Origin of the sequence: Mesorhizobium sp. LNJC394B00, assembly GCF_000502555.1 — a bacterium.
GTDB lineage: Bacteria > Pseudomonadota > Alphaproteobacteria > Rhizobiales > Rhizobiaceae > Mesorhizobium.
In genome coordinates, this window is record NZ_AYWH01000002.1 from 688404 (window position 1) to 800094 (window position 111691).

113 protein-coding genes and 2 pseudogenes (2 of these 115 only partly in view) are annotated in these 111691 nt (G+C 63.1%); 47 read left to right on the top strand and 68 right to left on the bottom strand.

The genetic code is table 11. The annotated features are described in order from the left end of the window. From X751_RS155925 to X751_RS155910, 4 genes are all read right to left on the bottom strand, one after another. Positions 1-384, bottom strand: the 5' portion of a protein-coding gene (locus X751_RS155925) for an AbrB family transcriptional regulator (RefSeq protein WP_023744266.1). Its footprint begins 705 nt before the window's first position; the window shows 384 of its 1089 coding nt (coding positions 1-384); it begins with the start codon at positions 382-384; the stop codon falls past the left edge of the window. Positions 385-464: 80 nt separating this feature from the next. After that, positions 465-773, bottom strand: coding sequence for a putative quinol monooxygenase (locus X751_RS155920; protein WP_023691624.1), 309 nt, complete (start codon positions 771-773; stop codon positions 465-467). A gap of 79 nt (positions 774-852) precedes the next feature. Next, positions 853-1632 carry an SDR family oxidoreductase gene (locus X751_RS155915; RefSeq protein ID WP_023669971.1) on the bottom strand — a complete coding sequence of 260 codons (780 nt, stop codon included), beginning with the start codon at positions 1630-1632 and terminating at the stop codon, positions 853-855. Positions 1633-1705: 73 nt separating this feature from the next. Beyond that, complete coding sequence (locus tag X751_RS155910) at positions 1706-2134, bottom strand: DsrE family protein (protein ID WP_023683648.1); 429 nt, start codon at positions 2132-2134, stop codon at positions 1706-1708. A 100-nt stretch (positions 2135-2234) separates the two neighbouring features. On the opposite strand from X751_RS155910, the gene X751_RS155905 reads away from it, so the two are divergent. From X751_RS155905 to X751_RS155895, 3 genes are all read left to right on the top strand, one after another. Further along, on the top strand, positions 2235-3323 hold the full coding sequence (locus X751_RS155905; protein ID WP_023744267.1) for a hypothetical protein: 1089 nt from the start codon (positions 2235-2237) through the stop codon (positions 3321-3323). A gap of 65 nt (positions 3324-3388) precedes the next feature. Continuing rightward, positions 3389-3634 carry a type II toxin-antitoxin system VapB family antitoxin gene (gene vapB, locus X751_RS155900; protein ID WP_023724992.1) on the top strand — a complete coding sequence of 82 codons (246 nt, stop codon included), beginning with the start codon at positions 3389-3391 and terminating at the stop codon, positions 3632-3634. Further along, positions 3631-4017 carry a type II toxin-antitoxin system VapC family toxin gene (locus X751_RS155895; RefSeq protein WP_023744268.1) on the top strand — a complete coding sequence of 129 codons (387 nt, stop codon included), beginning with the start codon at positions 3631-3633 and terminating at the stop codon, positions 4015-4017. The genes vapB and X751_RS155895 overlap by 4 nt, the downstream gene beginning before the upstream one ends. Before the next feature lie 6 nt (positions 4018-4023). On the opposite strand, the gene X751_RS155890 is transcribed toward X751_RS155895, so the two are convergent. Beyond that, positions 4024-4971 (bottom strand): cation diffusion facilitator family transporter, encoded by a 948-nt coding sequence (locus tag X751_RS155890; RefSeq protein WP_023683651.1) that lies wholly within the window; start codon positions 4969-4971, stop codon positions 4024-4026. A 5-nt stretch (positions 4972-4976) separates the two neighbouring features. Beyond that, positions 4977-7166, bottom strand: a complete 2190-nt coding sequence (locus X751_RS155885) for an anthranilate synthase (protein ID WP_023741042.1) — start codon at positions 7164-7166, stop codon at positions 4977-4979. Positions 7167-7487: 321 nt separating this feature from the next. Between X751_RS155885 and X751_RS155880 the strand changes: the two genes are divergently transcribed. After that, on the top strand, positions 7488-8258 hold the full coding sequence (locus X751_RS155880; protein WP_023744269.1) for an isocitrate lyase/phosphoenolpyruvate mutase family protein: 771 nt from the start codon (positions 7488-7490) through the stop codon (positions 8256-8258). A 1-nt stretch (position 8259) separates the two neighbouring features. On the opposite strand, the gene X751_RS155875 is transcribed toward X751_RS155880, so the two are convergent. From X751_RS155875 to X751_RS155865, 4 genes and pseudogenes are all read right to left on the bottom strand, one after another. Beyond that, positions 8260-9315 (bottom strand): succinylglutamate desuccinylase/aspartoacylase family protein, encoded by a 1056-nt coding sequence (locus X751_RS155875; RefSeq protein WP_023744270.1) that lies wholly within the window; start codon positions 9313-9315, stop codon positions 8260-8262. Between the two features lie 91 nt (positions 9316-9406). Beyond that, positions 9407-10581, bottom strand: a pseudogene (locus tag X751_RS01000000163610) (MFS transporter). A gap of 115 nt (positions 10582-10696) precedes the next feature. Continuing rightward, a complete protein-coding gene (locus X751_RS155870; RefSeq protein ID WP_023744271.1) occupies positions 10697-12088 on the bottom strand; it encodes an FAD-containing oxidoreductase in 1392 nt (463 codons plus the stop codon). Then, positions 12085-12546, bottom strand: a complete 462-nt coding sequence (locus X751_RS155865; RefSeq protein WP_023669981.1) for a membrane protein — start codon at positions 12544-12546, stop codon at positions 12085-12087. The genes X751_RS155870 and X751_RS155865 overlap by 4 nt, the downstream gene beginning before the upstream one ends. Before the next feature lie 153 nt (positions 12547-12699). On the opposite strand from X751_RS155865, the gene X751_RS155860 reads away from it, so the two are divergent. Beyond that, positions 12700-13257: a sugar O-acetyltransferase gene (locus X751_RS155860; RefSeq protein ID WP_023744272.1), complete on the top strand. Its 558-nt coding sequence runs from the start codon at positions 12700-12702 to the stop codon at positions 13255-13257. A gap of 15 nt (positions 13258-13272) precedes the next feature. Here X751_RS155860 and X751_RS155855 read toward each other — a convergent pair whose 3' ends face one another. After that, entirely contained in the window at positions 13273-14268 is a 996-nt protein-coding gene (locus tag X751_RS155855) for a helix-turn-helix domain-containing protein (RefSeq protein WP_023695825.1), read from the bottom strand. A gap of 123 nt (positions 14269-14391) precedes the next feature. Between X751_RS155855 and X751_RS155850 the strand changes: the two genes are divergently transcribed. Together X751_RS155850 and X751_RS155845 are read left to right on the top strand one after the other, a co-directional pair. Next, positions 14392-15030, top strand: a complete 639-nt coding sequence (locus tag X751_RS155850) for an isochorismatase family protein (RefSeq protein WP_023686167.1) — start codon at positions 14392-14394, stop codon at positions 15028-15030. Between the two features lie 521 nt (positions 15031-15551). Next, positions 15552-16868, top strand: a complete 1317-nt coding sequence (locus tag X751_RS155845; RefSeq protein WP_023691612.1) for a hypothetical protein — start codon at positions 15552-15554, stop codon at positions 16866-16868. A 61-nt stretch (positions 16869-16929) separates the two neighbouring features. Here X751_RS155845 and X751_RS155840 read toward each other — a convergent pair whose 3' ends face one another. The 3 genes from X751_RS155840 to X751_RS155830 all read right to left on the bottom strand — a co-directional run bounded on the left by X751_RS155840 (position 16930) and on the right by X751_RS155830 (position 21367). Continuing rightward, positions 16930-18609: a formate--tetrahydrofolate ligase gene (locus X751_RS155840; RefSeq protein ID WP_023724983.1), complete on the bottom strand. Its 1680-nt coding sequence runs from the start codon at positions 18607-18609 to the stop codon at positions 16930-16932. Positions 18610-18921: 312 nt separating this feature from the next. Continuing rightward, positions 18922-20046: a DUF2333 family protein gene (locus X751_RS155835; protein ID WP_023686165.1), complete on the bottom strand. Its 1125-nt coding sequence runs from the start codon at positions 20044-20046 to the stop codon at positions 18922-18924. A gap of 16 nt (positions 20047-20062) precedes the next feature. After that, on the bottom strand, positions 20063-21367 hold the full coding sequence (locus X751_RS155830) for a DUF6638 family protein (protein WP_023744273.1): 1305 nt from the start codon (positions 21365-21367) through the stop codon (positions 20063-20065). Between the two features lie 276 nt (positions 21368-21643). On the opposite strand from X751_RS155830, the gene X751_RS1000000166840 reads away from it, so the two are divergent. Further along, positions 21644-21781, top strand: coding sequence for a hypothetical protein (locus X751_RS1000000166840; RefSeq protein ID WP_023686163.1), 138 nt, complete (start codon positions 21644-21646; stop codon positions 21779-21781). A 68-nt stretch (positions 21782-21849) separates the two neighbouring features. On the opposite strand, the gene X751_RS155825 is transcribed toward X751_RS1000000166840, so the two are convergent. The 6 genes from X751_RS155825 to X751_RS155800 all read right to left on the bottom strand — a co-directional run bounded on the left by X751_RS155825 (position 21850) and on the right by X751_RS155800 (position 28640). After that, complete coding sequence (locus tag X751_RS155825; protein ID WP_023744274.1) at positions 21850-23760, bottom strand: ATP-binding protein; 1911 nt, start codon at positions 23758-23760, stop codon at positions 21850-21852. 24 nt (positions 23761-23784) lie between these two features. Continuing rightward, the gene (locus X751_RS155820) at positions 23785-24930 is read right to left on the bottom strand and encodes a hypothetical protein (RefSeq protein ID WP_023686161.1); all 1146 of its coding nucleotides are present in this window, start codon (positions 24928-24930) and stop codon (positions 23785-23787) included. Positions 24931-24957: 27 nt separating this feature from the next. Then, positions 24958-26046, bottom strand: a complete 1089-nt coding sequence (locus X751_RS155815; protein WP_023669990.1) for a hypothetical protein — start codon at positions 26044-26046, stop codon at positions 24958-24960. Between the two features lie 321 nt (positions 26047-26367). Continuing rightward, positions 26368-26751, bottom strand: a complete 384-nt coding sequence (locus tag X751_RS155810) for a cytochrome c family protein (RefSeq protein ID WP_023669991.1) — start codon at positions 26749-26751, stop codon at positions 26368-26370. Positions 26752-26835: 84 nt separating this feature from the next. Beyond that, the gene (locus tag X751_RS155805) at positions 26836-28014 is read right to left on the bottom strand and encodes a glycosyltransferase (RefSeq protein WP_023744275.1); all 1179 of its coding nucleotides are present in this window, start codon (positions 28012-28014) and stop codon (positions 26836-26838) included. 14 nt (positions 28015-28028) lie between these two features. Continuing rightward, positions 28029-28640, bottom strand: coding sequence for a thymidine kinase (locus X751_RS155800; protein WP_023683669.1), 612 nt, complete (start codon positions 28638-28640; stop codon positions 28029-28031). Between the two features lie 237 nt (positions 28641-28877). Here X751_RS155800 and X751_RS0132905 point away from each other — a divergent pair. The 3 genes and pseudogenes from X751_RS0132905 to choV all read left to right on the top strand — a co-directional run bounded on the left by X751_RS0132905 (position 28878) and on the right by choV (position 31994). Next, positions 28878-29824: pseudogene (locus X751_RS0132905) on the top strand (choline ABC transporter substrate-binding protein). Between the two features lie 137 nt (positions 29825-29961). After that, positions 29962-30816 carry a choline ABC transporter permease subunit gene (choW, locus tag X751_RS155795; RefSeq protein ID WP_023669995.1) on the top strand — a complete coding sequence of 285 codons (855 nt, stop codon included), beginning with the start codon at positions 29962-29964 and terminating at the stop codon, positions 30814-30816. Then, on the top strand, positions 30813-31994 hold the full coding sequence (gene choV, locus X751_RS155790) for a choline ABC transporter ATP-binding protein (RefSeq protein WP_023669996.1): 1182 nt from the start codon (positions 30813-30815) through the stop codon (positions 31992-31994). The genes choW and choV overlap by 4 nt, the downstream gene beginning before the upstream one ends. 97 nt (positions 31995-32091) lie before the next feature. Here the strand turns inward: choV and X751_RS155785 are convergent, their stop codons facing one another. Beyond that, positions 32092-34119: a transcriptional regulator gene (locus X751_RS155785; protein WP_050588536.1), complete on the bottom strand. Its 2028-nt coding sequence runs from the start codon at positions 34117-34119 to the stop codon at positions 32092-32094. 202 nt (positions 34120-34321) lie between these two features. Between X751_RS155785 and X751_RS155780 the strand changes: the two genes are divergently transcribed. Both X751_RS155780 and X751_RS155775 read left to right on the top strand, forming a co-directional pair. Beyond that, a complete protein-coding gene (locus X751_RS155780) occupies positions 34322-35407 on the top strand; it encodes a pyridoxal-phosphate dependent enzyme (RefSeq protein WP_023686154.1) in 1086 nt (361 codons plus the stop codon). Between the two features lie 19 nt (positions 35408-35426). Then, positions 35427-36902: an aspartate aminotransferase family protein gene (locus X751_RS155775; RefSeq protein ID WP_023744276.1), complete on the top strand. Its 1476-nt coding sequence runs from the start codon at positions 35427-35429 to the stop codon at positions 36900-36902. Between the two features lie 27 nt (positions 36903-36929). On the opposite strand, the gene X751_RS155770 is transcribed toward X751_RS155775, so the two are convergent. The 3 genes from X751_RS155770 to X751_RS155760 form a co-directional block, all read right to left on the bottom strand. Beyond that, positions 36930-37334 carry a YciI family protein gene (locus X751_RS155770; RefSeq protein ID WP_023686152.1) on the bottom strand — a complete coding sequence of 135 codons (405 nt, stop codon included), beginning with the start codon at positions 37332-37334 and terminating at the stop codon, positions 36930-36932. Between the two features lie 93 nt (positions 37335-37427). Then, positions 37428-38837: an ATP-binding protein gene (locus X751_RS155765; RefSeq protein ID WP_023686151.1), complete on the bottom strand. Its 1410-nt coding sequence runs from the start codon at positions 38835-38837 to the stop codon at positions 37428-37430. After that, complete coding sequence (locus tag X751_RS155760; RefSeq protein ID WP_023744277.1) at positions 38834-39550, bottom strand: response regulator transcription factor; 717 nt, start codon at positions 39548-39550, stop codon at positions 38834-38836. The genes X751_RS155765 and X751_RS155760 overlap by 4 nt, the downstream gene beginning before the upstream one ends. A 258-nt stretch (positions 39551-39808) precedes the next feature. On the opposite strand from X751_RS155760, the gene X751_RS155755 reads away from it, so the two are divergent. The 4 genes from X751_RS155755 to clpS all read left to right on the top strand — a co-directional run bounded on the left by X751_RS155755 (position 39809) and on the right by clpS (position 41322). Further along, positions 39809-40111, top strand: coding sequence for a hypothetical protein (locus tag X751_RS155755; RefSeq protein ID WP_023683677.1), 303 nt, complete (start codon positions 39809-39811; stop codon positions 40109-40111). 39 nt (positions 40112-40150) lie between these two features. Then, positions 40151-40381 (top strand): hypothetical protein, encoded by a 231-nt coding sequence (locus X751_RS155750; RefSeq protein WP_023670004.1) that lies wholly within the window; start codon positions 40151-40153, stop codon positions 40379-40381. Between the two features lie 154 nt (positions 40382-40535). Beyond that, positions 40536-40883 (top strand): hypothetical protein, encoded by a 348-nt coding sequence (locus X751_RS155745; RefSeq protein ID WP_023744278.1) that lies wholly within the window; start codon positions 40536-40538, stop codon positions 40881-40883. Between the two features lie 133 nt (positions 40884-41016). Then, positions 41017-41322: an ATP-dependent Clp protease adapter ClpS gene (clpS, locus tag X751_RS155740; protein WP_023705923.1), complete on the top strand. Its 306-nt coding sequence runs from the start codon at positions 41017-41019 to the stop codon at positions 41320-41322. 44 nt (positions 41323-41366) lie between these two features. On the opposite strand, the gene X751_RS155735 is transcribed toward clpS, so the two are convergent. The 4 genes from X751_RS155735 to X751_RS155720 form a co-directional block, all read right to left on the bottom strand. Continuing rightward, positions 41367-43451: a membrane protein gene (locus X751_RS155735; protein WP_023744279.1), complete on the bottom strand. Its 2085-nt coding sequence runs from the start codon at positions 43449-43451 to the stop codon at positions 41367-41369. Positions 43452-43746: 295 nt separating this feature from the next. Beyond that, on the bottom strand, positions 43747-46572 hold the full coding sequence (locus X751_RS155730; protein WP_023744280.1) for a DUF4159 domain-containing protein: 2826 nt from the start codon (positions 46570-46572) through the stop codon (positions 43747-43749). Then, a complete protein-coding gene (locus X751_RS155725) occupies positions 46569-47483 on the bottom strand; it encodes a DUF58 domain-containing protein (protein WP_023744281.1) in 915 nt (304 codons plus the stop codon). Before X751_RS155725 ends, X751_RS155730 begins: the two co-directional genes overlap by 4 nt. Then, positions 47483-48487, bottom strand: a complete 1005-nt coding sequence (locus X751_RS155720) for a MoxR family ATPase (RefSeq protein WP_023744282.1) — start codon at positions 48485-48487, stop codon at positions 47483-47485. The genes X751_RS155725 and X751_RS155720 overlap by 1 nt, the downstream gene beginning before the upstream one ends. A gap of 144 nt (positions 48488-48631) precedes the next feature. Here X751_RS155720 and X751_RS155715 point away from each other — a divergent pair, with 144 nt between their 5' ends. The 3 genes from X751_RS155715 to X751_RS155705 are packed head-to-tail and all read left to right on the top strand — an operon-like array spanning position 48632 to position 51161. Beyond that, positions 48632-49261, top strand: a complete 630-nt coding sequence (locus X751_RS155715) for a DUF1285 domain-containing protein (RefSeq protein WP_023744283.1) — start codon at positions 48632-48634, stop codon at positions 49259-49261. Then, positions 49261-49893, top strand: coding sequence for a CoA pyrophosphatase (locus X751_RS155710; protein ID WP_023683684.1), 633 nt, complete (start codon positions 49261-49263; stop codon positions 49891-49893). Before X751_RS155715 ends, X751_RS155710 begins: the two co-directional genes overlap by 1 nt. Then, positions 49890-51161 carry a CCA tRNA nucleotidyltransferase gene (locus X751_RS155705; RefSeq protein WP_031203840.1) on the top strand — a complete coding sequence of 424 codons (1272 nt, stop codon included), beginning with the start codon at positions 49890-49892 and terminating at the stop codon, positions 51159-51161. Before X751_RS155710 ends, X751_RS155705 begins: the two co-directional genes overlap by 4 nt. 6 nt (positions 51162-51167) lie before the next feature. Here X751_RS155705 and X751_RS155700 read toward each other — a convergent pair whose 3' ends face one another. The 3 genes from X751_RS155700 to hemF all read right to left on the bottom strand — a co-directional run bounded on the left by X751_RS155700 (position 51168) and on the right by hemF (position 52999). Next, entirely contained in the window at positions 51168-51353 is a 186-nt protein-coding gene (locus tag X751_RS155700; RefSeq protein ID WP_023670013.1) for a DUF1059 domain-containing protein, read from the bottom strand. A 232-nt stretch (positions 51354-51585) separates the two neighbouring features. Beyond that, a complete protein-coding gene (locus tag X751_RS155695; protein ID WP_023737803.1) occupies positions 51586-51846 on the bottom strand; it encodes a DUF1344 domain-containing protein in 261 nt (86 codons plus the stop codon). Between the two features lie 238 nt (positions 51847-52084). Next, complete coding sequence (gene hemF / locus X751_RS155690) at positions 52085-52999, bottom strand: oxygen-dependent coproporphyrinogen oxidase (protein WP_023686143.1); 915 nt, start codon at positions 52997-52999, stop codon at positions 52085-52087. 275 nt (positions 53000-53274) lie between these two features. Here hemF and X751_RS155685 point away from each other — a divergent pair, with 275 nt between their 5' ends. Beyond that, positions 53275-53532 carry a hypothetical protein gene (locus X751_RS155685; RefSeq protein WP_023683688.1) on the top strand — a complete coding sequence of 86 codons (258 nt, stop codon included), beginning with the start codon at positions 53275-53277 and terminating at the stop codon, positions 53530-53532. Here X751_RS155685 and soxR read toward each other — a convergent pair. Together soxR and X751_RS155675 are read right to left on the bottom strand one after the other, a co-directional pair. Beyond that, positions 53529-53975, bottom strand: coding sequence for a redox-sensitive transcriptional activator SoxR (gene soxR, locus X751_RS155680; RefSeq protein ID WP_023691595.1), 447 nt, complete (start codon positions 53973-53975; stop codon positions 53529-53531). The two genes, X751_RS155685 and soxR, sit on opposite strands and share 4 nt — an antisense overlap. Positions 53976-54121: 146 nt before the next feature. Continuing rightward, on the bottom strand, positions 54122-54580 hold the full coding sequence (locus tag X751_RS155675) for a tRNA (cytidine(34)-2'-O)-methyltransferase (protein ID WP_023744284.1): 459 nt from the start codon (positions 54578-54580) through the stop codon (positions 54122-54124). A gap of 445 nt (positions 54581-55025) precedes the next feature. Here X751_RS155675 and X751_RS0132910 point away from each other — a divergent pair, with 445 nt between their 5' ends. From X751_RS0132910 to X751_RS155655, 5 genes are read left to right on the top strand one after another with little or no spacing between them, the layout of a single operon-like run. Beyond that, positions 55026-55433 (top strand): hypothetical protein, encoded by a 408-nt coding sequence (locus tag X751_RS0132910; protein ID WP_023744285.1) that lies wholly within the window; start codon positions 55026-55028, stop codon positions 55431-55433. Positions 55434-55460: 27 nt separating this feature from the next. Further along, positions 55461-57356 carry an ABC transporter ATP-binding protein gene (locus X751_RS155670; RefSeq protein WP_023713950.1) on the top strand — a complete coding sequence of 632 codons (1896 nt, stop codon included), beginning with the start codon at positions 55461-55463 and terminating at the stop codon, positions 57354-57356. Between the two features lie 10 nt (positions 57357-57366). Beyond that, complete coding sequence (locus X751_RS155665; RefSeq protein ID WP_023744286.1) at positions 57367-59250, top strand: ABC transporter ATP-binding protein; 1884 nt, start codon at positions 57367-57369, stop codon at positions 59248-59250. Positions 59251-59253: 3 nt separating this feature from the next. Further along, positions 59254-59730 (top strand): GNAT family N-acetyltransferase, encoded by a 477-nt coding sequence (locus X751_RS155660; protein WP_023744287.1) that lies wholly within the window; start codon positions 59254-59256, stop codon positions 59728-59730. 1 nt (position 59731) lies between these two features. Beyond that, positions 59732-60040, top strand: a complete 309-nt coding sequence (locus X751_RS155655; RefSeq protein ID WP_023744288.1) for a DUF6665 family protein — start codon at positions 59732-59734, stop codon at positions 60038-60040. 20 nt (positions 60041-60060) lie between these two features. Here X751_RS155655 and X751_RS155650 read toward each other — a convergent pair whose 3' ends face one another. Continuing rightward, positions 60061-60405 (bottom strand): cupin domain-containing protein, encoded by a 345-nt coding sequence (locus X751_RS155650; RefSeq protein WP_023683696.1) that lies wholly within the window; start codon positions 60403-60405, stop codon positions 60061-60063. Between the two features lie 314 nt (positions 60406-60719). Here X751_RS155650 and petA point away from each other — a divergent pair, with 314 nt between their 5' ends. The 5 genes from petA (at position 60720) to X751_RS155625 (ending at position 65422) form a co-directional block, all read left to right on the top strand. Further along, positions 60720-61280, top strand: a complete 561-nt coding sequence (gene petA, locus X751_RS155645; RefSeq protein ID WP_023670027.1) for a ubiquinol-cytochrome c reductase iron-sulfur subunit — start codon at positions 60720-60722, stop codon at positions 61278-61280. A gap of 16 nt (positions 61281-61296) precedes the next feature. Next, the gene (locus X751_RS155640; protein ID WP_023670028.1) at positions 61297-62640 is read left to right on the top strand and encodes a cytochrome b N-terminal domain-containing protein; all 1344 of its coding nucleotides are present in this window, start codon (positions 61297-61299) and stop codon (positions 62638-62640) included. 23 nt (positions 62641-62663) lie between these two features. Further along, complete coding sequence (locus X751_RS155635) at positions 62664-63536, top strand: cytochrome c1 (protein WP_023670029.1); 873 nt, start codon at positions 62664-62666, stop codon at positions 63534-63536. A 185-nt stretch (positions 63537-63721) separates the two neighbouring features. Then, positions 63722-64867 (top strand): alpha-hydroxy acid oxidase, encoded by a 1146-nt coding sequence (locus X751_RS155630; protein ID WP_023744289.1) that lies wholly within the window; start codon positions 63722-63724, stop codon positions 64865-64867. Positions 64868-64876: 9 nt separating this feature from the next. Continuing rightward, a complete protein-coding gene (locus X751_RS155625) occupies positions 64877-65422 on the top strand; it encodes an adenine phosphoribosyltransferase (RefSeq protein ID WP_013529989.1) in 546 nt (181 codons plus the stop codon). A gap of 153 nt (positions 65423-65575) precedes the next feature. Here X751_RS155625 and X751_RS155620 read toward each other — a convergent pair whose 3' ends face one another. From X751_RS155620 to X751_RS155590, 7 genes are all read right to left on the bottom strand, one after another. After that, positions 65576-66040 carry a MaoC family dehydratase gene (locus X751_RS155620; protein WP_023744290.1) on the bottom strand — a complete coding sequence of 155 codons (465 nt, stop codon included), beginning with the start codon at positions 66038-66040 and terminating at the stop codon, positions 65576-65578. Beyond that, positions 66037-66498, bottom strand: coding sequence for a MaoC family dehydratase (locus X751_RS155615; RefSeq protein ID WP_023744291.1), 462 nt, complete (start codon positions 66496-66498; stop codon positions 66037-66039). Before X751_RS155615 ends, X751_RS155620 begins: the two co-directional genes overlap by 4 nt. A 78-nt stretch (positions 66499-66576) precedes the next feature. After that, positions 66577-67551, bottom strand: a complete 975-nt coding sequence (corA, locus tag X751_RS155610) for a magnesium/cobalt transporter CorA (protein WP_023701569.1) — start codon at positions 67549-67551, stop codon at positions 66577-66579. Between the two features lie 200 nt (positions 67552-67751). Continuing rightward, the gene (gene ychF, locus X751_RS155605; RefSeq protein WP_023744292.1) at positions 67752-68855 is read right to left on the bottom strand and encodes a redox-regulated ATPase YchF; all 1104 of its coding nucleotides are present in this window, start codon (positions 68853-68855) and stop codon (positions 67752-67754) included. A 95-nt stretch (positions 68856-68950) separates the two neighbouring features. After that, positions 68951-69691: an aminoacyl-tRNA hydrolase gene (gene pth / locus X751_RS155600; RefSeq protein ID WP_023744293.1), complete on the bottom strand. Its 741-nt coding sequence runs from the start codon at positions 69689-69691 to the stop codon at positions 68951-68953. 21 nt (positions 69692-69712) lie between these two features. Then, positions 69713-70357, bottom strand: coding sequence for a 50S ribosomal protein L25/general stress protein Ctc (locus X751_RS155595; RefSeq protein WP_023686131.1), 645 nt, complete (start codon positions 70355-70357; stop codon positions 69713-69715). Between the two features lie 265 nt (positions 70358-70622). After that, positions 70623-71909 carry an ROK family transcriptional regulator gene (locus X751_RS155590; RefSeq protein ID WP_023744294.1) on the bottom strand — a complete coding sequence of 429 codons (1287 nt, stop codon included), beginning with the start codon at positions 71907-71909 and terminating at the stop codon, positions 70623-70625. Between the two features lie 186 nt (positions 71910-72095). Here X751_RS155590 and X751_RS1000000165395 point away from each other — a divergent pair, with 186 nt between their 5' ends. From X751_RS1000000165395 to X751_RS155575, 4 genes are all read left to right on the top strand, one after another. Beyond that, a complete protein-coding gene (locus tag X751_RS1000000165395) occupies positions 72096-74657 on the top strand; it encodes an ATP-binding cassette domain-containing protein (RefSeq protein ID WP_023744295.1) in 2562 nt (853 codons plus the stop codon). Then, a complete protein-coding gene (locus tag X751_RS155585) occupies positions 74654-75643 on the top strand; it encodes an ABC transporter permease (RefSeq protein ID WP_023744296.1) in 990 nt (329 codons plus the stop codon). The genes X751_RS1000000165395 and X751_RS155585 overlap by 4 nt, the downstream gene beginning before the upstream one ends. A gap of 46 nt (positions 75644-75689) precedes the next feature. Next, positions 75690-76691: a rhamnose ABC transporter substrate-binding protein gene (locus X751_RS155580; RefSeq protein ID WP_031203833.1), complete on the top strand. Its 1002-nt coding sequence runs from the start codon at positions 75690-75692 to the stop codon at positions 76689-76691. A gap of 79 nt (positions 76692-76770) precedes the next feature. Next, the gene (locus tag X751_RS155575; RefSeq protein WP_023744297.1) at positions 76771-77532 is read left to right on the top strand and encodes a glutamine amidotransferase; all 762 of its coding nucleotides are present in this window, start codon (positions 76771-76773) and stop codon (positions 77530-77532) included. A 22-nt stretch (positions 77533-77554) separates the two neighbouring features. Here X751_RS155575 and X751_RS155570 read toward each other — a convergent pair whose 3' ends face one another. After that, entirely contained in the window at positions 77555-77986 is a 432-nt protein-coding gene (locus X751_RS155570) for a MarR family transcriptional regulator (RefSeq protein ID WP_023744298.1), read from the bottom strand. Positions 77987-78124: 138 nt separating this feature from the next. Here X751_RS155570 and X751_RS155565 point away from each other — a divergent pair, with 138 nt between their 5' ends. Next, a complete protein-coding gene (locus tag X751_RS155565; protein ID WP_023744299.1) occupies positions 78125-78979 on the top strand; it encodes an alpha/beta hydrolase in 855 nt (284 codons plus the stop codon). 98 nt (positions 78980-79077) lie between these two features. Here X751_RS155565 and X751_RS155560 read toward each other — a convergent pair whose 3' ends face one another. Together X751_RS155560 and X751_RS155555 are read right to left on the bottom strand one after the other, a co-directional pair. Continuing rightward, on the bottom strand, positions 79078-79992 hold the full coding sequence (locus X751_RS155560) for an alpha/beta hydrolase (RefSeq protein ID WP_023744300.1): 915 nt from the start codon (positions 79990-79992) through the stop codon (positions 79078-79080). A 141-nt stretch (positions 79993-80133) separates the two neighbouring features. Beyond that, positions 80134-81378, bottom strand: coding sequence for an MFS transporter (locus tag X751_RS155555; RefSeq protein WP_023744301.1), 1245 nt, complete (start codon positions 81376-81378; stop codon positions 80134-80136). 203 nt (positions 81379-81581) lie between these two features. Here X751_RS155555 and X751_RS155550 point away from each other — a divergent pair, with 203 nt between their 5' ends. After that, complete coding sequence (locus X751_RS155550; protein WP_023733350.1) at positions 81582-82454, top strand: helix-turn-helix transcriptional regulator; 873 nt, start codon at positions 81582-81584, stop codon at positions 82452-82454. A 35-nt stretch (positions 82455-82489) separates the two neighbouring features. Here X751_RS155550 and X751_RS155545 read toward each other — a convergent pair whose 3' ends face one another. The 9 genes from X751_RS155545 to X751_RS155510 all read right to left on the bottom strand — a co-directional run bounded on the left by X751_RS155545 (position 82490) and on the right by X751_RS155510 (position 90330). After that, positions 82490-83461: a tripartite tricarboxylate transporter substrate binding protein gene (locus X751_RS155545; RefSeq protein ID WP_023683714.1), complete on the bottom strand. Its 972-nt coding sequence runs from the start codon at positions 83459-83461 to the stop codon at positions 82490-82492. 146 nt (positions 83462-83607) lie between these two features. Further along, positions 83608-84123 carry a hypothetical protein gene (locus X751_RS155540; RefSeq protein WP_023686120.1) on the bottom strand — a complete coding sequence of 172 codons (516 nt, stop codon included), beginning with the start codon at positions 84121-84123 and terminating at the stop codon, positions 83608-83610. A 92-nt stretch (positions 84124-84215) separates the two neighbouring features. Beyond that, on the bottom strand, positions 84216-85151 hold the full coding sequence (locus X751_RS155535; RefSeq protein WP_023686119.1) for a ribose-phosphate pyrophosphokinase: 936 nt from the start codon (positions 85149-85151) through the stop codon (positions 84216-84218). A gap of 141 nt (positions 85152-85292) precedes the next feature. Further along, positions 85293-85889 (bottom strand): hypothetical protein, encoded by a 597-nt coding sequence (locus X751_RS155530; RefSeq protein WP_023713943.1) that lies wholly within the window; start codon positions 85887-85889, stop codon positions 85293-85295. 55 nt (positions 85890-85944) lie between these two features. Continuing rightward, positions 85945-87096: a Xaa-Pro peptidase family protein gene (locus X751_RS155525; RefSeq protein ID WP_023683716.1), complete on the bottom strand. Its 1152-nt coding sequence runs from the start codon at positions 87094-87096 to the stop codon at positions 85945-85947. Beyond that, positions 87096-87890, bottom strand: a complete 795-nt coding sequence (pgeF, locus tag X751_RS155520; protein WP_023695793.1) for a peptidoglycan editing factor PgeF — start codon at positions 87888-87890, stop codon at positions 87096-87098. Before pgeF ends, X751_RS155525 begins: the two co-directional genes overlap by 1 nt. A 151-nt stretch (positions 87891-88041) precedes the next feature. Next, on the bottom strand, positions 88042-89106 hold the full coding sequence (locus tag X751_RS0132920; RefSeq protein ID WP_031246998.1) for a class I SAM-dependent methyltransferase: 1065 nt from the start codon (positions 89104-89106) through the stop codon (positions 88042-88044). Then, complete coding sequence (gene lgt / locus X751_RS155515) at positions 89103-89987, bottom strand: prolipoprotein diacylglyceryl transferase (RefSeq protein WP_023672032.1); 885 nt, start codon at positions 89985-89987, stop codon at positions 89103-89105. The genes X751_RS0132920 and lgt overlap by 4 nt, the downstream gene beginning before the upstream one ends. 103 nt (positions 89988-90090) lie before the next feature. After that, entirely contained in the window at positions 90091-90330 is a 240-nt protein-coding gene (locus X751_RS155510) for a BrnA antitoxin family protein (protein ID WP_023683720.1), read from the bottom strand. A 397-nt stretch (positions 90331-90727) separates the two neighbouring features. On the opposite strand from X751_RS155510, the gene X751_RS155505 reads away from it, so the two are divergent. The 3 genes from X751_RS155505 (at position 90728) to X751_RS155495 (ending at position 92213) form a co-directional block, all read left to right on the top strand. Continuing rightward, positions 90728-91030, top strand: coding sequence for an accessory factor UbiK family protein (locus tag X751_RS155505; protein WP_023672029.1), 303 nt, complete (start codon positions 90728-90730; stop codon positions 91028-91030). 316 nt (positions 91031-91346) lie between these two features. Beyond that, complete coding sequence (locus X751_RS155500; RefSeq protein WP_006202532.1) at positions 91347-91847, top strand: YbjN domain-containing protein; 501 nt, start codon at positions 91347-91349, stop codon at positions 91845-91847. Positions 91848-91853: 6 nt separating this feature from the next. Then, entirely contained in the window at positions 91854-92213 is a 360-nt protein-coding gene (locus X751_RS155495; RefSeq protein ID WP_023672028.1) for a tRNA-binding protein, read from the top strand. A 10-nt stretch (positions 92214-92223) separates the two neighbouring features. Here the strand turns inward: X751_RS155495 and X751_RS155490 are convergent, their stop codons facing one another. The 4 genes from X751_RS155490 to X751_RS155475 all read right to left on the bottom strand — a co-directional run bounded on the left by X751_RS155490 (position 92224) and on the right by X751_RS155475 (position 96201). Continuing rightward, positions 92224-93246, bottom strand: a complete 1023-nt coding sequence (locus tag X751_RS155490) for a glycosyltransferase family 1 protein (RefSeq protein ID WP_023701587.1) — start codon at positions 93244-93246, stop codon at positions 92224-92226. Positions 93247-93469: 223 nt separating this feature from the next. Next, the gene (locus X751_RS155485; protein WP_023672026.1) at positions 93470-94885 is read right to left on the bottom strand and encodes an ATP-binding protein; all 1416 of its coding nucleotides are present in this window, start codon (positions 94883-94885) and stop codon (positions 93470-93472) included. Positions 94886-94961: 76 nt separating this feature from the next. Further along, a complete protein-coding gene (locus X751_RS155480) occupies positions 94962-95681 on the bottom strand; it encodes a response regulator transcription factor (protein WP_023744302.1) in 720 nt (239 codons plus the stop codon). Further along, positions 95668-96201: a MarR family transcriptional regulator gene (locus X751_RS155475; protein ID WP_023683723.1), complete on the bottom strand. Its 534-nt coding sequence runs from the start codon at positions 96199-96201 to the stop codon at positions 95668-95670. Before X751_RS155475 ends, X751_RS155480 begins: the two co-directional genes overlap by 14 nt. A gap of 243 nt (positions 96202-96444) precedes the next feature. On the opposite strand from X751_RS155475, the gene X751_RS155470 reads away from it, so the two are divergent. The 3 genes from X751_RS155470 (at position 96445) to X751_RS155460 (ending at position 98667) form a co-directional block, all read left to right on the top strand. Continuing rightward, positions 96445-97338, top strand: a complete 894-nt coding sequence (locus X751_RS155470; RefSeq protein WP_023744303.1) for a branched-chain amino acid aminotransferase — start codon at positions 96445-96447, stop codon at positions 97336-97338. A gap of 145 nt (positions 97339-97483) precedes the next feature. Beyond that, positions 97484-97798 (top strand): hypothetical protein, encoded by a 315-nt coding sequence (locus X751_RS155465; RefSeq protein ID WP_023672022.1) that lies wholly within the window; start codon positions 97484-97486, stop codon positions 97796-97798. Positions 97799-98028: 230 nt separating this feature from the next. Continuing rightward, on the top strand, positions 98029-98667 hold the full coding sequence (locus X751_RS155460; RefSeq protein ID WP_023695789.1) for an MBL fold metallo-hydrolase: 639 nt from the start codon (positions 98029-98031) through the stop codon (positions 98665-98667). 67 nt (positions 98668-98734) lie between these two features. On the opposite strand, the gene X751_RS155455 is transcribed toward X751_RS155460, so the two are convergent. The 3 genes from X751_RS155455 to X751_RS155445 form a co-directional block, all read right to left on the bottom strand. Then, positions 98735-99160: a BA14K family protein gene (locus X751_RS155455; RefSeq protein WP_023672020.1), complete on the bottom strand. Its 426-nt coding sequence runs from the start codon at positions 99158-99160 to the stop codon at positions 98735-98737. Positions 99161-99352: 192 nt separating this feature from the next. After that, complete coding sequence (locus X751_RS155450; protein WP_023672019.1) at positions 99353-99565, bottom strand: cold-shock protein; 213 nt, start codon at positions 99563-99565, stop codon at positions 99353-99355. A gap of 352 nt (positions 99566-99917) precedes the next feature. Further along, complete coding sequence (locus tag X751_RS155445; RefSeq protein WP_006202520.1) at positions 99918-100130, bottom strand: cold-shock protein; 213 nt, start codon at positions 100128-100130, stop codon at positions 99918-99920. A 484-nt stretch (positions 100131-100614) separates the two neighbouring features. On the opposite strand from X751_RS155445, the gene X751_RS155440 reads away from it, so the two are divergent. After that, entirely contained in the window at positions 100615-101028 is a 414-nt protein-coding gene (locus tag X751_RS155440; RefSeq protein ID WP_023672018.1) for a Kazal-type serine protease inhibitor domain-containing protein, read from the top strand. Positions 101029-101583: 555 nt separating this feature from the next. Here X751_RS155440 and X751_RS1000000167460 read toward each other — a convergent pair. The 3 genes from X751_RS1000000167460 to X751_RS155430 are packed head-to-tail and all read right to left on the bottom strand — an operon-like array spanning position 101584 to position 102291. Further along, positions 101584-101721 carry a hypothetical protein gene (locus X751_RS1000000167460; RefSeq protein ID WP_023683725.1) on the bottom strand — a complete coding sequence of 46 codons (138 nt, stop codon included), beginning with the start codon at positions 101719-101721 and terminating at the stop codon, positions 101584-101586. Positions 101722-101758: 37 nt separating this feature from the next. Continuing rightward, on the bottom strand, positions 101759-102025 hold the full coding sequence (locus tag X751_RS155435) for a hypothetical protein (RefSeq protein ID WP_023672015.1): 267 nt from the start codon (positions 102023-102025) through the stop codon (positions 101759-101761). After that, positions 102022-102291, bottom strand: coding sequence for a hypothetical protein (locus tag X751_RS155430; protein WP_023672014.1), 270 nt, complete (start codon positions 102289-102291; stop codon positions 102022-102024). The genes X751_RS155435 and X751_RS155430 overlap by 4 nt, the downstream gene beginning before the upstream one ends. Before the next feature lie 323 nt (positions 102292-102614). On the opposite strand from X751_RS155430, the gene X751_RS155425 reads away from it, so the two are divergent. Next, on the top strand, positions 102615-102797 hold the full coding sequence (locus X751_RS155425) for a hypothetical protein (RefSeq protein ID WP_023683727.1): 183 nt from the start codon (positions 102615-102617) through the stop codon (positions 102795-102797). 203 nt (positions 102798-103000) lie between these two features. Next, positions 103001-104635: a sulfotransferase gene (locus tag X751_RS155420; RefSeq protein WP_023744304.1), complete on the top strand. Its 1635-nt coding sequence runs from the start codon at positions 103001-103003 to the stop codon at positions 104633-104635. Positions 104636-104642: 7 nt separating this feature from the next. Here X751_RS155420 and X751_RS155415 read toward each other — a convergent pair whose 3' ends face one another. Together X751_RS155415 and X751_RS155410 are read right to left on the bottom strand one after the other, a co-directional pair. Next, the gene (locus tag X751_RS155415; RefSeq protein WP_023744305.1) at positions 104643-104996 is read right to left on the bottom strand and encodes a DUF1428 domain-containing protein; all 354 of its coding nucleotides are present in this window, start codon (positions 104994-104996) and stop codon (positions 104643-104645) included. A 71-nt stretch (positions 104997-105067) separates the two neighbouring features. Next, positions 105068-105496 (bottom strand): glyoxalase/bleomycin resistance/extradiol dioxygenase family protein, encoded by a 429-nt coding sequence (locus X751_RS155410; RefSeq protein WP_023691563.1) that lies wholly within the window; start codon positions 105494-105496, stop codon positions 105068-105070. A 200-nt stretch (positions 105497-105696) separates the two neighbouring features. On the opposite strand from X751_RS155410, the gene X751_RS155405 reads away from it, so the two are divergent. After that, positions 105697-106311, top strand: coding sequence for a glutathione S-transferase (locus X751_RS155405; protein ID WP_023672010.1), 615 nt, complete (start codon positions 105697-105699; stop codon positions 106309-106311). 49 nt (positions 106312-106360) lie between these two features. On the opposite strand, the gene X751_RS1000000167465 is transcribed toward X751_RS155405, so the two are convergent. From X751_RS1000000167465 to uvrB, 3 genes are all read right to left on the bottom strand, one after another. After that, a complete protein-coding gene (locus tag X751_RS1000000167465) occupies positions 106361-106534 on the bottom strand; it encodes a hypothetical protein (RefSeq protein ID WP_023672009.1) in 174 nt (57 codons plus the stop codon). Between the two features lie 147 nt (positions 106535-106681). Beyond that, positions 106682-108208, bottom strand: coding sequence for an ABC-F family ATP-binding cassette domain-containing protein (locus X751_RS155400; protein WP_023744306.1), 1527 nt, complete (start codon positions 108206-108208; stop codon positions 106682-106684). Positions 108209-108547: 339 nt separating this feature from the next. Continuing rightward, positions 108548-111691, bottom strand: the 3' portion of a protein-coding gene (uvrB, locus tag X751_RS155395; RefSeq protein ID WP_023744307.1) for an excinuclease ABC subunit UvrB. The gene runs 33 nt beyond the window's last position; the window shows 3144 of its 3177 coding nt (coding positions 34-3177); its start codon lies off the right edge, out of view — the gene reads right to left on this strand; its stop codon occupies positions 108548-108550.

A 111691-nucleotide genomic window follows, 5' to 3' on the forward strand; every position in this document is an offset into this window, starting at 1 on the left:
GGTGGTGCCGGGCAGGATGCGCCAGCGGCTGATCAACCAGCCAAGCAGGCTGGACGCCGCAAGGGTCGCCAGCACCACGACAAGGACCAGCGGCCATTCCTTGTAGAACACCGAAAAAATGTCGGTGGAGATCGACGCCGCGACCAGACAGCCGACCAAGGCCTGGGCGGCGGCGAACAGCGGCCGCGGCACGCGCACCGTGGCGCCATTGGTGCCGGCAAGGATCGCCGCCAGCATCGGGCCGATCAGCAGCGCCGCCGGCAGTGCGGCGTATTCCAGCGCGCCGGCGAACAGCAGCGAGACGATCAGCAGCACCAGCCACTGCCGAACCGGACGCATGCGCGCCATGCGTTCGACGGCCGGTTGGTCTGGCGAAGAGTCCATGTTTGGGTCTTAGACCTGGAAGAGAAAAATGCGAACGCTGTCTCGGACGAAATTCACGACCCCGACCCCGCGTTGGGATGTCACTCGTTCTTGATGGCGGGCAGGCCGAAACCGCCGGCCGGATGGGTCTCGACCTGGAATTCGAAGCCGGCGATGATCGGCCGGGCCTTGGCGATCGCTGCCTGGACCTCCGGCAGTTGCAGCGAAGCCTTGTGGCTTGCGGCGTCGGTCCACACTTCGGTCACCCAGATCGCGTCGGCATCGGCCGGGTCGCGGGCGATGACATAACTCAGGCAACCCGGCATGGCGCCGGTCGAGGCGAGCAGCACATCCATGATCGCGTCGCGCTGGCCGCGCGCCGCCCGCATCTTTCCGATCAATCCGTACATTGCCTCTCCCCTTTCTTCCAACCTCAGCAAACGTGCGCACGACATGCATGGTTGCGAGACGCAGTATGCAATTGCCGGCTCACGGCATCAACTGGCCACCGTTCACCTCGATGACCTGACCGGTGATGTAGCCGCTCAAAAGATCGGAGGACAAGAACAGATAGGCGCCGACGCAGTCTTCGGCCGTGCCGGCACGCCCTTGAGGAATGGTGGCGACCATGCCCTTCATCTGCTCGTCGGTGGAATAGCGCTCATGGAAGGGTGTCGCGATGGTGCCCGGCGCCACCGCATTGACGCGGATGCCGAAGCCGATCAGTTCCTTGGCCATGCCGCGCGTCACATTGGAGACAAAGGCCTTGGCCGAACCGTACAGCCCGGCGCCGCCGCCAGCGCCATTGCGCGCCGCGATCGACGAGGTGTTGACGATGAAGCCGCCCTGCTTCTTCAGCCATGGCATCGCCTTGCGCGAGGCCGTCAGCACCGAGCGGGCGTTGAGGTCCATCACCGCGTCGTAGTGCGCCTCGGTCTGCTCAGCATAGGGCACGCGGCCGAGCATGCCGCCGGCATTGTTGACCAGCCCGTCGAGCCGGCCGAATTTTTCGGCGCTCTCCTCGACTACCCGCTCGACATCGGCTGCCTGTGAGAAGTCGCCCTGTGTCAGGAACACCTCACCGCCGCTGTCGCGGATGGTTTTGGCCAGCGTTTCTGCGGCCTTCCGGCTCGAATTGTAGTGCAGCGCGACCCGGCATTTCTGGGCGGCGTAGGCCAGTGCAAGGGCGGCACCGATGCCGGTCGAAGCGCCGGTGACCAGCACCGCCTTGCCGGCAAGATCGGGGATGACGAGGGTGGTCGCGGTCATGAGCACTTTCCTTCGGGCTGTTTGGCCACCCTTCGTAGGCTCTCATGGCCTTCACGTTCAAGCCCGTGGCGGCTCAGGGCCGGAGATAGGCGTAGCCCTGGCGCTGCAGTTCGGCGAGCTTGACGACGCCGCCCTTGTCGGCGGCGTGGAAGCCCTCGAGCAGGTCGGCAAGCGTGATCTCCATGCCTTGCATGGTGTTGCCGCAGGCATGCGGCTCAAGGCCCTGTTGGACAAGGCCGGCAAAGCGTCCCGAGATCGCCGCCGATAGGCCTTTCGACTTGAAGCCGGCAAGGGCCGGACCATGCACGACCAACACGATGTCGACATTGCCGCCGGTGCCTTCATAGTGGTTCTTGATGTTGCCGAGCACGAAGTTGACCTTATCGAGGTCGCTGAGGTGATAAGCGACCTTCGGTCTGTCTTCAGCGGCGGCGGCCCGGCTCAGCCCGAACAGGCCGGCGGCACCGGCAAGGCTGGCCCGGAACATGTCGCGTCGACGCATGGCATCCTCTCGGCTTGGCGCTCCCCGCAAATTGCGTGGCTGCGGCCATGATACTAGCATAAATTCACGTTACGTCCTGTCGATGCGAGGAGGGGGTCACATGGCGTTCAGGAAGTGGAAGGTTGTTGCCAGCGCTGGATTTGGCGCCGTGCTGCTCGGCGCGCTTGCGGGTTCGGCCGCGGCCGACGATGTGCTTAAATTACCCGAACTCAGCCCGAATGGCGCCGATGCCTGTTTCGGCCGCGTCTATGATGCGGCGCACCTCAAGGCGCATCCAAAGCAGAAGGTGGCGCGGATCTTCTTCCTCTATGGCCATGATCCGGTGAGCCATCCGAACGAGGAGCCGATGGCAAACGCCGACACCTCCTACAACGGTTTTCTCACCACCATGGTGCGCGGCGCCAAGGCGCCGCAATGGGCCGGCGGCTGGTGCAATCACGAGTCCGAGGACGGCAAGTCAGGTCCGATCCGCTGCGGCATGGACTGCGACCGCACCATGGCGTCGCTGAAGCTCGATGACAAAGGCCGCCTGATCCTCACCGATGTCTCGTCCGATCTCTATCTCGACGCCGGATCGGAGGACGAACTGGGCGAAGCCGAATATGACCGGCAGGCGCTGGGCTCGGAGGACGATAATTTCCGTCTTGACCCGATGCCGGCCGCAACCTGCCAGGCTGAATTCGCCAAGATCGACCCGATCGATCCGGCGCTTGGGGCTCCCTTGCGCGAGCGACTGAAACCGGACCAACCCTTCTGCTTCGGGCGAGACTACGATGCCGCGCATCTCTCCTCGCATCCCGACCAGGTGACGCAGTCGATCCGGGTCTTCCGCGGGCCGGTCGAACTCGCCTCCTTTGCCTCAGGCGATGTCGCCAACTGGCCCGACGGCTCCGATGTCGCCGTTTCGGTGACCACCAGGAAGAACGGGACGAAGGTCACGCAGACCTATTCCTGCCAGGGTGAAGCGGATCAATGGCGCTGCGCGGCCAGTTCGAAGATGAGCAACTTTTCCTGCGATATCGCGCAAAAGGAAATCTTCCTCAAGCGCGGCGCCAACGGCACCCTCATGCTGGCCAACCCCAATAGCAGCCTGGCGATTGTCGATCTGTGCTCGGCGGATGGCAAGACCAAGTCCGATGACAAGGTCTACCGGTTGGAGGCTATGCCGCAGTCGGCCTGCACTCGTTGAGTTCGATCTTGTCTATGACGCTACCATGGTATATATCTTTGCTATATCTCATTTGAGGATAGCACATGGACAAGGCAAAGGTGTTCTGGTCAGGCCGGTCACAAGCTGTGCGCTTGCCTAAGGAGTTTCGGTTCGAGGCAGACGAGGTTTCGATCCGTCGTCATGGGCAAACTGTCATCTTGGAGCCGCTTGCGCAGGATTGGGCATGGCTCGACCAGGTCATCGGACCGGTTGACGACGATTTCGTCCAGGGAGCGCTGGAGCGTCAGGATGGTCAGGATCGACCTGCTTTGGATGACCTCTTTAAGTGACCTACCTGCTCGACACCAATGCCGTCATAGCGGTCATCGCGGGCGACGAGGGTCTGCTGGCTTTGCTCAAACGGCATGCACCACAAGACTTTGCTCTCTCGGCGGTCGTTTTGCATGAGCTGTACTACGGCGCTGAAAAGAGCCAGCGAAAGGTCCAAAATCTGGCGCGCATCGAAGCCTTGCAGTTCCCGGTACTTGAATTCGACCGAGACGACGCGAGACATGCCGGTGAGATTCGTGCTGGGCTTGCGGCACTGGGAACCCCGATTGGTCCCTACGATGCGCTGATTGGCGGGCAGGCACGTGCTCGGGACCTCACGCTGATAACCCGCAATATCCGGGAATTCGAGCGGATCAAAGATCTCACTATCGAAACGTGGTAACTCGCCTCAAGCAAACGGCACCGCCGTCGTGCCTTTCGGCAGCTTCGCCTCGTCGTCCGGTTCGACATGGATGGTGACGCGCACCGAGGGGATTTCGGCCTTCAGCGCGTCCTCGATGCGGTCGCAAATGACGTGGCTGGCGCCGACCGTCATGTCGGCGTCGACGACCAGGTGGAACTCGATGAAGGTGGCGCGGCCGGCGATGCGGGTCTTGAGGTCATGAACCTCCAGCGCGCCCTTGCAATTGGCCGAGATGATGTCGCGAATGTGCATGTGTTCGGTCGTGTCCACTGCGCGGTCCATCAGCCCGTTCATCGACGAGCCGATGACGTGCCAGCCCTGCCACAGGATGTTGAGCGCGACGATGACGGCAAGCGCCGGATCAAGGATCTGCCAACCGGTCAGGATAGCGCCGACGAGGCCGCCGAAGACGCCGACCGAGGTCACGACGTCGGTCATGATGTGCCGGCCGTCGGCGACCAGCGCCGGTGATTTTGCGCTGCGCCCGGCGCGGATCAGCGTCCAGGCCCAGAAGGCGTTGATGACGGTGGCGACACCGTTGATCGCCAGGCCCTCCCAGGGTTGTTCGAGCGGGGTCGGCGTCTGCCAGGAGCGCCAGACCTCGTTGAGGATCAAAAGCGCGGCGAGCACGATCAGCACGCCTTCCAGCACCGCCGAAAAATACTCGGCCTTGTGGTGGCCGAACGGATGGTCCTGGTCGGCCGGCTTGTAGCTGACCAGGACCGCCCAATAGGCGGCGGCCGAGGCTATGACGTTGACGATCGATTCCAATGCGTCCGAATAGAGCGCAACGGAGCCGGTGACGTACCAGGCGGCAAGCTTGAGCGCGAGCACCACGCAGGCGATGACAATCGACCAGAAGGCAAGGCTGGCGATCCTTTGCCTGGCCGCTGCCTTCGCTGCGATCGCCGCCATGTTGTCCGTTGCCGCCATCGTTTCTAGGCGGCCTTTTCCTTGGCCTTGCGCGGCAGATGCGCAACGATGTTTTCGATGATGCGCATGCCGGCATTGTGGCCGAGCGTCATGATCGATTCCGGATGGAACTGGACGGCGGCGATCGGCTCCTTGCGGTGTTCGAAGGCCATGATGATGCCATCCTCGGTCTCGGCGGTGACGATGAAATCGTCGGGCAGCCGCACCGGATCGGCAAAGATCGAGTGGTAGCGGCCGACGGTCACTTCCTTGGGCAGGCCGGAGAAGATGATTCCGGGCTTGGAGACGCGGATGCGCGACGGCTTGCCGTGCATCGGCACGTGCAACTGCCTGAGTTCGCCGCCATAGGCCTCGGCCAGCGCCTGCAGGCCAAGGCAGACACCGAAGATCGGCAGGTCGCGGGCGCGGGCGTTCTTGATGGTCGCGGCGCAGTCGAAATCCTTCGGCGTGCCCGGTCCGGGCGACAGCACGACGAGATCGGGCTTCAGCCGTTCGAAGACTTCTTCCGGCACCGGCGAACGCACGGTCGAGACATTGGCACCGGTCTGGCGGAAATAGTTGGCCAGTGTGTGGACAAAGGAGTCTTCGTGGTCGACGAGCAGGATGTTGACGCCGTCGCCGACGCGCGCGGTGGTGCGTTCGGCGCCTGCGGCATTGCCCAATTTGGCGTCGCGAATGGCGGAGAGCATGGCGGATGCCTTCAGTTCGGTTTCGGCTTCTTCTTCCTCGGGGATGCTGTCGAAGAGCAACGTGGCGCCTGCTCGCACCTCGGCAATGCCGTCCTTGATGCGGATGGTGCGGAGCGTCAGGCCGGTGTTCATGTCGCCGTTGAAATTGACCATGCCGATGGCGCCGCCATACCAGGCTCGCGGGCTCTTTTCGTTCTGCTCGATGAAGCGCATGGCCCACAGTTTCGGCGCGCCGGTGACGGTGACCGCCCAGGCATGCGACAGGAAGGCGTCGAAGGCATCCATGCCTTCGCGCAGGCGCCCTTCGATGTGATCGACGGTGTGGATCAGGCGCGAATACATTTCGATCTGGCGGCGGCCGATGACGCGCACCGAGCCCGGATCGCAGACCCTTGACTTGTCGTTGCGGTCGACGTCCGAGCACATTGTCAGCTCGGATTCATCCTTCTTGGAATTGAGCAGCTTCAGGATCTGCTCGCTGTCGGAAATGGCGTCGTCGCCGCGCTTGATGGTGCCGGATATCGGGCAGGTCTCGACGCGGCGGCCATTGACGCGCACGAACATTTCGGGCGAGGCGCCGATCAGATACTCGTTTTCGCCGAGATTGATGAAGAAGGAATAGGGCGACGGATTGATCGACTTCAGCTTGCGCGAGATTTCGGAAGGCTGCGTCTCGCAGCGTTCGTAGAACATCTGCCCGGGCACGACCTCGAACAGGTCGCCGCGCTTGAAACTGTCCATCGCCTTGCGCACCAGATTGGCATATTCGCCCGGCTCATGGTCGCCGCGCGGCGGGATGCGGTCGGCGGTCTTGAACGGTTCGGCAATTTCGTCGCGCGGCAGCCCCTCGGTTGAAAAACCGTCGCCGGAATAGTCGTAGCGGTCGGTCCAGGCCTTGGTCGAATAATGGTCGACGACCAGGATCTCGTCAGGCAGGAACAGCACGAGATCGCGCTGGCTCTGTTTGCGCTCAAGCTTGTAGTCGACTGGATCGAACTGGAAGGCGAGGTCGTAACCGAAGGCGCCGTAAAGGCCGAGATTGGCGTCTTCATCGGTCTTGAACAGAGCGGTGATGGCGCGCAGCACAGTAAACACAGAGGGGACGCGGCTGCGCTCTTCCTCTGTGAAGACGCGGCCGGGCTTGGCGACATCGAGGCGGATCAGCTTTTTCGAGGTTTCAGCAATCGTCACCTCGGCAATGCCGGCCAGCGTCTTGCCGATCACCGGCAGCAGCACTTCGCCACGGCCATTCAGCGCCTCGATGCGCATGGCGCGGCCACGCGCGGAAATCACCAGCGGCGGATCGATGATGGCCGTATCCCAGCGTGTGTAGCGGCCCGGATATTCGTAATTCGAGGAAAACACCGCACCACGGCGCGAGTTCAAGCCATCGACATAGGCATCGATCGCACCGGCGTAAGGCTTGTCGTGGCGTTCGCGGGTGATGGTGACACCACCTGCGGTCACGAAGCTTTCCGCGCCGTTTTCCAGAGCCTTCATCGTCATTGCCGTCTCCATATGGCTTGTTGGGGCAACGGACCCGGGAATGGCTTTGAAAAAACAAATGGCCGCCCGGACATTCCGTTGCGGCCACCCTCTATTTTCACGCGCACGCGTTCGAACAGGCCGCTGTCAGCGAGCCCACCACCAAATGGTCTTGATCGAGCGCATGTTCATGGGCGAAATCCATAGCGGCGAAAAGCCGGATGCGCAACAGGTTTGAAAGGCCTGTTTGTGGCCGCCGCTTCTGCAGCCCATGGCACATCGCCAAGGCTTGGGGTCCTGCCTAGACTGTTCGTCCAACATCGGAAAGACGGGAAGACAGCAATGACCGAGCAGATCGAGCGCGCACGCACGTTCCATGCCCTTCATGTCAAGGGCAACCCGATCGTTCTCTACAATGCCTGGGATCCGGGCTCGGCCAAGATCGTCGAGAGGGCGGGCGCCGAGGCGATCGCCACCGGAAGCTGGCCGGTCGCGGCTGCTTTTGGTTATGCCGATGGCGAGAAAATTCCGCTGGAGCTGGCGCTGGACAACATCAGGCGCATCGTGGCGGCAGTCGACCTGCCGGTGACCATGGACCTCGAAGGCGGCTACGGCGTCGAGCCGGTGACTGTCACCCAGACGGTGACACGTGCCCTGCAGGCCGGCGCCATCGGTTTCAATTTCGAGGACCAGATCGTCGGCGGCGCCGGTCTGCACGACATCGCCGTGCAGGTGAAGCGCATCGAGGCGGCAGCGGCGGCGGTGAAGGCTTCCGGCATTCCCGCCTTTATCAACGCACGTACCGACATTTTCCTCAAGGCCAAGCCGGATGCGCATGACAGCGTGCTGCTCGACCAGGCCGTCGAGCGGGCGCACGCTTATGAAAAAGCCGGAGCGAGCGGCTTCTTTGCGCCGGGGCTCGGCGACGAGGGTCTGATCGAGGCGCTGTGCAAGGCGACGGCATTGCCGGTCAACATCATCGCGCTGGCGCATGTGCCGCCGCGCCAGCGCCTGGCCGAGCTTGGTGTCGCCCGTGTCAGCCACGGCCCGGTGCCGTACCGGCAAATGGCCGAATGGCTGGAGGCCAAGGCGCGGCTGGCGATTTCGGGTTAGCTCAGTCCTCCAGCGTGCCTAACCTCGCGTCGGCGCTCTTCTTGTTGCCAACCAGCTTCAAGAGATCCTCGCCGGCGCGGATGATGCGGCGTGAGCGGCGGGTCAGGATGACGCCGTCCTGCGGCGCCAGCACTTCGGTGCGGCCACCGGCCTCGCCCGGTGTGTGGACGATGGTGGCGAGGCGCGCGCCCTCGGCGACGCGGTCGCCGGGCTTGACGTCGTAGAGGATGGCGCCGGCCCGGGGCGCCGGCATCATGTCGATGTTCTCCAGCGGCGCGACGAGGCCCTTGAACGCGCCGGGTGCGGGAAGGGCGGTATCGGCGATGACGCCGCGCGCCGCCAGCAGCCGGTAAAGGCCTTCGGCATCGGAACTTGCCAGCGCGCCGTCGACATCCAGCATGCCACGGTATTCAACCGTGGTGGCAACGCGGCGGTCGAGCTTCGCCACGTTGGCGGGGACGTTCTGGTAGGGCATGATCGTGGCGCCCTCGAAGGTGCCGTCGGTGTCCTCGCTCCACAACACCACGGCGTCGATACCCATTGCGGCGGCGCAATCGGCCATCGCCGGCCACAGGCTGGCGTGGACGTAGAGATAGGCAAGGCCCTCGTCGTCGCAATGCAGGTCGAGCACGATGTCGTGGCCGAGCGACAGCTGCACCAGACGGGTCTTCAATCGCTGGTCGGGGGTGCCAAGCGTGGTGTCGGGCAAAAGCTTGGCGTCCGGTGCTGCGAGCAACGGAAAGCCGCGGTTGAAATTGTTGCGGGTGCCGAGATGAAAGCGGCCCTGGTGCTCGCCGAAATGATATTGCGCGCGGCCGATCGGATTGGCCCAGGGCACGACCGTGATGCTGCCCTTGATGCGGCCTTCGGCTTCGGCCTTGTTCAGCGCCGGCATCAGCGCGTCGATGGCGACGACACCAGGCAGTTCACCGGCGTGGAGTGCTGCCTGGAGATAGGCCGAAGGTGCTGCCTTGTCGGCGCCGGCGAAGCGGAACACCGGGAATTCGTAGGAAACGCCTTCGGTATCGCCGGCGATGCGTTCGATCGATTTCTGCATGGGATGCCTCCAGGATAAGAGGCAGAACACATGCACTTTTGCCGAAGGGCTGTCGATTGGTCCAGTTCGCGCCGCCATGGGCGCAATGGAATTATTCGGCGGCGGCCGGAACCGTCGTTATCGGCGCCGATCCTTCGAGCGCCTGCGAGACAACGGCTACGCTGACCGCCAGCAGGGCCAGCACCGCGCCGGCCAGCGGCAAATGAGCATAGGAAACGCCGGCCGACAGAGCCACGCCGCCGATCCAGGCGCCGCTGGCATTGCCGATATTGAATGCGCCCTGGTTGAGCGTGGCGGCGAGGTTCGGCCCTTCCGAAGCCGCTTCGACGACGCGGATCTGCAGCGGCGGCACGACGACGAAGATCAGCAGTCCCCACAAGAAGACGACGCCGATGGCGACGCTGGCGATAGCGCCGAACTGCGTGAAGCCGACAAACAGAACTGCCATCAAAAGCAGCGTGCCGATGACCGTCGGCATCAATTTCCAGTCGGCCAGCCGGCCGCCGATGATGTTGCCTATGGTCATGCCGGCGCCGAACAGTAGCATCAGGTGACCGCGGAGGTCGACAGGCCGGAGACATCGGTAAGGTAGGGCTTGATGTAGGTGAAGACGGCAAACAGGCTGGCCGAGGCCAGCGAGGCGATCAGCATGGCGAGCCAGACTTGCAGCTTGCCCAGCACGCGCAGTTCACTGCGCAGGCCGCCGCCGCTCGGTTCGGCGACATTGGATGGCACCAGCCAGGCGATGGCCGCAACAGAGATCAGGCCGATGCCAACGACGGCAAAGAAGGTGGAGCGCCAGCCGAAGGCTTCGCCAAGCGCCGTGCCGGCGGGAACGCCGAGAATATTGGAGAGCGTCAATCCCGCGAACATCATCGCCATGGCGCTGGCGCGCTTGTTGCGCGGCACCAGGCTGGCGGCAACGACCGAGCCGATGCCGAAGAAGGCGCCATGGCCGAAGGCGGTGAAAACGCGAGCGGCCATCAGGAGCCAGTAATTGGGCGCGATGGCGCAGAGCAGATTGCCGACGACGAACATCGCCGTCAGCGCGACCAGGACCGGCTTGCGCGGCAAATGCGCGGTGGCCATGGCGACGATGGGTGCGCCGAAGACGACGCCCAGCGCATAGCCGGTGACCAGCAGGCCGGCCGAGGGGATCGACACGCCGAGATCGGCCGCAACCTCCGGCAACAGGCCCATGATGACGAATTCGGTGGTGCCGATGCAGAAGGACGCAATGGCAAGCGCAAGGATCGGCAAAGGCATGGAAAATCCAGACTGAATCGGTTCAATTCAGACTGAACGAGAAGCCTTGCCGCGCGCAATGCACATTGCTGCAACGCACCAATGCAGAAAGCGCTGAGCTTGACGCGGGGCTATGTCAGGCGAGCGGCTTCAGCTCCTGGGCGATGGTTGGCAACAGCTCCGAGACGTTGGGGTGGATATGCACGGCGCGCGCCAGCGTATCGACCGGCGCCTTGGCGTACATCAGGTCGAGCACGCAGTGCACCGCCTCGTCGCCGCCGGGGCCGAGCACGGAGCAGCCGAGGATTTGCCTGGTGTCGGCATCGACCAGGATTTTCATGAAACCTTGCGTCTCGCCCTTTTCGATGGCGCGGCCGACGCGGGTCATTGGCCGCTGGCCGACCAGCGCCTTGCGCCCGGATTTCTTCACCGCCGCCTCGGTCATGCCGCAGCGGCCGAGCGGCGGATCGATGTAGAGCGCATAGGCCTCGATGCGGTCGCTGACCTTGCGCGGATCGTCGTCGAGCAGATTGGCGGCGACGATCTCATAATCGTTGTAGGAGGTGTGGGTGAAGGCGCCCTTGCCGTTGCAGTCGCCCATTGCCCAGATGCCGGGCACGCTGGTGCGCAGCTGGTCGTCGACGGTGACGAAGCCGCGCAGATCGACCGCGACGCCGGCCTTATCGAGGCCGAGATCGTCGGTGTTGGGGGTGCGGCCGAGTGCCAGAAGCACATGCGAGCCGACCGCCGGCGGCTTGCCGGATGAGAAGGTCACGGCGATCTCCTTGCCCTGTCTGGCAAAGCGGATGTCGTCGGCGCCGACATGGACTTCTATGGCTTCGTTTTCGAAGATCGACAGGATGGCCGCCGACACGTCCTCGTCCTCGCGGCCGGTCAGGCGCGAACTCTTCTCGATGACGGTGACTTCAGAGCCGAAGCGGCGAAACATCTGCGCGAATTCAAGAGAGATGTAGCTGCCGCCGACGACGATGAGATGGCGAGGCAAAACGTCGAGGTCCATCATCGAGGAGTTGGTGAGGTAGTCGACGTCGTTGACGCCGGGCAGGTCGGGCACCGAGGCGCGGCCGCCGGTGTTGAGGAAGATCTTTTCGGCGGTCAGAAGGTCGCCGCCGACACGCACGGTGTTGGCGGATTCGAAGCGGGCATGGCCGCGATAAAGCGTGCAGCCCTTCATGCCGGCGATCCACGTCTCCAGATTGCTGCGGGAGTCGTTTGTGACCTTGTCCTTGCGCGCCTTGATCCTCTTGTAGTCCACGCCGACAGGGCCTGAGAACGTCACGCCGTAGTCCGCGGCACGCCGCGCCAGATGCGCGGCATAGGCGCTGGCGACCATGGTCTTGGTCGGCATGCAGCCGGTGTTGACGCAGGTGCCGCCGACCAGCTTGCGCTCGATCAACGCAACGCTCATGCCGGCTGACGTGAGCCGGCCGGCGAGAGGAGGGCCGGCCTGTCCGGCGCCGATGATGATGGCGTCGTATGTCTTGGCGTCTGAGGCTTGGGCAGTCATACCACCGCCGCCACGATCAGCAGGCCGCCGATGATCGCCACCGCGTCCTCGATGAGGGCGGCAGGCAAATCCTTGCCGAAGGCGGCGGCCAACCGGCCGCGCGCTTCGGCGCCGCCATAGGTGCCGATGACAGCACCGATGGCGCCGGCAATCAGGCCGCCAATGGTGGAACCGGCAGTGGCGCCGATCACCGCGCCGCTGAAGGCGCCAAGCAGGATGCGGGCGCCGAATTGCTGCGGCACCTTGCGGCTCGGCGTCGAGGGCAGCTGGTCGGTGACCAGTTCGACGATGGCGAGGATGGTGAAGATACCGACGGCGGCCCAATGGCCCATGAAACTTGCCCAGGTGCCGGCCACCGGCAGCCATCCGAGATAGGCGCCCCAGGCGATCGCGCCCGGCGCGGTCATGGCGCGAAGACCGGCAATGACGCCGATCAGAAGTGCAAGCAAATAGAGCATGTCGATCCCCTCGAAAGCAGGCCCGGGACTGGCCCACGAGGCAAGCTAGCATAGGTCCTGCGTTTGACGAGAGTAGGCGATGGTGCTTCTTCCATCAGTGAGCATTGTACTTTGGTAACCAGTCGAACACGACGAAGGGACGGAGTCGCTGTGATGGCCGGAAGCGAACGCACAAGGATGATTGCAGGCGAATGGTACACCTGCATCGACGACGAACTGGAGGCGCTCCGCGTGATCGCGCGAGATGCGGTGTTCGAGCACAACGCGCTGCCGCCCCAGCAACGCGGCAATATCGGCCCGACGCTATTGGCGCTGCTCGGCAGCGCGGGCGCAGGCTCCCGGATCGAGGCGCCGTTCCACTGCGCCTACGGTTTCAACATCCATCTCGGCGACGGCGCCTTCCTCAATGCCGGCTGCACCATCCTCGACCCCGCGCCGGTGCGTATCGGCAGGCGGACGCTTCTCGGCCCCAATGTGCAGATCTACTGCGCCGAGCACCACAAGGAGGCCGCGGGCCGTCAGGCGGGACTGGAGATTGCCCGGCCGGTCACCATCGGCAATGACGCCTGGATCGGCGGCAGCGCCATCATCCTCGGCGGCATCAGCATCGGCGATGGCGCCATAGTCGGCGCCGGCGCGGTGGTGACGCGCGACGTCCCTGACAACACCACGGTGGTCGGCAATCCGGCGCGGGCGGTCAAGCGGGGCTGAACTCGTCGTGGGCGGTCAGTATGAAGCCGTGCGTGCCATGCGCTCGTCCGGACCGGCTCGCCGCGAGAATTCACGCCGGTATTGGGCCGGTGACGTCTTGAGCCGTGCGGCGAAATGCTGGCGCAGCGAGGTGGCGCTGCCGAAGCCGGCTTCGAAGGCCACCATGTCCATCGATTTTTCCGTCGCCTCCAGCAGCCGTTGCGCCAGTTCGGTGCGTTGGCCGGCCAACCATTCGCCAAAGCTGGTGCCGATCGATTTCTGGAAACGGCGGGTGAAAGTGCGCCGGGTCAGGCCCGCGGCCTCCGCGACGCGGTCGAGGTTGTGCGTTTGTCCGAGCGTTGCCCGCACCGTGTCCAGCGCCAGGGTGAAGCGGTCGGTGGCCGGGGTTTTCGCCAGCGGGCGCTCGATGAACTGCGCCTGCCCACCCTGCCGGTGCGGCGACAGCACGATGTGCCTTGCCAGCCGCAGCGCTACCTCTGCGCCATAGCGCGCGCGCACAATGTGCAGGCAGCAGTCGAGCCCGGCGGCGACGCCGGCCGAGGTGACGATGTCGCCGTCGTCGACATAGAGCACGTCGGCGTCGACTTCGATGTCCGGGTACAATGCCTGCAACCGGTCGGTGGAGGCCCAATGTGTCGTCGCACGCCGGCCCGCAAGCAGCCCGGCGGCGGCAATGGCGAAGGTGCCGAGACAGAGGCCGACGATCAGCGCACCGCGCCGGTGCGCGTGGGTGAGCGCTGCCAGGAGCGGCGGCGGAAGTGGGGCCTCGAGATCCTTCCAGCTCGGAACGATGACGATGTCGGCATCGTCGAATGCGGAAAGGCCATACGGCACCGCGATGGTCAGCCCGGCATCGGTGTGGATCGCTCCATCGTCGAGCGCGCAGACGCGAAAGTCGAAACGCGGCAGGCCAAGCTTGGTGCGGTCGGTGCCGAACACCACGCACGGCACGGAGAGGTGGAACGGGCTGATGCCGTCAAAGGCGAGAACGGCAATGATCGGGTCGGCCATGCGTGTTTCCAGCAAGCGAAAAGCGGATTGTCCCAATTCTTTCGACTGATGTCAATCGGGCCACTTTTGGCAGTCGGGCGATTCGCCTATTTCCTGTCCCATTCAAGCTCGAAGGAGAACACCATGTCCGCCAATATCACGCCGCGCCGCGCACTCATCGTTATCGATGTCCAGAATGATTATGATGGCGGCAACCTCGCCATCCAGTGTCCGCCGTTCCGCGACAGCGTCGTCAATGTCGCGCGCGCTATGGATGCCGCCGCTGCGGCCGGCGTGAAGGTGGTGGTCGTCAAGCAGATGGCGCCCGAGACCTCGCCAGTCTTCGCCAAGGGCAGCCATGGCGGCGAACTGCATCCCGAGATCGCCCGGCGAAGCCGCGACCACTATGTCGAGAAGTCACTGCCTAGCGCCTTTGCCGGCACCGACCTCGAGGCGTGGCTGCGCGCCAATACCATCGATACGATAACGGTGATCGGCTACATGACGCATAATTGCGACCTGTCGAGCATCATCCACGCCGCGCATGTCGGCTTTGCGGTCGAGTTCCTGTCCGACGCCACCGGTTCGCTGCCTTACGCCAACAGCGCCGGCTACGCCTCGGCCGAGGAGATCCACCGCGTGGTGTCCATCATCCTGCAGTCGCGCTTTGCGGCCGTGCTCAAGACCGCCGAATGGATCGATTGCCTGAAGACCGGTGCTTTGCCCGAACGCGACACGCCCTATGCGTCCAACCAGCGCGCGCTGGCGCGCAACGCTGCATAGGCAAATTGCCGCGAAGGAACAGGGGCGCCGCAGTCTGCGGCGCCCCTTGGCGTTCCTGATCACGAACACCGGGGCGTGGCCTCGTTTGGAAGTCTTTTCGGCTGGGCCCATTCACTTTCGGGATGATGAGCCGGCTAAACGCAAGAAACTCAGATCGGGCTCTATCTCAGGATGGGGAACTGGAGAACAGAGTGAAGTCTTTCACAGACGAAGGCCTCTCTCCGAGGAACGGTATATCTGGATCAAGGGGTGGGACGGGGTAGACTTCCCCGGGAGAAACAAGTGAAAGCGCGAATTGCACGAACTACAGTCGTTCTCGCCTTGGCTGGTGCCGCGGCACTCTTGCCATGGCCCGCTTTCGCCCAGGTCCCTTCGCACGCGCCGGGGACGATCTGCTTCACTCAATCCTTCTGGTGCTGGGCGCAGCCGCCCGGCCCGCCCGGATATCCGTGCGGGTGCCCGTCGCAATACGGCTATGTGCCGGGCTATCTAGGGTAGTCGTCAGGCGGGGGGATTTCACGATGACGACGACACCGGCCGACCCTCTCGTTTCTGGACTCATCGCGGACGCCAAGCTGGTCGCCAACTACGGCCGCTACGGTGTGTTCAAGGACAGTTCCCTGTTTGCGGCCATCGGCAATGCCGAAAAGCTCGACGATGCGACGGCCAGCCAGCCTGAGGTCGTCAATCTTCAGACGGTTTTCAACGATTGTTCCGGCACCGTGCCATTTGCCACCCTGGCGGCACTGCGATCGGGCTGGTCGCCCGGTGACATGTCGCGCAAGACCGCGCTGGCGACGTACTTTCTCGTGGCTCTTTCCGTGCTTTTCATGGTTGTAACCGGAAGATTGACGTACATTTACAACAAGGGAGTCGCGATAAACTCCGAACTCATAGAAATCGACAACAATGATTTCAGCGCACGGTTCGGACAGGCGATACGCCAGGTTTGGGCGACGAAGAAACAACTGAGCTCGGCATCGTCCGAGCAGGCTTCGACCACGGATCTGACGCTTCTGAAGGACGCCTATTACAATTCGGAAGATAGCCTTCACGCTCTCGACCAGCGCTTTTCCTCCCTGGTGAGAAGAGCGCAAGGGTTCATGACTGAGGACGCGCAATTCCCGATCTGGGGAATGCAATGGATGTACTGCAAATTTTATTCAACCTCCACGGCAGATGGCGTAGCGGCGGGCCAGGCTCAGTATTCCCAGCAAGGTGCCATAGACCAGTTCTGTGACCAGCCGCTGGGGGTGAGTAAATCCACGCCTCCAGACAAGCTCAAGGAGCTCCCCAATCAGCCGGATGCCTATTGCGCGCAGATAAACACCGAAAAGAAAAACCCGAACAATCTTGAAGGTACGTCTTCGGAAAAAGTGACGGACGTGAATGCCGATTTCGACGAGGCAACGCGCAGCCTGCAGTGCGACGGAGTGATCACGATCGCGCCGAACTCGATCTACACGCTGACCGCGCAGATAAAGACGCTGGACGAGGTTCTCAGCCCATATGCCTTGTGGATACTCCCAGCCTTCTACGGCGCGCTCGGAGCCATCATGTTTCACATGCGGATGATCCTCAATCCGCTGCTGCCCAATCCACCGCTGTCGCGGCTGATCCACAGGATCGCACTGGGGGCGCTGGCCGGCATGGTGCTTGCCTGGTTTGTAGCACCGGGCACCAAGCTTGGAGAGGAGGCTTCGGGAATAGGCTTCAGCCTCTTCACCTTCTCCTTCCTGTTTGGGTTCAGTCTGGATATCTTCTTCACCATTCTCGACCAGTTCGTCAGCATGTCGGTCGCCGGGATCAAGAAGTTCGGGTCCTCGACAGTGGCGTGAGAAGCCCGGCAAGCAAAAGGGCGCCGCATGGCTGCGGCGCCCTTGGTTGTCGAGACAAATCTCAGAACAGGCCTTCGATCTGGCCGGCCTCGTTGAGGAAGATTTTTTCCGAGGACGGCGCCTTGGGCAGGCCGGGCATGGTCATGACCTCGCCGCAGATGACGACGACGAAGCCGGCGCCCGCCGAAAGCCTGACCTCGCGCACCGGCACCGTGTGGCCGGTCGGCGCGCCGCGCAGGTTCGGGTCGGTCGAGAAGGAATACTGGGTCTTGGCCATGCAGACCGGCAACTTGCCGTAGCCGGCGTCTTCCCAGGCCCTGAGCTGGTCGCGCACCGACTTGTCGGCGATCGCCTCCGAGCCGCGATAGATGCGCTGGACGATGGTGTTGATCTTCTCAAACAGCGGCATGTCATCGGGATAGAGCGGCGCGAACTGCGACGCCCCGGATTCGGCCAGCGCCACCACCTTGTTGGCGAGTTCCTCGATGCCCGCGGAGCCATTGGCCCAGTGCTTGCACAGGATCGCCTCCTCGCCCATCGAGGCGACATAGTCCTTCATCGCCTGGATCTCGGCGTCGGTATCGGAATAGAAGTGGTTGATCGCAACCACCGCCGGCACGCCGAACTGACGGATGTTCTCGATGTGGCGGCCAAGGTTGGCGCAGCCCTTCTTCACCGCCTCGACGTTTTCCTTGCCGAGGTCTTCCTTCTTGACGCCGCCATTCATCTTCATGGCGCGCACGGTGGCGACGATGACGGCAGCCGCCGGCTTCAAACCCGCCTTGCGGCACTTGATGTCGAAGAATTTTTCGGCTCCGAGGTCGGCGCCGAAGCCGGCTTCGGTGACGACGTAGTCGGCGAGCTTCAGCGCCGTGGTGGTGGCGACCACCGAGTTGCAGCCATGCGCGATGTTGGCGAACGGGCCGCCATGCACGAAGGCAGGGTTGTTCTCCAGCGTCTGCACCAGGTTTGGCTGCATGGCGTCCTTCAACAGCACCGCCATGGCGCCGTCGGCCTTCAAGTCGCGGGCATAGACCGGCGTCTTGTCGCGGCGGTAGGCGACGATGATGTCGCCGAGGCGCTTTTCCAGATCCTTGAGGTCGGTGGAAAGGCACAGGATCGCCATCACTTCCGAGGCGACGGTGATGTCGAAGCCTGCCTCGCGCGGATAACCGTTGGCGACGCCGCCGAGCGAGCAGATGATTTCGCGCAGCGCCCGGTCGTTCATGTCCATGACGCGGCGCCAGGCGACGCGGCGGGTGTCGATGCCGAGCTCATTGCCCCAGTAGATGTGGTTGTCGATCAGCGCCGACAGAAGGTTGTGCGCCGTGGTGATGGCGTGGAAGTCGCCGGTGAAGTGGAGGTTCATGTCCTCCATCGGCACGACCTGCGCGTAGCCGCCGCCCGCGGCACCGCCCTTGACGCCGAAATTCGGGCCGAGCGAAGCCTCGCGGATGCAGACGATCGCCTTCTTGCCGATGCGGTTCAGACCGTCACCAAGGCCGACGGTGGTGGTCGTCTTGCCTTCGCCGGCCGGCGTCGGGTTGATGGCGGTGACGAGGATCAGCTTGCCGTCCTTGTTGCCCTTCACCGATTTGATGAATTCGGCCGAAATCTTCGCCTTGTCGTGGCCGTAGGGCAAAAGGTGCTCGGTCGGGATGCCGATCTTGGCGCCGATCTCCTGGATTTGCTTTTTCTTGGCGCCGCGCGCGATCTCGATGTCGGACTTCACTTCGGCCATGACGGCTTTCCTTCGGATTGGACGGTGGAGGGGACGGGTTTGATCTCACTCGCAGGCATGTTGAACCCGGGCGCGGGCATGTTCTAACCCTGTCGCTCCCGCGGCGTCAACTTGCATGCAACTATGTTTCCTATGAAGAAAGTGTCTCCGCGGCCGGCCGACCTGTCGCCGGTTCTTCCTGGCTCCGTTGCCGCGCCGTATAGAAGCCAGAGGACGCGACGTTCCGCCGTCTCAAAACAGCCGCCCAATGCACGGAATGCGACAGAGGCGACGGCGCAAATTCGCCATCGCTCGCCGGGAAAGCTGTGGACGCTACTGAGTCAGGACGTTGCTGATCTCGACCATGTTGGAGCGCACGCGAAGCACGTAGAAACCCATCGTCGTCAGGTGCGTCGGCATGATCCAGCCATCCTCGCGGCCATTGGCGATGATGAAGGGCTGGATGCGCAGCGCCGAGACGAATTGCGCATCCATCGTGTCCCACAGATTGCCGAGATGCTTTTCCTTGATGACGTCCTCGAAGTCGGCCTGGGCGCCCTTCATCAGGCCGTAATAGGCATAGAGCTGGCCATAGGCGAACCAGAAGCGGTCGTCGGCGCGGAAGTCGAACCAGCCATTGTTATGGTTTTCGGCGCGCTCCTTGAGGATCGCCGAGGTCGAACCGATGTCGGAGGAGATGCGGTCGATATACTGCTTCAGATTGTCGGCGCGGGCATCGAACGTCGCCTGGCAGCTGCCGAGGCGGGCGTTGAAGGAGCGCAGCTTGGTGACGGCATCGCGATAATAACTCGGCGTCGGCGTCTTGGGGCCGAACGGGTTGAGGCCGAAATACCAGGTCTCCTCGTCGAACTGCAGATTGCCGCGCGCATCCTGCAGGTCGCCGTCGATCTGCGATGTGGTGCGAACACGGCCGAGATTGTCGGCAAGCTCGGTGGCCGTACGCCGCACCGCCTGGTTGATGCCGCGCTGGAACGAGGCCTTGTTGTCCATGAACGGCGTGTTGTCCCAGTCGATGCCGAACAGGCCGAGTTTGTAGAGGATCATCGACGAGATCCAGGCATTCTGGTTGACGTTGAAGTCCGTCAGGTCGGCCGCCACCTGGGCGATGCCCGAATTGCCGCAGGTCTTGGCGGTGTCGGTGCCGGCGCCGGCGGCGACCTGTTCGCCGGCGGAAATGTTGCGGTTCTCGAAGGTATATTTGTCCACGTAGTTGGGATCGAACTTGTTCCACCACTGGGTGGCGTAGAAGAAATTGGCGTAGAGGCCGATCAACACCAGAAGCGCGAGGCCGACCACAGCCTTCAGGATCCAGCCGCGCTGCGTATACCAGCGCCCAGCCCAGAGGAACGGCCACAGGATCGCGCCGATGACGAGGCCGATGCCGCGGCCTATCCATTGGAAGATGCGGGTGAAGAAATTCACGATCGGATCAAGCATGGCTCTCGTTCACCCCTCAGTCAGTCAGGCCGTAAAGGCGCGTGCGAAACGCCACTTTGTCTTTCAAATATGTGGTTTTCAGAACGTCCACAACATGCGACCGCCAGGCGTCGCTGTAGCCGTCATAGTCCTTGTAGAAGCCCGGCTTGTTGAAGACGTAACGCGAGACGAAGTCCTGCGGCACGAAATCCGAGATCAGCTGGTTGGTCAGCCAGGCGTCGGGATGGTCGGGCTTGCCACGCACGACCAGGAAGCGCTGTTGCGGAAACACATCCTCGATCTTGAGATGGCCGAGTTGGGCGATCTCACGCTTGGCGGCGTTGAGAAAGGGGAAATTGCCGTCCTTGGTGATCAGATCGGCATGGCCATGGATCCAGGTCTGCAGCCAGACCTTGTCGACCTCGGTCAAATTGCGGTTCGGCTCTGTGTCGCGGATGAGAGAGCGCACCACCATCTCGGCGCGATGCTCGAGATAGCCCGAGCTTTCGACCCATGACGCGCGGGGCAGTTCGATGCGGCCGGTGCTGGCCAGGAACTTGAACACCTTGTCGGCATCGTTGATCGAGAGATAGCTGACCTGCCAGGGCCGCGAACGGCGAAAGCCGGGGGCGGCCGGGTCGCCGATGACGGTGGTCATATCAGGATCGACGAAGACGTAGACGCCGCCGAAATGGCTGGTCCAGTAGGCGTTGTGGCGGAAGATCACCTGGTCGGGCACCAGCGCATTCTCACGGATATCGCCGCAGACCTTCGCCAGCTCCACCATACGGCTCAGCATGGTGTTGTCGCGCCAGGCATCGGGCTCCTGCTTCAGCCGGTCGACCAGCTTGCCGAGTTCGGCGGCCTTGCCCAGCACGTCCTCGGCCGAAAGCACCCTGAACTCGACCTGGCTGATCGACAGCAGATCCTCGATGTCGTTGACCAGGGGAACGGAATCCTCGATCTCCCCGTAGATGACATCCTTGATGGTCAGCGCATCGATGGCGCGCTGGTTCTTGGACATGAACTCGAACATCAGCTGCGAGGTGTTGGAAAAGGCGGTGTGCACCACCGGCAGATCGATCTGCGACGGCGTCAGGATGATGAAGCGGCGGTTGACCTCGTTGGGATCGAGATAGTCGTAGTCGCCGCATTCCTCGGCCACTTCGGGCGAGAAGCCGGTGCGGTCGATCTGGAAGCTCTTCAGCTTGGTCGGTTTGAGGCCGAAGGCGACAAGCGCCTTGTTGTAACGCTGGATGAGGTGCGGCTCGTCGACGGTGAGCAAGCGGCCGTAGATCAGCTCATTGTCGCGGAGAAGGTCGGGCTTTTTGGCGTGGCTCATGCAGAACGTTCCGAGTGGCGTTGCCTGTTGTGGCGAAGCGCCAACGCTGACGCCTCCCTCGCCCCGTGAAGGACGGGGAGAGGGGGGCGTCAGCGTTAGCGCCAAGCCTTTCAGCACCCGCGGGCAGCGAAGGAAGCTCACGCATNCATGCAGAACGTTCCGAGTGGCGTTGCCTGTTGTGGCGAAGCGCCAACGCTGACGCCTCCCTCGCCCCGTTCTGCACGGGGAGAGGGCAAGGGTGAGGGGCAGCGCTAGCATTCAAGGACATGTCTCCCCATGGCCTTTGGCGGCAATAAATCGAAGATCATTGGTCCGGATGTGCCGATCGAGGCGCTGTTCGATAGCTGCCAATATGGTCGTAGCGATCTGTGGTCCACGCATGCGCCGCCCCTCACCCTTGCCCTCGCCCCGTGAAGGACGGGGAGAGGGGGGCGTCAGCGTTAGCGCCAAGCCTTTCAGCACCCGCGGGCAGCGAAGGAAGCTCACGCATTCCACAGCCCCTTCTTCTTCATCTCCTCCATCTCGCGCCCCGCCCGTTCGCGCAGGCGTGCGTCGCGCAGCAGCTTCTCCACCGCGGCGTCGTCGGATTTGTCGGAATAGCGGAACTCCGAGTCGGCGTAGCGGTTGATCTCCTGCATGACCATGTCCATCGAGAACGGCCCACGCAGTTCCTCGATCATGGCTTTCTTCTCGTCGTAGCCCTTGTGCATGAAGGCTTCCGGCTTCTCGAACCAGTCGTCGGGCAGCTCGATGTCCATGGCGCGCATCTTGATGGCGTCGGTGACGTTCTTGATGGCTCGGCCGGTGAAGCGCGGCTCGGCATCCTTGATCAGGTGCAGATAGGTGCCGATGTCGGCCATCGATTTCGGCGCGCCATTCTCCTTCATGTAGCGCTCATAGACCTTCATCAGCCCGTCTTCCTGAGGCTTCTCGTGCTCCTCATAGGCTTCGGTCACCGCGCGCTGGATCTCCTGCGCGGCGTAGAGCTTGTGGTCGCCGAGTGGGATCTTGTGGTTCTTGCCGGCAAGCAGGACGAAGATGTCGATATAGTCGTCGCGGCTCTGTGGGCCGTCGACCAGCCAGCGGGCCCCGGCGCGCTGGCGCAGCGCATCGTCGACATTTTCGGGATAGTTGGAAAACATGCCGAACGAGCAATTGCCGCGCACCACCGTGCCGGCGCCGGCAAAGGCGTCCATCAAGACGCCGGTGATTTCCTGTTGGCCGGCCGAGGCGCGGTCGTCGGAGCGGCGGGCCGCCACCTGGTCGATGTCGTCGACGGTGCCGAAACCGATGACGCGTGGGTTCAAGACATTGTTGATGAACTGGCGGCAATTCTGGCCAGATTTGCCCTGGTAGGACGAGATCTGGTCGACGCCGAAATTCTCATAGGCGAAGGGATAGCCGGCAACCTGGCAATAATTGTTGACGAGGCCGGCGATCATCTGGATCAGCGTCGTCTTGCCGGTGCCCGGCGCGCCGTCGCCGATGAAGGTGAAGAGGAAGCCCCCGAGTTCGACGAACGGGTTCAACTCGCGCTCGAAATCGTAGGCCATCAGCATCTTGGCGAGCTTGACCGACTGGTATTTGGCAATGTGGTTGCCGACGACCTCTTCCGGCTTCTTGAAGGTCATCACCAGCGGCTTGGAGCGCTTGCCGGGCGCGACGTCGAAGCCGTCGAGGGTGAAATCGTCGGCGTCGATGCGGATATGGGCGTTCTCGAACAGACCGATGCCGTCGAAGCGGCCTTTGCGGGCCAGCAGCCCATCAATGGCGACCCGTGCAAAAGCTCGCGCGCGCGTCGTCAGGTCGCCATCGTCCTTGGAGCCTGCAATCGCCTTGTCCAACCCGGCGACAATCGACTTCACCGCGTCCTGCGGCGTGTCGAACAGGAAGTCCGGTTCGGCGATATCGTTGGGAGCCTCGCCGTCGCTGTCGATCAGCTGGAACAGGTAAGAGGCGAGGCTGAAGGCTGAAACGTAAGCCGAGGCTGACAGAAGCTTCTTGAAGGTCGCCGCCTCATCGCCCTCAAGAGGCGCGCGGGTGTTCTTGGCCTGGAGGCTTTCGAGGTCGGAGCCCTCGGCGAAGACGTCGGAGATGGCGAGCGCAATCGCCAGGCCGCGGCGGGCGCGGAACAACAGCGTGTGCTGCGGGATGCTCATCAGCTGGTCGTCGGGATGGATCGCGGCGACGGTCTTGGTAAGCTCGACCTCGCGGGTACGGCGCACCGAGCCGACAGAGACTGTCGAGACAAAGCGGCGATTGGTGCCGGCAAGTGCTGTGCCGGATTCGCGCGCAGAATCCTCCAGCACGACGAGGCGAGTGATGAAGCTTTGCGCGGTTGCGCGGTGCTTTTCGATAGCCGCTTCCGGAATGGTGGTCAGGCCGGTGTCCATGAAGGATGCTCCGCGATGTGACGGTCAGACATCTGAAATCACCTGCCCATTTGACAGGATGTGAACCTTGTAGCCGGAAAAGATCTTTTGAGCTTCGCCGGCGGCGTAGAGTGCTTGATAGGCTTCGTGCGGGATCAGGGCGTGGTTCTCGTAGCTCGACACACCCTGGCGCGCGGCTTCGAGATCGTCGGTGTTGATAAAGAATTCCTGCGTCGTCTTATCGCTCGAAAACAGGCCCTTGCGGCCGGGTTTCTCGCCCTTGGAGTAGACCTCCTGGATGGTCCAGGTGAGCAGCCAGGCATTTTCCGGTTTGCGCACCTTGGCCAGCACCTCGGTCACGGTCGAATTGTTGTCCGTAATGCCTGCGGAATAAAAGGGGCCGAGCACGACGCGGCGCAGCTGCTTAGGGTGCAGCGGCTCGAAATCCTTGTCGAGATTGACCGCAATCGTTGCGGGCGAAAGCGTGTAGGCGGAATTCTTCTCGGTGAAATCGTCGAAGCGATGGGCGAGTTCGGGGTTGAGCAGGCCGTCCACCGGCAGCGGGATGTCGACCCGTTCATTGAGCTTGCCGCTGCTGTCAACGAGCTGCCGGATCATGCTTTCGGAGGAATCCTCCACCGTCACCATGTAGACCAGCGGCAGGTTGGCGCTGCCGTCGAAGCTCGCCCAGTGCACGAGGTAATAGGGGCGCCCGGTCTTTGGATTGACCGAGACCTTGGCCGTCTGCGCCAGCGAGAACGGGCCAAAAGTCTGTTCGCTCTTGACGTCCTCGAGATAGAGCCGCTCGGCCATCGACTTCTGCAGCGCTTCGGGGAATTCCTTGTGGCGCAGGATGAAGTCGGCCATTTCCTCGCGCAATTCGCCGGCCAGCGGAATGTTGGCCAGCCGCGCCTCGGCCTGGCGGCGGTCGTTTTCCAGTTCGAGCAGGTTCTGGAAGACGGGATAGCCGCTGTCGGCGCGCGAAATGCGGAACGTGTCCATGAAGCCGAGCCGGTTGCGCCAGCAGGAAAACGATTTGTCCAGCCGGGCAATGTATTCGGCGACAATCTTGGCGACGATGCCGTGCCGGTAAAGCGGCGAGCGGTCGTCGCGCATGAACACTTCGAGGCCGCTGAGTGCCGCCGTGATGGCGGAAAAATAGCGCGCCGCCGCTTCGTTTTCGGGAGTCATGCCGGTGTGCCCGCGTGCAGCCGCTCCTTACGACTGCACGTAGTTGGCCGAATTGTGCTTCTTCATCACGTCGTCGAAACGGCGGGCGAAGGCGTCGTCGGCGAGCTTCTTGCGGCGCTGGATGTCGGAGCTGGCGACCATGTTCTTCTCGTGCATTTCGAGGAGATCGCCGATGTGCTTTTGCGAGGCGGCGCCAATGCCGGCCATGGTCTCTTCGGCGGTGTTGTCAACCTGGCTGCCCAGCGTGTTGATCTTGTGGGCGACATCCTGCTGGGCGGCGGTCTTCAAGGAATCTTCCAGTGCCTTGTAGAGCACGATGCGCTGCTCGGTATCGATGGTCAGCTTGTTGATCAGCGTCGACTGCGCTGCGATCTGATTGTTGAGCGAATCGACGAAGGTCTGGAACATCGAGGTGTAGCGTTCCAGCGTCTGGCTTTCGGCCAGAAGCTCCTGCTCCTTGGCCTGCTTTTCATTGTATTCGGTCGCCAGTTTCGAGCGCTCGCCCTCAAGCTGCGTGCGCTCCTTCTGACTGGTAGAAGCGGCGATCTTGTTTTCGATGTCGAGCAGCAGCGGATTGACCTCCTCGATGCGCTTCTGCACCGCCTCGAGGTTGGTCATGGTGACCTTGCGGCGCTCGATCACCTGCGACAGGCTGTTTTCCGAGGTCTTGTAGCGCTGGTCGAGGACCTCTTTCTGCGCTTTCAGGATGCCGACGATGGTGTCGGACTTGACCAGAAGCTCCTGCAGATTGCCGGCCAGCGACATGTTGCGGACGCGGTCGGTGCGCATGCGCTGCTTGCGTTGCGCCGAGAAGACGCCGACGAAGCTTTCCCAGCCGGTGTAGTTCTTCATGCTCTCGAATTCGGTGCCGAAGACGTTGGTGGCGTCTTCCAGCCCGATGATCAGGTCGGCAATGTTGCCTTCCATCACCTTCTGCTGCTTCAGCACGTCCTCGATGCGGGCATTCTCGATGTCGAAATTGGCGTCGCCGATCTTCTTGTCGGCGGTGGCCAGCGTATCAAGCACCGTGCCCGACTGCTCGATCTTGGAGCGCATGTCCTGCACGACCTGCCTGGTCTTGGCAATTTCGGCATCGAAATTCTGCAATGTCGCCATAGGGGCCTCCCGCTTCGGCTTCCGGTCGCTGGCTGCGAACAGCGGCGAATATATGTGGGGTATCAGGGGATTGAAAGACGCAAGACAAGACCCGCCCCGAAAACAAAAAAATGCCTGGTCGTCTTGAAAGGCAATGAAGGCGGGGTCATGGCGTGATTAACCAGCCGGCCAAGTATTGTTCAATTGTCATTGAACTTTGACGGCTGCGAAGAAGTCGATCTCGGACAGTGTGGGTGTGCTGAATTCGACAGAGGGCTCAATGAGTTGCAAGCGCGAGACAGCTGGCGGAAGCCGTCGCCATCACGCTACGCATCGCGCCGTTCAAGGCTTCGGATCGGCCTTCAGATAGGCGATGACGTTGGCGATGTCCTCGTCGCTGCTCAGGCCGGAGAAGCCCATCCTGTTGCCGGGTACTTTCAGCTTGGGAGCACCGAGATAGGCTTTGAGGTTGGCTTCGTCCCAGACCAGGCCGGCCGCGCCGGCGTCCTTCATGGCCTGCGAATAGTTGAAGTTCTGGGCGGTGCCGGCGGTGCGGCCGACGATACCGAGGAGATGCGGGCCGACCTTGTCGCGGTCGCTTGCCGCCTCGTGACAGGCCATGCAGCGGTAGAACACTTTCTTGCCAAGTGCTGCATCGCCGTCGGCCAGCGCGGCGAGGATACCGGCCAAGTAAATGACAAGGCCTGATGAAATGGCTCGAAGCATGGCGGTTCCCGGCTGGCTCTGGCTGAGGGCAAAATAGGCTGCAGGCCTTAACAAACGCCGTACGCCGGTGGATAGCAGCCGGGCTCAATCCGTGCGCGGGATCGCCGCGACCGCCTGCTTGACCTGCTTTTCAATCGCCGCCGACGAATGATTGTCGCGCACGAAAGCGCGGCCGATCTCCGCCATCTCGGCGGCCGCTTGCGGGCGTGTCGCGAGATCGATGATTTTCAATGCCAACTTGCCGGCATCGTCGCTGGACAGGAAATGCCTGCCCGCCTGCAGGCCAAGCCCTTCGACGGCCTTTTCGGTGGCGGCGACGACAAGGCCCGCCGCCATCGCCTCCAGCACCTTGATGCGGGTTCCGCCGCCGAAGCGCAGCGGGATCGGCGCATAGCCGGCACGCCCAAGCAATTCCGGCAGATGCGGTGGGTTCTCGATCAACCGCAGACCATGCCTGGTGCATAGACCGCGCACGACATCGCGCGGGTTTCTGCCGGCGACGGTGATCGACCAGGGCCGGCCGGAGGCGGCGAGGCGCGGCGCCATCGCGCGGCCGATCTGCTTGACGGCGTCGATGTTGGGGAAATAGCCGAGATGGCCTATGAAACACAGGCTGAGTTCACTGAAGCGCTCGGCAGCAATCGGCAGGGAAAGCACGCTCTCGTCTGGAATGGGGTTGGCGACGAACCTGACGTCGTTGACGGGGCCGAGAGCGGACAGAAGCGCTTCGTCGGCCCGCGAACAAACCCAGACCTGGTCGGCCAGGGCAGCCGCACACCTGTCGGCTTCGCGCGCCTCTGCCTTCCTTCGCCTGTTTTGGCGCCAGTCTCGAATTTGCTGCCACAGCGTCAGGCCGGCGATCCGGTCGGACACCGTCCGGGAATCAATGTTGTGCTGGTCAAGGACGGTGCGCGCGCGATGCTTCGGCGCCAGCGTCAGCAGCTGCGAAAGCACGATCTCCTCGATTACCACGAGATCGGGCGCGAATTCCCTCCAGATGGCGTCGGCCTCGGCCAGCTCGTCGTCCGGCATCATATGCACGGTCGGGTGCGGGCCGCGCCTGCCCCACGGCGCCCTGCCGCGCGCTGCCTCGATGATCCGGTGACGGATGTTCGGCGGTGTGGAGGGTGCCGGGGCGCCAGTCAGGCTTACCGTCAGGACCTCGCCCATCGATGCCAGGGCGCGTGCATTGGCGGCGTTCCGGATCTCTCCGCCGGAGACCGGCGGAAACGGGCAATCGACTGTGAACTGCAGAATTTTCATGTTGTCCCGGCCGTTCAGCCTCTGGTGAAGCCAATGAAATCGTCAGGCGCGGCGCGGCCCATTTCCTCTTCCCAGTGGCGGCGGCAGAGCGAGATATAGACGTCCTTGCCGATCGCCACCTGTTCGCCTTGTCTGGCCACCTTGCCGTCAGCGCCGAGACGCACGACCATCGTCGCCTTGCGGCCGCAGCGGCAGATGGTGCGCACTTCGCGCAGATCGTCTGCGATGGCCAGAAGCGCTCGCGAACCGGAAAACAGATTGCCCTGGAAATCGGTGCGCAGGCCGTAGCACATCACCGGGATGTTCAGCCGGTCGGCGATACGGGCGAGCTGCCAGACTTGCTCTTCCTCGAGAAATTGCGCCTCGTCGACAAAGATGCAATGCACCGTCGTATGTTCGTGATGCTCGGCTACGCGAGCGTAGAGATCGTCGCCGTCGCGGAACATCTCGGCCTCCGTCTCCAGGCCGATGCGCGACGAGATCAACCCGGTATCGCCCTTTCTATAGTGGCCGGCGACGAACAGCATGGTCGTCATACCGCGTTCGCGATAATTGTAGGACGCCTGCAGCAGCATTGTCGTTTTGCCGGCATTCATCGTCGCATAGTGGAAGTAGAGCTTGGCCATGCCGTCCTTTTAAGCCGAGTTGGCGCGGCGCGGGGAGAGGGCACCGCTGCATTTCATGGGAAAAGCCGTCTGCAATCGAAAAAGCGGCGGGCGTGTCGCTGTTTGGCCAGTCCGCGCCGTTGATCGTGATTGTCTTAGCGCTTGAAACCACACCAGAATGGTGTTTGGCTGACGAAACAAGGCGGGCAGAGAAACCGTAACTACGCTTCGCCAAAGAATCACAATGGGAGACTGCCAATGTCGCGTATGAACACCTTCGTCGCCGGTCTCGGCCTGGCGACTTTTCTGTCCACGAGCGCTGCACTTGCCGGCGATCCGGAGAGNATCCGGAGAGCTGCAAGGCGGTGCGCCTTTCCGATGTCGGCTGGACCGACATCCAGGCAACCACCGGCGTCGCTTCGGTGCTGCTCACCGCGCTCGGCTACGAGCCGCAGACGATCCAGCTATCGGTACCGGTGACCATGGCGTCGCTGAAAAACAAGGATCTCGACGTCTTCCTCGGCAACTGGATGCCGTCGATGACTAACGACATCAAGGACTACACCGCCGATGGTTCGGTCGAGACGATCGGCACCAACCTGACCGGCGCCGGCTACGGCATCGTCGTACCGACCTATGTCGCGGAGGCCGGCGTCAAGTCGCTGACCGACATCGGCAAGTTCAAGGACAAGTTCAACGGCAAGATTTACGGCATCGAGGCGGGCAATGACGGCAACCGCATCATCCTCGACATGATCAAGAACCCGAAGGACAATCTCGAAGGCTTCGAGCTGGTCGAGTCCTCGGAAGCCGGCATGCTGACGCAGGCCGAGCAGTCGATCAAGAACAATGAGTGGATTGCCTTCCTCGGCTGGACGCCGCATCCGGTGATGGGCGCCATGAAGCTCACCTATCTCGACGGCATGGGCGACAGCGGCTTCGGCGCCGCCACCGTCTACACCAATGTGCGCAAGGGCTACACCACCGAATGCCCGAATGCCGGCAAGTTCATCGCCAACCTGAAGTTCAACCTGGATATGGAAGGCGAGATGATGGACGCGATCCTGAAGGGCGGCGACGCCAACACGGTCGCTGCCGACTGGCTGAAGAAGCACCCTGACGCGGTTGCGCCGTGGATTGCCGGCGTCACCACCTTCGATGGCGGTGATGCGGCAGCGGCGGTCAAGACCGCGCTCGGAAGCTGAGCCGACTGAATTCGGCAAAGCCGAACCAGGAAGGGCAGCCAATCTAGAAAAGGCTGCCCTTTTTCATATCCTGTGAGAAGATGACCTAACGACAGCGGAGGCCGGAAGCAGGCGGTCTCTCGCATGAGAGGGGCGATATGGATCCGATTTCGAAATTCATGGTCGATCACAAGATACCGATCGGCGCCTGGGGAAAGGCGTTCTTCGGTTTCCTCACCGACAATTTCGACACCGTGTTCAGGGCCTTCTCGAATGGCCTCAATTTCTTGCTCGACGGGCTGGTTGGCATCCTTTTGATGGTGCCGCCGGTGCTGCTGGCGCTGATCATCGCCATCATCGCCTGGCTGCTGCAGCGCTCGCGCCCGCTGGCCATAGGCGTCTTTCTCGGCCTGATCTTCATCATCAACCAGAACCTCTGGAAGCAGACGGTGCAGACGCTGGTGCTGGTCGTGGCCGCCGCCGCCATGGCGATGGCCATCGGCGTGCCGCTCGGCATCTGGGCCGCGCACAAGCCGAAGGTCTACCGCATCATGCTGCCGGTGCTCGACCTGATGCAAACGCTGCCGACCTTCGTCTACCTGATCCCGGTTCTGACCCTGTTCGGTCTCGGCAACGCGCCCGGCCTCATCGTCACCATCATCTTTGTCATCCCGACCGCGGTCCGGCTCACCCATCTCGGCGTCGTCTCGGTGCCGAAGTCGATCATCGAGGCCGGCGAGGCGTTCGGCGCCACCAAGCAGCAGCTGCTGTGGAAGGTCGAGCTGCCCTCGGCCTTGCCGACCATCATGGCCGGGCTGACGCAATCGATCATGCTGTCGCTGTCGATGGTGGTGTTTGCAGCACTGATCGGCGCCGGCGGCCTCGGCACTGAAATCAACCGCGCGCTCGGCTCGCGCCGCATCGATCTCGGGCTCGAGGCGGGCCTGGCGATTGTCGTACTCGCCATCGTGCTCGACCGGATGACGCGTATCGGCGTTGGAGGCAAGAAATGACCGTCGCCGTCGATTTCAAAAATGTCGATATCGTCTTCGGCTCCGACCAGGCCGGTTCGCTGGCTCTGATCGACGGCGGCGCCACGCGCGCCGAAATCCTTGAAAAGACCGGCAATGTGCTGGGTTGCGCCGGCGCCAGCCTGACCGTGCATGAGGGCGAAATCTCGGTGCTGATGGGCCTGTCCGGCTCCGGCAAGTCGACGCTGCTGCGGGCGGTCAACCGGCTCAACGTGGTGTCGCGCGGCCAGGTGCTGGTCAAGGACGGCGACAATATCGTCGATGTCGTGACCTGCGATCAGGCGACGCTGCGGCGGCTGCGGCAGAAGCAGGTGGCGATGGTGTTCCAGCAGTTCGGCCTGCTGCCTTGGCGTACGGTGGAGGAGAATGTCGGCCTCGGCCTCGAACTCGCCGGCGTGCCGGAGCAAGAGCGCAAGGAGCGCGTGCAACGCCAGCTGAAACTGGTCAATCTCGACCAGTGGTCGAAGAAATACGCGCATGAGCTGTCCGGCGGCATGCAGCAGCGCGTCGGCCTGGCCCGTGCCTTCGCCACCGAGGCGCCGATCCTGCTGATGGACGAGCCGTTCTCGGCGCTCGATCCGCTGATCCGCACCAAGCTGCAGGACGAATTGCTGCAGCTGCAGGCGGAGCTGAAGAAGACCATCATCTTCGTCAGCCATGATCTGGAAGAGGCGCTGAAGATCGGCACCCACATCACCATCATGGAGGGCGGTCGCATCGTGCAGACCGGGGCGCCGGAAGACATCGTGCTCAAGCCCGCCAATGACTATGTCCGCGACTTCATCGCCAATGTGAATCCGTTGTCGGTGCTGACCGCCTGGAACGTCATGCGCGACAGCCGCGACCTCGAGCACGGCGATAATGGCTGGGTGTGGCTCGACCGGCGCAAGACGACGCGTTTCAAGATCGACGAGCACGGGCTGGTGGCGGCGGCGGAACGCGACGGCAAACCGGCGGTATGGGTGTCGTGCGCTGATGTCGAGGCGCAGCCGGAGGAGACGGCGCAAGTGTTCTGGGCCAACCCCGGGACCTCGCTGAAGACGGTGATGCTGGCCATGCACCGCTCGCAGACGGCACCCGTGGCGCTGTTCGACGACCAGTCGCGCTTTGTCGGCGCGATCGGGATACGCGATGTGCTGAGCGCGGTGTTGCGGCGCTAGATCATGATGAGATTTGGTTGAAATCTCATCATGATCTAACCCTTTGTTGGAGCATGATCTTTTCCAAAAACCGGTACCCACTTTTTGGGATCATGCTCTAAGCCAGCCCGATGCGCGTGGCGCCGAGCTTGAACAGGGCTGTGGCATCCCGGTCGAAGCGGAAGGTGTCGATGAAGTCGTCGGCTCGGTAATCCGGAAGCGTCTTGCGGATGGCGGCGGCGAAGTTTTTCGCCTCGTCCAGCCGCCCAGCCAACGCCAGGCAGTGGGCGGCGATCGACAGGATGATGACATGTGCGTTGGGGCGGGCGGCCGCCTTCAGCGCCCATTCGGCCGCCTCGTCGAACTGGCCGAGGCGGACATGCGCCATGGCGCGTGCGCCCAGCATGCCGAACAGCATCGGGTCGAACGGCGACAGATGGCGCGAATGATCCGACGATCCGATCGCCGCGTGCGGGTCGCCCGACTGCGAATGCACGAAGGACAGCGCATAGTGGCCAAGCGCGAAGTTCGGGCTGAGGTCGACGGCTCTTTGCAGTTCTAGCACGGACGCATCACCCTCGCCGCGCAGCCACAGCGCCCGGCCCATCGCCCAGTGCGCGGCGGGATTATGATCGTCGACCAAAACGCTCTGGCCGGCCGCCTCAAAGGCAAGCGCGCTGTCCTGGTCGCGGTCGCCCCAGCGCTGGAAGGCGCTCTGCCAATGGGTGAAGGACAGGCCGGCATAGGCGCGGGTAAAGGTCGGATCCTGCTGCAGTGCGATGCCGAAGAAATGCCTGGCCTGCTCGTTTTCGCTGCGGGTGAAGCGATACATATGCCAGAGTCCTCGATGGTAGGCCTCCCAGGCATTGAGCGAATTGGGCGCCTTCAGCATGGCGCGGTTGCGCTCGACCATCTCTATCTCGGATGAGATGAAGGCCACGATGCTGTTGCCGATATCGTCGAGGACAATGAAGATGTCCTCGGGCTTGCGCTCGAAGGTCTCGGCCCAGACGATCCTGGCCGTGCGCACCTCGACAAGCTCGACGGTGACGATCAGGCGGCCGGTCAGGCTGCGCACCGTGCCGGTGGCGACATAGTCGACATCCAGCCTGCGGCCGGCATCTTCCGGCGCGATGTTCTTTTCTGCCAGCGCAAAGACCGAGCCCCGGGCGATTACAAAGAAGTCCCTGAGCTTGGCGAGGCGGGTAATGATGTCGTGGGTCAAGCCGTCGGCCAGCCCACCACAAACGCCGCCGGCATCTTCGGCAAATGGCATCACGGCAAGCGAAGCTTTGTGGGGCGCCGCGGCTTCGGTGGGGGCACGCGCGATCGGGCTGTGGCCCGCCACCGGCGCTACCGCAGGCTGTGCCGGCAAAGTCGCGCAGTGACGTTCCGCGCGAATGGCAAGCCACGCCTGGCGCACAGGGCCAAAATCCAGCTCTTCCGATTGGAAGAGCGATGCTGCTGCGGCAAGATGGTCCTCGCAGGCACCGAACTGGCCGCGCCGCGCCAGCCTCACCAGGAGTGCGACATGGGCGCTGCTGTCGAACGGGGTCAATTCCAGCCATTTTTCGAGATGGGCGGAGACGTCTTCGGAATCGGCCGGCAGCGTCTTGACCAGATGTTCCAGTATAGCAGCTTGGCAGGAACCGAAACGGCGGCGCTGCGCGGTCAGCCAGCTGTTGAAGAGAGGGCTGCGGTCGATCTCCAGCCCTTCGAGGAAGTCGCCGACGAACAGGTCGGAGAGCAACTGCAGTCGCGTCGGCTCGAGCGTTTCGATGCCTGCGGCAGCCGCCGCCGCGACATCCAGAACGTCGACTGAGATGCCGTCGAGATCGAGCGCGATCGTATCGCCCGATGTTTCGATCCTGCGGCGGCCCGGTTCGTCGAGCGCGGCCCGCAGCTTGCTCAGGCACCAGCGCAGCTCACCCCTGGGATCATTTGGAACATCCCACAGCAACTCGCAGAGCTTGCCACGTCCGACCGGATGGGGCGCCAGCGCCAGATAGGCCAGCAGCGCGCGCAGCTTGCGCGATGCCGGCAAGACCACCGGGACGCCGTCGCGCGCAATTGTCGGCGGCCCAAACAGGCGCACGACAACACCTTGATGGCTGCTCGCCAGGCTCGATTCCACGCCAGATACCACGCCTGCTCCCACGCTGACCTGCCGGCCCCTGCTTTACCACCGAGCACGACAAAGTGCACCCGGCTCGCAAAATTTGTGCGCCGAATGTGGTGTTTACCACACTGCCGCACGTCAAGGACCTGTAGTGCGGCAAGGTGTCGAAATCTCGCCGCCCAAACCGCCGGTGTGTAACCGGCCCGTGAGCAAGAACCAGGAGTCTACCATGTTGCATCAGCAGAAAATCAGAACCACGGCCGGCCGCGGCCGCCTGTTCGACAGCATTCTCGACACCATCGGCGACACGCCGGTCATCCGCGTCAATAATCTCGGACCGGCGCACGCCACCATCTACGTCAAGGCCGAGTTCTTCAATCCGGCGGCGTCGGTGAAGGACCGGCTGGCGCTCAACATCATCGAGGAAGGTGAACGCACCGGCGCGCTCAAGCCTGGACAGACCATTGTCGAGGCGACCAGCGGCAACACCGGCATCGGTCTTGCCATGGTCTGTGCGCAGAAGGGCTACAAGCTGGTGGTGACGATGGCCGACAGTTTCTCGGTCGAGCGCCGCAAGCTGATGCGGATGCTGGGCGCCAAGGTGGTGCTGACGCCGCGCGCCGAGAAAGGCTTCGGCATGTACAAGAAGGCGGTGGAACTGGCCGAAGCCAATGGCTGGTTCCTGGCCCGCCAGTTCGAGACCAAGGCCAACGCCGACATTCATGAAGCTACCACGGGACGCGAGATCGTCAACGATTTCGCCGGCTCGCGGCTCGACTATTTCGTCACCGGCTACGGCACCGGCGGCACCGTCGCCGGCGTGGCGCGGGTGCTGCGCCGCGAGCGGCCTGAGACCCGGATCGTGCTCACCGAACCGGCCAACGCGCAGCTTGTCGGCAGCGGCAAGCGGCAGATGCGTGGCGCCGGCGGAGCGCCGGCCGCCAGCCATCCGGCTTTCGAACCGCACCCGATCCAGGGCTGGACGCCGGATTTCATCCCGCACGTCCTGCAGGAGGCCATCGATGGCAACTTCTATGACGAGGTGATGCCGATCGCCGGGCCGGAGGGCATGAAATGGGCCAAGGCGCTGGCGCAGCAGGAAGGCATCTTCACCGGCATTTCCGGCGGTTCGGCTTTTGCCGTGGCGCGCCAGATCGCCGGCACAGCGCCGGCCGGATCGGTGATCCTGTGCATGCTTCCCGATACCGGTGAACGCTACATGACCACGCCTTTGTTCGACGGCATCGAGGCCGAGATGAATGCGGAAGAGCTTGCTCTCTCGCGCTCGACGCCCGGTTGCCAGTTCCCGGCATGATGACGCGGGAGCAAATTGCATGGACGCGATGCCTGGACACTCGGCTACCAGTACCGAGGAAACGCTTGACCCCTCGGACTGGGCCGATGTGCAAAGCCTGTCGCATCGGATCGTTGACGATGCCGTCGCTTACCTGCGCGATGTCAGGCAACGGCCGGTGTGGCAGGAGATGCCTGGAGATGTGAGGGATTTCTTCACCGCCTCGCTGCCGCAATCGCCGACCGCGCTTGCCGACATCTATGGCGATGTCGTGGACAAGGTGATGCCCTATCCGATGGGCAACATCCATCCGCGCTTCTGGTCCTGGTATATGGGGTCGAGCAATTTTACCGGCGCGATCGGCGATTTCCTGGCGGCAATCCAGGGCTCCAATCTCGGCGGCGGCAACCATGCCGCCGCCCTGATGGACGGCCAGGTGGTCGACTGGTGCAAGCAGATGATGGGCATGCCGGCTTCGGCCAGCGGCACGCTGGTCAGCGGCGGCTCGATGGCCAACATCATCGGGCTCACCGTGGCGCGCAACACCAAGGCCGGCATCGGCGTGCGCGAGCACGGCGTTGGAGCAATCGAAAAGCCTTTGCGTTTCTATGGCTCGGACCAGGTCCATTCCTGTCACCGCAAGGGGATGGAAGCGCTCGGTCTCGGCAACAAGGCGCTGCGCCGCATTGCCAGCGACGCCGGCCTGCGCATCGACATTGAAGGTTTGAGGACTGCGATATCGGAAGATCGCGCGGCCGGGTTCAAGCCGGCCTGCATCATCGGCAACGCCGGCACTGTCAACACCGGCGCCATCGACGATCTGCAGGCGCTGGCCAAGCTGGCGCATGAGGAGGACCTCTGGTTCCATGTCGACGGCTGCATCGGCGCGCTGATCGCGATCGCGCCTGAGAATGCACATAGCGTCGCCGGCATCGAATGGGCCGATTCCATCGCGCTCGATCCGCACAAATGGCTGCATGCGCCTTTCGAGGCAGGCTGCGCGCTGGTGCGGGATGCCTCGGCGCATCGCAAGACCTTCGCGGTGACGCCGGAATATCTGGAGTCGACACCGCGCGGCCTCGCCTCCGGCCAATGGCTGCACGATTACGGCCTGCAGACGTCACGCGGCTTCAAGGCACTCAAAGTGTGGATGGCATTGCGAGAACACGGCGTCGAAAAATTCGGCCGCCTGATCGACCAGAACATTGCGCAGGGGCAGTATCTCTCAGGGCTGATCGCGGCCGAACCAGCGCTCGAACTGACGGCGCCGACCAGCATCAACATCGTCTGCTTCCGCTATCGCGCGGATGGTCTCGATGGCGAGCGCGCGAAAGCGCTCAACACCGAGATCATGCTGAGGCTTCAGGAAGACGGAACCGCCGCCATTTCCGATACCACGGTGCAAGGCCGGCATTGCCTCAGGGTGGCGATCAACAACCACCGGACCCGGCGCGAGGATCTCGACCTTCTCGTCGCCGAAACGGTCCGCCTGGGCAACGAGATCGCTTCTGCCTGACCGGCCATGGGGTAGAGCAAGCGGCTCTCAGCCGCTGGCGGCCTCCTGGAAATCGCCCTTCGTCACGGGGAACGCCAGGCCGGGAAGGTAAAATGTGATCGGCCGGATTTCGTAGACTGCCGAGGGATTCACGCGGCGCAAGTCGCGCGCGGCTGCAATCGCCGCCTCCTGCGTGGCGCAGTCGAGGACATAAAGACCCAGCAATTGTTCCTTGGTCTCGGCAAACGGCCCGTCGATGACGATGCCTTCGCCCGGACCGCGCAGCGTCACGGCGTCGGCGGTCGCGCCCAGTCTTGCCGCCGGCCCGAGCTTGCCTTCGCGGGTCAGCCTGGCGTTGACTTCGAGCAGGTCGTGCATCAGCGCCGCATCCTGCTGCGGCGTCAGGGACTGGATGGTCTGTTCGACGTGATAGGCCAGGATGGCGTAAAACATGCGGCGATCTCCTCCTGTTCGAGCGGCTGCACTATTGCAAGGTTGGGTTGGCTGATCCACCCCCGGTGCCCATCGAGACGCTAGTCTGCTGCCTCATGCCGCCAGCGGCAGGCTGAGCTCCGTCAGCAGGCCGCCGCAGGGACGGTTGGACAGGTTGACATCGCCGCCGGCGGCACGCGCAATGTTGCGGGCAATGGTCAGGCCGAGGCCGAGACCGCCGGTCTGGCGGTTGCGCGATTGCTCCAGCCGCACGAAGGAACCGAACACCTGGTCGAGCTGCGCCTGCGGTATGCCCGGCCCCTCGTCGCGGATGACCAGCGTGACCGTGCCGTCCGACTGCCGCAGGCTGACATGGGCTTTCTTGCCGTAGGTCACGGCATTCTGGACCAGATTGTTGACGCAGCGCTTCAGCGCCACCGGTCGCGCGATGCAGATCATGCCACGCGGCCTGGCGCCGTCATGGTCGAACGTGACGTCCTCGAAACTGTCGGCGATCGATTCCACCAGCGACCAGAAATCGATCCGCTCGCTCTTCTCCTCGGTGACTTCGAAGGTGGCGAAGTCGATGACGGAGCTGGCGATGCTCTCGATGTCGGCGAGGTCGTGGGCCAGCGCCTCGCGCGCGGTCGATCTGCGCAACAGTTCGAGGCGCAGCCGCATGCGGGTCAGCGGCGTGCGCAGATCGTGGGCGAGCGCGGCGGCCAGATGTTCGCGGTCCTCGACATAGTCGCGCAGCCGGACCTGCATGGCGTTGACGGCTTTGGCCGCGGCGCGGATTTCGCGGCTGCCGGTCTCGGCGATCGGCGGGCTCTTCAGATCCGTGCCGATCCGGTTGACCGCGGTTTCCATCATCCGATAGGGCGCCGTCAGCCGGCGCAGCGACCAGATCGACATGATCACCACCAGGGCCGCGATCAGCGAATAGAGCGGCAGGCTGTCGAAGCTCAATATCGGTCCGACCGGCGTGTTGGGCTCGGTGAAATTCAGCCATTGGCCGTCGGCGAAGCGGACAGAGGCCGTCAGCTTGTCGCTTTGGGCGAAGCTGGCCGCCAGCGATAACAGGTCACGCTCCACCGCGCCCACATCCTTGGTCACGGCCACACCGCCAGGCGCGTTGGCTGCCTGGGTTGCCGGATCGCGCCGGACGCGGGCGTCGGTGATGCCGAATTTCGACAGCCGCCCCACCAGGATGTCCTCGAGTTCGGCCAGTTCGTCGTCGCCGGCGATCGACGAGGTGACCGCGGGCGTGTCCGAAACGGTGAGCGCATAGGTGGCGTTGAACAGACCGGAGGCCGTCAGCTTGCGCTGCTCCGGCGTGTCGTCATGCATCAGCTGCACCAGCGAATAGGCGCGGTCGTTAAGCCGGTAGAGATCGACCTCGTCATTGGCGACGGCACGATCGCGCGAGACGATGTAGAGCGTGGCGACCTGGCTGATCAGCAGGCCGGCAATGACGATGAGCAAAACCCAGACCGGCAGGGTTTGCGGCAGGAAACGTCTCATTCGGAGGTGGTCTCGGGCAGGAACTGGTAGCCGCCGCTGCGCACAGTCAGGATCAGTTTCGGCGTCTTGGGGTCGTCTTCCATCTTGCGCCTGAGACGGCTGACCAGGATGTCGATGCTGCGGTCGAAGGAATAGTCGCTGTCACCGCCGGAAAGCTCGATGAGCTGGTCACGGGTGAGGACGCGCTGCGCGCTTTTGACGAAGGTCTGCAACAGGTTGAACTCCGCCATCGTCAGCTCGACCCTGACGTCGCCCGGCGCCATCAGCCGGCGGCGCGAGCAGTCCATCGTCCAGCCGGCGAAATGATAGATCTGCTTGGTGGTGGCGCGCTTCGGCTCGGCAGCACCATTGCGCCTCAAAACGGCGCGGATACGGGCCAGCAGCTCGCGCGGATCGAAGGGTTTGGGCACATAGTCGTCGGCGCCCATCTCCAGGCCGACGACCCGGTCGGTGGTCTCGGTCACCGCCGTCAGCATGATGATCGGCGTCGAGTAGCTGGCGCGCAGGTCGCGGCAGAGTTCCAGCCCGCTTTTTCCCGGCAGCATCACATCAAGCACGATCAGGTCTACCTGCGTGCGGCGCAGTATGTCCTCCATCTCGATGCCGTCGGCGGCAACCGTGGTGCGCAGGCCGCGCTTCTGGAAGAATTCCTGAAGCAGATCGCGAATGCCCTTGTCGTCGTCGACGATCAGTATGTGCGCATCGGATTTCACGGCGATCCTGTCATTGCTGGCGGCCGGTCGGCGGCTGCCTTCTGAGTCTGCTTCTGTGGCGTCACCCACACGATAGAATTCTGGCCACATGTTGGCCAGCGGCGATGATCGCCCGCAAAGCCGATTTGCCAGAAACAATTCAGAAACAAAATTCTATAGTCCGGAAAAACTCCCGAAAAAAATCAAGGGCATAAAGGGTGCCGTGGCGGTCAGGACATCGGCTGCGACGCGAAGTCTCCGGAGTAACGGACATCACCAATGCACAGGTTCACGATCAGCTTGATGGGTGCGCTGCTCAGCATTCCGCTCGTCACAGCCGCGGTCGGAGCCACAACCGCAAAGGTGACGCCGATCACAAGGAGCGAGCGCTGCATCGATCTCAATCGCCAGGTAGACGAAGCCCTTGAAACCCATGCCGCGGCAACGCAGGTCACCGCGGCGAAAGCACTGCAAAGAAAGGGAAACCGGTTCTGCGCCAACAAGAAACAGGCACAGGGTATCCGGATGCTCGCGAACGCTTTGAAGCTGCTTGGAGTGACACCGATCGACCCGGTTCAGTGACACTCGAAACTCGACCCGCACAAAGAAGGAAATGAAGCCATGAAAAAGTCCATCCTCTCCGCCACCGGTCTCGCCGTCGCTCTCGCTTTCGCAATGCCGGCTCTGGGCAATGCCGCTGCCACCACGACCGCTGCTCCGGCTGCTTCCACGACCACCGCTCCGGCGACCACGACCGCCAAGCCCCCGGTGAAGAAGGTCGTCGCCAAGAAGCCCGTCAAGAAGCACAAGAAGGCGAAGAAGGTCGTCAAGACGGACGCCCCGAAGGCCTGATCCAGACAGCCAACAGGCTTGTCTGTAACAAGGCCGCTCCAGCACCCCCGGGCTGGAGCGGCCTTGTCGTGTGAGTGCATGATTACCCGTTGATGGGTGCCGGCCACCCAGATCTTTAACCCGTTTGCAATGCCGGTCCGGTAGGACAGCCCGCATGAAGAAGCGGCTTTCATCCATTCTGCGCTCGATGGCCATCGGCGGCCTTGTCGCCTCGGCAATGGTCAGGGTGCTGGTCCAGTTTACCGCCAGCCCGGTGCCCGATCCGGTGAGCGGGCGCACGGAGCCGTCGCTGTTTGCACCGGCAATCTCCAGCAGCTGGCAATACATCACACCATGGCAAAGCCTGCTGCTTACCGTGATCACCGGCGCGGCGCTGGCCTGCTTCTTCGGCTGGCTCGCGGTCGCCTGGGTCGAATACAAGGCGGCCGGATCAAGGCCGGATGCGGCATCCGGCGCACGGCAATTCCAGGCTCGTCGCGTCGCCAATCGCCAGGGCCGTTGAACCGCAGCATACACTTCCTAAATTTGTGAACGGCAGCACTTCCGGGAAGCCGGTTTGGCGCGCCGATCAAAATGGACGACGGCTTTCCCCCATGACAAAGTGAGAGCGACCCCTCGCGCGATACCGGTTCCCGATGCCTGAAATCAGTTCCAAACCCCGCACCAAGACCAAGCCGCAGACCGAGCGGCCGAAGCTCTACAAGGTCATCCTCATCAATGACGATTTTACGCCGCGCGAATTCGTGGTGACGGTGCTGAAGGGCGAGTTCAAGCTCAGCGAAGACCAGGCTAACCGGGTGATGATCACCGCGCACCGGCTCGGCGTTTGCGTCGTTGCCGTCTTCACCAGGGATGTCGCCGAGACCAAGGCGACACGGGCTACCGATGCCGGCAAGGCCAAGGGCTACCCGCTGCTGTTTACGACGGAGCCGGAGGAGTAGGTTGAGCGTCTTTCTCCCCCTATAGTGACGGGGAGAAGGGATCCTCACCTTCCTTCTCTATACCACATCGCGCCCATGGCCAGCAGCAGCAGGCAAAGGCCGAGGAAGCCGCCGAACAGGGATACGCGCGAGACGGCTTTGAGCACGCTGTCGTCGGTGCTGCGCAGGCCGATCCAGTCTGCGCCCGAGGCCGCACCGGAGGCGCGGACCGGGACGATGGAGGGCAGGGCGACACTGCCGGTGAGCTGGCCAAGGGTGGAGGAGGCCGCCAGCCGGCGCACGCTGCCGCCGGTGGCCTCAGTCGGAGCCTTCAACCGGTCCTCGGTGGAGACGACGTCGGAGAATTCCGGCGCGTTGACCGGGCCGACATGGGCGAGTGCGGTCAGGTCACCATTGCCGATCTGGTAGAGGCCGATCTCCTTGGTCTCGATGCTGCCCAGGAAAACGCCGGGTTCGGACTTCTCCAGCTTGACGATCAGCGCCTTGCCCGAAGGGGTGATCACCTGCGCCGGGCCGGGATCGTCGCTCATCGTCTGGCGGCGGATTTCAAGCATCATGCCGCGGCCGTCGGCGGTCAGCCGCTCTTCCTCGAGTTCAGGTTCCTTCATCAGCCAGTGGGCGATGCGGCGGTAAAGCTGGACATGCGGCCCGCCACCCTCGAAGCCGCGCGCCCATAGCCAGCCCTGATCGGACAGAAGCATGCCGACGCGGCCTTCGCCCTTATGATCGAGCAGAAGCAGCGGGCGGTTGTCGGCGCCCTTCATCACCACTTCGCCTTCGGGGTTCTGCACGCCGATGGTGCGGAACCAGCGGCTCCAGCGCGGCGGCTCGGTCGCCGAGCCGTCGAGGCCGCGCGTCACCGGATGGCGCTGGCCGAGATCGGTGAGGCGCGGATAGAAGGCCTTGTCGATGACTTCGCCGGTCGGCATTGCCGGCAGCGACGACATTAGCGGGGTGCGGGCGATCGAGGCGTCGCCGGCATATTCCGGCCCGGCGGCAATCAGCAGCGCGCCGCCCTTTTCGACATATTCGGAGATGTAGTCGTAATAGAGGATCGGCAGCACGTCGCGGTGCTGGTAGCGGTCGAAGATGATGAGATCGAAATCCTTGATCTTCTCGACGAACAACTCGCGGGTCGGGAAGGCGATCAGCGACAGTTCGTTGATCGGCGTGCCGTCCTGCTTTTCCGGCGGCCGCAAAATGGTGAAATGGACGAGATCGACCGAGGCGTCGGATTTCAGCAGATTGCGCCACGTGCGCTCGCCGGCATGCGGTTCGCCGGAAACCAAAAGCACGCGCAAGTTCTCGCGGATGCCGTCGATCAGCGCGATGGCGCGGTTGTTGGCGTCGGTCAGTTCGCCCGGCTCGCGGTCAATGGAGAGTTCGACGATGTTGCGGCCGGCGCCGGGGATGGTCACCTGCAGCGGCATCGCCTGGCCGATGGTCGCCTCTTCGACCGCGACCTGCTCGCCATTGACCGAGACGCGGACATCGACCGGGCCGGTTTCGCCGTCGGTGGCGATGACGCGGTAGGTCATGTCGAGCGGCTTGCCGACGAGGCCGAAGCGCGGCGCGTTCTCGAAGCGGATGCGGCGGTCCTTCTCGTGCTCGTTGCCGGTGATCAGCGCGTGCAGCGGCGCATTGAAGTCGGGGGCGGCCGGTGCGTCATGCACCTCGCCATCGGTGATCATGATGGCGCCACCGATGCGCGAGGGCGGCACGTCGCGGAAGGCGCCTTCAAGCGCTGCAAAAAGCTTGGTCTCGGTGCGCTCGTCGGCGGCTTCCGACTTGCCGGCCTCGACGACGCGGACGTCGAACTGCTTGAAGCGGCCAAGGCGCTGCTGCAAACCGGCAAGCGCTTCGTCGGTCTGTTTGGTCCGGTCGCCGATATCCTGGCTCTGGCTGCGGTCGACGATGACGGCAACGACGCTCTTCAGCGCCTCGCGCTCCTCGTCGAGGAAGACCGGATTGAGGAGTGCTGCGCCCAGCGCGATCAGCGCCGCGAAGCGGAAGATCGCGCCGCGCTGGCGAAACCACAAGCCGACAGCCGCCAGCACCAGCAGCGGTGCGAGCACCAAAGCCAGCAAGGGCCAGGACAGCAGCGGTTCGAAGGAAATCGACCAGTTCACCGTTTACCCTCCCCCTTGTGGGGAGGGTCGATCCGCGTAGCGGAGCGGGGTGGGGGTCCTCGCCGACCGTCAGCGCTCACCCCCCCCCCCCCCNCCCTCCCCCTTGTGGGGAGGGTCGATCCGCGTAGCGGAGCGGGGTGGGGGTAGGCGACAGAGCGCTAGCGCTGCACCCCCACCCCGGCTCACTGTCTTCGCTTCGCTGCGGTAGCGAGCCGACCCCCCCCACAAGGGGGAGGGTGAGGCTGCGCCGCCGGCGCCAGACAGGATCGAGACGAAATTAGCCAATGCCGCCATCCTACTGCCCCAGCCGTTCGAGCAGGATCGGCACGTGCACCTGGTCGGATTTGTAGTTGCCGGTCAGCATGTACATCATGATGTTGACGCCGGCGCGCAGCGCATAGATGCGCTGCATCGGATCCGATGGCACGGTCGGCAAAAGCGGGTCACCATTCCCGTCGACGGCCCAGGCGCCGGCAAAATCATTGGCGGTGATCAGGATCGGCGAGACGCCGTCGCCGACGCGTACCGGCCGATTCTCGGCATTGCTGGCCTCGAGCGAGGCTTCCACCCAGAGCGGGCTGCCGGAGAAGCGGCCGGGAAATTCGGGCAGGATGAAGAAGGATTTGGTCAGCACATGGTCGGCGGGCACCGGCTCCAGCGGCGGCACGTTGAGATTGCCGAGAATGTCGCGCAACCGTTCCGTCGCCGGGCTCGCCGAATCCGCACCGATGCCGTTGGCGAACTGGTCGCGCGTGTCGAACAGCACCGTGCCGCCCTGCTGCATATAGGCGTCGATGCGGGCGATCGCGGCTTGGCTCGGCATCGGCGCGGAGGGATCGATCGGCCAGTAGATCAGCGGATAGAAGGAAAGCTCGTCCTTCGAGATATCGACGCCCGCCGGCGCGCCCGGCTCGAGCGCGGTCTTCTCGATCAGGAAGCGGGTCAAGCCTTCGAGCCCTGCGCGGCTGATCGAATCGTCACCGGGCACACCGGTCAGCACATAGGCGATGCGGGTCTTGGCAATGTCCTCGATAGCGGCGGCATCGCCGGGCTTGGCGTCGTCGGCGCGGGCGAGGTCGGCATGGCCAAACAGCATGCCAAGGCCAAGCAGCAGCGCAGTTGTCGTTGCTGCGGCCGATCGGGCGCGGCGCGGTCGGCGCGACATCAGCCCGCCCATCCAGAACACCGCCAGCGTGTCGAGCAGCATAAGCACAAGTGCCGCTGTGACCAGCGATCCCTTGAGGTCGCGCGATTCATCGAAAGCGTACTGGATATTGGTCACCGGCACTGTGAATTGCGGGCGCACCAGCGGCGCGAAGGCGGTGGCCGGTTCGAGCAGATTGTGGGCGAAAACGCCGGTTTCCGAGCCGTAGAGGCCGGGCGGGTTCTCGAACGTCACCGGCAGCGAGCCGGCGCCGGGGACCAGCGGTCGTGCGTCCGGCGTCGGCGGCACCAAAGTGCCGTCGGCGGCTATCATGCGATAAGGTGCCAGCGACGTAGCAGCGGCTTCGGCGTTGGCAACCGCCGCACCCTGGTTGCGCGACAGCTGCACGATGCGCCGCAGCATCTCGACGAAGCTGCCGGAGATCGGCAGCGTCGACCATGTCGCTTCCGGGGTGATATGGAACAGCACCAGCGTGCCCTTGCCCTTCTTCAACCCGGTCACCAGCGGGGTGCCATCGGCAAGGGTTGCCCAGGTGCGCTCGACGATGTCCGGCGTCGGTTCGGCCAACACCTGCCGGCTCACCGTGACCTCGGCCGGCGGTGCGAGGTCGGCGAACGGGCCGTTCTTCGGGAATTCGGTCACCGCCTGCGGCGTCGTCCAGGAGAGCGCGCCGCCAAGCGAGCGCTCGCCGGTGCGCAGCCTGACCGGCAGAAGGTCGTCGTCATTGCCGGCGGCGGCCAGCCGCGAACCGGCAAAGCGCACCAGCGTGCCGCCATTGTCGACCCAGTCGACCAGCCGCTGATGGACCTGCGGCGGAATGGTACCGATATCGGCCATGACGATCATCGCCGGCTTCTGGTCGAGAAGCTGCGGGATGGCGTCGGCGAGATCGACGCTCGACGGTTCGACCAGATCGGCGAAAGGCTGCAGCGCGCGCCTGATGTAATAGAGCGGCGACAGAAGCGGCTGCGCCTGGTCGGCCTCGGCCTGCGATAAAAGTCCGACGCGGCGGCGCTTGGAGCTTTCGTCGAGCACGCGCACCGCACCTGCCTGGCGTTCGCCGTCGAGCGCGATCGAGGCGAAGTCGTTGCGCAGTTCGAACGGCACCGCCATCGTGCCGGTGGCGGTGGTCTCACCCGGCGCGAAGGTCAGCGTCGCGTCGGCGATGCGGCGGCCCTTGTCGTCGAAGGCGCCGGCGGTGACTTGTGCCGGCGCCGGGTCGCCGGGCGCGCGGATGGCGGTCAGGGCGAAGCCGTCGACCTCGTTCTCGGCGCCGGTGAGCCCAGTCAGCGCCAGCCGGTCGGAATCGGCCCAGACGACACGGGCGGCGTTTTTCGACAGCAGTGTGTTGAAGGCGGCCTCGTCGCCTTTTGCCGCAAGGCCGTCGGCGAGAACGGCAACGCTGGCGCCGGGCAAGGTTTCCAGCACGCCGGCGACGCGGGCATAGACAGCGGGTCGGTCGGTCGGAATCGGCCTCGGCTTGGCGGCGCGCAGCCGGTCGAGGGCAGCCGCCGCATCGAAGGGGCCGATCTCGGCGTTCGGCTTTTCGGCGGTGAAGGCGATGACGACCGGTACGCCGTTCGAACCGGCATCGGCGATCAGCCGCTGGGCGGTGGCGACGCGCTTGCCCCAGTCGGCAGCACTCGCCCAGTCATTGTCGATGACCAGCGCCAGGGCGGCGCCCTCGGCCGGCAATTTTTCGCGCGGATTGAAGACGGGTTCGGCTAATGCCGCGACGACAAGGGCTGCCATCAACAGCCGCAGCAGCGTCAGCCACCACGGGCTCTGCTGCGGCGTTTCCTCGCGCTTCAGCACGCGAGCGAGGATCTTCAGCGGCGGAAAGATTTCGGACTGCGGCTTGGGCGGTGTGAGCCTGAGCAGCCACCAGATCACCGGCAGCGCGAGCAGGCCCCACAACACCATGGGAGCGCCAAAGGAGAGCGGCAGCCAGCTCATGCGCCGGCCCTTCCCACGAATGCGCCATCGGCGGTCATCGCCATGTGGATGCGCACCAGCGCCTCGGAAGCGAGGCGGTCGGTGTGGTTGACGGTGTAGCTCCAGGCGAGGCGCTTGCACCAGCTGGCCAGCTCCTGGCGGCGGGCGGTGTAGAGCAGGCGGTATTCGTCGCCGAGCATTTCCGCGCGGCCGGCGGTCAGCTTGTCGCCGGTCTCGGGATCGGTGAATTCGGTGCGGCCGGCATAGGGAAAGGTCTCCTCCGCCGGATCGGCAACCTCGATCAGATGCGCACGCACGCCATGCCGCGCCAGCACATCGAGCCATTCCATGGTCTCCTCGACCGGGTCGAGGAAATCGCTGACGACGACGATGTCGCAGAAGCGGCGGATGGCGGACAGGTCAGGCTTTGCTGGCGGGTCGGCGGCGTGCATCAATTGCGCCGCGATGCGCTCGGCGCCGTTGCGGGCGGTGAACGGATCGGTCAGGCCGGGCCAGGCGATGCGCTCGCCGCTGCGAGATAGCAATTCGGCCATGGCCAGTGCCAGCACCAGCGCGCGCGATTCCTTGGAAACGCCGGCGCCAGTCGATTTGTAGAGCATGGAGGGCGATGGGTCGGCCCAAAGCCACACCGTGTGGGCTGCTTCCCATTCGCGGTCGCGCACATAGGTGTGGTCGTCGCGGGCCGAACGGCGCCAGTCGATGCGCGAGGAATCGCCTTCGACATAGGGGCGGAACTGCCAGAAATTCTCGCCGATGCCGCGCTTGCGGCGGCCATGCCAGCCGGCAATTACCGTATTGACGATACGGCGTGCCTCGACCAGCAGGTCCGGCACCAGCGAAGCCCGCAAGCGGCCCCTGGCGAGCGCGTCGCGCGTCGCTGCCGGTGCCTGGACTTCGCCGATACGCGCCATCAGATTCCTTTGGCCAGTTTCGCCACCACGTCGCGCACGGTCGTGCCCTCGGCGCGCGCGGCAAAGGTCAGCGCCATGCGGTGCTGCAGCACTGGTTCGGCCAGCGCGCGGATATCGTCGACCGACGGCACCAGCCGCCCGTCATAAAGCGCGCGCGCACGGGCGCACAGCGTCAGCGCCTGGCTGGCGCGCGGGCCGGGACCCCAGGCGACATGCTTGTCGGTCTCAGCATTGCCCTGGCCGGGACGCGCCGAACGCACCAGTTTGAGGATGGCGTCGACGACGCTTTCGGGCACCGGCATACGGCGGATCAGCGTCTGGATTTCCCTCAGCCGCGCCGGCTGCAGCACGTTTTGCGCCTTGGCGTCCTCGGTGCCGGTGGTCTCCAGCAGAATGCGCCGCTCGGCCTCGATTTCGGGATAAAGGATGTCGACCTGCATCAGGAAGCGGTCGAGCTGCGCTTCGGGCAGGGGATAGGTGCCTTCCTGCTCCAGCGGGTTTTGCGTCGCCAGTACATGGAAGGGTGCGGGCAGGTCGTGGCGAATGCCGGCGATGGTGACGTGATATTCCTGCATCGCCTGCAGCAGCGCCGACTGGGTGCGCGGCGAGGCGCGGTTGATCTCGTCGGCCATCAGCAATTGCGCGAAGATCGGGCCGGAGATGAAGCGGAAGGAGCGCTTGCCGGCCTCGTCCTGTTCCATCACCTCTGAGCCGAGAATGTCCGACGGCATCAGGTCGGGTGTGAACTGGATGCGGCGCGAATCGAGGCCGAGCACGACACCGAGCGTTTCGACCAGCTTGGTCTTGGCAAGGCCGGGCACGCCGACCAGCAGCGCATGGCCGCCGGCAAGCAGCGCCACCAGCGTGCGCTCGACCACCACTTCCTGGCCGAAAATGACGCGGCCGACGCCGTCGCGCACCCTGGAAATATCGGCCAGCGCCGTCTCGGCCTGGGCGATCATGTCCTTTTCGCTGATTGGGCTTTCCTTGACCATTACGCTCATGCCGCATCGATCCTTGTGCTGGAAGTACCGGCTTGCACTGTAGTGCCTTAGAATGCCGCGATTCGGCTTCGCCTGGCGCCTACGAATGAATTTAAATCACAGACTTAGGCTGACAAGCGGAACAACAGTGACTATTTCGTGACCATGACGGAACGCTCCGAACATCGCGAACACAGCCTTGCTGCCGCAACCGAGGCGCGCGGTCTCGAAGCGTTGATCTCGCGTGCGGCTCGCGCCGGCAAGGGCGCGGCGCCGGTGGAGCGCTGGAATCCCGACTTTTGCGGCGATCTCGACATGGAGATCAAACAAGACGGAACGTGGTTCTATCTCGGCACGCCGATCGGCCGCATGCCGCTGGTGCAGCTGTTTTCCAGCGTGCTGCGCAAGGACGAGGATGGCAGGACCTATCTGGTGACGCCGGTCGAACGGGTCGGCATCCGCGTCGTGGACGCGCCTTTCATCGCGGTTGAAATGGATGTTTCCGGCGCCGGCGCCGAGCAGACCATCACTTTCCGCACCAATGTCGGCGATGTCGTCGAGGCCGGACCTGGCCATCCGCTGCGCTTCGTCGACGAGAACGAGACCGGCGGCCTGAAGCCCTATGTGCTGGTGCGCGGGAGGCTGGAAGCGCTGGTGGCGCGGCCGGTGATGTACGAACTGGTCGAGCATGGCGAGGAGATCGATATCGGCGGCAAGACGATGTTTGCCGTGCGCTCGAAAGGCGAAATCTATCCGATCATGCCGGCGGAAAAACTGAAGTGGCTGAGCGCATGATGGATCAGGTGAGGCCGCCGCCGTTTTCCACAGCGGATTTTCGCGCGCGGGTCGCGGCGCAAGCTGAAGCCCATGCCGGCGACGATTATGGCGATCATCGCTTCAACCCCGGCCATCCACGGTTGACGCAGCTCAAAGCGCTGCGCGACGCCGCGGTGCTGATCCCGGTCGTCGATCATGGACGCGATGCGACCGTGCTTTTGACCAAGCGGGCGGAAAAACTGCGCAGCCATTCCGGGCAGGTGGCTTTTCCTGGCGGCACCATTGATCCCACCGATGCGACCCCGGAAGCAGCGGCCTTGCGCGAGACCTTCGAGGAGATCGGCCTCGGCCATGACCGCATCGAGATCATCGGCCGCATGCCCGATTATGTCGCCGGCAGCGGCTATCGCATCGCGCCGGTGCTGGCGATCGTCGAGCCCGGTTTTACGCTGTCGCTCAATTCCGACGAGGTCGACGCCGCCTTCGAAGTGCCGCTTTCGTTCCTGATGGATCCGGCCAACCACACCAGGGACAGCCGCATGTGGAACGACCTGGAATGGTTCTTCTACGATATGCCCTATGGCGGCCAGCGCATCTGGGGCGTCACCGCCGGCATCATCCGCACGCTCTATGAAAGGCTCTATGCTTGAGTGATCCGATATCGCTGGCGGGCAGAGCCGACTGGCTGGGTGAAAAGCATCTGCAGCGGCTGCTTGCCGTGCTGGCGCAGGGCGGCGAGGAAGCCCGCATCGCGGGCGGCGCGGTGCGCAATGCGCTGATTGGGCAGCCGGTCGCCGATATCGACGTTGCTACCACTTGCCTGCCCGAGGAAACCGTTCGCCGCGCCGAGGCGGCGGGCTTCAAGGCGGTGCCGACCGGCATCGAGCACGGCACGATCACGGTGATTGCCGGCGGCGCGCCCTATGAGGTCACCACGCTGCGCGCCGACATCGAGACCGATGGCCGCCGCGCCAAAGTGTCGTTCGGCCGCGACTGGAAGGCCGACGCCGAACGGCGCGATTTCACCATCAACGCGCTCTATGCGGAGGCTGACGGGACGGTCGTGGACCTGGTCGGCGGCGTCGGCGATATCGAGGCACGAAGGCTGCGCTTCATTGGCGATGCCGAGCAGCGGATCCGCGAAGACTATCTGCGCATCCTGCGTTTCTTCCGCTTTTTCGCCTGGTATGGCGAGGGTCGGCCCGATGCCGAGGGATTGAAGGCCTGCGCCCGGCTCAAGGACGGTCTCGCCCATCTCTCGGCCGAACGCATCTGGTCCGAGCTGAAGAAGTTGTTATCGGCCCCAGATCCGTCGCGCGCCTTGCTGTGGATGCGCCAGGCCGGCGTGCTCACCAGCGCCCTGCCGGAAAGCGAGAAATGGGGCATCGATGCCATTCATGGGCTGACCAAGACAGAGAAGGATCTGGGCTGGGCGCCGGACCCGCTGCTCAGGCTGGAGGCGATCGTGCCGCCCGATGCGGCGCGGATGAAGACACTGGCCGAGCGGCTGAAACTTTCGACCACTGAGGCGGAGCGCCTGCGCCACTGGGCGCTGACGGCTGCCGTCGAGCCCAAGACAAGCGAAGCGGAACTGGCCAAGAAACTCTATTCCGGCGAGCGCCAGGGTTTTCTCGATCGCCTGCGGCTGTCGCTGGCGTCGGCGCGAGCGCGGGCTCTCGAGGACAATGACGCGCTGGTTCAGGCCGGCGGGTTTTCGCGCCTGCTCGCTTTTGCGCTGAAATGGGAAAAACCGGTGTTCCCAGTCAAGGGCGGCGATCTGACGGCGCTTGGCGCGTCGCCGGGGCCAATACTCGGTGCGATCCTGAAAAACCTGGAAAAGGAATGGATCGGGTCCGGCTTTGCGCTCGATCGCGACGCGCTGCTGGAGCGCGCCGCGGAAGCCTTGAAGGCCAGATAGGACTGCTCAGGCCGCGTCGCGAACTTTCTCGATGCGCGAGCGGATCGCCTCGATCATCGTCTCGCGAATGACCGTTTCGCCATGTGTCTCGCGCATATGGTCGACGGCGCGGCGCATGACCTCGGCTTCCTCACCGGCACGCGTGTGCCACTCACAGCCGGGAACCAGCGAGCCGCAATGGAATTCCTTCATGGGATTTTCTCCTTTTCCTCCTTGGAGCCTGTGCCTCTCATGGGCACACGAAGCTCCGCCATCTCTGTTCCGCGCCCTGTCACAGCAGTCGGTTTCGGGGGCGCGCACGGGGGAGTTAGCATAACACGGTTCCACGAGTTTGGTTGCCGTGGGGGCGAAAAAGGCGGAGCAGCGCTGCTCCGCCCCCTCTTGCCAGGCTAAGCCAAGGCGAGAACGTTCGGTCTTGTCCCGATCACTTCTCGATCTTGACGGACTCGGCAACCTTGTTCTTGCCGCTCATGTCCCAGGAAACGCGGACCTTTTCGCCTGCCTTCAGGCCAGGATCCTTGAAGGTCTTGGGCAGCGTAAAGGTCGATCCATCGTCCAGAACGAGGCTCATGGCCGTGCCATCATAGGTCTTAACCGTGCCCGTGGTGTGCTTGACTGCGGCAAAGGCAATCGAGCCGGAAGCGAGAAGGGCAGCGGCGGTTACCGATACAATGAGCTTTCGCATGTAATACTCCTGGAAATGCGGGCATCCGTTTGGAAAATGCTCCGCCTTGTTCAGGGCCGTCCGGTAGCGTCGTGTCGCGGTTCGGGACTGAACCGCCGGCGCTTCCCGGCCCGAAACGACAAATAGTCGTTTTATTTCAATTGCCTATTAGACGAAAAAGATAATGGCGATGCCACATTGGCTGCCCAGATTCGGCGAATGGGACGTCAATGCGGCTCACGTTTCGCTCACCGATTTTTTACGGCCACCTGACCTCCGGCGGCAGGCTGGACAGGATCGAAGCGACATTGCCGCCGGTCTTCAGGCCGAAGATGGTGCCGCGATCGTGAAGAAGGTTGAATTCGACGTAACGGCCGCGGCGAATGAGCTGCTCGTCGCGGTCGTCGTCGGTCCAGTTCTCGTTGAAATGGGCGCGAACCAGGTGTCCGTAGACGACAAGGAAAGAACGCCCGACATCCTGGACGAAGTTCAAATCGGCATTCCAACCGCCTTTCTCCTCCCCCGAATGCAGCCAGTCGAAAAAGATGCCGCCGACGCCGCGCGGCTCGTTGCGGTGCGGCAGATAGAAATACTCGTCGCACCAGGCCTTGAACTTCGGGTGGTCGGCGACCGCGGCATTCTTCTCGCAGGCGAACTGCATGGCTCGATGGAAGGCGACCGTGTCGGGGTGATCTTCCGTGCGGTTGCGGTCGAGCACCGGCGTCAGATCGGCGCCGCCGCCAAACCAGTGGCGCGACGTCACGACCATGCGGGTGTTCATGTGCACGGCCGGCACGTTGGGGTTCCAGGGATGCGCGATCAACGAAATGCCTGATGCCCAGAAGCTCGGGTCTTCCTCGGCGCCGGGCATCTGCTTCCTGAATTCGGGCGAGAATTCGCCATAGACGGTCGAAGTATGGACGCCGACCTTCTCGAAGACGCGGCCGCGCATCATCGACATGGCGCCGCCGCCGCCCTTTCCATTGTCGCGTTCCCACGGCGTCTTCTCGAAGCTGCCGGGCGACCATTCGGCCAGTGGTCCCTGCAGTTCCTGTTCGATCTGCTCGAAGGTTGTGCAAATGCGCTCGCGCAGCGTCTCGAACCAGAGCCTAGCCTTCATTTTCTTCTGTTCGATGTCGGGTGGCAGGCCTGCCGGTATTTCTGGTCGTTCCAAAATGCTGTCTCCGGTCGCGGCCGACAAAGGACCTAGTGGAGTGAATTTGACATTTGCACACAGCGTGGCGCAGGGCACGATGCAAATGTCAAATTCGAAAACTCCACCAGAAACATAAACTTGCTAGCGGTCCTTGTGATTCCAACATTCGCAACGGCGCCTGGGGATTAGGGAGGCGAATGTTGGAATCGGACCACTAGCCTTTTCCGGGCGCGATCCCTAATCTCTTAGGGGCAAGGGTCAAGTGTCATCTGGTTCGGCCCAGGAGTTCTTTCATGCGCACGCCGGCAAGACCGCCGCTGCATGGCCTGAAGAAAAGGCTCGATCGTTCACGCGCCGAGCGCGAGCGCATGCCGCGTGACGGGTTTTTGCGCGAGACCTTCGTCCTGCCGCGCCCGGATGCGCGGCTCAAGGCCAAGGAATGGTTCGAGCGTTTTCCCAAGCAGGCCTACTGGACCGAGATCGAAAGCTGGTTCGAGCGGCCGGGCGACGTAATCGAATTCACCATACGGCGGCTGCCCGCGGCGGATTAGGATTCCACAAGCAGTCGCCTTGCGCCCGGCCCTTGCGCACTCAAGCGATCTTCCCTGTTTCGCAGCGGGCATTTGTCGATCGACATGCAGCCGCAGCCGATGCAGTCGGTAAGGCCGTCGCGCAGCTTCTTTAGCTGAGTGATCTTGCGATCGAGGTCGTCGCGCCAGCCGGTCGACAACAGGTTCCAGTCCTCGCGCGTCGGGGTACGGCCTTCTGGCAGCGATTCAAGTGCGGCGCCGATCTCGGCCAGCGAGATGCCGACCTCCTGGGCGATCCGGATGATCGCCACCCGCCGCAGCACGTCGCGGCCATAGCGCCGCTGGTTGCCCGACGTGCGGTGGCTGCGGATCAGCCCGCGCGCCTCGTAGAAATGCAGCGCCGACACCGCCACGCCGCTGCGCATGGCCAACTGGCCGACCGTCAATTCCTTTACCGGAGCCATCTCGATTTTCCGCTTGACCTCAACTTAAGTTGAGCTTGTAGCCAGGAAATGTCGATAGGGTAATTGAGGAGAAGGCGATGTGCGCCTGGGTGAGAATGATGCAAGACGCAACGGCCGTTGGCGATGACGAGAACGCGTTGAAGGGTCTAGCCGAGCTGCCGGATGGCTTCACCGGCGACCATGGCGACCGACAGCGCGACGTTGATGCTGCGCGTGCCCGGCTGCATCGGGATCGTCAGCCGCGCATCCGCCGCCTGATGGACAGGATCCGGCACCCCAGCGGATTCGCGGCCGAACAGCAGGATGTCGCCTTGGGCGAAGCTGAAGCCAGTATAGGGGGTCGCGGCTTTGGTGGTGAGCAGCACCAGCCGGCAGGCTTGGCCCTTGCGCCAATCTTCGAAGGCGTTCCAGTCGACATGCCGGGTCAGGGCAGCCATTTCGAGGTAGTCCATCCCGGCGCGCTTGAGCGCTTTGTCGGAGAGCGGAAAGCCGGCTGGTTCGATGATGTCGGCGCCAAGGCCGAGGCAGGCGGCGAAGCGCAGGATTGTTCCGGTGTTGCCGGCGATGTCAGGCTGGTAGAGGGCGATGCGGAGACGGTGGTTCATTTCCGCGTCTTTCTAATAAGTGGCAGATCGGCCACAGCGGGTGGCTGGTTTTGGAAATTGCTGGACCTGCGGGTGGCCATTTTCTGCGAAGTCGATTATACCGCACGCATTGTCAACCCGAACCGATGGAGGGGTATTTCATGATGACCATGCACATCCAGCGCCCCTCCCGTGGGCTTACCTGCCTTCCGGCGGTTTCGGTACGACGATTTACCTGATTTTTTAGATCTGATCGCATCGATTCCCGCCGAACCCAATTTTCGGCTCTCGAAGGAATCCTGCGATGTTTTTCAACCGGTTAAAGGGGCCAAGCGCCCCAGCTGAGCATGTCGCGACCGAGGCCTATCCTCGTGTCTCGACGGATGCAATCCGTGCCTCCGGCCGAATGCCGGCGCATGACATTGCTTCGCCTTTTTATGTCTATTTTCACACGGAGGACGGACCGATGTTCGATCCCTATAAGATACCTGGTTCAAGAAGCCTGCACGAACGCAAGACAGCGACCTGGGCGTTGCTGGTCGGCGAGACCTATTCGTCGGCGGTTCATGCCGAGACGCGCCGGCGTCCGCATCGCGGCATGTTGCCTGATGTCGATTTCTCGCGTGCGGTTCCCGACCACAGCCGGCCGTCGCTGGTGCGCCGGATCATCCGGCTGATCCGGCCGGGCGCGAAAAACCGGACTGCTGGCGGCGTGCCGTCAGCTCAGTCGAAGGCTTCTGTCGGTGAAAAGCCCGCAAGTCCCTATATTGCGCGAAGCAGGACCGATGGCCCGGGTGATTCCGGGCCGTCGGTCCCCGCCGACGTACGGTCTGGGGACGCGGAGCGCCCCGGGGATTTTTCCCGCGCCGCATGAGCGGACAAAAGTTTTGTGAGCATCACTATGTTCAGCTGGTTTGAAAGAAGGCTCGATCCGTTCCCCGCAGCGGAACCGGTCGAGCCGCCGAAGACGCTGGTTGCCTTCTGCGTGCACTATACGCGCGGCGCCTGGCCATACATCATCGTCGACGCGGTGCTGGTGACGGCGATTGCCATCGCGGAAGTGTGGATGTTCGGCTTCATGGGCCACATCGTCGACTGGCTGTCCGGGCAGAACCGCGAAACCTTCCTGCAGACCGAGAGCTGGAAGCTTGCCGGCATGGCCTTCGTCGTGCTGTTCGCGCTGCCGGGTACGGTATGGCTGCATTCTTTGCTCAACCAGCAGACGCTGATGGGCAACTACCCCATGCGCATCCGATGGCAGGTGCATCGTTATCTCTTGAAGCAGTCGATGAGCTTCTACCAGGACGAATTTGCCGGCCGCATCGCCACCAAGCTGATGCAGACGGCACTCGCCGTGCGCGAATGCGTCATCAAGGTGATCGAGGTGCTCAATTACGTCATCGTCTATTTCCTCGGCATGCTGTTCATCGTCGGCTCGGCCGACTTGCGGCTGGCGGCACCTCTCGGCGTCTGGCTGCTCGGCTATATCGGGTTGTTGCGCTATATCATCCCGAAGCTGGGCAAGGTCGGCGAGGCGCAGGCCAATGCGCGCTCGACGATGACCGGCCGCGTCGTCGACAGCTACACCAACATCCAGACGGTCAAGTTGTTTTCCCATGCACGGCGCGAAGCAACGTTCGCGAGAGAAGGCATGGCAGGCTTCCTCGACACGGTCTACCGGTCGATGCGGCTGGTGACGGTGCTTTACGGGCTGCTCTATATCCTCAACGCGCTGCTCCTGTTTTCGGTGACGGCGCTGGCGCTGTGGCTGTGGCTCGGCCAAGCGGTGACGATCGGTGCCGTCGCCGTGGTCATCGGCCTCGTGCTCCGTATGTGGGGCATGTCGCAGTGGATCATGTGGGAAATGTCGAGCCTGTTCGAGAACATCGGCACGGTGCAAGACGGCATCGCCTCGATCTCGCTGCCGCGCCTGGTCGAAGACCGGCCGGGGGCGAAGGACATTGCCGTCACCAAGGGCGAGATCCGCTTCGACGACATTCGTTTCCACTATGGCAAGCAGAAGGGCGTCATCGAGAACCTGTCGCTGACGGTGAAGCCCGGCGAGAAAGTCGGCATTGTCGGGCGCTCGGGTGCGGGCAAGTCGACGCTGGTCAATCTCCTGTTGCGGTTCTACGACCTCGAGAACGGCCGGATCCTGATCGACGGCCAGGAGATCGCTTCGGTGACGCAGGATTCGCTGCGCGCGCAGATCGGCATGGTGACGCAGGACACTTCGCTGCTGCATCGTTCGGTGCGCGACAACATTCTTTACGGGCGGCCCGATGCGACGGAGGAAATGCTTGTCGAGGCAGCCGGGCGGGCCGAGGCGCTGGAGTTTATCGGCAGGCTTTCGGATCACACCGGACGTAAAGGGCTCGACGCTCATGTCGGCGACCGCGGCGTCAAATTGTCCGGCGGCCAGCGGCAACGCATCGCCATTGCTCGCGTTATGTTGAAGGACGCACCGATACTTATCCTTGACGAAGCGACGTCGGCGCTGGATTCCGAAGCCGAGGCCGCCATCCAGGAGAATCTCTACAAGCTCATGCAAGGCAAGACCGTCATCGCCATTGCGCACCGGCTGTCGACCATCGCGGCGATGGACAGGCTCGTCGTCCTCGACAAGGGCCGTGTCATCGAGGAGGGGTCGCACGAGGAACTCGTCGCCAGCGGCGGGCTCTACGCGCAGCTCTGGCAGCGCCAGTCGGGCGGGTTCCTGCTCGATGACGGTCCGGTCGATGCCGCCAATGACGCTGTTGCCAACGACATCGGCGTGAAGGGTGAAGCCGCAGAGTGATGACGTCAGCATGATGACAGCCGTCTATCGCTGGTTCGAGGACTGGGTCTATCCGTTCAGGGAGCCGGCGGACCTTCGGCCACCGCCAAGCGTCGGCGGCTTCCTCTGGCACTATGTCGGCCAGGCGAAGTTCGCCTTCTTCGCCATGCTGGTCATCGGCGGCATCGCGCCGCTGATCGAGGCCGGGCTTTTCTACTTCGTCGGGCGGCTGGTCGATATTCTCGATCAGCTTCCCGGCGAGCGCAGCTGGGACGCGCTGTGGACCGCCGCCGGGCCTGAGCTTGTCTTCATGATCGCAGTGGTGCTGGTCATCCGCACCATCGTCGTCGGCCTGTCGGCGCTGGTCAACGAACAGACGATCACGCCGGGGTTCTACAATCTGGTGCGCTGGCAGGCGCACCGGCACGTATCGCGCCAGTCCTACACCTTCTTCCAGAACGATTTCGCCGGCCGTATCGCGACAAAAGTCTGGCAGGCGGGGCAGGCGACCGGCGACCTGATGGAGAGCTTCATCGAGGTCATCTGGTTCATGCTCATCTATACGGTGACGACCTTGGCGCTGGTCGCCGGGCTGGATCTGCGCCTGGCCGTGCTGGTGGTGATCTGGATCCTCGCGTTCGCCTGGCTGGCCAAGCTCTATCTGCCCTCGATCCGCAGGCATGCCGAGGCCACGGCTGAAGCTGGCTCGATGATCAATGGGCGCATCATCGATTCCTATTCCAACGTGCAGACGCTGAAGCTATTCTCGGCCGACGGCGACGACCGCTACATCAAGAACGGCTTCGACATCTATCTCGATGCACTACGGCCCTTCACCCGCCGGCTGACCGGCGTGCGCATGGCGCTGACGACGCTGTCGGGCATCATGATCACCGCGATTGGCTGCTTTGCCGTCTATCTCTGGGTCGAAGGGTCGATCACCGTCGGCGCCGTCGCGTTCACGCTGTCGCTGGTCTTGCGGCTCAACATGCTGCTCGGGCGCGTGATGATGCAGCTCAACGGCATATTGCGAAATCTCGGCGTCCTGGAAAACTCCAAGGCGCTGATCTCGCAGCCGCTTGGCCTTGTCGATGCGCCGGATGCGAAAGAGCTTGTCGTCGCCGGCGGCCGCATCGAGGTGAAGAATGTCGAGTTCCACTACGGCAAGGGTTTTGGCGTGCTGAATGGCATCGACCTTGTGGTCAAGCCTGGCGAGAAGGTCGGGCTGGTCGGGCCGTCCGGTGCGGGCAAGACGACCTTAGCCAATCTCATCCTGCGCCTCTACGACCTCGAGAGCGGGAAAATCCTGATCGACGGGCAAGACGTCGCCGAGGTGACGCAGAACTCGCTGCGCGCCAATATCGGCGTGGTCAGCCAGGACACGGCGCTGTTCCACCGCTCGCTACGCGACAACATCAAGCTCGGCATGCCGGATGCAACTGACGCCGAGGTGATCGCGGCGGCGAAGAAGGCCGAGGCGCACGAGTTCATATTGGGCCTGCGCGACAACCGGGACCGTACCGGCTACGAGGCTTTTGTCGGCGAGCGCGGCGTGAAACTGTCGGGCGGCCAGCGCCAGCGCGTCGCGATCGCCCGCGTCTTCCTCAAGGATGCGCCGATCCTGATCCTCGACGAGGCGACCTCGGCGCTCGATTCCGACATCGAGGCGGCGATCCAGGAGAATTTGGCCAGGCTGATGGAGAACAAGACGGTCATCGCCATAGCGCACCGGCTGTCGACCATCGCCGCGCTCGACCGTCTTGTGGTGCTGGACGGAGGCCGCATCGTCGAACAGGGCACGCATGACGAGCTGGTGGCGCTCGACGGGCTCTATGCGCGGCTGTGGAAGCGGCAGTCCGGCGGCTTCCTCTACCACGAGGAAAGCGTGCTGGAAGAGACACAGCCGGCGGAGTAGGGCATGGCAGGGTCGCCTGATGTCGGCTGCGTCCTCAAGCGGCTGCGGCCAACCGCGCCGGCCTTCGATGCGCTGAAGGAGGAGAGCCGGCTGGAGGGCTACTGGATGCTGGTGCGGCTGGCGGATGGCTGGGCAGGCGGCTGCAATAAGTTCCTGAAACGAGGCGAGGCGCTGTTTGGCGCATGGCATGGCCGAGAACTCGCTGGTGTGTGCGGGTTGAACATCGATCCTTATTTCGAAGGCAGGGACCACGGCCGGGTCAGGCACCTGTTCGTCAGCGCGCGTCATCGCCGCAGCGGCGTTGGCCGCATGCTGGTCGAGACCGTCATTGACAGGGCACGTCAGCATTTTGCCGTGCTGAACACCCGCGCGCCACAAGGAGCCTTTGGGTTCTATGAACGGCTTGGCTTCCAGCCGGTGGTGGGCGAAGAATTCGTCACGCACCGCATGATGCTCTCTCAAGACAGAAAAGGAGGCTGAGATGTCACTGCGTCCGCCATCCCTAGGCGCCTCGGCTGCCGAAGCCGCGTTCGACGCCCACGGCCATGAGATACTGGCTGAAAAGGCCGCAGCGCTCGGCCGTGCCGGCCAACGGGTCGAGGAAACGCTGGCCAAGCTCCGTCAGAACAACGACGACGAGGAGCAGCGACCGCGGCTGCTCAAGGAGGCTGCCGCAGCGGTGCACGCCTATTTCATCCAGCGTGAACTCTGCGGCCTGCGCCGGCATGAGTCGGTCATCCGCGAATACGATATCCCAAGGGCCGTGCTGGTCAGGCTCGGTGCAAGCTAGAGGTCACCAGCCGGCAACAATCATTCCAGCCATTCGGTGATGAAGCTGCCGTTTTCGTGGATGTCGGTCGTTTCGAGCGGGCCTGGGCCAAGATTGGTGAATTTGTGCGGCGTATCGGGCGGCACGATCAGGATCTGGCCGGCCGTGGCCTCGATCTGCTGGTCGCCGATCGTGAACAGGCCGGTGCCTTGCCGGATGATGAAGATTTCACAATAGGGATGCGTGTGCAGGCGCGGGCCGCCGCCAATCTCTTCCTGATAGTTGAAAATCAGGCAGGAGTTGGAGTCGTAGGCGCCGCATTGCAGTTCGCCCTGCCAGCGGCCGGGCGTCCTGGTCCAGGTCTCGCGGTCGATAATATGTGCCATGCCGGCGAGACTAGATCACGGCAACCTGTCCTGTCGAGACAGGCGGGGAGCCTCGGATTTGCTTATATTTCCCTGTTGTTTAGCCGCCTTTGCCGACCTTTGGGCATCTGGCCAACTGACGCGCTGTTCTGTCCCCGCGACAATCTGCCCTTGTGGCTTCAGCCCGCTGGACAAAAACGGGCTTCACGCATAAACCGAAATCCAAATGCCGGAGGAATTCGCTAGCTTGTTCGCCATGCGCTGTCGGGCCGGCGCGATGGAGCGGGGACAAAGCTCGGCCGCCGGCTCGGAAGAGGCGAAAGGATCAGGCACCCGTGAGCGCAACCGACACCCAGGATCCCAACCGTCGTGATTTTCTCTACGTCGCCACCGGCATGGCCGCAGTGGTTGGCGCAGGCGCCGTTGCCTGGCCCTTCATCGACCAGATGCGCCCCGATGCCTCGACGCTGGCGCTGGCCTCGGTCGAGGTCGACGTCGCCTCGCTGACGCCTGGCATGTCGCTGATCGTCAAATGGCGCGGCAAGCCGGTCGTGGTGCGCAACCGCACCGAGCAGGAGATGAAGGACGGCGAGGCCGTGAACCTTGCCGACCTCAAGGATCCTATTGCCCGCAACGCCAATCTGCCCGCCGATGCGCCGGCGACCGACGCCAACCGCACCACGCCCGGCAAGGAAGCCTGGATGGTGATGGTGCAGGTCTGCACGCATCTGGGCTGCATTCCGCTTGGCCAGGAAGGCGATTTCGGCGGCTGGTTCTGCCCGTGCCACGGTTCGGTGTACGATACCGCCGGCCGCATCCGCAAAGGCCCGGCGCCGGAAAACATGGCCGTGCCGGTATTCAAGTTCATTTCCGATACCAAAATCCTTATCGGTTGAGGCAGGGGATATTTCGATGAGCGAGGGACACTCGACCTATACGCCCAAGACCGGTATCGAACGCTGGTTCGACGCCCGCATGCCGCTGCCGCGCATGGTCTATGACAGCTTCATCGCTTATCCGGTGCCGCGCAACCTCAACTATGCGTGGACCTTCGGCGGCATCCTCACGATCATGCTGGTGGCGCAGATCCTGACCGGTATCGTGCTGGCCATGCACTATACCGCCGACACCAATCTCGCCTTCAATTCGGTCGAGAAGATCATGCGCGACGTCAATTCGGGCTGGCTGTTGCGCTACATGCATTCCAACGGCGCCTCGTTCTTCTTCGTCGCCGTCTACATCCACATCTTCCGCGGGCTTTATTACGGCTCCTACAAGGCGCCGCGCGAGCTGCTGTGGATCCTCGGCTGCATCATCTATCTGCTGATGATGGCGACCGGCTTCATGGGCTATGTGCTGCCCTGGGGTCAGATGAGCTTCTGGGGCGCCACCGTCATCACCGGCTTCTTCAGCGCCATTCCGCTGGTCGGAAACTGGATCCAGGAACTGCTGCTCGGCGGTTTTGCCGTCGACAACCCGACGCTCAACCGCTTCTTTGCGCTGCACTATTTGCTGCCGTTCATGATTGCCGGCGTCGTCGTGCTGCACGTCTGGGCGCTGCACGTGGTCGGCCAGTCGAACCCGACCGGCATCGAGGTGAAATCGAAGACCGACACCGTTGCCTTTACGCCCTATGCGACCATCAAGGATGCATTCGGCATGATCGTGTTCCTGTTCTTCTTCGCCTATTTCGTCTTCTACCTGCCGAACTTTCTCGGCCATCCGGACAATTACACGATCGCCAACCCGCTGAAGACGCCGGCCCACATCGTGCCGGAATGGTACTTCCTGCCGTTCTACGCGATCCTGCGCGCGATCACCTTCAACATCGGGCCGATCAACTCCAAGCTCGGCGGCGTGCTGTGCATGTTCGGCGCCATCGTCATGCTGTTCCTGGTGCCGTGGCTCGACACCTCCAAGGTGCGCTCGGCGGTCTACCGGCCCTGGTACAAGCTGTTCTTCTGGCTGTTCGTCGCCGACGCTGTCCTGCTTGGCTGGCTTGGCTCGCAGCCGGCGGAAGGCGGCGGTCTGTTGACCCTCCTGATAGGTGAGGTCTCGGGCAACTATGTTGGCTACGCTCAAGCGGCGACACTGTTCTACTTCGCCTTCTTCCTCGTCATCCTGCCGGTGCTTGGCCTGATCGAGACGCCACGCAGACTGCCGAATTCGATCACCGAGGCGGTGCTGGAGAAGAACAAGGGTGCCGGAGGGGGACATCCGGCCGGTGCGACCGCCGCGCCGGAAACCAAAGGCTGAGTGAGAATCTAAGGGGATTTGGCATGAAAAAGATTCTCACCTCGCTCGCCCTGCTAGGCGTGTTTGCCGCTGGCATCGGAGCCGTCGGCAGTGTGGCGATCGCCGCTGAAGAGGCGCACAACGCGGCGGCACCGACGCATTTCCCGATCCACGAGCCGAAGGAGATGGACTGGACTTTTGCCGGTCCGTTCGGCACCTACGACAAGGCGCAGCTGCAGCGTGGCCTGAAGGTCTACAAGGAAGTCTGCTCGGCCTGCCACTCGATGAATTTGGTGGCGTTCCGCACGCTGGAGGACCTCGGCTATTCGGAAGCGCAGATCAAGTCGCTGTCGGCCGAGTACACCATCCATGATGGACCCAACGATGCCGGCGACATGTTCGACCGGCCGGGCAAGCCGTCCGACCATTTCCCGGCGCCGTTCGCCAATGAGGAGGCGGCTGCCGCTTCCAACGGCGGCGCTGCCCCACCGGATATGTCGCTGCTGGCCAAGGCGCGCGGCGTCGAGCGCGGCTTCCCGCGCTTCGTCTTCGACATCTTCACGCAATATGCGCAGGGCGGCCCGGACTACATCCATTCGCTGCTGACCGGCTACGACGAGACGCCACCTGCCGGCATGGTGATCCCCGAAGGCACCCACTATAATCCATACTTCATGTCCGGCGTGTCGCTGAAGATGCCCAAGCCGCTCTCCGATGGCCAGGTCACCTACGATGACGGTTCGCCGCAGACGATCGACCAGTATTCGCGCGACGTCTCGGCGTTCCTGATGTGGGCGGCCGAGCCGCATATGGAAGACCGCAAGAAGACCGGCTTCCGCGTGCTGGTGTTTCTGCTTCTGTTCGGGGCGCTGATGTATCTGACCAAGCGCAAGGTGTGGGAAGGCGTGGCGCACTAAGCCGCATCTTATTCCTCGGAAATGGAAAGGGCGTCTTCGGACGCCCTTTTTGCTTGCCAAACCGGACATGGTTCGCATCTTGGCGCAGCAGCCGTCCAGTAAGAAGTCCGTTGGCACGGCGCCATGCGATTGGTATTGCACGCGCGCCCGGCGGATCGCCGGCTAGAGGGGCATTTGGATCGATGATGCGGCTACGCGACTGTCACAACTTTTCCGATTTCCGGCGCATGGCCCAGCAGCGGTTACCGGGGCCAATCTTCAACTACATCGATGGCGCGGCCGACGACGAGGTCACCTATCGCCGCAACACCGAGAGTTTCGAGCGCTGCGACCTCGTTCCCAGCGTGCTGCGCGGGGTAAGTGAGATCGACATGTCTGTGACGGTGATGGGCCAGAAGCTGGCCATGCCCGTCTATTGCTCGCCGACCGCCTTGCAGCGGCTGTTCCATCATCAAGGCGAGCGCGCGGTGGCTAAGGCTTCGGCCAAATTCGGCACTATGTTTGGCGTGTCCTCGCTCGGCACCGTCAGTCTTGAGGAAGCGCGCAAGATCAGCAGCAGCCCGCAGGTCTACCAGTTCTATTTCCACCGGGATCGCGGCCTCAACCGGGCGATGATGCAGCGGGCGAAAGCGGTTGGCGTCGAAGTGATGATGCTGACCGTCGACAGCATCACCGGAGGCAACCGCGAGCGCGACAAGCGCACCGGCTTTGCCATCCCCTTCAAGCTCAACCTTGCCGGCATGCTGCAGTTCGCGCTGAAGCCGGGCTGGGCGATCAACTATTTCACCCATGAGGGGTTCAAGCTGCCGCAGCTCGACGAGCATGTCGACATGGGCGGCGGCACGATGTCGATCAGCCGCTACTTCACCGAGATGCTCGATCCGTCGATGACTTGGGACGATGTTGCCGAGATGGTCAGACTGTGGGGAGGTCCGTTCTGTCTCAAGGGCGTCATGTCGGTGGAGGATGCCAAGCGCGCCGTCGAGATCGGCTGCAGCGGCATTGTGCTGTCCAACCATGGCGGCCGGCAGCTGGACGGCTCGCGGGCGGCGTTCGACCAACTGGCCGAGATCGTCGATGCCGTCGGCGACAGAATAGACGTCATCATGGATGGCGGCGTGCAGCGCGGCACCCATGTGCTGAAGGCGCTGTCGCTCGGCGCCAAGGCTGTTGGCGTCGGCCGCTATTATCTGTTCCCCCTGGCGGCGGCCGGCCAGCCGGGCGTAGAGCGGGCGCTGGAGCAGATGCGGGTCGAGATCGAGCGCGGCATGAAGCTGATGGGCTGCAGTTCGATCGAACAATTGTCGCGCAACAACCTCCGTTTCAGGTAATCTCGACCCATGAAATCCTCGCTCGAAGACACGCTGCTCGCCGCGATCCGCACCATTCCGGACTACCCCAAGCCGGGCATCCTGTTTCGCGACATCACCACTTTGCTCGGCAATGCGCGCGCCTTCCGCCGCGCCATCGACGAGCTGGTGCATCCCTATGCCGGCCAGAAGATCGACAAGATCGCCGGCATCGAGGCACGCGGCTTCATCCTCGGCGGTGCGGTCGCGCACCAGCTTTCGGCCGGTTTCGTGCCGATCCGGAAGAAGGGCAAGCTGCCTTACGAGACGGTACGCGTCGCCTACAGCCTGGAATACGGGCTGGACGAGATGGAGATGCACAAGGACGGCGTTGCGCCGGGCGAGAAGGTGATCCTGGTTGACGACCTGATCGCGACCGGCGGCACGGCGGAGGCGGCGGTCAAGCTGCTAAGGCAGATCGGTGCCGATATTCTTGCCGCGTGCTTCGTCATCGACCTGCCGGATCTCGGCGGACGGGCGAAGCTCGAAGCGCTGGGCGTGCCGGTGCGGACGTTGATCGGGTTTGAGGGGCATTAGGGAGTAGTTAATAGTGAATAGTGAATAGTGAATAGTGAATAGTGAATAGTGAATAGTGAATAGTGAATAGTGAATAGTGAATGTCAGCGTTCAATGACAGGCGCTAGGCTTACTCACACACTCTGATATTGAATACTCACTACTCACCATTCACTACCCAGCCTTCACCAGCACCGCGCTGTCGAACTCCAGCACCTTGTCGCCCGTAGAATCGAATCCTTCCGAGCGCAGCGCGAGCAGCCGCCAGCCGGGGCGATTGGCGAGCGGGCGGTGGGACAGGGCCGTGCGCATGAAGGTGACGGTTTCTCCGGCATAGACCGGCTTTGGCCATTTCAGGTTCCTGAAGCCGGGGGAGGGGCCGAATTCTGGTACCGGGCCGGGTCCGGTCCATTGAGAAGCGTCCATAGGATTTTTGAGATTGAGCTTCATCCAGGTGGCCGCGGTGTGCCAGCCTGAGGCGCAGAGGCGGCCGAACACGCTTTTCTTCGCCGCCTCCTCGTCGACATGAAAGACCTGTGGATCGTATTTGCAGGCGAACGCCTTGATCGCCTCGGCTTCGAATGTGTGCGAACCGAGGTTGATGGTATCGCCGATGCGGAAGAACGCGTCGAGGCTCATGCGCCGGCCTCGCGGGTCAAGAACATGACAGTGTTCTCAAGTTCGAAGACGCTTTCACCGCGCTGGTTGAACAGTTCGCTGCGCAAGGTGACGAGGCCGAGCTGAGGCCTGGATTTCGACAGGCGCCTGGCAAGCACGCTGGTGCTGCCGGCCAGTGTGTCGCCGGCCAGCACCGGCTTCTTCCATTTGACCTGGTCGATGCCGGGCGCGCCTTGCGCGGTCGAGTCGAGCAGGAAGGCGTCGCACAGCATGCGCATGAAGATCGCGCAGGTGTGCCAGCCGGAGGCGGCCAAGCCGCCAAGGATGCTGGCCTTGCCGGCGGCTTCGTCGAGATGCATCGGCTGCGGGTCGAATTCGGTGGCGAATTCGATGATTTCGGCCGCACTCACCTGCTTGGCGCCGAGGTCGATCGATGCGCCGTCGGTGAAATCCTCGTAGGCCCAGCTTTTTGCGGTCATGATCCCAATCCGGTTGTACGATCACCGGGCATCCGGATGCCGTCCGGGCGGCGTTTGGTCAAGCGAATTCTATTGGGCCTACAACCAGCCGCGGCGGCGGAAATACCAGAACGGCAGGATCGCCGACAGGATCATCAGGCCGATGGCGAAGGGATAGCCGAGCTCCCATTTCAGCTCCGGGATGACGTCGAAATTCATGCCGTAGATCGAAGCTACCAGCGTCGGCGGCAGGAAGATGACGGCGGCGACCGAGAAGATCTTGATGATGGCGTTCTGCTCGATCGAGATCATGCCGAGCGTCGCGTCGAGCAGGAACGAGATCTTCTGCGACAGGAAGGTGGCATGGTCGGCGAGCGACAGCACGTCGCGCGATACTGTCTTGATGCGGGCGCGGACGTCCTTGCTCATCTTGATCTGGGTCGCGACGTGGGCAAGGAAGCCGGTGAGGCGCTGCAGCGAGATCAGGCTGTCGCGGATCGAGGAGGCAATGTCTTCCTTGCGGCCTATGGCCTTGAGCAGTTCCTGGAAATCGCGATTGCGCTTGTTCACCTTGGTCGACCGCGCTTCGAAGATATCGCGCGAGATCGTCTCGATGTCACGGCCGGCGCGTTCGAGAATATCGGCTAGGCGATCGACGATCGCCTCCAGCAGGCCGATCAGGATGGTGTTGCCGGTGGTGCAGCCTGTCGCCACCTTCTCGGCGCGCAGGGGAAAGGTCTTGAACGCCTTCGGCTCATGATAGCGGATGGTGACCAGTCTCGGGCCGGCAAGCACAAAGGTAACCGGTGACATCAAGGGATCATCGATTTCGGTCTGCGCCGGCAAGGTGGCGGTCATGAAGTAGGCGCCGTCCTCGATGTAGAGGCGGCTCGAAATCTCGATCTCCTCCATCTCCTCGCGCGTCGGGATGGCAACACCGAGCCAAGTCTCGATCGTCGTTTCTTCTTCCTTGGTCGGGTTGAGAAGGTCGGCCCAGACGACCTGATCGCCATTGGCCACGAGATCGTCGGCGAGGCGCAGGCGATCATTGTCGACGACGAAGGCCTTGATCATCGCCGGTCTCCGTTGGTTGAGCCCAAGGTTTCGTTTAATAGCGATGGGTCTTGCACGCGCCGCCGTTCCCACGGGGACGGCCAAGTCGCATGCAAACGGCCATAGACCCGGTGCCAAGGGCAGTCAAGCGAAGCGGCATGCCGGCTCCTCCACTTGACGCAGCCGTGATCGGTCGCCGTCAGCGCGCCAGCCGCGGCGCCTCAGGTGTTGAACTTGAACAGCAGGACATCGCCATCCTGGACGACATATTCCTTGCCTTCGTCGCGCGCCTTGCCGGCTTCCTTGGCCGCCACTTCGCCGCCCAGTGTGACGTAGTCGTTGTAGGCGATGGTCTGGGCGCGGATGAAGCCGCGCTCGAAATCGGTGTGGATGACGCCGGCCGCCTGCGGGGCCTTGTCGCCCTTGTGGATCGTCCAGGCGCGCGTCTCCTTCGGCCCGGCGGTGAAATAGGTGATGAGATGCAACAGATCGTAGCCGGCGCGGATGACCTTGTTGAGGCCAGGTTCGTCGAGGCCGAGCGAGGACAGGAACTCCATCTCTTCCTCGTCGGAGAGCTGGGCGACTTCGGCTTCGATCGCGGCCGAGATCACCACGGTGCCGGCGCCCTGCGCGGTCGCCATCCTTTCCACGGCCCTGGTGTGCTCGTTGCCGGTGGCGGCGTCGGCTTCGGCGACGTTGCACACATAGAGCACGGGGTGCGAGGTCAAGAGGTTCAGTCCCTGCAGGATGCGCAGGTCTTCCGCTGAAATGCCGTTGAGCAGGATGCGGGTCGGCTTGCCGGCCTGGAGGAGCTCGAGTGCGGCCTCCATCATCGGCAGCACGGTGGTTGCTTCCTTGTCCTTGCTGCCGGCGCGCTTGCGGATCTGCACGATGCGGCGCTCGAGGCTGTCGAGGTCGGCGAGCATCAGCTCGGTCTCGACCGTATCGGCGTCGGCGACAGGGTCGATCTTGCCCTCGACATGGGTGATGTCGTCATCCTCGAAACAGCGCAGCACATGCACGATGGAGTCGACCTCACGGATGTTGGCGAGGAACTGGTTGCCCAGCCCTTCGCCCTTGGAGGCGCCGCGCACCAGGCCGGCGATGTCGACGAAGGAGATGCGGGTCGGGATGATCTCCTTAGACTTGGCGATTGCGGCGATCTTCTGCAGCCGCGGATCAGGCACCGCCACCTCGCCGGTGTTCGGTTCGATGGTGCAGAACGGATAGTTGGCGGCCTGCGCCGCCGCCGTCCTGGTCAATGCGTTGAAAAGCGTCGACTTGCCGACGTTGGGCAAGCCAACGATGCCGCATTTGAAACCCATGTGTCCGGTCCTATCGGGAAACTAGAAATTTGATGAGGGCTATGGGCGATAGGGGTGAGCAACGTCAAGCCCCGCGGTCCCGATCCTATCGACGCTCAGTCCTTCTTGCCGAACAGTTTCTTCAGCATGGCGGCCATCGGGCCGCTTTCCGGCAGCTTGGCCGGCGCCTGCTGTGGCCGTGCCTGGCGGATGTGGCTTTGAGCTTTCGGGCCCTCAGCCTTCGGCGCCTTTGGCGGCGGACGGTCGTCGTCGCCGGTTGGCGTTAGTTTGTCGCGCAAGGCCAGCGTCACCCGGTTCATGAAAGAACTGTCGTCGCCCTTGGCCAGCAGCCCGGCATCGTCGGCGATGGTGTTGAGCAGCACGTCCAGCCATTCGCGGTCGGCCTTGGCGAAGTCGCCGAGCACATGGCCATGCACCATTTCCCGGACGCCGGGATGGCCGACGCCGATGCGCACGCGGCGAAAGTTCTTGCCGACATGCTGGTCGAGCGAGCGGATGCCGTTGTGGCCGCCGGCGCCACCGCCGACCTTGACCCGCAATTTGCCGGCCGGCAGGTCAATCTCGTCGTAGAAGACGGTCAGCGCCTCGGGGCCGAGCTTGTAGAAGCGCAGGGCTTCGCCGACCGGCTGTCCCGACAGGTTCATGAAGGTCTGCGGCTTGATCAGGAGAATCTTTTCGCCGGCAATCGTGCCTTCGGCGATCAGGCCCTGGAACTTCTTCGACCAGGGCGAAAACGAATGGCGGCGGGCAATTGCGTCCGCCGCCATGAAGCCGACATTGTGCCGGTTATCAGCGTATTTCGCGCCCGGATTGCCGAGGCCTGCAAAGACAAGCATCGTGAACTCCAGGCCCGAAAATTACTTCTCTTCGGCAGCAGGAGCCGCCGCTTCGGGGGCTGCCGCTTCCGCCGTCTCTTCCGTCTCCGGCTTCATCGCCGAGGAGCCGGCAATGGTCGCGATGGTGAAGTCGCGATCGGAGATCACCGGCTTGACGCCGGCCGGCAAGGTAACCGCCGAGATGTGGATCGAATCGCCAATGTCGGCGCCGGTGAGATCGACGGTGATGAATTCCGGGATCGCATTGGCCGGGCAGTGGAACTCGACTTCGTGACGCACGATGTTGAGCACGCCGCCGCGCTTGATGCCGGGCGACTTGTCTTCATTGATGAAGTGGACAGGCACGTCGACGTTGACCTCGGTGTCCTTGCCGATGCGCAGGAAGTCGACATGGACCGGGAAATCCTTGACGGGGTCGAGCTGGAAATCCTTGGGCAGAACCTGGATTTTCTTGCCGTCGACATCGATCGTGGCGATCGTGGTCAAAAACCCGCCGCCATGGATTTTGTAGAAGACGTCCTTATAGTTCAGCGCAATCGCCAGGGGAGGCTGTCTGTCGCCGTAGATAACTGCAGGCACTTTACCGTTGCGGCGAACTGCACGGGCGGACCCCTTACCGACCTGTTCGCGCGCTTCGGCCTTGAGCTCGTAAGTATCGTGGCTCATGGCATTTCCTTTCGCGTTTTATGGAGCGTTTGCGGTGGCAGTGTGCCTGGACCGTAAACGTCGAAAGCCGCCAGGCCTGGATGTCCGAATGCCAGAAACCGCATACGCGGAGCTTTGTTCGGGATCACAAGGGAAGGCAGCCTTCCGCCGCGTTGCCTCCAAGGGTGTCTACGCGGGTGGCGGCTCTATAGCGGAAGGCGGGCAGGCGTGCAAGCCATGGCGGGCAAGGGCGGCCGATGCCTGCGTTGGGCGCGCCGCATTGCGCTCAGGCCGGCAGGTCGGTGGGCGGATTTGATCCGTTTCCCTTGGCGCCACCGAGCGTGGACAGAGCGCTCAGCAGTTTCGTCCGGTCCTTGCCGATCATGAGCACGCCGCTGTCGGGCGCCAGCAGCGCCGAGAACGGAAGCATGGCAGCGCCGATCGAGGAGGCCTCAGGGCCGAATTGCCCCGACACGATCTCCGGCGCGACGATGCCGATTGCGCTGGCCTGGTTGAACTGGGCCTGCACCCTTGCCAGCAGTTCGAGATGGATCGGCCTGGGCAGGATCGAGTCGAGAACGATGGCCTCGATGTCGATGATGGAGGTGATGGCGATGATCGCCTCGACCAGCGCGCTCGCACAATCGTCGATCCATTCGAACAGCGGCACGCGCGCTTCGGCTGGCAACGGATCGAGTTCCCGCACACGATTGATCACCACGCCGCGCGACCTCAGGTGATTGACCAGCACATAGATCGAGGCGCGATGCAGTAGGCTCTGGTAGCGCGCAGGCTTCGCCGCCACCGAATCGAGGCTTGAGGGCGAGACGGGCAAGGGTCCGAGGGCAGCGCTGTTGCCATGCGGCCCGGTGTGGACCCTGCCGCCTTGCACCAGGCCGCCGCCGACAAAAGTGTCGATCGAGATGTGCATGAAATCGCGGAAGCGGGCGCCGGCGCCCTGGACAAGTTCGGCCAGCGCCGCCGACGTGGCGTCGTTTTCCACGAACACCGGCGTCTTCGCCGGCGTGGCAAAGCAAGTCGTCAGGTCGATCGCTTCCCAGCGGCTGCCGAGATCGTCGGGAAAGCCGAGTTCCTCGCTCCAGCCGCCGAGGAAATAGGGTGAGGCAATGCCGACGCCGACGATGCTGGCATCGCCAAGCCCATCCACCAGCTTTTCGAAGGTGGCCAGCGCCATGTTGCCGGCCTTCAGCACCAGATCAGGATCGGGGAAGCGGTATTCGTGCGACTCTCTTGCTCGGATTTCACCGGCGAAGTCGACCAGAACGGCTTCCAGCGCACGCCGGCCGATCTTGATGCCGACGCTGTAGATGCGTTCCGGTGTCAGCCGGTACAGCGTGGAGGGCGATCCGCGTTGTCCGAACCTTTTTCCCACTTGCTTTACGAAACCGGAGGATTCCAGGCCGTCGACGATCGCAGCGACCGCCGCCGGCGTCAGGCTTGCTGCGCGCGCCAGATCGGACTTGGAGGCTTCCTTGAGGCGACGGATGGCGTCGAGCACGAAACGCTCGTTGTAGTGGCGAACTTTGACAGAATTGCTGCCTTTCCCTGACAAAACCCACGTCTCCTCAAATGTCGCCGTCTTACCGCAAGAGGCCGAAACCACCTTCGGCCGAAGCATCCTGCGATGCCTGTGCGAGAGGCGACAGTGCGCGTCGGAACCATGGAAGTCAATTTTGCCGTTGCGCCTTTGCGCTATTTAATATAGCAAATTGAAAAAATAACTAGTCAGGGAGGAGACGTGCTGCACTCGGGCACACAAAGCGAAGCCGACGCTGCGGTGGTGCGGGCTGTTCCTGTTGCCCTGGTTCAGGCGACGAAGGCTTTCGACGGCACGATTGCGCTCAAGGACGCCTCCTTCGAATTGCGCTCCGGCGAGGTGCTGGCGCTGCTTGGCGAAAACGGCGCCGGCAAGAGCACCTGCGTGAAGCTTCTGGCCGGTGTGCATTCTCCCACCAGCGGTCATGTCGAGGTTGACGGCAAATCAGCCGTCTTCCATTCGCCGCATGACGCGCAGGCGGCCGGCATTGCGGTCATGCACCAGCATCCTGGCCTGTTTCCCGATCTGTCGGTGGCGGAGAACATCTATCTCGGCCACATGCCGCGCGACCGCTTTGGCGGCATCGACAATGCCGCCATGCTGGCCGGCGCCCGCAAGGTGCTGGCCACCGTCGGGCTCGATGTGCCGGCGGCAACGCGGCTGGGAACACTGCGTACCTCTGAACAACAACTGGTCGAGATCGCCCGCGCGCTGTCGCTGGATGCCCGCGTGCTGATCATGGACGAACCCACGGCCGCATTGTCGCAACGCGAGGTCGAGCGGCTGTTTTCCGTCGTTGCCGATCTCAGGCTGCACGGCGTGGCGATGATGTTCGTCGGCCACCGCATGGATGAAATCTTCCGCATCGCCGACCGCATCGCGGTGCTGCGTGACGGGCGCCTGATCGGCGTCAAGCCGAAAGCCGAGCTTGGCCGCGCTGCCGCCATCAGCATGATGGTCGGCCGCGAAGTCACCGACCTCTATCCCGAACGGCGCCATGCCTCAGGCGCGCTGGTGCTGGAGGGGAAGGGACTTTCGCGCGCCGGCGGCTTTACCGGCATCGACCTCAAGCTTCACGCAGGTGAGGTGCTCGGCCTTGGCGGTCTGGTCGGCAGCGGACGCACCGAGATTGCGCGCGTGCTGTTCGGTATCGACCGGCCCGAGGCCGGCGAAATCCTGATCGACCGCAAGCCCGTGCAGTTCGCCTCGGCGCGCGACGCCATGGATGCGCGCATCGCCTATGTGTCGGAAGATCGCATGGGCCAGAGCCTGGTGATGGATTTCTCCATCCTCGACAATGCGGTGCTACCTGTTCTCGACAAGGCCGCACAACGCGGTCTCTACGGCACCGACCGCGCCATCGGTCTGGTGGCGGACTGGCTGAAGCGCATGAAGCTGCGCTTTTCCGGCTACGGGCAGCCGGTGAAAGAGTTATCCGGCGGCAACCAGCAGAAGGTGGTGCTGGCCAAATGGCTGCGCACCGAGCCGCGCGTGCTCATCCTCGACGAGCCGACGCAAGGCATCGATGTCGGCACCAAGGCGGAAGTGCATGCAATGATCGCTGACCTTGCCGCGCAAGGCATGGCGATCGTGCTGATCTCGTCAGAGATGCCCGAGCTGATCGGCATGTGCGACCGCATTATCGTGCTGCGCGAAGGCCGCCAGACTGCTGAGTTTTCGCGCGGACAAGCCACGCAGGAAAAGGTACTGGAAGCGGCGACCAGGACCGATGAACGCGCCGGCCAGGCAGCGCAGATAGAACGCGCCGCCGAGGAGGAAAAGGCAAAAGGACCGTTCGATTTTCTGAAGCGGCGGGAATTCGGCCTGCTTGCGGCGATGCTCGCCGTCGCCATTCCGGTCACCATCATCAACCCGCGCATGGTGAGCGCGGCGAACCTCACCGCTGTGTCGATGGACGCGGCCTTGCTGATTGTCGCCGCACTGGCGCAGATGCTGGTGCTGATCACCCGCAACATCGACCTGTCGATCGCAGCTGTGATCGGCCTCTCCGCCTATATGGCGGCCAGCATGGTTCAGGCCTATCCCGGATTGGACATCGGCATCGGCCTGATCACCGCCTGCGCGGTCGGCGGCTTTGCCGGACTGCTCAACGGCCTTGTCGTTACCAGGGGAAAGATCCCGGCCATCGTCGTTACGCTGGCTTCGATGTCGATCTTCCGCGGTTTCAACTCGATCTGGGCGGCGGGCGACCAGGTCAGCGCCGACGAAGTCACGCAAGCCTGGCTCGACATGACCGGGCTGAAGATCGCAGGCGTGCCGCTGATCGTCATCATCGCTATTGTCATCCTGTGCGCCGGCTATGTGCTGCTCTATCGCACCGCAACCGGGCGCGAGCTGTTTGCCACCGGTTCCAACCCGGACGGCGCAAGGCTGATCGGCATTCCGGTCGACCGGCGCATCCTGCTGGCCTTCGGCATGGCCGGCCTGCTAGGCGGCCTGTGCGGCGCCCTGTGGGCTTCGCGCTACGCCACCATCGATGCCCGCGTCGCGCTCGGCTTCGAACTCACGGTGATCGCCTCTGCGGTGGTCGGCGGCGTCGCCATCCGCGGCGGCTCGGGCACGCTGCTCGGCATCATCCTTGGCGCGCTCACGCTCTTGGTCATCAAGAACGGGCTGACGCTGGTGCGCGTCGATCCGCTCTGGCTGCAGGGCGTCTATGGCCTGGTGATCCTGGTTGCCATCGGCATCGACACCTTCATCGTGCGGCGCGCCGAACAGGCGAGACAGGCGAGGGCGAGATGAGAAAGTTTATCCGCTCGATCGACTTCTGGGATCTGCTGCTGGCGACCGCCTGCCTCGCCGTCTTTATCTATGCGGCGGTCTTCGTGCCGAATTTCGTCTCCGGCTTCAACCTCTCGCAATTGGCCGCAAGCGCCTCGGAAAAGGCGTTGCTGATCCTGCCGATGACGCTGCTCATCATCACCCGCGAGATCGACCTGTCGATCGCCTCGGTGCTGGCGCTGACATCCGTGGTGTTTGGCCTGCTCGTCCAGGGCGGCGTGCCGACGCTGGCGGCCATTCCGCTGACGCTGGTCTTCGGCGGCCTGCTCGGCGCCTTCAATGGCTATCTGGTTTCAGGGCTGGGGCTGCAGTCGCTGGTGGTGACGCTCGGCACCATGGCGCTCTATCGGGGCATTGGCTACATCCTGCTCGGCACCGGTTCGGTCAACATATTGCCGCCGGCGGTCGTCGATTTCGGCATCAGCAATCTGCCGGGCACACAAATCCCGTGGACCATCGTGCCGTTCCTGCTGCTGGCGCCGATCTTCACGGTGGTGCTGCAGAAGACGCCGACCGGCAAGCGCATCTATGCGCTCGGCGGCAGCCCCGAAGTGGCGCGTTATTCCGGCATCGATACGCGCAAAATGGTGCTGAAGCTGTTCGTCGTTTCGGGCATGGTCGCAGCCATCGCCGGCATCGTCTATACCGCGCGCCTCTCCAACGCCCGCGCCAACAATGCGCTCGGCATGGAGCTCGATGTCATCACCATCGTGCTGCTCGGCGGCGTCAGCGTCTTCGGTGGTAAGGGGCGGCTCACGGGGGTCATGCTGGCGCTGCTGTTGATCGCCATCATCCGAAATGTGCTGGCGCTCAACCAGATCGGCGGCGACGCTCAAGGCATGATCATCGGCCTGCTTCTGATCGGCTCGCTGCTGGTCGGCAATTACTGGCGCTCCCTGGAGGAGCGGCTGTCAAGATCGCGCGTCCTGCGCGAAACCAAGGGGTGATCTCGGGCCCCTTTCTTCAAGCCCGAATTCTGACGGAGGAGACACAATGAAAGCGTTTAGAATAGCCCTGCTCGCATCCGCGGTTCTGCTTGCGCCGGCCTCGCTGGCCTACAGCCAGGAATGCGCCAAGGAACCGGTGACCGTCGGCTTCCTGCCCAAGCTCGACACCGATCCCTACTTCAAGGTGGCTTTCGGCGGCGCCGAGGAGGCTGCGAAGGAAATTGGCGGCACCGCCACCCAGGTTGCCCCGTCGCAAGCGACGGCCGAGGCACAGATCGAATTCATCAACAGCCTTGTGTCGCAGAAGGTCGGGGTCATCGCTATCGCCGGCAACGACGCCAATGCGGTTGCGCCTGCGCTGAAGCGCGCCGTTCAGCAAGGCGTCCGGGTGATCTCGTACGATTCCGACGTCGCGGCCGATGCGCGCGCGGTGTTCGTGAACCAGGTGAAGGGCGACAGTCTGGCCGAAATGATGCTGGAAAGCGCATTCAACCTCAGCGGCGGCGAAGGCGAGTTCGCCATCCTGTCGTCGACGCCGACGGCGACCAACCAGAACGCCTGGATCGACTTCATGAAGGCGAAGATGGCGGCAGAGCCGAAATACGCCAAGATGAAACTGGTGCAGGTCGCCTATGGCGAGGAGAGCGAGCAGGTCAACCAGCAGCAGGCCTTGGCGCTGGTGCAGGCGTTTCCGGATCTCAAGGTGATCATCGTGCCGGCAGGCATTGGCCTTCCGGCGGCCGCGCGCGCACTCGAGGAAGCCGGCATGATCGGCAAGGTCAAGCTGACCGGCCTTGCGCCGGCCACTTTGATTTCGAAATACATCAAGGATGGCTCTGCCCAGGATATCTGGTGGAATGTCACCGATCTCGGCTACCTGACCTATCAGGCGGCCCAGGCGCTGGCGCAGTGCAAGATCACCGGCAAGGAAGGTGAGAAGTTCACGGCGGGCAGGCTCGGCGAATACACGATCGGGGCCAGCGGCGAACTGATCCTTGGCCCGGCCAAGATCGTGACGCCGGAAAACCTGGCCGAGTTTAAGTTCTAAGCCTCCCAAGGCCCGGCGGGCGCCGGTTCAAGCCGGCGCCCGCTCGTTCAATTGTCAGTCGAAAAGCGTGAGGGCGACGATGAAACTCTTGCTGGCAGGCGAGACCTTCGCGGCGACGACCTCGGTTGCCGCCGGCGGCGATGTGCTGACGAGTGCGACGTGGGTAAACGGCGCGACGGCCTTCAATGCCGCACTTGCCGCAGAGGGCATAGCGGTGACGCAGATCGGTGGCGATCGCTGCGCGGCCGAATTTCCGTATGACCTCGACGCGCTGGCCGAATACCAGGCGGTGGTGATCTCCGATGTCGGCGCGCTGACCTTGCTGGTCACGCCGGAGGCCCGCGCCGGGCGCATCGGCGCCAACCGCCTCGACGTCCTCAAGGCCTATGTCGAAGGCGGTGGCGGGCTGATGCTGGCCGGCGGCTATATGGGGTTCCAGGGCATGTTCGGCACGGCGCGTTTCCACGACACCCCGGTCGAGGACATCCTGCCCGTGCGCTGCCTGCCATTCTCGGACGGGCTGGAAGTGCCGCAAGGCCTGCAGCCGTCGATCCTTCAGGCGTCGCATCCAATCCTTGCCGGTGTCGCGGGCCCGTTGCCGCCGATCCTCGGCATGAACAAACTCGATTTCAGGCGCGATGGCTCGTCCCAGCTGCTGGCGACCTGCCATTATCGTGGCACGGACTGGCCGCTGCTTGCTGCTCGCAGCGTTGGCCACGGCCGCACCGTCGCGTGGGCGACCGACATCGGCCCACACTGGCTGTCGCAGGACTTTTTGGGATGGCCGCTCTACGGCAAGCTGATGGGCAACGTCGTGCGCTGGCTGGCCGGCAAGGATTAAGCCTGGCGTGTTTGTAGGGCAGCTAGTCCGGCTTGCTGCTCAACGCTTCGCGCAGCGCCTGGATCCGCCGATTCAAGGCATCGAGATCAGCCATCGTCATGCCCGAGCGTTCGATCAGGGTTTCGTTGAGGCAGTTGCACTGGACGAGCAGCGCGCGGCCGGCAGGCGTCAGGTCGACCTGCACTTGGCGCTCGTCCGTCTGGCTGCGCTGGCGGGTGACGAGACCGGCCTGTTCCATGCGCTTCACCAGCGGCGTGATGGTGCTCGATTCCAAAGCGAGTCTGTGCGCAATCGAGCCGACCGACATCCCGCCGGCTTCGGCAAGTGCGTTCAGCACGAGATATTGCGGATAGGTGATGCCCATCTCGTCCAGCATGGGCTTGTAGGTGCGGTTGATTGCCATGCTGGTGGCGTAAAGCGAAAAACAGATCTGGTTGTCCAACGGGAGAGGCACGAGGCATTCCTTTGCCGACTGAGCACATCAATATGTACCACGAAAAATGATATCGCGATATATATTTTCTGTAGACAAGGATTTGGACCTGCGCTAGTCATATAGTTATCGCGATATTGATTATCGCGGAAGCAATCAATGGAGAGCGAGATGACCAAGGCCGGCAGCAGCACGATCACCACCAAGGACGGCACCGAAATTTTCTACAAGGATTGGGGAACGGGACAACCCATCGTCTTCCATCACGGCTGGCCGCTGAGCAGCGACGACTGGGACGCCCAGATGCTGTTCTTCCTGTCCAAGGGGTACCGCGTCATTGCCCATGACCGGCGCGGCCATGGCCGCTCGACCCAGACCGATACCGGCAACGAGATGGATACTTATGCCGCCGATGTCGCGGAACTTGCGGCGCATCTCGACCTCAAGGACGCTATCCATGTCGGTCATTCTACCGGTGGCGGCGAAGTGGCCCGCTATGTCGCGAAGTACGGCTCCGGCGGCCGTGTCGCCAGGGCCGCATTGCTCGGCGCGGTGCCGCCGATCATGCTGAAGACGGCGGCCAATCCCGGCGGCCTGCCGATCGAGGTTTTCGACGGTTTGCGCTCCGCCCAGGCAGCCAACCGCGCCCAGTTTTTCCACGATGTCGCGGCCGGCCCGTTCTACGGCTTCAACCGCCCCGGCGCCCAGGTGTCGCAGGCTGTCGTCGAGAATTGGTGGCGCCAGGGCATGATGGGCGGCACCAAGGCGCATTACGATTGCATCAAGGCGTTCTCGGAAACCGACTTCACCGACGATCTGAAGGCCATCGACGTGCCGGTGCTGGTGATGCATGGCGACGACGACCAGATCGTTCCGATCGCCGACTCCGCGCTGCTGGCTGTCAAGCTGCTCAAAAAGGGCGAGCTCAAGGTCTACAAGGGCTTCCCGCACGGCATGGCGACGACCCATGCCGATGTCATCAATGCCGACCTCCTGGCCTTCTTCAAGGCGTAGAACCGTTCAGTTGAATAGACATCGTCCAGTCGGATAAGCAAGGCACCCGCCGCCGGGCGGGTGCCTTTGCTTTCATCGAAATGTCAGCGAGACGGTGCCTATTTATCGAGAAAACCAGTGATCAGTTTGACGGTGTCGTCGGGGTTTTCCTCCATGATCCAGTGTCCGGAAGCGGGCACGATGCCGCCCGTGACATCGGTCGCAACAACCCGCAGGACATCGGCCTGCGTAGTGCCAGCGGATTTTTCACCGCCGACAGCCAGCACCGGCATGGTCAGTTTGCCGCCGGCGGCAAGCATCGCCTGGTTGTCGATCGCGTCCTGGTCAAACGCCTTGAACTGCTCGAAAGCGTCATGCATCGCATGCGGGCGGGCATAGAGTTTGGCGTAGTGCCTGCGCGTCGCCTCGTCGATCTTCTTGGGGTCAGCCGACAGCTCGTTGTAGAAGCGGTCGAGATAGATGCGCTCGCGCCCCGCGACCAGCCGCTCCATATCAGGGCCGCGGAAGTTGAAGTGCCAAAGCAGCGGGCTTTGCTTGATCTTTTCCCAGTCGCCTATGCCGGGCAGCGGCGCGTCGATGATAACCCATTTGGTGATGCGCTTGGGATACTGAGCGGCGAGCGCATAGCCGACCATGTTGCCGATGTCGTGGGTGACGAGATCTGCCTTGTCGATCTTCAGGGCATCCAACACGCCGGCGATGTCGACGGCCTGGTTCTTCTTGGCGTAGCCCGCTTCCGGGTGGGCCGACAGACCCATGCCGCGCAGGTCCGGCACGATGACGGTGTGGTCCTTTGCGAGGGCGATGGCCGCGGCGCCCCACATGTCTCCGGTATCGGCAAAGCCGTGCAGCAGCACGACGGCGGGACCCTTGCCGCCAACGCGCACATAGAGTTTGGTGCCGTTGGTTTCGACGGACTGCGTCTTGAAACCCGGCGGAAAGGGAACGATGCGTGCCGTCGCCGGCAAGGTAACAAGAAGCACACCCAATACGGCTAATACGATCTTGCGCATGTCATCCCCCAGAGACGTCGAAGGCCCCAAGCCTTCGTTGATGACTATCTCTAGCAGGCTTTTCAACCAGCGCATGGTGAAAGAATCACAGAGGGCGCAGCAATGCCGCGCCCTGCGTCAAATCCGCAAAATCGACCGGTTTTATCTGGCCGCCGCTTGCGCCTTCCTGGCTTCCTTCATGTTGGGCAGGAACACCGTCAGCAGGCCGAGCAGCGGCAGATACGAGCAGATCTGGAAGACGAAATCGATGCCCTTCATGTCGGCGACGACGCCGAGCACGGCGGCTGCAATGCCGCCCATGCCGAAGGCGAAGCCGAAGAAGATCCCGGCGATGGTGCCGACACGTCCCGGCACCAACTCCTGCGCAAACACGACGATGTTGGAGAAGGCCGAGGACAGGATCAGGCCGATCAGCACCGTCAGCACCATCGTCCATTCGAAATTGGCGTAGGGCAGCGCCAGCGTGAACGGCAGCACGCCGACGATCGAGAACCAGATCATCGCCTTCTGGCCGTAGCGGTCGCCGAACGGTCCGCCGAGCAGGATGCCCAGCGCCGAGGCGCCGAGGAACAGGAACAGCATGACCTGGCTCATCTGCACCGACACGCCGAACTTATGGATGGAATAAAAGGTGTAGTAGCTGGAGAGCGAGGCGATGTAGGCGTTCTTGGTCAGCACCAGCAGCGTCAGCACCGCCAGCGCTCCCATCACCTTCTTGCGCGGGAAGGGGGAGACGAAGCTTGCCGCCTTGCGATTGCCCTGCGCGGCGCGCATCCGGCTGTACCAGCCGCCGACCCGCGACAAAACGATGATGCCGGTCAGAGACCCGACGGCGAACCATGAAATGCTGGTCTGGCCGAAGGGCACAACGATGAAGGCAGCGAGCAGCGGCCCCATCGACTGGCCGAAATTGCCGCCGACCTGGAACAAAGATTGCGCCAGGCCAAAGCGGCCGCCGGAGGCAAAGCGGGCAATGCGCGAGGATTCCGGATGGAAGATCGCCGAGCCGATTCCGATCAGCGAGGCGCCGACCAGAAGCAGCGCATAGTGGCCGGCATAGGCCAGAACGATCAGGCCAATCAGCGAGGACGCCATGCCGTAGGGCAGCGAATAGGGCATTGGCCGCTTGTCGGTGATCATGCCGATGACCGGCTGCAGCAGCGACGCCGTGACCTGGAAGGTGAAGGTCAGAAGACCGATCTGCCAGAAATCGAGACCGTAATTCTCTTTCAGCAGCGGATAGATCGCCGGCAGCAGCGATTGCATGATGTCGTTGATGCCGTGGCAAAAGCTCACCGCCAGGATGACGGTGAAGGCGGTCGCCTGGGCTGAAGGGAGGCTGGCGCTTGGCTGCGGTGCAATGCTGGTGGCTGTCGTATCGGTCAAGGCAGGCTCCGAGGTCTTTTTGGCGGGTGTTTGCCCGCGGGCAGGCTTGGCGGCCGCTCCCGCGGACCGCCTTAAGGACGCTCGTCTGAAGCGCTTGGGCGACGCCCCTGCGGAGCGCCTTGGGGATGGCTGCCTTATAAGCCGCTTGCGAGGCGACTTCTTTCGTGGTTTGGTCCAATAGTTTCGCAAGTGGGCCATAGCCGATGCCACATGGCAGGGACATCTTCCGCGCCGGCAATGCCGATCTCGGCCGATTGCACGAAAGCCGCTGGCAGTGGCTGGAGGAGGTTTCCGGGCCGGCGGTGGCTTTGCCGACCGAATATCCCGACGGTTACCTCGTGCCGCAACACCGCCACAGCCGCAGCCAGCTGCTGCATGCGCTGGTCGGTGTCGTGCTGGTGACGACCAGGTACGGGCGCTGGATGGTGCCGCCCGACCACGCAATGTGGATACCGGCCGGCACCGAGCATTCTGTCGAAATGCTGGGCGATGTCTCGATGCGCTCGGTCTATGTCATGCCGGGCGCTATCCCCGGCCTGCCGGAAGGTTTGCGCGTCGTCGGCATCACCGAGCTGATGCACAGCCTGATCGTCGAATCGGAAAAGCTGCCGCAAGGCGGCGAACTGGAAGGCCGCGGCGGGCTGATCATGAACCTGTTGCTGCACGAGATCCCGACCTTGCCGGAACGGCCGCTCGGGCTGCCGTTCCCGTCCGACCCGAAGCTGGCGGCGCTCTGCCGACGCTTTGTCGCGGCACCTTCGCCGCACGCCACGATCGACGAGTGGGCGGATGCCGCAGGCATGAGCCGCCGTTCGTTCACCCGCGCCTTCCAGCGCCAGACCGGATTGTCCTTGTCGACTTGGCGCCAGCAGGCCTGCCTGTTTGCGGCCCTGCCCAGGCTCGCCGATGGCGAGCCGATCACCAGGGTGGCGCTCGACCTCGGTTATGACAGCGTGCCGGCATTCATAACCATGTTCAAGCGCATGCTCGGCGCCTCGCCGCGCGGCTATATGCGCGGCGCCCGCGACGAAGGCATGCGGCGGGCTCAGCCTCGACTTGAGGCCCCGGCGCCGTAGCGCCAGGAAAAGCCCGCAGTACTTTGCCGTAGGCCCTAGTCCAGCTGAACGCCGCTGGCCTTGACGATCGGTTCCCATTTGGCGAGTTCGGCCTTCACATGCACTCCAAGCTCTTCCGGGGTGGAGGCCACGATCGAGGCGCTGAACTGGGCCATGCGGGCGATCACATCAGGGTCTTTCAGGGCTTCAACTGCCGCCTTCTGAAGAACGGCGACGACCTCCGGCGGCGTGCCTGCGGGCGCGAACAGAGCGTTCCAGCTGTAGGTTTCATAGCCGGGAATGGTTTCGGCAATGGCCGGTATGTCGGGGAAGGAGGGAACGCGCTCCTTGGTGGTGACGCCAAGCGCTCTCAGCGTCCCGCTCTTGATATGGCCCGATGAAGAGGGGAGGTTGTCGAACATCATCGGCACCTGATTGCCGATAACGTCGTTCAAGGCCGGTCCGGCGCCCTTGTAGGGAATGTGCTGCATACTGACGCCGGCCATCGTCTTGAAAAGCTCGCCGGAGAGATGCAGCGGGGTGCCATTGCCTGATGAGGCGTAGGCATATTTGTCCGGGTCCTTCTTCAGCATCTCGATCAGTTCCTTGACGTCCTTGGCGGGGAATTCAGGGTTTACGACCAGGACGTTTGGCACCAGCACGAGCAACGATATCGGCGCAAAATCCTTCTCCGCGTCGTAGGGCTTTGTCTTCAGGATCAGCGGGTTGAGCGCGTGGGTTGCGACCGTGCCCATCAGGATCGTGTAGCCGTCCGGTTCGGCTCGGGCGACCTGGGCAGCGCCGATGCTGCCCCCGGCGCCGCCGACATTTTCGACGACAATCTGCTGGCCCAGCTTTTCGGACATCTTGTTGGCGACCAGGCGCGCGACCAGATCCGTCGAGCCACCGGCGGAAAAGGGGACAACCATGGTGATGGTCCGGTCCGGAAAATCGGCGGCCCAGGCCGCCGGTGCTGAAAGGGTGGCTGCGATGGAAACCGCGAGCCCGAGCAAAGTCCTACGCCGCATCTGCTACTCCTCCGTTGATTGGAGGGGCAGTATGGCCATGGTGAACTCCTCGCACAATGCAACCATGGACTGACTGCCCGCCTCAGGAGATCGGGCTTGACACCGATGCTTCGGTTGGCGTGCGCGAGAACGCCTCACCCCTCAGTTCAATCAGCCTTGGTCCAGCTGAAAACAAGCCATTTGTATCGTGACGTCTCTTCAGGCTCGGCCGTGTAGGTCATCTGCATGTCGCCGCCCTCGGCGTAGATGTCGAGCCTGGGCGCCGTGTCCAGTTCGAGCCACAGGGAATCGTTCTTGAACGACCATGTCCCGCACCAGACGCAAGGCCCCGATGCCGGGTCACCCGGTTGGTGAAAATTGTAGCGGCCGTCCGCCGTGATCTCCAGATAGTCGAAGGCGCCATAAAAGGCGGTCACAGTCTGCTGAAATTCGGTCGCAGACGCTTCCTGGTCGGGCTTCGCCGGCTCTTTCAGATCACGCGGTGGCCGGATTGCGGACCCTGCGATGCTCCATTTGCCGATGAAATCCTTTTCGGTGGGAAGATATTCCGTTTGCGCCTGCGCGGTCGAAACCGGAGCGATTGTCGGCGCATAGGCCGCGCTGGCGATGCCGATTGCGAGAAGCATTCCTGCGATGCCTGCAGCCTTGATTCGATTGCGCATCAGCTGGCTGCTTTCACGACGGTTTGGGGCAGATTCCAAAAAGGAGATTACCCCCGAGCCAGGCCCGTGGGCACGCTTTTGGGCAACATGGATTAATCGAACAGGCTCGACACGGACTCTTCGGTCGCCGTGCGCGAAATCGCCTCGCCCATCAGGTCGGCGATGGAGATGACGCGGATATTCGGGGCGTCGAGCACGCCTTGCGTCGGCTGGATGGAATCGGTGATCACCAGTTCCTGCAGCTTCGAGCCGCTGATCCGGGCGACCGCACCGCCCGACAGCACGCCGTGGGTGATATAGGCGGTGACGCTGGTAGCGCCGTTGGCGAGCAGCGCATCGGCGGCGTTGCACAGCGTGCCGCCGGAATCGACGATGTCGTCGATCAGCAGGCAATCCTTGCCGGCGACCGCGCCGATGATGTTCATCACTTCGGATTCACCGGGACGTTCGCGGCGCTTGTCGACGATGGCCAGTTGTGCGTCGAAGCGTTTGGCGAGCGCGCGGGCGCGCACCACGCCGCCAATATCGGGCGAGACGACGACGACATTGGCAAGCTGTTTGTATTTTGCCTTCACGTCGCGGGCCATCACCGGCACCGAGAACAGATTGTCGGTCGGAATGTCGAAAAAACCCTGGATCTGGCCGGCATGGAGGTCGAGCGTCAAGACGCGGTCGACGCCAGCGCGGGTGATCATGTTGGCGACCAGCTTGGCCGAGATCGGTGTGCGGCCCGAGGCCCGGCGATCCTGCCTGGCGTAACCGAAATAGGGGATGACCGCGGTGATGCGCTTGGCCGAGGAGCGCATGAAGGCATCGATCATGATGAGCAGTTCCATCAGATGATCGTTGGTCGGGAACGAGGTCGACTGCAGGATGAAGACATCCTCGCCGCGCACGTTTTCCTGGATTTCGACGAAGATTTCCTGATCGGCGAAGCGTCTGACGCTGGCCTTGCCCAGCGGGACATTGAGATAGCGGGCGACCGCTTCGGCCAGCACCCGGTTGGAATTGCCCGCGAAAAGCTTCATGCACCGTTCCTGGCGAAGGATGGGGAGGTCCTCTTAATCGGGCTTGTAGCGAGCCGTGCCGGTATTGCAAGCCTCGTTGACGGGAATCCGCCGGCTAATCTCAAAAACGTCAACAGTGAACGGAAGCCGGTAACAGGCGGATCAGCCGGCGCTGCCGCCGAGCCAGGCCGCGAACTGGTCGATCGTCTGGTCGGCGATCGCCTGCATGGTAGCGGGTGCAACCGCGGGCCAGCCTTCGGCGGCATTGACCGAGGGCGCCTTCTGCTGGCCATTGATGCGGTGTAGCCGGTTGCCAGCGGGGTCATAGACGTCCCAGACATAGATAACGGTGGTATCCTTGCCTTCCGTCATGGTCGAGAAGTAGCCCTTCAGCACATGGGTGGCGGCCTGGTCGGCGCTGCCGGCAAGGGTGATGCCGCGCTGCTTGGCGCGTGTCTGCAGTTCGGCCGTCAGCGGCGTTGCCGCTTCCACGGAGGCGCCGACGATCGGCGCGATCTGCAGCCGGGTCTTCGACAAAGCGGCGGCGCTCTGCGCGGGGTTGGCGGGTGTCGTGGCGCCGACGACCGGCGCTGGTGTGGCGGCGGGCGCGATGCCCGGGGCAGCCAAGGGCTGAGCCGGTTGGGCCGAGGCTGCCGGCGGCGTGATGGCGGACGGCTCAAGGACGTCCTTGGCATTGGTGCAAGCGGCCAGCACAAGCGCTGCGAGCAATGACACGGTCGTCACATGCGATCGTCTCATCTGCCCGAAAACTCCTTAGTCGCGAACGCCCCCGCGTGGACCAACCATTATGGATTCACTGTACGATCAAGTCGAGATCATGGCGTGAAAGCGGCTTCGGCTGGGATTCGGTGGTCAGGTAGGTGCGGCCAAGCGTCATCGCCGTCTCGGTTTCGGAGTCCATGATGATCATGTGCGCGAACAATGTCATGTTGGGCGCGATCGGCTCGGGATTGCCCTGGTAGAACATCGGCATATCCATCCAGGACGGGGTGAAGCGGGCGCCGACGGAATAGCCGCAGGCGTTCAACCGATGCTTGGTCAGGCTGTGCGCCTCCAGCGTGCGGGCATGCGCGTCGAAGACGTCGCCGAAGGTGTTGCCGGGCGTCATCGCCTTCTCGACCGCCAGAAGAGCCGCGCGGGCGGCGTCGAACAGCTCCTGATGGCGCTTCGACGCCTTGCCGGTCAGCACGGTGCGCATCATCGGCGCGTGATAGTGATGGAACACGCCGGCCCATTCGAGCGTCAGCTGATCGTTCTTGGTCAGCTTGCGGCGCCCGGCCTTGTAGCGGCAGAGCAGCGCGTCGATGCCCGAGCCGATGATGAATTCATTGGCCGGATAGTCGCCGCCGCCGGCAAACACCGCGCCCTGCATGGCGGCAAGGATCAGCGCTTCGTCGCCGCCCTGCTTGATCAGCGGCAGGGCCGCGTCGAGCGCGTCGTCGGAAAGGTTGGCGGCCTTTTCGGCCTTGGCGATTTCAGCCGGGCTCTTGAACAGGCGCAGACGGCCGACAATACCGGAGGCGTCGGCGATCTGGCCGAAGGTCTGCAGCTGCTCGTCGACGCGGCGGCCATTGAAGGCGGTCAGGCCATGGGTGTCGTATTCGACGCCGATGCGGGCGCCGAGGAGATTGAGGTCGTTGAGCAGGTTGCGCAGGTCGACCGCCGGGTTGGCGCCGTCGCGGTCGGTCCACAGCACGATGTTGTCGATGATCGATGTGTGGCGCGCCTGGCGCAAATCGGCCGAGCGGGTGAGCAGCACCATCGAGCCGTCAGCCTTCACAACCAGGCACTGGAAGAAACAGAAGCCGAACGTGTCGTAGCCGGTTAGCCAGTACATGCTCTCCTGGGCGAAAAGCAGTACAGCATCGAGCTTCTTTTCCGTCATCTCGATCATCAACCGGTCACGCCGGGCGTCAAATTCCGACCGTTCGAAATGCAGCGCCATTATCCGTTCTCCAAAACAATTGCCGAAACCTGCCGACCGTAGTCCGGTTCCTTGCGATGCGTCGCGCGCCGGTAGGAAAAGAAGAGATCCTCCTCGGCATAGGTGCAGCGGCCAAGCCCCTGCGCGGTCACGCCAGCCTTCTTCAGCCGGTCGACCGTATAGAGGTTGAGATCGAACATTGCATGCGCCGGATTGGCCGAAGGCGCGAAATAGCCGATGTTTTCGGCATCGGCTTCGACGAAACGGGCGACGAATTCCGGCCCGACCTCGTAATTGTCGGGGCCGATCGAAGGACCGAGAACCGCAATGATGCGCTCACGGCGGGCGCCGAGGCTTTCCATCGCGGCAATGGTGTTTTCAAGCACACCGGTGAAAGCGCCCTTCCAGCCGGCGTGTGCAGCGCCAATGATGCGCGCTTGCGCATCGGCGAACAGCACCGGGCCGCAATCGGCCGTCGAGGCGCCGATGGCGATGCCCGGCCGGTCGGTGACGATGGCGTCGGCCTTGGGCCGCGGGCCGGGAAAGGGTTCCCTGGCAATAACGACATCGGGCGAGTGGACCTGATGCGCGGTCAGGAGATGGCTGGCCGGCACACCCATCCAGGCAGCGACGCGGCGGCGGTTCTCGGCGACCAGCATCTGATCGTCATCCGACCCGGTGCCGATGTTAAGTCCCTGATAGATGCCGCCGGAGACGCCGCCGATACGGGTGAAATAGCCATGGCGGATACCTCGCGGCTTGGCCGCTTCCAGCAGCGGCGAGCGAACAGGATCCGGTTTGGTCTGATTCAGCATGGATGGGTTTGTTGTCCGCGCCGGCGTTTTCGTCAAGGCGAAGTTCGGCCGAGTGATTGCGACAGTGCTGCTGCGTCGACTTTGCATTGGCCAAAAGCAGGCATGCGACCACAAGCGACATGGCGGGACGGCTTGTAACGATCTCTGAGGGTCAGACTGGCTGATGCGGCAGGATTTTCAGGATTTTGAACAGCGTGCCCATGCCGTCGGGTCCGGCCAGGCGCTCGACGGCATCGGCAATGGTTTGTCGTGCCTCTTGGCTTGCCTGGCTGCCCAACTGGCCAGCTCGCTCAAGCAATCCCATGCCAAGCAGAAAGTCGCCCTGCGTCGCCAATTCCACATCGAGGCCATGCGCCCGCACGACGGCGGCCAGTGCCGCGAACTCGACATGGGCGGTGAGATCGGCTTCGCCGGGATTGGCCAGCACATCTTCTGGGGCGTGCCTGCGCACGGCCTGCAATGTGTCGCCGAAACCGGGCTGGAGATGGCCGTAATCAGGGAACAGCCCGGCGCCGCCGTGGTCGGCTATGCGTTCGGCAATGGTCGCCATCAGTGCCGCGCGGGCCGGTGCTATTTCGAAAATAGAGCCTTGTGGCGCCTCGGCGGCGTCTTCCGGCAGCAGCATCGCCTCGACCGAGCCGGCGCCGGCGAAGAAGCTCAACTCGTCTGAGACATCGAGGCCGATCACCCGTTCGCGCCAGCCGGCGCCGGCGCGGATGAACTGGCGGATCGGCACAGCGTCGAACAATTCGTTGCCGACAATCAGCAACGGCGCCTGCGGTAGTGTGGCGATGGTTTCGTGCCAGCCGAGCTCAACCGAAGTTTCGGCAAGCGTCTGCTTCTGGATTTCGGTCAGCCGCGGACTGGTCTCGACCAGAGCGAAGGAGGCTCCGGCGGCGATAGCCGGATCGAGCCGCGTCAGGGTGCGAAGCATGTCCTTCATCAGCGTGCCGCGGCCAGGCCCGATCTCCGCGATGGTGACCGGCAGGGGTCGGCCGATCGCCAGCCAGGCCTGATAGAGCCAGACGGCGACGAGTTCGCCGAACATCTGGCTGATCTCGGGTGCGGTGACGAAGTCGCCGGCGGCGCCGAACGGCTCGCGCGTGGTGTAGTAGCCGTCGCTGGGATCGAACAGGCAGAGCGCCATGTACTCGTTGACGGGGAGGGGGCCGAGCGCGCCGATCAGGTCGACGATGCGGGTCTTCAGCCGTGTCATGCCGGCTGTGGTTGCGGCGCCGGTTTGGCTGTGGCCATCGCCCAGATGCCGGCCAGCACCATCGGCAGCGACAGCACCATGCCCATGGTGAGCCAGCCGCCGAGGAGGTAGCCGAGCTGCTGGTCGGGCTCGCGGAAGAACTCGACGAAGATGCGTGACAGGCCGTAGCCGCAAATGAAGGCGCCGCCGACAAAGCGCGGCGTCTTCAGCTTCAGCCGCGAATGGGTGAGGAAGCGCAGGACCAGGAACAGCACCGCGCCCTCGAGCAGCGCTTCGTAGAGCTGGCTCGGATGGCGAGGCTCCAGGCCCGCGACACAACCCGCCACGGTCTGCTGGAGACGCTCGTTGCAGAAGACGACGCCCCACGACACGTCGGTCACGCGACCCCAGAGTTCGGCATTGACGAAGTTCGCGATGCGGACGAGGCCGAGCCCGACCGGCACGCCGGCTGCCACCACGTCGAACAGCGTCCAGGTGCGGATGCCGCGCTTGAGGGAAAACAGCGTCATGGCGAGGATGACGCCAAGCAGGCCGCCATGGAACGACATGCCGCCCTGCCAGACGGCGAAGATGTCGAGCGGGTGGTCGATATAGCGCTTTAAATCGTAGAAAAGCACATAGCCGGTGCGTCCGCCGAGCACGACGCCGACGGCGGCCCAGACGATGAAATCGTCGAGGTCGATCGGCTTCATCGGCAAGACGCCATCAGGCCACAGCCTTGTGTTGGTGACGAGCCGCTTGGCGTACCACCAGGCGAACAGGATGCCGACGATATAGCCGATGCCGTACCAGTGCACAGCCAGCGGGCCGATCTGAACCAGGATCGGGTCGATGTTGGGGAAGGACAGCGACGCCATCGGCAGCGGGAAATAGTCGTTCAACAGGATCTCCTGGGAGGGCTCGCGTTAGGGCGCGGACCATGCGGCAGGGTTTTGGCGGGGTCAAGGCAAGGTGACGACAGCCTGATCGTCAGAGATAATGGGCTCAACCCTGCGGCTTGCCGGCGACCAATTGCCTGAGCGCATCGTTGATCCTGTCTTGCCAGCCGGGGCCATCTTCCTGGAAATGGTCGAGCACGGCGCGATCGATCCTGATCGAGACAAGCTCGCGAACGTTTGGTGCGGCGGAGGGTTCGCGAATGGGAGGCGCGGGTTTCTTGACCGGCTTGAAGGCCGCTTCAGCGGCTTCCATCGGATTGGTCGGTCGGCGCGGGGGCGTTGCCATTGGTTGATCCTGAATGAGAGTGACTCTTGCCTGGAGCAAGTCGTGAGGAAAACTAGGCCGCTGGTCTGTGAAGACCAGTAACTTCACTTGGTTCTCTCTGCCATTGCCCTGTATTTGGCTTCAAGCCTGTCCAGCACCTCGTCGCCAGGCTAGACCCGGCCCGCACTGGCATCCGAAATGCCCTTTGCGAGTGCTGCATCGAGTGCTGCAAAGCGCTTCTCCAAGTCCGCACTGTCCGTCACGGCAACCGTCGTTCCAAGAATCCATTTGCGATAATAGCAATCTGTCGGCCGGACCGTGAGCCAAATCGCGTCCGACATGAAGCCGCACCAGCTTCAACGTTCTTGCATTCCGCAGGCAGTGCCACTACGTCAATTCCAGCAAGCGAGGATTTGCCATGTCGACCGGACCGAACCGCATTCTCGATGAATTCGCCAAGCTGATGACCGATGCCGCGGGTGCCGCACAAGGCGTGCGCCGCGAGGTGGAGACTGCCTTCAAGGGGCAGGCCGAGCGCATCCTCAACACCATGGATGTGGTGCAGCGCGAGGAGTTCGAGGCTGCCCGCGACATGGCTGCCAAGGCCCGCGAAGAAAACACCAGGCTGGCCGCCCGCATCGATGCGCTCGAGGCCAGGCTTGCCGAATTGACCGGACAGGCCGCACCTGTGGCTGCGGCAAAGCCCAAAGCAAAAAAATAAAATTTGAACTTTTCCACAAAGCACAATCCGAAAAAATGCTTTGCCGTGAATCGTTTACCGGCAATGCATGAATCTTTGTGACAGCGCCTTTCCACATGCTGATGACGCAGTGCGAAAAATTAGGCTGTTCACGCGACTCCCGATCAATAGACTGAATTTGTTGCATGATTCGGAGCAGGGTCATGCGGCCGGGCGGTGGGGTCCGGTCCGGGGTCTTTGTGTCGTGAAGTCCTGGCCGTCCGAGTTCAAGACAAGATTGTTCGTCGTGTGTGCCCCGCGGAGCGTGTGGCGCTCCCCTGAACACAGGAAGCATTCCATGGAACTTCTCGAACTCGAATTCTCCCGCGAAATCCATCCGGTGGATGTCATCGAGCAGGTCGCCCATAACAATGACTGGTCCTTCGAAAGGGCCGGCGATGACGAAATCTCGATCTCGGTTGCCGGCAGCTGGACCGACTATCACGTCTCCTTCTCATGGATGGAGGATTTCGAGGCGCTGCATCTGGCCTGTGCTTTCGACATCAAGGTGCCGGAAGCCCGCGCGCTGGAAGTGATGCGGCTTTTGTCGCTGATCAACGAGCAGATGCTGTTTGGCCATTTCGATCTCTGGGAGCAGGAGGGCGCGATCATGTTTCGCCAGTCGCTGCTGCTCGCCGGCGGGGTCGAACCGTCGAGCCAGCAGGTCGAGGTGCTTTTGTCGTCGGCGCTTGAAGCCTGCGAGTGCTATTTCCAGGCCTTCCAGTTCGTTGTCTGGTCGGGAACCTCGGCCAAGGATGCGCTGGCCGGCGTCCTGTTCGAGACCTATGGCAACGCTTGAGCTTCCATGAGTTCGAGCAGCGCGCGCAAGCCCGAGATCAGCTTTGCCGATTTTGATCGTGTTGACATCCGTGCCGGCACGATCGTCGAGGCCGAGCCTTTCCCCGAGGCGCGCAAACCCGCCTTCAAGCTGAAGATCGATTTCGGCCCTGAGATCGGCGTGAAGAAATCCTCGGCACAGATCACGAAATACTATGCGCCGGAAACGCTGGTGGGACGGCAGGTGTTTGCGGTGGTGAATTTCCCGCCGCGCCAGATCGGTCCGTTCATGTCGGAAGTGCTCACGCTCGGCTTCCCTGATGAAGAAGGCGCCGTGGTGCTTGGCGCCATCGAGCGCAAGGTGCCGGACGGCGGGCGACTATTTTAGGAAGATTGCGTCAGGCGGCCAGCTTGCGCGTGGTGCCGAGCGCCTCTTCGACCGTGTCCATGAACATCTCGGCGCAGGCTTTCCAGCTGTAGCGCATGGCGCGTTCGCGCGCCTCGGCGCGGTCGACATTGAGCGCGGCGAGCGAGGCCTTGCGCAGATCGGTCGACACCGCGCCGCCGATGCCGTCGCCGACAATGTCGATCGGTCCGGTGACCGGATAGGCGGCCACCGGCGTCCCGCTGGCCAGCGCCTCGATGATGACGTTGCCGAACGTGTCGGTGCGGCTGGGGAAAACGAAAACATCAGCCGAGGCGTAGATCTCGGCCAGCTCATCGTTCGGGCGATGGCCGAGAAAATGCGCCTGCGGGTATTTCGCCCTGAGCCTGGCCAGTTCCGGTCCTTCGCCAACGATCACCTTGCTGCCGGGCAGGTCGAGATCGAGGAAGGCGCTCAGGTTCTTCTCGATGGCGACGCGGCCGACGCACAGGAATACCGGGCCGGGAAAGCCGAGGTCCTTCTTCTTGTCCGGGCGGAAGTGATCGGTGTCGACGCCCCGCGTCCACGGCCTGAGCTTGGTGAAGCCTCGCGACGCAAGGTCCTCCGCCAGCGACTGGGTGGCGACCAGCGTGCCTTGTCCGGAATTGTGGAAATCACGCAGCCAGCGATAGGCCCAGCTCTCCGGCACTGGCAGGCGGGCGCTGAGATATTCGGGAAAGCGGGTGTGATAGCTGGTGGTAAAGGGACGGCCGGCATTGCGGCAATAGCGCCGCGCCATGATGCCGAGCGGGCCTTCGGTGACGATATGGATATGGTCGGCCTTGCGAGCCTCGATCAGCCGCGCGACATGACCGGGCGTGGTCAGCGCCAGCCTGATGTCGGGGTAGGTCGGCAACGGCAAGGTGCGAAAGATGTTCGGGGTCAGGAAGTCGACCGCAACGTCGAAGGTTTTCAGCGTTTCGGTGAGCCGCTCCAGCGTGTGGACGACGCCGTTGACTTGCGGCCGCCAGGCGTCGGTGACCATCAGGATGCGCATGGCGGTCCTTTGCTCGGATCAACGGTTGCCTTGATGCGATAGCGGTACGGCCCGGCTGCCCTCGCTTCGCTCCACCGCACCCGGGCAGGCACGAGGTCGAAGTAAGGCGGCTGAGCCGAATCAACTGAGGTCGCGCGCTTCATGCGCGCTCTTGACCATGGTTTCATGACGGGCGGATGAAGGTGGTTTTTGGCCGAGCCCCGCCTTCCAGATCATGCTTTGGTCAGGCGGGCACCTTGATTACCGCCCGCAGGCCGCCGAGCGGGCTGTCTTCCAGCATGATGTCGCCGCCATGGCTGCGGGCAATATCGCGGGCGATAGAGAGACCAAGGCCGGTGCCGCTGGCGTCGAGGTTGCGCGCCTCGTCGAGCCGCACGAACGGTTTGAACACGTCCTCGCGCTTTTCCGGCGGGATGCCCGGACCGTCATCGTCGATGGTGACGACGAGTGAGCCGCGGCCGTGATCGGCGCTGATCTCCACCGTCTTGGCATAGCGCAAGGCATTGCCGGCGACATTGGACAACAGCCGGGCGAAAGCGTGCGGGCGCACATGCACATCCGGATCACCGGCAAGCACGGTCGATAGCTTGCGCTTGTGCAGCGACGCCTCCTCGCCGAGCTTTTGGAAATAGGCCTCGAGATCGAAATGGCCGGCATCTTCCGACGCTTCGCCGCGGGCAAAGGCGATATAGCCTTCCAACATCGACTGCATGTCGTCGATGTCCTGGTTGAGCGCGGCCTTGGTCTCGGGCTTGCCGCCGGCCAGCGCCAGCTGCAGCTTGAAGCGGGTGAGGATGGTTCTGAGATCGTGGCTGACGCCGGTCAGCATGGCGGTGCGCTGTTCCAGCTGGCGTTCGATGCGCTCGCGCATCTGGATGAAGGCAAAGCCGGCCCGGCGGACCTCCTCGGCGCCGCGTGGGCGGAAATCGCGCGGCATCGGCCGGCCCTTGCCGAAGCTTTCGGCGGCCTCGGCCAGAGACAGGATCGGCCGGATCTGGTTGCGAAGGAAGGGGATGGCGATCGTCAGCAGCACCAGCGACGTCCCGACCATCCAGATCAGGAAGATGTGGGTGTTGGAGGCATAGGCCTGGCTGCGGCGCACGAAGACGCGCAGCACCTTGCCCTCGAGCTGGATGCGGACCTCGACGATGTTGGAATTGCCGACCGTGTCGATCCAGAACGGGCGGTTGATCTGGCGGGTGATCTCGGTGGAAAGGACGTCGTCAAGGATCGAGAAGAAGGGCTTGGGTCCAGGCGCCGGCAACGGGTCGGGCGGCAAGAGGTCGACCTTCAACTGCATGCGGTCCTGGGCGATGCGGATGATGTTGGCGTAGTCGCCATCATGCGGATAGGTCTCGATCATGTCGATGATCGCGGCGATGTCGCGCACGGTTGCCTGCGACAGGCGCTGCGTCACGGTTGCCCAGTGGCGTTCCATGAAGTCGAAGGCGACGACCGACTGCAGAAGGATCATCGGCGCGATGACGATGATCAGCGAGCGGGCATAAAGCCGCTTGGGCATATAGAACGCAACCAGCCGCCAGAACCGCTTCCAGGCACGCGGCATTGCTTTCAGCGCGCGTGATACGCGCGCGCCAAAGCCGCCTTGTTCCGGCCGTTCCAGTTGCGTGGTCGCCATTTATCCTTCCGCTGGGTCAATGGCCGCTGGTCGATGGCCACATATCTATGGCCAAAGGGCGGCCGTCAGCGGCATTCTATTCCACGCTGAGCCGATACCCAATACCGCGCACCGTCTGCAGCCAGACCGGATTGGACGGATCGCGCTCGATCTTGCGGCGCAGCCGGTTGATCTGAACGTCGATGGTGCGCTCGCCGACTTCCGAATCGTCACCGACAAGCTCATGGCGCGGGATGGTTTCGCCGGCCCGCGCGGCAAAGATCGCCAGGATCTCCTGCTCGCGGTCGGTCAGCTTCAGAGCCTCGCCGCCCCGCTTCAGCTCGCGCCTGGCGATCTGGAAGGTGTAGGGGCCGAAGACCAGCTGCTCGACCTTGGGCGTCGTCGCCGGGCCGCCGCGGCGCAGGATGTTGTTGATGCGCAGGATCAGTTCGCGCGGGTCGAAGGGCTTGGGCAGATAGTCGTCGGCGCCGGCCTCGAGCCCGGTGATGCGGCTGTCGGTTTCCGATAGCGCGGTGAGCATCAGGATCGGCACGTTCTTCTCCGCCCGCAGCGCCTTGGTGAGGTCGACGCCGGTCTCTCCGGGCATCATGACGTCGAGGACAAGGAGGTCGAAGTCGAGTCCTGCAAGCTTTCGCCTGGCCTCGCCGGCATTTCCGGCGACAGTGACGCGAAAGCCATTTTCGGTCAGATACTGCTTGAGCAAATTGCGGATGCGGGTGTCGTCGTCGACCACAAGCAGATGCGGCGCGTCATCGTCCGGCGCCGCCGGCTGGTCCACCCTCTCAATGGTCTCCATGGCTTTTCCCTGACATGTTTGCAGGCACAATGTCGATCTGCGCCCTTAGTTCCGGATTGACCATGGCTTCCAGGAATCGTTCGATCAAGGGACGCTCGCTGGCTCCGGAATCTTCCAATGCAGCACGGATGCGGCGTGACTGTGGCCGCGCCAGGGCCAGCGCCAAGGCGCGGCCCTTGGCTGTCGGATAGAGCTCCCGCTGGCGGCGGTCGCGCGGACCCTGCAATTGCACGATATGGTCGGTGTCGATCAGTTGCTTGAGCACCCGCGCCAGGCTCTGCTTGGTGATCTTGAGCACGTCGAGCAGTTCAGCGACCGTCAGTCCCGGCCGGCGGTTGACGAAATGCAGCACCCGGTGATGGGCGCGGCCAAAGCCGTAATCGGCCAGGATCTGGTCCGGATCGGAAGTGAAATCGCGATACGCAAAGAAGAACAGTTCGATGATGGCGAAGTCGATGCCGTCCTCGTCGGTGATCGGCGTCTTGATCGGTTTTCCGGCAGCTGGGCTTCGATCCGTCATCATTTCTCCGTCCATAGAGGGAAATATGTCAGTACTATTGACGTAATTCCCCTGCAATGGTAATTTTTGGCAAGCTTTTGGGCGGATTGCGAACGAAAAGGGAAGGGAGTGCGGTTTTTCCGGAACTTCCTAAGTTTGCCAGAGTTCGATTCTCAGCTTACGCTTCAAGGGCCGCCCGACGCGGCTGTCGCGCAACAAAAACAACACCAATGATATGCGGGTCGCCGCCCGCGGGAGGTTTCCATGGCATCCGTTCCCTTCGACCAACTGGACGGCTTCATCTGGATCAACGGCGAGTTCGTCAAATGGGCCGACGCCAAGATCCACGTGCTGACCCACGGCCTGCACTATGCCAGCGCCGTCTTCGAGGGCGAGCGCGCCTATGGCGGTGCCATCTTCAAGCTCAATGAGCACACCGAGCGTCTGCATGAATCGGCGCGCCTGCTCGGCTTCAATATTCCCTATTCCGTGGCCGAGCTCAATGACGCCTCGACCACGCTTCTGAAGAAGCAGGGTTTCCAGGACGCCTATGTCAGGCCGATCGCCTGGCGCGGCAGCGAACAGATGGGCGTGTCGGCGCAGAACAGCCGCATCAACTGCGCCATCGCCATCTGGCAATGGCCGAGCTATTTCGACCCGGCGCAGAAGCTCAAGGGCATCCGTCTCGATCTGGCGGAATGGCGCCGGCCCGATCCGCGCACCGCGCCGTCGAAGTCGAAGGCCGCCGGCCTCTACATGATCTGCACCATGTCCAAGCATGCCGCCGAGGCCAAGGGCTATGCCGATGCCATGATGCTCGACTGGCGCGGCCAGGTCGCCGAAGCAACGGGCGCCAACATCTTCTTCGTCAAGGATGGCAAGATCCACACGCCGAAGCCCGATTGCTTCCTCGACGGCATCACCCGCCGCACCGTCATCGGCCTCGCCAAGGACCGCGGCCTTGAAGTCGTCGAGCGCGCCATCATGCCTGAGGAACTCGAAGGCTTGGAACAGTGCTTCCTCACCGGAACGGCAGCGGAAGTGACGCCGGTCTCCGAGATCGGTCCCTACCGATTCGAGGTCGGCGAGATCGCCAAGACTTTGTTGAACGACTATTCTGCTGCGGTGCAACCTAAGCATGCGATAGCCGCAGAATAACGAAAGTCACAGCTTTTTTCGCAAGCAGGGGCGGTTTTGAGGCCGGCCCCTTTATTTCAGCATCTGTGCATTTGACTTTCGTATAATTCAGCGTCTCATGATGGTGTCGGCCCGGGAGGCTGGCAGCTATGGAGGGACTAGGTACATGGATACGAATACGCTCATTGCGCTCGTTGTGCAGGTAATTGCAGGTGTTGTCGGTGGTCAGGCGGTCGGCGTTGCGCTGAAGAATGCGGCGATGGGCCAGCTGACCAAAATCCTCGGCGGCGCCGTTGGCGGCGTCGGCGGCGCGGCGATCCTCGGCAGCCTGCTCGGCGGTACGGCCGACCCGGCAGCGGCTGCCACGGCAGCGGGCGGATTGGGTGATACGCTGAACCTCAAAAACCTGCTCGGCGGCGCCGGCGGCGGCGCCATCCTGACCGGCATCATCGGTGCGGTCATGGGCGCGATGAAGAAGTAAGCCTCTAGATCATTCACCGTTTCACGGCGAATGATCTAGTTTGTTGTTTTACGCAATTCCGGACGGAAAACCGCTTTACACTTTTCCTGGAATTGCTCGAGACTCAGGCTTCGTCAAATGGGCGGCCGTTGGGCCGCCCATTTCTGTTTTAGGACGGACTGTTTGCCTTTCAGCAGTGGACGGCCTTCGCCCGCGCCTCTACATCACGCTGGAACAGCGAAAGGACAATCATGGGTCAGCTCAATGCCGGCATCGTGCCGGTCACGCCTTTCCAGCAGAACTGCACCATCCTGTTCGACATGGATGACAAGCATGGCGTCGTCGTCGATCCGGGCGGCGACATCGACAAGGTGCTGGCGGTGCTGAAGGACAATGCGATCACCGCCGCTGCGATCTGGATCACCCATGGCCACATCGATCACGCCGGCGGCGCCATGGAGCTGAAGGAAGCACTCGGCATCGAGATCATCGGCCCGCACGAAGCCGACAAGCTATTGCTCGACAATCTCGAGAACCAGGGCCAGCGCTACGGCATTGCCGGGGCGCGCAACTGCGTGCCCGACCGGTTTCTCGCAGAGGGCGAGACGGTTTCGTTCGGCTCACACATGTTCGAGGTGCTGCACTGCCCCGGCCATGCGCCCGGCCATGTCGTATACTACAATCGCGCGGCGAAGTTCGCTCATGTCGGCGACGTGCTGTTTCGCGGCTCGGTCGGGCGCACCGACCTGCCGGGCGGCGACCATGCGGCGCTGATCGCCTCGATTAAGAACAAGCTTTTGCCGCTCGGTGACGAGATCGGCTTCATCTGCGGCCACGGCCCGGGTGGCCGCTTTGGCGAGGAAAGGCGGACCAATCCCTTCCTGACTTAGCGATGTCTTTCTGCCAAGAAAAAAAGCGCTGGCCTTGCGGTCAGCGCTTTTTGTGGGACAGGGAAGCTCAATTCGCGACGCAGAAATGCTGCTCACCGTCATTGCCGGTGAACGTGCCGCTGCGGGCATTGAAGCTCCGGTAGCGGTCCGAGCAGTATTCGTACCAGTCGCGGGTCCACGGCTCGGCATAGCGGTCGGCATAGACGACCCGCGGTTCGGCATAGTAACGGCGCACCGGCGCCGGCCGCACTTCGCGGTAGTCGTAATCGTCGTCATAGCTGCTGTAGCGCGGCTGCGGGTTGCTCAGCGCACCGGCGATCAGAGCGCCGGCCGCAAGGCCGACGACACCGGCCGCAAGCGCGTCGCCATTATGATGACGACCATGGCCATGATGCCAGCGGTTCCAGTCCTTGGCATTGGCGGCAGGCAAGGTGGCGAGGGTGGTCGCGGCCAGAGCGGCGCCCAGGATGGCGGTCTTGAAAATGCGATTCATTTTGGTCTCCTTCGTGCCGGCCCGGATAGTTTTCGGGGATGCGGTCCAGCCTAGGGGACGATTAATAGAAGACCGTGGCTGAACGGGGGCTGAACGGAATTGGCTGATACGATCCAGTTCTTGCGGCAAAACCAAGCGCGTACGCAAGGCGCTCCGCCTCGTCAATCTCCGTCCGGACTGTCTTGAGCCAGCTTAGCCGACCGACAGGTTGACGGCCTTCGGACCCTTGCCGCGCTTGTCCGGCTCGGTGTCGAATGTCACTTTCTGTCCATCCTCCAGACCGGAAAGACCCGAAGCCTGCACGGCCGAAATATGAACGAAGACATCCTTCTGCCCGTCGTCGGGCGTAATGAAGCCGAAGCCTTTGGCATGATTGAAGAATTTGACGGTGCCGGTCTGCGGCATGGGAAGCTCCCTTTGATCCCATAAAGTCCAGTTTCGGGCCGGCAAATGCCCGAAGGGAAATTTGTCCTTTATTTTAGCGCTATCGGCAAGAGAAAGTTTTGGCGACGGCGGCAACGCTGAAGGCTGGTCAAATAGATCGTGGCACCGAAGGCAATTCGCGCCAGACGATTGCTCCGGCGATCAGCCACGGCATTGACCGATAAAGCGTCCTTTGCCTCCGGCGACGGCGGTCATGAAAAAGGCGCAACGGGAAACGTCGCGCCTTCGAAACTCTGGACGGCTGACAAAGCCGGTTCAAACACGCTTTAGGTGCTTTTTCGAGCGCCCTGACGGGCGCGCGGGCACCGCCGGTTCAGGCCGCGCGGAGGTTGACCGCCTTCGGACCCTTGCCCATGCGGTCGGGTTCAACGTCGAAGGTGACCTTCTGGCCGTCGACGAGGGTACGCAGGCCCGAGGCCTCGATCGCGGAAATGTGGACGAACACATCCTTGGCGCCGCCGTCGGGCGTGATGAAGCCGAAGCCTTTGGTCGCGTTGAAGAATTTAACGGTGCCGGTCTGGGCCATTGGGGAAACTCCTTCACCCGTGTCAGTCTTATGGTTTGCCCGCCGCCTGGCATCGTGGGCAAGTCCCGGTGGTTGCTTCGGCAGTCCTGCATTTGCGCATGGTAAAACCCCCCGCCGAAAATGGGGCCGTCAGAGATTCACAGTATCGGGGAAAGGTCGTCCAAAACGTTCCGCTCTCCGGGTCGCAAATGCCCGAACACAAAATTTATCGCACGGAAACGTGATCGTTGCAAGATAGCGCCGCGGGCCGCGTCCATCGACGCATCCCAACGAAGGCGCTTCGATAAACCTGGGTTCTTAAGAGTTCATCAGCCAGAGCCCGGCCACGCATGGTCCAGCGGTTTGGTCCAGGGCCAAAGCAATGCGCGGGCCGGGCATCGCATGGCTCCCGCGCCGCAAACGGGGGTTGCATTTGGCAAGGGAATGGCGAGGATCGACAGGCGCGTTTTGCGCCGGGGACGGGGGTCTCGAGGGAGGCATATTCATGAGATTTCTTGCGACGATCTTCTCGCGCCAGGGTTTTACTATTCTCTTCCTGTCGGGTCTTCTTGCGGCCTGCACCGTCGTCGTCGATGACGGGCCGGGACCACGTCCGCGCCCGCCACGGCCGGAACCGGAATTCTGCACCAGGCAATACGAGCCGGTCTGCGCGCGGCGCGGCGGTGACCGCCAGACCTTCGCCAATGCCTGCCTTGCCGAACGGGAAGGCTACCGCATCGTTCGCGACGGCCCTTGCCGCGACGGCGGCGGTGGTGGCGGTGGTGGCGAAGAGCCGACATTCTGCACGCGCGAATACGCCCCGGTCTGCGCCCGCCGCCATGGCGAGCTGCGCACCTTTCCCAACGCCTGCGAGGCCCGTGCCGCCGACTACCGCGTCGTCGAGGACGGCCCCTGCTGATTTTTCCTTCTCCCCTGTCGGGTGAGTCCGCCGGAGGCGAATTCACCGTCCCACTGGCACGATAAAAAAGGCGGCGAATGCCGGGACCCTGCGAAGCAGCGGGGACCGGGCGGGTGGACCGGACCACCCTTGGTCCTTCGCAGGCTCAGGGCGTTCGAAACTCGAAAAGCCAACAATTGGCTTTTCGTCTGCTGCGCGGACCGCTTCTCACCCCCAAGGGAGAAGGCAAGGTCGCGGATCGGAGTGGTTGCCTACGCCGAATACGCCCCGTCGGCCGGGCCGGCATAAAGCTCTGCGCCGTCCTCGTCGCAAATGCGCAGACGGTCGGGGATCTGCGGCATGGCGAGGCTGTGGAACAGCGCGGTGGCGCCCTGCAGGGCGGCGCGCAGGTTCGGCGCGTCCAGCGATACCTTGTCGAGCGTGGCTTCGTCGACGTCGCGCGAGCGGCTCGACGAAGAACGTCAAGCAAGCCTCCGTTGCAGAGTTTTGGGCGAGATCGTCAGTCCGAGATCGTCAGTCCATTGCCGGCAGGTGCGCCAGGCGCGCCCTGCCTGGTCAGCCCTTCGACTTCGGCTTCAGGCTGCTCTCTGCCTGCTTGACCGAGGAACCGAACGGGGAGGCGGCCTTGGCCACCACCTTGTCTTTCTTGGGCTTGCGCGTTTCGCGATTGCTGCGCTGCTGACCCTTGGCCATCTGTCTGCTCCTTCGTACGTGCTGGGTGGGTGCGGTGTCAGACTGCCTGGCTGTCGGGGACAGCCGGGGCGTCCGCTACTTCGAGGTTGTCTTCCGTGGTGACCCGCTCATAGGTCTCCTCCTCGCTGCGGATGCGATATTGCGGCGAGCCATCCTTGACCGGCAATCTGCTCTTGATCTGAAACAGCTCGGCGGTCTTCTGGGCGAGCCCGCTGCGGCTCTTCATGCGCACGGTCTGGCCGATGGCGAAGAGGTGCGAGGGCGTGTCGGTGCGCGGACGCGCATTCTGCTGGAAGCGGATCATGCTGCGTTCTCCTGGTCGCGCCTCAGCGCTGTTTCGAGTTCGAGGTAGTCGATGGCGACAAGCTGGCTGGTGGCCGGGTTCTTCACCGCCCTTGCCGGCAAATGGATGAAGGTGGCGACGCGACGCCAGGCAAGCCGCGACATGCCCTCGATCAGCTCTTCGTCGTGATCGATGTCATAGTCGCCGGCCGGCAGTTGCCCTTCCAGCCCGCCAAGCACGAAGGGTGCCGCGAAATGGGCGATGGAACGGGTGGTGCGATCCGGCATTGGCTTGGCTCTGGTTCGTCGATGCTTTCCGGCATCAACCGGGAACTCAACCATCGGCGATTGGAATGAGTTTGGCGGGTCGAGTATCTCCGACGCCGCTATATGCCAAGCTTGACCCAAAAAACGATCTCAGATCAATAATCCGAAATTGTTGGCTATTCAAGCTGATTTCCGCCACGGCTCGACCGGTATAAAAAATTTCTCGTATAAACCCCTAATAAATCTGCTATCGTGGAACAATATCAGCCAATTTCTTATTTAGAGCGCATCGGAATAATTATTCCGGTGCCCCTAAGATTATTTTTTACGAAAGGCAAAAATATATGAGATTCATGAAAACGCCGGATCGTCCGACCGCAACAATCGAGCCAATCGTCCTCTTCCCCAAGGCAATATCAGTGCGCCTGACGATAAGAAGCGACGAAGCGGCACGGCGCAAGATTGCCGACACCGACGGCACGCAACGGCGGGAGCGCCGGCTCGCCGAGAGCAACCGGCTGATTTGAACGCTACATTTTCCTGGAATTCCTCTAGAGTTTCGAAGAGGTCCGCGCCCTTGGCGAGCCCACTCTTCCCTTGAACCTGCAGCGCCGATGGCCTAGATCGCGGCAAGCGGACAAAACACGGCAGGTTTCCCATCAACAGAGATCAGAGAAGAGCGGCGGGTGCTGGAGCTGGCGGACAGCCGCCGCTGGGCCTCGACCAATATGTGCAGCAGGCGCTGCAGCTGCATCAGGCCGGGCGCCGGCAGGAGGCCGAGACGCTGTACCGGCAGGTGCTGGCGCGCAAGGCCAATCACCCGGCAGCGGCGCATTTCCTGGGCCTGTTGCTGCACCAGACCGGGCGCAACCCCGAAGGCCTGGAGCTGATCGAGCAGTCTGTGCGTCTGCAGCCGAAGAATCCCGATTTCCTCAACAATCTCGGCACGGTGATGCGCGATCTCGGCCGCATCGCAGCGGCCGCCGATTTCTTCCGCGGCGCGGTAGATCTCAAGCCCGACCAGCTCGCGGCACGCGACAATCTGGGTTCGGCGTTGAAACAGCTCGGCCAGTTCGAGGCTGCGGAGGACATCTATCGCGGCACAATCGGGCGCAATCCCTTCCATGTCCGCGCCCGCATCGGGCTTGCCGAAACGTTGCAGGAAGCCGGTCGTCTGGACGAGGCGCTGGCGACCTTTCGCGAGGCGCTGACGATCCGGCCCAGGGATGCCGACCTGTTGCACGGGCTCGGCGTCGGGCTGATGGAAAAAGGCAAGCTCGATGAGGCGGCCGACCTGTTCCGGCAGGCGCTGGCGATCACGCCAGGCATGGCAAAAGCCTGGCTGATGCTGACGCAGGTCAAGCGCCAGAAGGAGCGCGACGCCGAACTCGCCGGCATGGCGGCCCAGCATGCCAAGGCGCCGGCCGACAGCCTGGCGCGCATGCAGCTGTCCTTCGGTCTCGGCAAGGCCAATGACGATTTGAAGGACTACAACAGGGCCTTCGACTATTTCGCTGAAGGCAATGCGATCCGCCGCAAGGGCATCGATTATGATCCGGTCAGGACGCGGGCCGAATTCGAGGCGATGAAGACGGTGTTCAACGCCGGCTTTTTCGAAAAGCACAAGCCAAGTGCAATCTCCGACGACACGCCGATTTTCGTCGTCGGCATGCCGCGCTCCGGCACCACGCTGGTCGAACAGATCATCGCCAGCCATCCACAAGTCTATGGCGCGGGCGAGCTCAGCATGTTGAAAACCGCGGTCGGCAAGCAATTTCCGCTGACCATGCCGGGAGGTTTCCCCTGGGGACTGGTCGATGTATCCGACGCGGAGTTTGCGGAGGCGGGCCAAGCCTATCTCGACATGCTGCATGAGCGCTATCCCAACTTCAGGCATGTCACCGACAAGATGCCCGGCAACTTCCTGCTCATCGGCTTCATCCATATGATGCTGCCGAAAGCCAAGATCATCCATTGCGCGCGCGATGCGGCGGCGACCTGCCTTTCGATCTACAAGGTGCATTTCCGCGGCGACAACCACCGCTACGGCTATGATCTGGGCGAGCTCGCCGATTTCCACAACATCTACACCGACATCATGGCGCATTGGCACGATGTTCTGCCGGGCGTCGTCCATGACGTGCGTTACGAGGATTTCGTGGCCGACCAGGAGGGACAGACGCGGGCGCTGATCGGGCATCTCGGCCTGTCCTGGGACGACAAGGCGCTGTCGTTCCACGAGACCGACCGCCCGGTGCGCACGGCCTCGGCCGCGCAGGTGCGCCAGCCGATGTATCAGGGCTCGGTTGATCTCTGGAAGCGCTATGGCGACAGGTTGAAGCCGCTGCTGGACAAGCTGGCCTGAGCAGCGGCTAAAGCTCGATGAAGGGCTGGAAGCCGCCGAAGATCATGCGCTTCATATCGAAGGGCATGGGCCCCGAATCGGGCGTCAAACGCGGATCGGCCATAACCTTGGCCATTACCGCGTCGCGGCTTTGCCTGGACGAATAGACGGCCCAGGCGAAGACGACGATCTCGTCGTCTTTTGCCTGAACGGCACGCGGAAACGAGGTCAACTCGCCATAGGGCACGTCGTCGGCGGTACATTCGACGTAGGCGAGCGCTCCGTGTTCCTTCCATATCGGGCCTGCGAGGTTGGCCAGCTTCTTGTAGTCATCGATATTTGCCTTCGGCACGGCGAGCACGACACCATCGACATAGGACATGAGGTTCTCCTTGGAGTATCTCACAAAGCTCCTTACCGGCGTCAGCCGGTGAGGAGCTTTGTCAGCGGTGGTCAGTCTTTCTTCGCCGGCGCGTTCATCGCCCATTCGACCCCGAAGGGGTCGCGCATGTTGCCCCACTGGTCGCCCCAGAACATCAGCTGCAGCGGCACTGCGACTTCGCAGCCGGCACCGACCGCGCGCTTCCACCAGCCATCGATCTCGTCGGCGCCGAGATGGAGCTGCATGGTATAGCCCTGCGGCTTGACGGCAGGCATGCCGTTTTCGGGGTAGAAATCGGAAATCATCAGCGTCGAGCCGTTGATGTGGAGATGGATGTGCATCGTGCGGCCCTGCTCATCGGGCGGATAGAAGAACACCTGTTCGGCGCCGAAAGCCTTCTTGTAGAATTCGGCGGCCTTGAAGGCGCCGTCCAGCTGCAGATAGGGGGTCAATCCACCGAGAACTTTCGCGGCCGGCTGAATGGGGGTCTGGTCGGTCATGTCTTGTTCCTCTTTGGGTTTGGTCTGGGCATTTGGTTTGGCCTTGCGAACCCTAGGACGAACGAGCCGGCCGCGATCCTACATGTCTGATGCGATTTTCTGGCGAAACGAACTTGCGTCGGCGGCGCCCAATCAGAGCGCAATGCTCGCTGTCAGCAGGCTAGAAAGGGGACTGCTCCTTTAACCCCGCTGAGACGACAATGATCCTCTATTACCAGACCCATTCGCCCTTTGCGCGCAAAGCGCTCGTCTTCGCCCATGAGGTCGGGCTTGCCGACCGGCTCGAGGTCATTCATCACGAGACCAGCCCGACCTTGCGCAATGCCAGTGTCTACGCCGAAAACCCGCTCGGCAAGGTGCCGGTGCTGCTGCGGCCGGATGCGCCGCCGCTCTTCGATTCCGATGTCATCTGCGCCTATCTCGATACGCTGCATGACGGCCGCAAATTGCTGCCGCAGGACGGCGAAGCGCGCTGGCAGGCGTTGCGGTTGCAGGCGGTCGCCCAAGGCCTGGCGCAGACGGGCATAGGCCTGCGCTGGGAGACGGAAAGGCGGCCCGAACAGTTGCGCTATGCAGCGCTTGCCGAAGGCTACCGGGAAAAAATCGAGGCCAGCTATGACTGGATCGAAAGCGCGCTGGACGACGAGACACCGCTCCATGTCGGCCATATAGCGCTTGCCACCACGCTGTCCTGGATGGCGTTCCGCCAGCTGCCGTCCTTTCGCGCGCGGGCGCGGCTGACGCGCTGGTTCGAGGCGTTCGAAAAGCGTCGATCGATGCAGGCGACGCCGCTGTCGGGCGATACGCATGACTGAGCAACGGTCGCCCCGCGGCGGCCTGCATCGATCTTTCCCGACCGCATGGTCAGGGCGCCCTGCAGATCCGCGGGCCGTTTTGCGCGTCGATGAGGATTTCCGGCCAGCCGATATCCTTGCGCAGTTCGATCGGCAGGGCCAGAAGCTCGCGCTCGCTGCGATAGCGGGCGCGGTTCTGTGCGTAACGGGCGGCGACGCGGCCTATGGATGACAGGATGGACATGATGCGTTCTCCTCAGATGAAGCCGGCATCATCGTGTCGGCATCCCAAGGACGCAGCAGGTTCAGGCGATCCGACAGAGCGCTGAAAATATTCTGGGAGATGTGAAACCATGGGCCGCAACACAGTGCGGCCCATGGTGGTAGTTCCTCAGCCCGCCGTTTCAGCCACTGAGCGGAAGAAATCCTCGGGGTCTTCGACTTCGGTCAGCTTCCGCTTGTCGATCAGCCAGAAGCGGTTGCCGATGGCGCGGATGAAGGAACGGTCGTGCGAGGCGAGCACACAGCTCGCCTGGTGCTTGAGCAGTTCCTCCTCCAGCGCTTCCTGGCCGTCGATGTCGAGATGGTTGGTCGGCTCGTCGAGCAGGTAGAAGTTGGGGTTGGCGAGTCTCAGCGCCAGCATCATCAGCCGCGCCTTCTGGCCGCCGGACAGCACGCCGATCTTCTTCTCCTGCATCTCAATGACAACGCCGGCGCCGGCAAGCAGCGAACGGGCGCGCTGCTCGCCGACATCGTAGCGGCGCGAGACCATGGCCAGCGGCGTGTCGTCGCCACTGATGCCGGCCAGCGCCTGGTCGCTGTAACCGAGCGCCGTCGACGGCGTCACTTTGACGTTCGGCACCGTGTCAGGCTCGGAGATGGCATTGCGGATCAGGTTGACGAAACGCGACTTGCCGACGCCGTTGCGGCCGAGCAGCACGATGCGATCGCCCTGGCAGATGTGGCGCTTGCCGGTCTTGAACAGCAGCATGCCGTCCGGCGTTTCCACCGTGGCGTCGTCCAGCGTAATCAGCACCTTGGCATGGGTGCCGCGGTTGGCCAGCCGGATCGCGCCGGCTGATTTCTCGCGATGCGCCGATACCGCGGCGTCTTCCAGCTTCTCCGCCCGTTCCCTGAGTTGCTTGGTCTTCACCGTCAAAAGGTCGCTGCCGGAATTGATGCCGATGTTGTTGAGCTTGGCGGCCTGCTTGCGCAGTTGCTGCGCCACCTTCATGTCGCGCTCGAACCGGCGCGCCGTCGAAGCGTCCAGGTCGTCGAGCGCTTGCCTCGCCCTAGAATAGGGCAGTGCAAACACCGGCGAGTCCTCCGGGCGCAAGAACAGCGTGCGGTTGGTGACGGCGTCGAGAAAGGCGCGGTCGTGACTGGCGATGACCACCGGCACCTCGCGAGGCAGGGCGTTCAGCCAGCTTTCCAGCTGGCTGATCTTGGCGAGGTCGAGATGGTTGGTGGGCTCGTCGAGCAAAAGCACATCGGGGTCGGTGACCCAGACGCGGGCAATCAGCGCCAGCCGCTGCCATCCGCCGCTCAGCGCCTGCATCGGCCGTTCGCGCATCGGTTCGGGCACGTCGAGCGAATCCAGCGCCACGTCGACCCGCCACATCTCGCTGTCGGCCTGCTCGGCCGGCAAGGCATCGGCCACCACCTGACGGAAGCTGCGGCTGAGAAGGGCTGGCGGAACCGACTGCTCGACATGGCCGACACGCAGGCCGCGCGTGCGAGAAATGTCGCCCGAGGTCGGCTCCAGCGCGCCGGTCAGGCATTTAAGCAAGGTCGACTTGCCGCGGCCATTGGCGGCGACGATGCCGAGCCGGTCGCCGGCGCCGATGGTGAGGTCGAGATTGGAAAACAGCGGCGCACTCATGGTGACGCCGAGGGATTTGAGGCTGATCAGGGCCATTGCGATTTCTCTGGTCTTGCCGGAGACAACTCCGGATGCACTTTGACGGTGTGCTTGCCGGCCGTCAGGCTCAGCTTTGCGCACCACGAAGGGCAGACCAAAAAATCGAAACGGGAAAAAACCCGTGATGTCCCTGGTCAGCCCTGCAAGCGAACTCGCAGGGCCGAAATCGGGCCACGCTGACGATGGTGATCGATAGACACGCAGCCCTCCTTTCAAGACAAAACTTTGAGTGTGTGGAGCGATTACACCAAAGGCGGGGGTGGAGGCAAGTGGCGACGGATGCGGCGGTGGTGGAGCGCTCTTCCCTTCTCCCACAAGGGGAGAAGGAAAGAGGTGCTATTTCCCCGGCCGCCCCGTCTTGCCCGGCCGGCGCTTTTCGCGGCGGGCGTCGCCTGGGTCTTCGTAGGAGCCGATGCCGGCGCGCTGGCGAACGAATGGTTTTGGGGAATCGTCGCGTTCCTTCGCGCCCCCCTCTGCCCTGCCGGGCATCTCCCCCACTCGGGGGGAGATTGGCTGGGGCTTGGCCGGCACTTTCCCTTCGACCGGCTTTTCCGTGCGCCGCACGGTCATCTCGTCGAGCGAATTCTTCTTGAACAGTGGCTTGGTGGCGCCGCCCGGAATGCCGAAGTCGGAGCCGTGCGCTTCCTGCGCCGACTGTTTCTTGAACAGCGAGCGCGACACCGCGCCTGACGGTGTCGGCATGTCGGTACCAGGCCCCATATCGTCGATCGACGGCTTGGCAAACAGCGGTTTCTTCACCGGCACGGCGCCGTCGGCGCCCATTTCGTCGAGCGCCGGCTTGCGGAAGAGGTTGGACCGGGCAGCCCTGGCCGCCTCTTCGGCGGCACGTGCCTCATCGAACTTGCGGAACCGCTCCTGTTCCTCAGCCGTACGGTGCTTGGCCACGCCCTTGTTGTGCTTGCCCTTCTCGCGGCCCGAAACCGGGCTTTCCATGTCGGCATATTTGGCCAGCGGGTCTTCCGCGATCGACAGTTCCATTTCGCGCAGCCGCTTGATCTCGTCACGGATGCGGGCGGCCTTCTCGAAGTCGAGATTGGCGGCGGCGTCGCGCATCTGCTTTTCCATGGCGTCGAGATGAGCCTTGAGATTGTTGCCCATCATCGCACCGGCGCCGTCGGTGAACTGCGAGATATCGGCGCGGACATGGTCCTTCTCGTAGACCGAGTCCAGAATGTCGGAGATGCGCGACTTCACCGATTCCGGGGTGATGCCGTTGGCCGCGTTCCATTCCATCTGCTTTTCGCGGCGGCGGTTGGTCTCGGCCATCGCCCGCTCCATCGAGCCGGTGACCTGGTCGGCATAGAGGATGACCTTGCCGTCGACGTTGCGGGCGGCGCGACCGATGGTCTGGATCAGCGACGTCTCGGAGCGCAGGAAGCCCTCCTTGTCGGCGTCGAGGATGGCGACGAAACCGCATTCAGGAATGTCGAGGCCTTCGCGCAGCAGGTTGATGCCGACCAGCACGTCGAAAGCGCCGAGGCGGAGATCGCGCAGAATTTCGATGCGCTCCAGCGTGTCGATGTCGGAGTGCATGTAGCGAACGCGCACGCCTTGCTCATGCAAATATTCGGTCAGGTCTTCGGCCATGCGCTTGGTCAAAACGGTGACCAGCGTGCGGTAGCCGGCGGCCGTGGTGTCGCGGATTTCGCCGACGACATCGTCGACCTGGCTTTTCGCCGGGCGGACTTCGACCGGCGGATCGATCAGGCCGGTCGGGCGGATGACCTGCTCGGCGAACACGCCGCCGGCCTGTTCCATCTCCCAGGCGCCGGGTGTCGCAGAAACCGCGACGGAGAGCGGTCGCATGGCGTCCCATTCCTCGAAGCGCAGCGGACGGTTGTCCATGCAGGAGGGCAGGCGAAAACCATACTCCGCCAGCGTCGCCTTGCGCCGAAAGTCGCCACGATACATGCCGCCGATCTGCGGCACGGTGACGTGGCTTTCGTCGATGAAGACCAGCGCATTGTCGGGGATATATTCGAACAAAGTCGGCGGCGGATCGCCCGGCTGGCGTCCCGTGAGATAGCGCGAATAGTTCTCGATGCCGGCGCAGGAGCCGGTGGCTTCCAGCATCTCAAGATCGAAGCGGCAGCGCTGTTCGAGCCGCTGTGCCTCCAGCAGGCGGCCGGCGCGCTCGAGCTCGACCAGCCGGTGCTTGAGCTCCTCCTTGATCGACTTGATCGCCTGGTTGAGCGTTGGACGCGGCGTCACATAGTGCGAGTTGGCGTAGATCTTGACGCTCTTCAGCTCGCCGGTCTTCTGGCCTGTGAGCGGATCGAATTCGGTGATCGCCTCGATCTCGTCGCCGAACATCGAGATGCGCCAGGCGCGGTCTTCAAGGTGAGCCGGGAAGATTTCGATCGTGTCGCCGCGCACGCGGAACGAGCCGCGCACGAAATTGATGTCCTGGCGCTTGTACTGCTGGGCGACGAGATCCGCGAGCAGAGCCCGCTGGTCGAGCCGGTCGCCGATCTGCATCTGGAAGGTCATCGCCGTGTAGGTCTCGACCGAGCCGATACCGTAGATGCAGGACACCGAGGCGACGATGATGACGTCGTCGCGCTCGAGCAGCGAACGCGTCGCCGAATGGCGCATGCGGTCGATCTGCTCGTTGATCGAGGATTCCTTCTCGATGAAAGTGTCGGTGCGCGGAACGTAGGCTTCCGGTTGGTAGTAGTCGTAATAGGAGACGAAATACTCCACCGCATTGTCTGGGAAGAATTTCTTGAACTCGGAATAGAGCTGCGCGGCCAGCGTTTTGTTGGGCGCCAGGATCAAGGCAGGGCGCTGCGTCTGCTCGATCACCTTGGCCATGGTGAAGGTTTTGCCGGAGCCGGTGACGCCGAGCAGTACCTGGGTGCGGTCATTGTTATCGACGCCCTCGACAAGATCCTTGATGGCGGTCGGCTGGTCGCCGGCCGGCTCGAAATCCGACACCATCTTGATAGCGATGCCGCCTTCGGATTTTTCCGGGCGGGCAGGGCGGTGCGGCGTCCACAGCACGCCGTCCTTGTGCAGCGGGTTGCCGGATTCGATCAGCGCCGACAGCGCCGCGACCGTCGCGGTGACGCTGCCCGAGGCCATCGTCTCGGCGTCTTCCAGCGAGATGTCGAGACCGGCGACCGGGTTGAGGCCGGCGGCGGTGCGCTCGCGCGCCGTTGCCGCGCCACCCATCGAGGTCCCGCGCGAACTGCGGCCGGGCGCAGCGGACCGCTCCGGGATCTTCTTCGCGGACCTTGGTGATTTGCCATCGCCCTTACCGGTGAGACGGCCTTCCTTCTCGGCCTCCTGCTCGATCTGCTCGGCCCAGTCGGCAATCGAGCCGCTCAGCGGCGTGCCGGTGAAGTCAGCCTGCGGCGCCTCGGCGAAGCCACCCTTGTGCAAGGGCTCCGAAGCATCGAGGAAATCGGTCAACGGGCTGCGCCGCTTGGGCAGCGAAGCGCTGTTGTCACCCGCCGG

Excerpts from the sequence above, each read along its gene's own strand:
- X751_RS155475 (WP_023683723.1), bottom strand. The coding sequence starts at position 96,201 with ATGACGGATCGAAGCCCAGCTGCCGGAAAACCGATCAAGACGCCGATC.
- X751_RS155585 (WP_023744296.1), top strand. The coding sequence starts at position 74,654 with ATGAGAAAGTTTATCCGCTCGATCGACTTCTGGGATCTGCTGCTGGCG.
- X751_RS155415 (WP_023744305.1), bottom strand. The coding sequence starts at position 104,996 with ATGTCCTATGTCGATGGTGTCGTGCTCGCCGTGCCGAAGGCAAATATC.
- X751_RS155805 (WP_023744275.1), bottom strand. The coding sequence starts at position 28,014 with ATGAAAATTCTGCAGTTCACAGTCGATTGCCCGTTTCCGCCGGTCTCC.
- X751_RS155465 (WP_023672022.1), top strand. The coding sequence starts at position 97,484 with ATGGATACGAATACGCTCATTGCGCTCGTTGTGCAGGTAATTGCAGGT.
- X751_RS155890 (WP_023683651.1), bottom strand. The coding sequence starts at position 4,971 with ATGGCGGCAACGGACAACATGGCGGCGATCGCAGCGAAGGCAGCGGCC.
- X751_RS155915 (WP_023669971.1), bottom strand. The coding sequence starts at position 1,632 with ATGACCGCGACCACCCTCGTCATCCCCGATCTTGCCGGCAAGGCGGTG.
- X751_RS1000000166840 (WP_023686163.1), top strand. The coding sequence starts at position 21,644 with ATGGCCTTTGGCGGCAATAAATCGAAGATCATTGGTCCGGATGTGCCG.
- X751_RS155495 (WP_023672028.1), top strand. The coding sequence starts at position 91,854 with ATGAGTTCGAGCAGCGCGCGCAAGCCCGAGATCAGCTTTGCCGATTTT.
- X751_RS1000000167465 (WP_023672009.1), bottom strand. The coding sequence starts at position 106,534 with ATGTCCATCCTGTCATCCATAGGCCGCGTCGCCGCCCGTTACGCACAG.
- X751_RS155685 (WP_023683688.1), top strand. The coding sequence starts at position 53,275 with ATGCGCACGCCGGCAAGACCGCCGCTGCATGGCCTGAAGAAAAGGCTC.
- X751_RS155750 (WP_023670004.1), top strand. The coding sequence starts at position 40,151 with ATGAAAAAGTCCATCCTCTCCGCCACCGGTCTCGCCGTCGCTCTCGCT.
- X751_RS155440 (WP_023672018.1), top strand. The coding sequence starts at position 100,615 with ATGAGATTTCTTGCGACGATCTTCTCGCGCCAGGGTTTTACTATTCTC.
- X751_RS155445 (WP_006202520.1), bottom strand. The coding sequence starts at position 100,130 with ATGGCCCAGACCGGCACCGTTAAATTCTTCAACGCGACCAAAGGCTTC.
- X751_RS155675 (WP_023744284.1), bottom strand. The coding sequence starts at position 54,580 with ATGAACCACCGTCTCCGCATCGCCCTCTACCAGCCTGACATCGCCGGC.
- X751_RS155765 (WP_023686151.1), bottom strand. The coding sequence starts at position 38,837 with ATGAGACGTTTCCTGCCGCAAACCCTGCCGGTCTGGGTTTTGCTCATC.
- X751_RS155405 (WP_023672010.1), top strand. The coding sequence starts at position 105,697 with ATGATCCTCTATTACCAGACCCATTCGCCCTTTGCGCGCAAAGCGCTC.
- X751_RS155615 (WP_023744291.1), bottom strand. The coding sequence starts at position 66,498 with ATGACCGCAAAAAGCTGGGCCTACGAGGATTTCACCGACGGCGCATCG.
- X751_RS155400 (WP_023744306.1), bottom strand. The coding sequence starts at position 108,208 with ATGGCCCTGATCAGCCTCAAATCCCTCGGCGTCACCATGAGTGCGCCG.
- X751_RS155655 (WP_023744288.1), top strand. The coding sequence starts at position 59,732 with ATGTCACTGCGTCCGCCATCCCTAGGCGCCTCGGCTGCCGAAGCCGCG.
- X751_RS155510 (WP_023683720.1), bottom strand. The coding sequence starts at position 90,330 with ATGGCAACGCCCCCGCGCCGACCGACCAATCCGATGGAAGCCGCTGAA.
- X751_RS155865 (WP_023669981.1), bottom strand. The coding sequence starts at position 12,546 with ATGCTCTATTTGCTTGCACTTCTGATCGGCGTCATTGCCGGTCTTCGC.
- X751_RS155500 (WP_006202532.1), top strand. The coding sequence starts at position 91,347 with ATGGAACTTCTCGAACTCGAATTCTCCCGCGAAATCCATCCGGTGGAT.
- X751_RS155710 (WP_023683684.1), top strand. The coding sequence starts at position 49,261 with ATGGATCAGGTGAGGCCGCCGCCGTTTTCCACAGCGGATTTTCGCGCG.
- X751_RS155835 (WP_023686165.1), bottom strand. The coding sequence starts at position 20,046 with ATGCTTGATCCGATCGTGAATTTCTTCACCCGCATCTTCCAATGGATA.
- X751_RS155910 (WP_023683648.1), bottom strand. The coding sequence starts at position 2,134 with ATGCGTCGACGCGACATGTTCCGGGCCAGCCTTGCCGGTGCCGCCGGC.
- X751_RS155770 (WP_023686152.1), bottom strand. The coding sequence starts at position 37,334 with ATGTTTTACGCCATCCTGGCCTATCACGTCGAACAGACCATCCAGTCC.
- X751_RS155635 (WP_023670029.1), top strand. The coding sequence starts at position 62,664 with ATGAAAAAGATTCTCACCTCGCTCGCCCTGCTAGGCGTGTTTGCCGCT.
- X751_RS155665 (WP_023744286.1), top strand. The coding sequence starts at position 57,367 with ATGATGACAGCCGTCTATCGCTGGTTCGAGGACTGGGTCTATCCGTTC.
- X751_RS155830 (WP_023744273.1), bottom strand. The coding sequence starts at position 21,367 with ATGAGCCACGCCAAAAAGCCCGACCTTCTCCGCGACAATGAGCTGATC.
- X751_RS155560 (WP_023744300.1), bottom strand. The coding sequence starts at position 79,992 with ATGCGCAAGATCGTATTAGCCGTATTGGGTGTGCTTCTTGTTACCTTG.
- pgeF (WP_023695793.1), bottom strand. The coding sequence starts at position 87,890 with ATGCTGAATCAGACCAAACCGGATCCTGTTCGCTCGCCGCTGCTGGAA.
- X751_RS155485 (WP_023672026.1), bottom strand. The coding sequence starts at position 94,885 with ATGGCGACCACGCAACTGGAACGGCCGGAACAAGGCGGCTTTGGCGCG.
- X751_RS155565 (WP_023744299.1), top strand. The coding sequence starts at position 78,125 with ATGGAGAGCGAGATGACCAAGGCCGGCAGCAGCACGATCACCACCAAG.
- X751_RS155575 (WP_023744297.1), top strand. The coding sequence starts at position 76,771 with ATGAAACTCTTGCTGGCAGGCGAGACCTTCGCGGCGACGACCTCGGTT.
- X751_RS155480 (WP_023744302.1), bottom strand. The coding sequence starts at position 95,681 with ATGGAGACCATTGAGAGGGTGGACCAGCCGGCGGCGCCGGACGATGAC.
- X751_RS155660 (WP_023744287.1), top strand. The coding sequence starts at position 59,254 with ATGGCAGGGTCGCCTGATGTCGGCTGCGTCCTCAAGCGGCTGCGGCCA.
- corA (WP_023701569.1), bottom strand. The coding sequence starts at position 67,551 with ATGATCAAGGCCTTCGTCGTCGACAATGATCGCCTGCGCCTCGCCGAC.
- X751_RS155840 (WP_023724983.1), bottom strand. The coding sequence starts at position 18,609 with ATGGCCGAAGTGAAGTCCGACATCGAGATCGCGCGCGGCGCCAAGAAA.
- X751_RS155460 (WP_023695789.1), top strand. The coding sequence starts at position 98,029 with ATGGGTCAGCTCAATGCCGGCATCGTGCCGGTCACGCCTTTCCAGCAG.
- X751_RS155720 (WP_023744282.1), bottom strand. The coding sequence starts at position 48,487 with ATGAGCGTAATGGTCAAGGAAAGCCCAATCAGCGAAAAGGACATGATC.
- X751_RS155875 (WP_023744270.1), bottom strand. The coding sequence starts at position 9,315 with ATGCAGAAATCGATCGAACGCATCGCCGGCGATACCGAAGGCGTTTCC.
- X751_RS155715 (WP_023744283.1), top strand. The coding sequence starts at position 48,632 with ATGACGGAACGCTCCGAACATCGCGAACACAGCCTTGCTGCCGCAACC.
- X751_RS1000000167460 (WP_023683725.1), bottom strand. The coding sequence starts at position 101,721 with ATGGCCAAGGGTCAGCAGCGCAGCAATCGCGAAACGCGCAAGCCCAAG.
- X751_RS155700 (WP_023670013.1), bottom strand. The coding sequence starts at position 51,353 with ATGAAGGAATTCCATTGCGGCTCGCTGGTTCCCGGCTGTGAGTGGCAC.
- X751_RS0132910 (WP_023744285.1), top strand. The coding sequence starts at position 55,026 with ATGTTCGATCCCTATAAGATACCTGGTTCAAGAAGCCTGCACGAACGC.
- X751_RS155695 (WP_023737803.1), bottom strand. The coding sequence starts at position 51,846 with ATGCGAAAGCTCATTGTATCGGTAACCGCCGCTGCCCTTCTCGCTTCC.
- X751_RS155730 (WP_023744280.1), bottom strand. The coding sequence starts at position 46,572 with ATGAGCTGGCTGCCGCTCTCCTTTGGCGCTCCCATGGTGTTGTGGGGC.
- X751_RS155885 (WP_023741042.1), bottom strand. The coding sequence starts at position 7,166 with ATGACGATGAAGGCTCTGGAAAACGGCGCGGAAAGCTTCGTGACCGCA.
- choV (WP_023669996.1), top strand. The coding sequence starts at position 30,813 with ATGACCGTCGCCGTCGATTTCAAAAATGTCGATATCGTCTTCGGCTCC.
- X751_RS155450 (WP_023672019.1), bottom strand. The coding sequence starts at position 99,565 with ATGCCGCAGACCGGCACCGTCAAATTCTTCAATCATGCCAAAGGCTTC.
- X751_RS155650 (WP_023683696.1), bottom strand. The coding sequence starts at position 60,405 with ATGGCACATATTATCGACCGCGAGACCTGGACCAGGACGCCCGGCCGC.
- X751_RS155620 (WP_023744290.1), bottom strand. The coding sequence starts at position 66,040 with ATGAGCCTCGACGCGTTCTTCCGCATCGGCGATACCATCAACCTCGGT.
- pth (WP_023744293.1), bottom strand. The coding sequence starts at position 69,691 with ATGCTTGTCTTTGCAGGCCTCGGCAATCCGGGCGCGAAATACGCTGAT.
- X751_RS155545 (WP_023683714.1), bottom strand. The coding sequence starts at position 83,461 with ATGCGGCGTAGGACTTTGCTCGGGCTCGCGGTTTCCATCGCAGCCACC.
- X751_RS155525 (WP_023683716.1), bottom strand. The coding sequence starts at position 87,096 with ATGGCGCTGCATTTCGAACGGTCGGAATTTGACGCCCGGCGTGACCGG.
- choW (WP_023669995.1), top strand. The coding sequence starts at position 29,962 with ATGGATCCGATTTCGAAATTCATGGTCGATCACAAGATACCGATCGGC.
- X751_RS155455 (WP_023672020.1), bottom strand. The coding sequence starts at position 99,160 with ATGAATCGCATTTTCAAGACCGCCATCCTGGGCGCCGCTCTGGCCGCG.
- clpS (WP_023705923.1), top strand. The coding sequence starts at position 41,017 with ATGCCTGAAATCAGTTCCAAACCCCGCACCAAGACCAAGCCGCAGACC.
- X751_RS155430 (WP_023672014.1), bottom strand. The coding sequence starts at position 102,291 with ATGCCGGATCGCACCACCCGTTCCATCGCCCATTTCGCGGCACCCTTC.
- X751_RS155425 (WP_023683727.1), top strand. The coding sequence starts at position 102,615 with ATGAGATTCATGAAAACGCCGGATCGTCCGACCGCAACAATCGAGCCA.
- X751_RS155530 (WP_023713943.1), bottom strand. The coding sequence starts at position 85,889 with ATGAGACGATCGCATGTGACGACCGTGTCATTGCTCGCAGCGCTTGTG.
- X751_RS155775 (WP_023744276.1), top strand. The coding sequence starts at position 35,427 with ATGGACGCGATGCCTGGACACTCGGCTACCAGTACCGAGGAAACGCTT.
- X751_RS155820 (WP_023686161.1), bottom strand. The coding sequence starts at position 24,930 with ATGACTCCCGAAAACGAAGCGGCGGCGCGCTATTTTTCCGCCATCACG.
- X751_RS0132920 (WP_031246998.1), bottom strand. The coding sequence starts at position 89,106 with ATGACACGGCTGAAGACCCGCATCGTCGACCTGATCGGCGCGCTCGGC.
- X751_RS155880 (WP_023744269.1), top strand. The coding sequence starts at position 7,488 with ATGACCGAGCAGATCGAGCGCGCACGCACGTTCCATGCCCTTCATGTC.
- X751_RS155580 (WP_031203833.1), top strand. The coding sequence starts at position 75,690 with ATGAAAGCGTTTAGAATAGCCCTGCTCGCATCCGCGGTTCTGCTTGCG.
- X751_RS155850 (WP_023686167.1), top strand. The coding sequence starts at position 14,392 with ATGTCCGCCAATATCACGCCGCGCCGCGCACTCATCGTTATCGATGTC.
- X751_RS155800 (WP_023683669.1), bottom strand. The coding sequence starts at position 28,640 with ATGGCCAAGCTCTACTTCCACTATGCGACGATGAATGCCGGCAAAACG.
- X751_RS155435 (WP_023672015.1), bottom strand. The coding sequence starts at position 102,025 with ATGATCCGCTTCCAGCAGAATGCGCGTCCGCGCACCGACACGCCCTCG.
- X751_RS155505 (WP_023672029.1), top strand. The coding sequence starts at position 90,728 with ATGTCGACCGGACCGAACCGCATTCTCGATGAATTCGCCAAGCTGATG.
- X751_RS155905 (WP_023744267.1), top strand. The coding sequence starts at position 2,235 with ATGGCGTTCAGGAAGTGGAAGGTTGTTGCCAGCGCTGGATTTGGCGCC.
- X751_RS155855 (WP_023695825.1), bottom strand. The coding sequence starts at position 14,268 with ATGGCCGACCCGATCATTGCCGTTCTCGCCTTTGACGGCATCAGCCCG.
- X751_RS155810 (WP_023669991.1), bottom strand. The coding sequence starts at position 26,751 with ATGCTTCGAGCCATTTCATCAGGCCTTGTCATTTACTTGGCCGGTATC.
- X751_RS155920 (WP_023691624.1), bottom strand. The coding sequence starts at position 773 with ATGTACGGATTGATCGGAAAGATGCGGGCGGCGCGCGGCCAGCGCGAC.
- X751_RS155745 (WP_023744278.1), top strand. The coding sequence starts at position 40,536 with ATGAAGAAGCGGCTTTCATCCATTCTGCGCTCGATGGCCATCGGCGGC.
- X751_RS155825 (WP_023744274.1), bottom strand. The coding sequence starts at position 23,760 with ATGGACACCGGCCTGACCACCATTCCGGAAGCGGCTATCGAAAAGCAC.
- X751_RS155815 (WP_023669990.1), bottom strand. The coding sequence starts at position 26,046 with ATGGCGACATTGCAGAATTTCGATGCCGAAATTGCCAAGACCAGGCAG.
- X751_RS155540 (WP_023686120.1), bottom strand. The coding sequence starts at position 84,123 with ATGCGCAATCGAATCAAGGCTGCAGGCATCGCAGGAATGCTTCTCGCA.
- X751_RS155780 (WP_023686154.1), top strand. The coding sequence starts at position 34,322 with ATGTTGCATCAGCAGAAAATCAGAACCACGGCCGGCCGCGGCCGCCTG.
- vapB (WP_023724992.1), top strand. The coding sequence starts at position 3,389 with ATGGACAAGGCAAAGGTGTTCTGGTCAGGCCGGTCACAAGCTGTGCGC.
- X751_RS155535 (WP_023686119.1), bottom strand. The coding sequence starts at position 85,151 with ATGAAGCTTTTCGCGGGCAATTCCAACCGGGTGCTGGCCGAAGCGGTC.
- X751_RS155550 (WP_023733350.1), top strand. The coding sequence starts at position 81,582 with ATGCCACATGGCAGGGACATCTTCCGCGCCGGCAATGCCGATCTCGGC.
- X751_RS155625 (WP_013529989.1), top strand. The coding sequence starts at position 64,877 with ATGAAATCCTCGCTCGAAGACACGCTGCTCGCCGCGATCCGCACCATT.
- X751_RS155860 (WP_023744272.1), top strand. The coding sequence starts at position 12,700 with ATGGCCGGAAGCGAACGCACAAGGATGATTGCAGGCGAATGGTACACC.
- X751_RS155410 (WP_023691563.1), bottom strand. The coding sequence starts at position 105,496 with ATGACCGACCAGACCCCCATTCAGCCGGCCGCGAAAGTTCTCGGTGGA.
- X751_RS155870 (WP_023744271.1), bottom strand. The coding sequence starts at position 12,088 with ATGACTGCCCAAGCCTCAGACGCCAAGACATACGACGCCATCATCATC.
- soxR (WP_023691595.1), bottom strand. The coding sequence starts at position 53,975 with ATGGCTCCGGTAAAGGAATTGACGGTCGGCCAGTTGGCCATGCGCAGC.
- X751_RS155725 (WP_023744281.1), bottom strand. The coding sequence starts at position 47,483 with ATGGCGCGTATCGGCGAAGTCCAGGCACCGGCAGCGACGCGCGACGCG.
- X751_RS155595 (WP_023686131.1), bottom strand. The coding sequence starts at position 70,357 with ATGAGCCACGATACTTACGAGCTCAAGGCCGAAGCGCGCGAACAGGTC.
- X751_RS155630 (WP_023744289.1), top strand. The coding sequence starts at position 63,722 with ATGCGGCTACGCGACTGTCACAACTTTTCCGATTTCCGGCGCATGGCC.
- ychF (WP_023744292.1), bottom strand. The coding sequence starts at position 68,855 with ATGGGTTTCAAATGCGGCATCGTTGGCTTGCCCAACGTCGGCAAGTCG.
- X751_RS155490 (WP_023701587.1), bottom strand. The coding sequence starts at position 93,246 with ATGCGCATCCTGATGGTCACCGACGCCTGGCGGCCGCAAGTCAACGGC.
- X751_RS155640 (WP_023670028.1), top strand. The coding sequence starts at position 61,297 with ATGAGCGAGGGACACTCGACCTATACGCCCAAGACCGGTATCGAACGC.
- X751_RS155470 (WP_023744303.1), top strand. The coding sequence starts at position 96,445 with ATGGCATCCGTTCCCTTCGACCAACTGGACGGCTTCATCTGGATCAAC.
- X751_RS155670 (WP_023713950.1), top strand. The coding sequence starts at position 55,461 with ATGTTCAGCTGGTTTGAAAGAAGGCTCGATCCGTTCCCCGCAGCGGAA.
- X751_RS155755 (WP_023683677.1), top strand. The coding sequence starts at position 39,809 with ATGCACAGGTTCACGATCAGCTTGATGGGTGCGCTGCTCAGCATTCCG.
- X751_RS155845 (WP_023691612.1), top strand. The coding sequence starts at position 15,552 with ATGACGACGACACCGGCCGACCCTCTCGTTTCTGGACTCATCGCGGAC.